General features: G+C 66.6%; 110 protein-coding genes, 5 tRNA genes and 2 pseudogenes (1 of these 117 only partly in view). 42 read left to right on the forward strand and 75 right to left on the reverse strand.

Annotated features, from left to right (window positions below; all coding sequences use genetic code 11):
• Positions 1 to 80 precede the first annotated feature (80 nt).
• Complete coding sequence (locus ACWAUG_RS05725; RefSeq protein ID WP_460801806.1) at positions 81 to 2981, reverse strand: SNF2-related protein; 2901 nt, start codon at positions 2979 to 2981, stop codon at positions 81 to 83.
• Positions 2982 to 3658: 677 nt separating this feature from the next.
• Here ACWAUG_RS05725 and ACWAUG_RS05730 point away from each other — a divergent pair.
• Positions 3659 to 4588, forward strand: a complete 930-nt coding sequence (locus ACWAUG_RS05730) for a hypothetical protein (RefSeq protein WP_460801807.1) — start codon at positions 3659 to 3661, stop codon at positions 4586 to 4588.
• Between the two features lie 11 nt (positions 4589 to 4599).
• On the forward strand, positions 4600 to 6414 hold the full coding sequence (locus tag ACWAUG_RS05735) for a hypothetical protein (RefSeq protein ID WP_460801808.1): 1815 nt from the start codon (positions 4600 to 4602) through the stop codon (positions 6412 to 6414).
• Positions 6415 to 6683: 269 nt separating this feature from the next.
• Here ACWAUG_RS05735 and ACWAUG_RS05740 read toward each other — a convergent pair.
• A tRNA-Val gene (locus tag ACWAUG_RS05740) sits at positions 6684 to 6756 on the reverse strand.
• A gap of 154 nt (positions 6757 to 6910) precedes the next feature.
• Between ACWAUG_RS05740 and aceE the strand changes: the two genes are divergently transcribed.
• The 6 genes from aceE to ACWAUG_RS05770 all read left to right on the forward strand — a co-directional run bounded on the left by aceE (position 6911) and on the right by ACWAUG_RS05770 (position 14536).
• Entirely contained in the window at positions 6911 to 9637 is a 2727-nt protein-coding gene (aceE, locus tag ACWAUG_RS05745) for a pyruvate dehydrogenase (acetyl-transferring), homodimeric type (protein WP_460801809.1), read from the forward strand.
• Positions 9638 to 9668: 31 nt separating this feature from the next.
• Positions 9669 to 10862, forward strand: coding sequence for a PucR family transcriptional regulator (locus ACWAUG_RS05750; protein ID WP_460801857.1), 1194 nt, complete (start codon positions 9669 to 9671; stop codon positions 10860 to 10862).
• A gap of 93 nt (positions 10863 to 10955) precedes the next feature.
• Positions 10956 to 11876, forward strand: coding sequence for an ACP S-malonyltransferase (locus ACWAUG_RS05755; RefSeq protein ID WP_460801810.1), 921 nt, complete (start codon positions 10956 to 10958; stop codon positions 11874 to 11876).
• Positions 11873 to 12880 (forward strand): beta-ketoacyl-ACP synthase III, encoded by a 1008-nt coding sequence (locus tag ACWAUG_RS05760; protein ID WP_298036509.1) that lies wholly within the window; start codon positions 11873 to 11875, stop codon positions 12878 to 12880. Before ACWAUG_RS05755 ends, ACWAUG_RS05760 begins: the two co-directional genes overlap by 4 nt.
• Positions 12881 to 12948: 68 nt before the next feature.
• Positions 12949 to 13197 carry an acyl carrier protein gene (locus ACWAUG_RS05765; RefSeq protein WP_298036510.1) on the forward strand — a complete coding sequence of 83 codons (249 nt, stop codon included), beginning with the start codon at positions 12949 to 12951 and terminating at the stop codon, positions 13195 to 13197.
• Positions 13198 to 13300: 103 nt separating this feature from the next.
• Entirely contained in the window at positions 13301 to 14536 is a 1236-nt protein-coding gene (locus tag ACWAUG_RS05770; RefSeq protein WP_460801811.1) for a beta-ketoacyl-[acyl-carrier-protein] synthase family protein, read from the forward strand.
• Between the two features lie 143 nt (positions 14537 to 14679).
• Here ACWAUG_RS05770 and ACWAUG_RS05775 read toward each other — a convergent pair whose 3' ends face one another.
• From ACWAUG_RS05775 to ACWAUG_RS05785, 3 genes are all read right to left on the reverse strand, one after another.
• On the reverse strand, positions 14680 to 15183 hold the full coding sequence (locus tag ACWAUG_RS05775) for a DUF3145 domain-containing protein (protein WP_298036514.1): 504 nt from the start codon (positions 15181 to 15183) through the stop codon (positions 14680 to 14682).
• 120 nt (positions 15184 to 15303) lie between these two features.
• A complete protein-coding gene (locus tag ACWAUG_RS05780; RefSeq protein WP_460801812.1) occupies positions 15304 to 15876 on the reverse strand; it encodes a hypothetical protein in 573 nt (190 codons plus the stop codon).
• Between the two features lie 104 nt (positions 15877 to 15980).
• Positions 15981 to 16754 carry a hypothetical protein gene (locus ACWAUG_RS05785; RefSeq protein WP_298036519.1) on the reverse strand — a complete coding sequence of 258 codons (774 nt, stop codon included), beginning with the start codon at positions 16752 to 16754 and terminating at the stop codon, positions 15981 to 15983.
• Positions 16755 to 16931: 177 nt separating this feature from the next.
• Here ACWAUG_RS05785 and ACWAUG_RS05790 point away from each other — a divergent pair, with 177 nt between their 5' ends.
• Positions 16932 to 18929 carry a DUF262 domain-containing protein gene (locus ACWAUG_RS05790; protein WP_460801813.1) on the forward strand — a complete coding sequence of 666 codons (1998 nt, stop codon included), beginning with the start codon at positions 16932 to 16934 and terminating at the stop codon, positions 18927 to 18929.
• Positions 18929 to 19228 (forward strand): hypothetical protein, encoded by a 300-nt coding sequence (locus ACWAUG_RS05795; protein WP_460801814.1) that lies wholly within the window; start codon positions 18929 to 18931, stop codon positions 19226 to 19228. Before ACWAUG_RS05790 ends, ACWAUG_RS05795 begins: the two co-directional genes overlap by 1 nt.
• Before the next feature lie 13 nt (positions 19229 to 19241).
• Here the strand turns inward: ACWAUG_RS05795 and ACWAUG_RS05800 are convergent.
• Positions 19242 to 19316 (reverse strand) — tRNA-Ile (locus ACWAUG_RS05800).
• Positions 19317 to 19329: 13 nt separating this feature from the next.
• A complete protein-coding gene (locus tag ACWAUG_RS05805; RefSeq protein ID WP_460801815.1) occupies positions 19330 to 19869 on the reverse strand; it encodes a gamma carbonic anhydrase family protein in 540 nt (179 codons plus the stop codon).
• 141 nt (positions 19870 to 20010) lie between these two features.
• Here ACWAUG_RS05805 and ACWAUG_RS05810 point away from each other — a divergent pair, with 141 nt between their 5' ends.
• A complete protein-coding gene (locus tag ACWAUG_RS05810) occupies positions 20011 to 20493 on the forward strand; it encodes a Dps family protein (RefSeq protein WP_298036528.1) in 483 nt (160 codons plus the stop codon).
• A 58-nt stretch (positions 20494 to 20551) separates the two neighbouring features.
• Here ACWAUG_RS05810 and ACWAUG_RS05815 read toward each other — a convergent pair whose 3' ends face one another.
• From ACWAUG_RS05815 to ACWAUG_RS05830, 4 genes are read right to left on the reverse strand one after another with little or no spacing between them, the layout of a single operon-like run.
• Positions 20552 to 22027 carry an amidohydrolase gene (locus ACWAUG_RS05815; RefSeq protein ID WP_460801858.1) on the reverse strand — a complete coding sequence of 492 codons (1476 nt, stop codon included), beginning with the start codon at positions 22025 to 22027 and terminating at the stop codon, positions 20552 to 20554.
• 2 nt (positions 22028 to 22029) lie between these two features.
• Positions 22030 to 23034 (reverse strand): Fpg/Nei family DNA glycosylase, encoded by a 1005-nt coding sequence (locus ACWAUG_RS05820; RefSeq protein ID WP_460801816.1) that lies wholly within the window; start codon positions 23032 to 23034, stop codon positions 22030 to 22032.
• Position 23035: 1 nt separating this feature from the next.
• A complete protein-coding gene (locus ACWAUG_RS05825; RefSeq protein ID WP_460801817.1) occupies positions 23036 to 23521 on the reverse strand; it encodes a ribose-5-phosphate isomerase in 486 nt (161 codons plus the stop codon).
• A gap of 33 nt (positions 23522 to 23554) precedes the next feature.
• A complete protein-coding gene (locus ACWAUG_RS05830; protein ID WP_460801818.1) occupies positions 23555 to 24736 on the reverse strand; it encodes a ferrochelatase in 1182 nt (393 codons plus the stop codon).
• A gap of 122 nt (positions 24737 to 24858) precedes the next feature.
• Here ACWAUG_RS05830 and pepN point away from each other — a divergent pair, with 122 nt between their 5' ends.
• The 4 genes from pepN to ACWAUG_RS05850 all read left to right on the forward strand — a co-directional run bounded on the left by pepN (position 24859) and on the right by ACWAUG_RS05850 (position 30684).
• Positions 24859 to 27420 (forward strand): aminopeptidase N, encoded by a 2562-nt coding sequence (gene pepN / locus ACWAUG_RS05835; RefSeq protein WP_298036537.1) that lies wholly within the window; start codon positions 24859 to 24861, stop codon positions 27418 to 27420.
• A gap of 77 nt (positions 27421 to 27497) precedes the next feature.
• Positions 27498 to 28580 carry a mechanosensitive ion channel family protein gene (locus ACWAUG_RS05840; protein WP_298036538.1) on the forward strand — a complete coding sequence of 361 codons (1083 nt, stop codon included), beginning with the start codon at positions 27498 to 27500 and terminating at the stop codon, positions 28578 to 28580.
• Positions 28577 to 29029 carry a globin gene (locus ACWAUG_RS05845; protein WP_298036540.1) on the forward strand — a complete coding sequence of 151 codons (453 nt, stop codon included), beginning with the start codon at positions 28577 to 28579 and terminating at the stop codon, positions 29027 to 29029. Before ACWAUG_RS05840 ends, ACWAUG_RS05845 begins: the two co-directional genes overlap by 4 nt.
• A complete protein-coding gene (locus ACWAUG_RS05850) occupies positions 29026 to 30684 on the forward strand; it encodes an FAD-binding dehydrogenase (protein WP_460801819.1) in 1659 nt (552 codons plus the stop codon). Before ACWAUG_RS05845 ends, ACWAUG_RS05850 begins: the two co-directional genes overlap by 4 nt.
• A 4-nt stretch (positions 30685 to 30688) precedes the next feature.
• Here the strand turns inward: ACWAUG_RS05850 and ACWAUG_RS05855 are convergent, their stop codons facing one another.
• Positions 30689 to 31354, reverse strand: coding sequence for a hypothetical protein (locus tag ACWAUG_RS05855; RefSeq protein ID WP_460801820.1), 666 nt, complete (start codon positions 31352 to 31354; stop codon positions 30689 to 30691).
• 49 nt (positions 31355 to 31403) lie between these two features.
• Between ACWAUG_RS05855 and ACWAUG_RS05860 the strand changes: the two genes are divergently transcribed.
• On the forward strand, positions 31404 to 32288 hold the full coding sequence (locus ACWAUG_RS05860) for an acyl-CoA thioesterase (protein WP_460801821.1): 885 nt from the start codon (positions 31404 to 31406) through the stop codon (positions 32286 to 32288).
• Between the two features lie 32 nt (positions 32289 to 32320).
• Here ACWAUG_RS05860 and ACWAUG_RS05865 read toward each other — a convergent pair whose 3' ends face one another.
• From ACWAUG_RS05865 to ACWAUG_RS05880, 4 genes are all read right to left on the reverse strand, one after another.
• Entirely contained in the window at positions 32321 to 32824 is a 504-nt protein-coding gene (locus ACWAUG_RS05865) for an acyl-CoA thioesterase (RefSeq protein ID WP_298036724.1), read from the reverse strand.
• Positions 32825 to 32831: 7 nt separating this feature from the next.
• Positions 32832 to 34511 (reverse strand): energy-dependent translational throttle protein EttA, encoded by a 1680-nt coding sequence (ettA, locus tag ACWAUG_RS05870; RefSeq protein WP_298036548.1) that lies wholly within the window; start codon positions 34509 to 34511, stop codon positions 32832 to 32834.
• Positions 34512 to 34569: 58 nt separating this feature from the next.
• Entirely contained in the window at positions 34570 to 35082 is a 513-nt protein-coding gene (locus ACWAUG_RS05875; protein WP_298036551.1) for a DUF6993 domain-containing protein, read from the reverse strand.
• Positions 35083 to 35170: 88 nt separating this feature from the next.
• The gene (locus tag ACWAUG_RS05880; protein ID WP_298036553.1) at positions 35171 to 35680 is read right to left on the reverse strand and encodes a single-stranded DNA-binding protein; all 510 of its coding nucleotides are present in this window, start codon (positions 35678 to 35680) and stop codon (positions 35171 to 35173) included.
• Between the two features lie 183 nt (positions 35681 to 35863).
• Between ACWAUG_RS05880 and ACWAUG_RS05885 the strand changes: the two genes are divergently transcribed.
• Complete coding sequence (locus tag ACWAUG_RS05885) at positions 35864 to 36121, forward strand: hypothetical protein (RefSeq protein ID WP_298036555.1); 258 nt, start codon at positions 35864 to 35866, stop codon at positions 36119 to 36121.
• 3 nt (positions 36122 to 36124) lie between these two features.
• On the opposite strand, the gene ACWAUG_RS05890 is transcribed toward ACWAUG_RS05885, so the two are convergent.
• Positions 36125 to 36196 (reverse strand) — tRNA-Arg (locus tag ACWAUG_RS05890).
• Positions 36197 to 36248: 52 nt separating this feature from the next.
• Between ACWAUG_RS05890 and orn the strand changes: the two genes are divergently transcribed.
• The 6 genes and pseudogenes from orn (at position 36249) to ACWAUG_RS05920 (ending at position 38979) form a co-directional block, all read left to right on the forward strand.
• Positions 36249 to 36875 carry an oligoribonuclease gene (gene orn / locus ACWAUG_RS05895; RefSeq protein ID WP_298036558.1) on the forward strand — a complete coding sequence of 209 codons (627 nt, stop codon included), beginning with the start codon at positions 36249 to 36251 and terminating at the stop codon, positions 36873 to 36875.
• Positions 36876 to 36911: 36 nt separating this feature from the next.
• Positions 36912 to 36987 (forward strand) — tRNA-His (locus tag ACWAUG_RS05900).
• Positions 36988 to 37174: 187 nt separating this feature from the next.
• Positions 37175 to 37802, forward strand: a pseudogene (locus tag ACWAUG_RS05905) (LysE family transporter).
• Positions 37803 to 37829: 27 nt separating this feature from the next.
• Positions 37830 to 38177 carry a metallopeptidase family protein gene (locus ACWAUG_RS05910; protein WP_460801822.1) on the forward strand — a complete coding sequence of 116 codons (348 nt, stop codon included), beginning with the start codon at positions 37830 to 37832 and terminating at the stop codon, positions 38175 to 38177.
• A 5-nt stretch (positions 38178 to 38182) separates the two neighbouring features.
• A complete protein-coding gene (clpS, locus tag ACWAUG_RS05915) occupies positions 38183 to 38473 on the forward strand; it encodes an ATP-dependent Clp protease adapter ClpS (RefSeq protein WP_460801823.1) in 291 nt (96 codons plus the stop codon).
• Entirely contained in the window at positions 38473 to 38979 is a 507-nt protein-coding gene (locus ACWAUG_RS05920) for a DUF2017 family protein (protein WP_460801859.1), read from the forward strand. Before clpS ends, ACWAUG_RS05920 begins: the two co-directional genes overlap by 1 nt.
• Here ACWAUG_RS05920 and ACWAUG_RS05925 read toward each other — a convergent pair.
• The 6 genes from ACWAUG_RS05925 to gatC all read right to left on the reverse strand — a co-directional run bounded on the left by ACWAUG_RS05925 (position 38976) and on the right by gatC (position 44626).
• A complete protein-coding gene (locus tag ACWAUG_RS05925; protein ID WP_460801824.1) occupies positions 38976 to 39500 on the reverse strand; it encodes a nucleoside/nucleotide kinase family protein in 525 nt (174 codons plus the stop codon). The two genes, ACWAUG_RS05920 and ACWAUG_RS05925, sit on opposite strands and share 4 nt — an antisense overlap.
• A gap of 40 nt (positions 39501 to 39540) precedes the next feature.
• Entirely contained in the window at positions 39541 to 39879 is a 339-nt protein-coding gene (locus tag ACWAUG_RS05930) for a hypothetical protein (protein WP_460801825.1), read from the reverse strand.
• A 39-nt stretch (positions 39880 to 39918) separates the two neighbouring features.
• Positions 39919 to 41175 carry a DNA polymerase IV gene (gene dinB, locus ACWAUG_RS05935; RefSeq protein ID WP_460801826.1) on the reverse strand — a complete coding sequence of 419 codons (1257 nt, stop codon included), beginning with the start codon at positions 41173 to 41175 and terminating at the stop codon, positions 39919 to 39921.
• A 105-nt stretch (positions 41176 to 41280) separates the two neighbouring features.
• Positions 41281 to 42813, reverse strand: coding sequence for an Asp-tRNA(Asn)/Glu-tRNA(Gln) amidotransferase subunit GatB (gene gatB, locus ACWAUG_RS05940; RefSeq protein WP_460801827.1), 1533 nt, complete (start codon positions 42811 to 42813; stop codon positions 41281 to 41283).
• On the reverse strand, positions 42813 to 44330 hold the full coding sequence (gene gatA / locus ACWAUG_RS05945) for an Asp-tRNA(Asn)/Glu-tRNA(Gln) amidotransferase subunit GatA (RefSeq protein WP_460801828.1): 1518 nt from the start codon (positions 44328 to 44330) through the stop codon (positions 42813 to 42815). Before gatA ends, gatB begins: the two co-directional genes overlap by 1 nt.
• A complete protein-coding gene (gatC, locus tag ACWAUG_RS05950) occupies positions 44327 to 44626 on the reverse strand; it encodes an Asp-tRNA(Asn)/Glu-tRNA(Gln) amidotransferase subunit GatC (protein ID WP_460801829.1) in 300 nt (99 codons plus the stop codon). Before gatC ends, gatA begins: the two co-directional genes overlap by 4 nt.
• Before the next feature lie 62 nt (positions 44627 to 44688).
• Here gatC and ACWAUG_RS05955 point away from each other — a divergent pair, with 62 nt between their 5' ends.
• Both ACWAUG_RS05955 and ACWAUG_RS05960 read left to right on the forward strand, forming a co-directional pair.
• Positions 44689 to 46389 (forward strand): long-chain-fatty-acid--CoA ligase, encoded by a 1701-nt coding sequence (locus tag ACWAUG_RS05955; protein WP_460801830.1) that lies wholly within the window; start codon positions 44689 to 44691, stop codon positions 46387 to 46389.
• A gap of 56 nt (positions 46390 to 46445) precedes the next feature.
• Positions 46446 to 48308: a DEAD/DEAH box helicase gene (locus ACWAUG_RS05960; protein WP_460801831.1), complete on the forward strand. Its 1863-nt coding sequence runs from the start codon at positions 46446 to 46448 to the stop codon at positions 48306 to 48308.
• Between the two features lie 51 nt (positions 48309 to 48359).
• Here ACWAUG_RS05960 and ligA read toward each other — a convergent pair whose 3' ends face one another.
• Positions 48360 to 50678 carry an NAD-dependent DNA ligase LigA gene (gene ligA, locus ACWAUG_RS05965; RefSeq protein WP_460801832.1) on the reverse strand — a complete coding sequence of 773 codons (2319 nt, stop codon included), beginning with the start codon at positions 50676 to 50678 and terminating at the stop codon, positions 48360 to 48362.
• 127 nt (positions 50679 to 50805) lie between these two features.
• Here ligA and ACWAUG_RS05970 point away from each other — a divergent pair, with 127 nt between their 5' ends.
• Positions 50806 to 51654 (forward strand): 3-hydroxyacyl-CoA dehydrogenase, encoded by an 849-nt coding sequence (locus ACWAUG_RS05970; protein WP_460801833.1) that lies wholly within the window; start codon positions 50806 to 50808, stop codon positions 51652 to 51654.
• Between the two features lie 27 nt (positions 51655 to 51681).
• Here the strand turns inward: ACWAUG_RS05970 and mnmA are convergent, their stop codons facing one another.
• A complete protein-coding gene (gene mnmA, locus ACWAUG_RS05975) occupies positions 51682 to 52779 on the reverse strand; it encodes a tRNA 2-thiouridine(34) synthase MnmA (protein WP_460801834.1) in 1098 nt (365 codons plus the stop codon).
• A gap of 34 nt (positions 52780 to 52813) precedes the next feature.
• Complete coding sequence (locus ACWAUG_RS05980; RefSeq protein ID WP_460801835.1) at positions 52814 to 53983, reverse strand: cysteine desulfurase family protein; 1170 nt, start codon at positions 53981 to 53983, stop codon at positions 52814 to 52816.
• 103 nt (positions 53984 to 54086) lie between these two features.
• Here ACWAUG_RS05980 and ACWAUG_RS05985 point away from each other — a divergent pair, with 103 nt between their 5' ends.
• Positions 54087 to 56171: an alpha amylase C-terminal domain-containing protein gene (locus ACWAUG_RS05985; RefSeq protein ID WP_298036597.1), complete on the forward strand. Its 2085-nt coding sequence runs from the start codon at positions 54087 to 54089 to the stop codon at positions 56169 to 56171.
• Positions 56172 to 56186: 15 nt separating this feature from the next.
• On the opposite strand, the gene ACWAUG_RS05990 is transcribed toward ACWAUG_RS05985, so the two are convergent.
• Complete coding sequence (locus ACWAUG_RS05990; protein WP_298036600.1) at positions 56187 to 57131, reverse strand: tetratricopeptide repeat protein; 945 nt, start codon at positions 57129 to 57131, stop codon at positions 56187 to 56189.
• On the reverse strand, positions 57128 to 58984 hold the full coding sequence (locus ACWAUG_RS05995) for a glycosyl transferase (RefSeq protein ID WP_460801836.1): 1857 nt from the start codon (positions 58982 to 58984) through the stop codon (positions 57128 to 57130). The genes ACWAUG_RS05990 and ACWAUG_RS05995 overlap by 4 nt, the downstream gene beginning before the upstream one ends.
• Before the next feature lie 176 nt (positions 58985 to 59160).
• On the opposite strand from ACWAUG_RS05995, the gene ACWAUG_RS06000 reads away from it, so the two are divergent.
• The gene (locus ACWAUG_RS06000) at positions 59161 to 60216 is read left to right on the forward strand and encodes an AI-2E family transporter (RefSeq protein ID WP_298036604.1); all 1056 of its coding nucleotides are present in this window, start codon (positions 59161 to 59163) and stop codon (positions 60214 to 60216) included.
• Between the two features lie 23 nt (positions 60217 to 60239).
• Here the strand turns inward: ACWAUG_RS06000 and ACWAUG_RS06005 are convergent, their stop codons facing one another.
• The 8 genes from ACWAUG_RS06005 to rpsB all read right to left on the reverse strand — a co-directional run bounded on the left by ACWAUG_RS06005 (position 60240) and on the right by rpsB (position 66107).
• Positions 60240 to 60527, reverse strand: a complete 288-nt coding sequence (locus ACWAUG_RS06005) for a hypothetical protein (protein ID WP_298036606.1) — start codon at positions 60525 to 60527, stop codon at positions 60240 to 60242.
• Positions 60528 to 60536: 9 nt separating this feature from the next.
• Positions 60537 to 61064, reverse strand: a complete 528-nt coding sequence (locus ACWAUG_RS06010; RefSeq protein ID WP_460801837.1) for an aggregation-promoting factor C-terminal-like domain-containing protein — start codon at positions 61062 to 61064, stop codon at positions 60537 to 60539.
• 203 nt (positions 61065 to 61267) lie between these two features.
• A complete protein-coding gene (locus ACWAUG_RS06015; RefSeq protein WP_298036609.1) occupies positions 61268 to 61858 on the reverse strand; it encodes a DivIVA domain-containing protein in 591 nt (196 codons plus the stop codon).
• Complete coding sequence (locus ACWAUG_RS06020) at positions 61855 to 62976, reverse strand: phosphatidate cytidylyltransferase (protein WP_460801838.1); 1122 nt, start codon at positions 62974 to 62976, stop codon at positions 61855 to 61857. Before ACWAUG_RS06020 ends, ACWAUG_RS06015 begins: the two co-directional genes overlap by 4 nt.
• A gap of 7 nt (positions 62977 to 62983) precedes the next feature.
• Complete coding sequence (gene frr / locus ACWAUG_RS06025; RefSeq protein ID WP_298036613.1) at positions 62984 to 63538, reverse strand: ribosome recycling factor; 555 nt, start codon at positions 63536 to 63538, stop codon at positions 62984 to 62986.
• Positions 63539 to 63612: 74 nt separating this feature from the next.
• Positions 63613 to 64329, reverse strand: coding sequence for a UMP kinase (gene pyrH, locus ACWAUG_RS06030; RefSeq protein WP_298036616.1), 717 nt, complete (start codon positions 64327 to 64329; stop codon positions 63613 to 63615).
• A gap of 94 nt (positions 64330 to 64423) precedes the next feature.
• Entirely contained in the window at positions 64424 to 65251 is an 828-nt protein-coding gene (gene tsf, locus ACWAUG_RS06035) for a translation elongation factor Ts (protein ID WP_460801839.1), read from the reverse strand.
• Positions 65252 to 65291: 40 nt separating this feature from the next.
• On the reverse strand, positions 65292 to 66107 hold the full coding sequence (gene rpsB / locus ACWAUG_RS06040) for a 30S ribosomal protein S2 (protein ID WP_460801840.1): 816 nt from the start codon (positions 66105 to 66107) through the stop codon (positions 65292 to 65294).
• Positions 66108 to 66408: 301 nt separating this feature from the next.
• Here rpsB and ACWAUG_RS06045 point away from each other — a divergent pair, with 301 nt between their 5' ends.
• Positions 66409 to 66954, forward strand: a complete 546-nt coding sequence (locus ACWAUG_RS06045; protein ID WP_298036624.1) for a murein hydrolase activator EnvC family protein — start codon at positions 66409 to 66411, stop codon at positions 66952 to 66954.
• Here ACWAUG_RS06045 and ACWAUG_RS06050 read toward each other — a convergent pair.
• The 9 genes from ACWAUG_RS06050 to ACWAUG_RS06090 all read right to left on the reverse strand — a co-directional run bounded on the left by ACWAUG_RS06050 (position 66917) and on the right by ACWAUG_RS06090 (position 73856).
• Complete coding sequence (locus tag ACWAUG_RS06050; protein ID WP_298036626.1) at positions 66917 to 67819, reverse strand: tyrosine recombinase XerC; 903 nt, start codon at positions 67817 to 67819, stop codon at positions 66917 to 66919. The two genes, ACWAUG_RS06045 and ACWAUG_RS06050, sit on opposite strands and share 38 nt — an antisense overlap.
• Before the next feature lie 19 nt (positions 67820 to 67838).
• Positions 67839 to 68999: a DNA-processing protein DprA gene (dprA, locus tag ACWAUG_RS06055; protein WP_460801841.1), complete on the reverse strand. Its 1161-nt coding sequence runs from the start codon at positions 68997 to 68999 to the stop codon at positions 67839 to 67841.
• The gene (locus ACWAUG_RS06060; RefSeq protein ID WP_298036631.1) at positions 68996 to 70525 is read right to left on the reverse strand and encodes a YifB family Mg chelatase-like AAA ATPase; all 1530 of its coding nucleotides are present in this window, start codon (positions 70523 to 70525) and stop codon (positions 68996 to 68998) included. The genes dprA and ACWAUG_RS06060 overlap by 4 nt, the downstream gene beginning before the upstream one ends.
• Entirely contained in the window at positions 70522 to 70884 is a 363-nt protein-coding gene (locus ACWAUG_RS06065) for a YraN family protein (RefSeq protein ID WP_298036633.1), read from the reverse strand. Before ACWAUG_RS06065 ends, ACWAUG_RS06060 begins: the two co-directional genes overlap by 4 nt.
• Positions 70885 to 70975: 91 nt before the next feature.
• Positions 70976 to 71302 (reverse strand): DUF2469 family protein, encoded by a 327-nt coding sequence (locus ACWAUG_RS06070; RefSeq protein ID WP_298036636.1) that lies wholly within the window; start codon positions 71300 to 71302, stop codon positions 70976 to 70978.
• A 37-nt stretch (positions 71303 to 71339) separates the two neighbouring features.
• On the reverse strand, positions 71340 to 72002 hold the full coding sequence (locus ACWAUG_RS06075; protein WP_298036639.1) for a ribonuclease HII: 663 nt from the start codon (positions 72000 to 72002) through the stop codon (positions 71340 to 71342).
• Positions 71999 to 72727 carry a signal peptidase I gene (gene lepB, locus ACWAUG_RS06080; RefSeq protein ID WP_298036643.1) on the reverse strand — a complete coding sequence of 243 codons (729 nt, stop codon included), beginning with the start codon at positions 72725 to 72727 and terminating at the stop codon, positions 71999 to 72001. Before lepB ends, ACWAUG_RS06075 begins: the two co-directional genes overlap by 4 nt.
• 122 nt (positions 72728 to 72849) lie before the next feature.
• The gene (rplS, locus tag ACWAUG_RS06085; protein ID WP_298036647.1) at positions 72850 to 73197 is read right to left on the reverse strand and encodes a 50S ribosomal protein L19; all 348 of its coding nucleotides are present in this window, start codon (positions 73195 to 73197) and stop codon (positions 72850 to 72852) included.
• Between the two features lie 164 nt (positions 73198 to 73361).
• Positions 73362 to 73856, reverse strand: coding sequence for an MFS transporter permease (locus ACWAUG_RS06090; RefSeq protein WP_298036651.1), 495 nt, complete (start codon positions 73854 to 73856; stop codon positions 73362 to 73364).
• A gap of 99 nt (positions 73857 to 73955) precedes the next feature.
• On the opposite strand from ACWAUG_RS06090, the gene map reads away from it, so the two are divergent.
• Positions 73956 to 74738: a type I methionyl aminopeptidase gene (map, locus tag ACWAUG_RS06095; RefSeq protein WP_460801842.1), complete on the forward strand. Its 783-nt coding sequence runs from the start codon at positions 73956 to 73958 to the stop codon at positions 74736 to 74738.
• Here map and ACWAUG_RS06100 read toward each other — a convergent pair.
• The 11 genes from ACWAUG_RS06100 to sufB form a co-directional block, all read right to left on the reverse strand.
• Entirely contained in the window at positions 74731 to 75471 is a 741-nt protein-coding gene (locus tag ACWAUG_RS06100) for a class I SAM-dependent methyltransferase (protein WP_460801843.1), read from the reverse strand. The two genes, map and ACWAUG_RS06100, sit on opposite strands and share 8 nt — an antisense overlap.
• A 33-nt stretch (positions 75472 to 75504) precedes the next feature.
• Complete coding sequence (locus tag ACWAUG_RS06105) at positions 75505 to 77103, reverse strand: ABC-F family ATP-binding cassette domain-containing protein (protein WP_460801844.1); 1599 nt, start codon at positions 77101 to 77103, stop codon at positions 75505 to 75507.
• Positions 77104 to 77192: 89 nt separating this feature from the next.
• On the reverse strand, positions 77193 to 77786 hold the full coding sequence (locus ACWAUG_RS06110; protein ID WP_298036668.1) for an energy-coupling factor transporter transmembrane component T family protein: 594 nt from the start codon (positions 77784 to 77786) through the stop codon (positions 77193 to 77195).
• Positions 77783 to 78385 (reverse strand): energy-coupling factor ABC transporter ATP-binding protein, encoded by a 603-nt coding sequence (locus ACWAUG_RS06115; RefSeq protein ID WP_460801845.1) that lies wholly within the window; start codon positions 78383 to 78385, stop codon positions 77783 to 77785. The genes ACWAUG_RS06110 and ACWAUG_RS06115 overlap by 4 nt, the downstream gene beginning before the upstream one ends.
• 68 nt (positions 78386 to 78453) lie before the next feature.
• Positions 78454 to 79038: a biotin transporter BioY gene (locus tag ACWAUG_RS06120; RefSeq protein ID WP_298036675.1), complete on the reverse strand. Its 585-nt coding sequence runs from the start codon at positions 79036 to 79038 to the stop codon at positions 78454 to 78456.
• Between the two features lie 59 nt (positions 79039 to 79097).
• On the reverse strand, positions 79098 to 80258 hold the full coding sequence (locus ACWAUG_RS06125) for a MalY/PatB family protein (RefSeq protein WP_460801846.1): 1161 nt from the start codon (positions 80256 to 80258) through the stop codon (positions 79098 to 79100).
• A gap of 1 nt (position 80259) precedes the next feature.
• Positions 80260 to 80589 carry a metal-sulfur cluster assembly factor gene (locus tag ACWAUG_RS06130; RefSeq protein WP_298036682.1) on the reverse strand — a complete coding sequence of 110 codons (330 nt, stop codon included), beginning with the start codon at positions 80587 to 80589 and terminating at the stop codon, positions 80260 to 80262.
• A 9-nt stretch (positions 80590 to 80598) separates the two neighbouring features.
• Positions 80599 to 81369, reverse strand: coding sequence for a Fe-S cluster assembly ATPase SufC (sufC, locus tag ACWAUG_RS06135; RefSeq protein WP_298036685.1), 771 nt, complete (start codon positions 81367 to 81369; stop codon positions 80599 to 80601).
• A gap of 1 nt (position 81370) precedes the next feature.
• Positions 81371 to 81697 (reverse strand): non-heme iron oxygenase ferredoxin subunit, encoded by a 327-nt coding sequence (locus ACWAUG_RS06140; protein ID WP_460801847.1) that lies wholly within the window; start codon positions 81695 to 81697, stop codon positions 81371 to 81373.
• Complete coding sequence (sufD, locus tag ACWAUG_RS06145) at positions 81694 to 82899, reverse strand: Fe-S cluster assembly protein SufD (RefSeq protein WP_298036689.1); 1206 nt, start codon at positions 82897 to 82899, stop codon at positions 81694 to 81696. Before sufD ends, ACWAUG_RS06140 begins: the two co-directional genes overlap by 4 nt.
• 1 nt (position 82900) lies before the next feature.
• Positions 82901 to 84319, reverse strand: coding sequence for a Fe-S cluster assembly protein SufB (sufB, locus tag ACWAUG_RS06150; RefSeq protein ID WP_460801848.1), 1419 nt, complete (start codon positions 84317 to 84319; stop codon positions 82901 to 82903).
• 231 nt (positions 84320 to 84550) lie between these two features.
• Here sufB and ACWAUG_RS06155 point away from each other — a divergent pair, with 231 nt between their 5' ends.
• The gene (locus ACWAUG_RS06155) at positions 84551 to 85672 is read left to right on the forward strand and encodes a COX15/CtaA family protein (RefSeq protein ID WP_298036695.1); all 1122 of its coding nucleotides are present in this window, start codon (positions 84551 to 84553) and stop codon (positions 85670 to 85672) included.
• A gap of 44 nt (positions 85673 to 85716) precedes the next feature.
• Entirely contained in the window at positions 85717 to 86109 is a 393-nt protein-coding gene (locus tag ACWAUG_RS06160) for a dinucleotide-utilizing enzyme (protein ID WP_460801849.1), read from the forward strand.
• A gap of 62 nt (positions 86110 to 86171) precedes the next feature.
• Here ACWAUG_RS06160 and ACWAUG_RS06165 read toward each other — a convergent pair whose 3' ends face one another.
• Positions 86172 to 87092, reverse strand: coding sequence for a heme o synthase (locus tag ACWAUG_RS06165; RefSeq protein ID WP_460801860.1), 921 nt, complete (start codon positions 87090 to 87092; stop codon positions 86172 to 86174).
• A 205-nt stretch (positions 87093 to 87297) separates the two neighbouring features.
• Between ACWAUG_RS06165 and tkt the strand changes: the two genes are divergently transcribed.
• The 6 genes from tkt to pgl are packed head-to-tail and all read left to right on the forward strand — an operon-like array spanning position 87298 to position 95397.
• Positions 87298 to 89394, forward strand: a complete 2097-nt coding sequence (tkt, locus tag ACWAUG_RS06170) for a transketolase (protein WP_298036699.1) — start codon at positions 87298 to 87300, stop codon at positions 89392 to 89394.
• A complete protein-coding gene (gene tal / locus ACWAUG_RS06175) occupies positions 89391 to 90503 on the forward strand; it encodes a transaldolase (protein WP_460801850.1) in 1113 nt (370 codons plus the stop codon). Before tkt ends, tal begins: the two co-directional genes overlap by 4 nt.
• Positions 90500 to 92107, forward strand: coding sequence for a glucose-6-phosphate isomerase (locus tag ACWAUG_RS06180; protein ID WP_298041068.1), 1608 nt, complete (start codon positions 90500 to 90502; stop codon positions 92105 to 92107). Before tal ends, ACWAUG_RS06180 begins: the two co-directional genes overlap by 4 nt.
• 22 nt (positions 92108 to 92129) lie before the next feature.
• Complete coding sequence (zwf, locus tag ACWAUG_RS06185) at positions 92130 to 93677, forward strand: glucose-6-phosphate dehydrogenase (RefSeq protein WP_298041070.1); 1548 nt, start codon at positions 92130 to 92132, stop codon at positions 93675 to 93677.
• Positions 93674 to 94609: a glucose-6-phosphate dehydrogenase assembly protein OpcA gene (locus tag ACWAUG_RS06190; protein WP_298041072.1), complete on the forward strand. Its 936-nt coding sequence runs from the start codon at positions 93674 to 93676 to the stop codon at positions 94607 to 94609. Before zwf ends, ACWAUG_RS06190 begins: the two co-directional genes overlap by 4 nt.
• A gap of 5 nt (positions 94610 to 94614) precedes the next feature.
• The gene (pgl, locus tag ACWAUG_RS06195; RefSeq protein ID WP_298041074.1) at positions 94615 to 95397 is read left to right on the forward strand and encodes a 6-phosphogluconolactonase; all 783 of its coding nucleotides are present in this window, start codon (positions 94615 to 94617) and stop codon (positions 95395 to 95397) included.
• Here the strand turns inward: pgl and ACWAUG_RS06200 are convergent.
• Entirely contained in the window at positions 95391 to 96419 is a 1029-nt protein-coding gene (locus ACWAUG_RS06200) for a DMT family transporter (RefSeq protein WP_298041088.1), read from the reverse strand. The genes pgl and ACWAUG_RS06200 overlap by 7 nt on opposite strands.
• Positions 96420 to 96480: 61 nt before the next feature.
• On the opposite strand from ACWAUG_RS06200, the gene def reads away from it, so the two are divergent.
• Positions 96481 to 97047, forward strand: a complete 567-nt coding sequence (gene def / locus ACWAUG_RS06205; RefSeq protein ID WP_298041077.1) for a peptide deformylase — start codon at positions 96481 to 96483, stop codon at positions 97045 to 97047.
• A gap of 57 nt (positions 97048 to 97104) precedes the next feature.
• The gene (locus ACWAUG_RS06210; protein ID WP_298041079.1) at positions 97105 to 97635 is read left to right on the forward strand and encodes a septum formation family protein; all 531 of its coding nucleotides are present in this window, start codon (positions 97105 to 97107) and stop codon (positions 97633 to 97635) included.
• Between the two features lie 113 nt (positions 97636 to 97748).
• On the opposite strand, the gene ACWAUG_RS06215 is transcribed toward ACWAUG_RS06210, so the two are convergent.
• From ACWAUG_RS06215 to dusB, 5 genes are all read right to left on the reverse strand, one after another.
• Positions 97749 to 97821, reverse strand: a tRNA-Asn gene (locus ACWAUG_RS06215).
• 97 nt (positions 97822 to 97918) lie between these two features.
• A complete protein-coding gene (locus ACWAUG_RS06220; RefSeq protein WP_298038356.1) occupies positions 97919 to 98695 on the reverse strand; it encodes an ATP-binding cassette domain-containing protein in 777 nt (258 codons plus the stop codon).
• Between the two features lie 37 nt (positions 98696 to 98732).
• The gene (dnaG, locus tag ACWAUG_RS06225) at positions 98733 to 100592 is read right to left on the reverse strand and encodes a DNA primase (protein ID WP_298038358.1); all 1860 of its coding nucleotides are present in this window, start codon (positions 100590 to 100592) and stop codon (positions 98733 to 98735) included.
• Complete coding sequence (locus ACWAUG_RS06230) at positions 100592 to 101974, reverse strand: deoxyguanosinetriphosphate triphosphohydrolase (RefSeq protein WP_298038359.1); 1383 nt, start codon at positions 101972 to 101974, stop codon at positions 100592 to 100594. The genes dnaG and ACWAUG_RS06230 overlap by 1 nt, the downstream gene beginning before the upstream one ends.
• Positions 101964 to 103118, reverse strand: coding sequence for a tRNA dihydrouridine synthase DusB (gene dusB, locus ACWAUG_RS06235; protein WP_460801851.1), 1155 nt, complete (start codon positions 103116 to 103118; stop codon positions 101964 to 101966). Before dusB ends, ACWAUG_RS06230 begins: the two co-directional genes overlap by 11 nt.
• A 60-nt stretch (positions 103119 to 103178) precedes the next feature.
• Between dusB and ACWAUG_RS06240 the strand changes: the two genes are divergently transcribed.
• On the forward strand, positions 103179 to 103673 hold the full coding sequence (locus ACWAUG_RS06240; RefSeq protein WP_298038363.1) for a glutathione peroxidase: 495 nt from the start codon (positions 103179 to 103181) through the stop codon (positions 103671 to 103673).
• Positions 103674 to 103685: 12 nt separating this feature from the next.
• Here the strand turns inward: ACWAUG_RS06240 and ACWAUG_RS06245 are convergent, their stop codons facing one another.
• The gene (locus ACWAUG_RS06245; protein WP_298038366.1) at positions 103686 to 104360 is read right to left on the reverse strand and encodes a DsbA family oxidoreductase; all 675 of its coding nucleotides are present in this window, start codon (positions 104358 to 104360) and stop codon (positions 103686 to 103688) included.
• Between the two features lie 53 nt (positions 104361 to 104413).
• Here ACWAUG_RS06245 and ACWAUG_RS06250 point away from each other — a divergent pair, with 53 nt between their 5' ends.
• Positions 104414 to 104965: a P-loop NTPase family protein gene (locus ACWAUG_RS06250; RefSeq protein WP_298038367.1), complete on the forward strand. Its 552-nt coding sequence runs from the start codon at positions 104414 to 104416 to the stop codon at positions 104963 to 104965.
• Positions 104966 to 104972: 7 nt separating this feature from the next.
• Here ACWAUG_RS06250 and ACWAUG_RS06255 read toward each other — a convergent pair whose 3' ends face one another.
• The 11 genes and pseudogenes from ACWAUG_RS06255 to ACWAUG_RS06305 form a co-directional block, all read right to left on the reverse strand.
• Positions 104973 to 105770, reverse strand: coding sequence for an isoprenyl transferase (locus ACWAUG_RS06255; protein ID WP_298038370.1), 798 nt, complete (start codon positions 105768 to 105770; stop codon positions 104973 to 104975).
• Positions 105767 to 106510, reverse strand: coding sequence for a DNA repair protein RecO (gene recO, locus ACWAUG_RS06260; RefSeq protein WP_460801852.1), 744 nt, complete (start codon positions 106508 to 106510; stop codon positions 105767 to 105769). Before recO ends, ACWAUG_RS06255 begins: the two co-directional genes overlap by 4 nt.
• A 99-nt stretch (positions 106511 to 106609) precedes the next feature.
• Positions 106610 to 108364, reverse strand: a complete 1755-nt coding sequence (gene leuA, locus ACWAUG_RS06265) for a 2-isopropylmalate synthase (RefSeq protein WP_298038375.1) — start codon at positions 108362 to 108364, stop codon at positions 106610 to 106612.
• 179 nt (positions 108365 to 108543) lie between these two features.
• Positions 108544 to 109005, reverse strand: a complete 462-nt coding sequence (locus ACWAUG_RS06270) for a zinc-binding dehydrogenase (RefSeq protein ID WP_298038377.1) — start codon at positions 109003 to 109005, stop codon at positions 108544 to 108546.
• 184 nt (positions 109006 to 109189) lie between these two features.
• Positions 109190 to 109513 (reverse strand): annotated as a pseudogene (locus tag ACWAUG_RS06275) (alcohol dehydrogenase catalytic domain-containing protein); the annotation flags it as partial.
• Entirely contained in the window at positions 109471 to 110367 is an 897-nt protein-coding gene (gene era, locus ACWAUG_RS06280) for a GTPase Era (protein WP_298038380.1), read from the reverse strand. The gene era and the pseudogene ACWAUG_RS06275, both read right to left, overlap by 43 nt.
• The gene (locus ACWAUG_RS06285; RefSeq protein WP_460801853.1) at positions 110357 to 111637 is read right to left on the reverse strand and encodes a hemolysin family protein; all 1281 of its coding nucleotides are present in this window, start codon (positions 111635 to 111637) and stop codon (positions 110357 to 110359) included. The genes era and ACWAUG_RS06285 overlap by 11 nt, the downstream gene beginning before the upstream one ends.
• Positions 111634 to 112095, reverse strand: a complete 462-nt coding sequence (gene ybeY / locus ACWAUG_RS06290) for an rRNA maturation RNase YbeY (protein ID WP_298038448.1) — start codon at positions 112093 to 112095, stop codon at positions 111634 to 111636. The genes ACWAUG_RS06285 and ybeY overlap by 4 nt, the downstream gene beginning before the upstream one ends.
• Positions 112089 to 113108 carry a PhoH family protein gene (locus ACWAUG_RS06295; RefSeq protein WP_298038450.1) on the reverse strand — a complete coding sequence of 340 codons (1020 nt, stop codon included), beginning with the start codon at positions 113106 to 113108 and terminating at the stop codon, positions 112089 to 112091. Before ACWAUG_RS06295 ends, ybeY begins: the two co-directional genes overlap by 7 nt.
• Before the next feature lie 46 nt (positions 113109 to 113154).
• Positions 113155 to 113502: an HIT domain-containing protein gene (locus tag ACWAUG_RS06300; protein WP_298038385.1), complete on the reverse strand. Its 348-nt coding sequence runs from the start codon at positions 113500 to 113502 to the stop codon at positions 113155 to 113157.
• Between the two features lie 28 nt (positions 113503 to 113530).
• Positions 113531 to 114057, reverse strand: partial view of a transglutaminase domain-containing protein gene (locus ACWAUG_RS06305; RefSeq protein ID WP_460801854.1) — the final stretch only. It continues 1573 nt past the right edge of the window; the window shows 527 of its 2100 coding nt (coding positions 1574-2100); its start codon lies beyond the right edge, outside the window — the gene reads right to left on this strand; its stop codon occupies positions 113531 to 113533.

Below are 114057 nucleotides of genomic sequence, written 5' to 3' on the forward strand. Positions count from 1 at the left end.
TGACGAACTATGTTGCCAGATCGCTACTCGAAGCCGGAGGATTCAGACCCCACCTACACCCTCGATTGCGATGAGCCGGTTTATGTGGCGATCCGCCAGCGGATCGTGAATAGGTGCTCGGTCTCCTGGGTTCCCTGGAGCGACTGCTCGATCAGCTCCAGGTATTTGTCGGCTTCAGCGCGGAGCTTCTTGCGCGCGTCCCGGAAGTCCTCGTCGGCCTCCTCGGCACGCTGCTCCCACTTCCGGGCCTCTTTCTTGAGACGTAGCTGCTCCATCGGATCGTCAGCCTGCCGGGCGAGCTTGCGAGCTTCCTTCTCCTTGGCGCGGTACTCACGGATCTTGCCTTCGTGTTCGGCCTTGCGATCCTGCTGGTTGCGGTAAAGCAGTTCCTCCTGCTGGTCGTAGTAGCGGGAGTTGCGGCCCTGGACTTCCTTCTCCAGCTCAGCCCGTCGAGTGTCCAGGTGCGGCGTGAAGCGTGCCGCGTCGATCGCCACCGGCGTCTCGCCGATCTCGATGCAGGTGAGGTCCAAGATGTCTGCGACGTATTCTTCGTCGAGCCAGTGGCCGTCATCGGTCAGGGCGCCGGCGAGCATATAGGACTCGGAGATGTCCTCATCGCGTGCTTTCATGCGGAAGGTCGCAACGCTCACGGTCAGCTCGCCACTCGCGCCTTCTAGCGCCCGGATCGCGCTGCTCACGCGCTTCGACTGGCTTAGCGAGAAGGTCAGCTCGCGTGCCGGGGTGTCGTGGATCTTGGCGGTCTCGACGACGTGCTGAGCCAGCGGGCTCGCGTATCGGTACTGGTGGGCGTTCTCCAGCGGCTGGGACTTGAAGAAGTAGCGCCCGGTCGACGCATCCCTCACGGGCGACTCGTTCAGCACGAAGGTGCGCCCGTCGCCCTCGAAGGTGGCGTGCTCGGCCAGTTCGTGTCGAGTTACCGCGAGCAGCAGGCGCTCGAATTTGTTGAGGACCTCGCCAGATTGATCGTCATAGGCTTTGAGGCGATCCTGGACGTGGGGGTCGAGGTTGTCGAAGACTTTCGCTTTGGCGCTGGCCATCTCTTTGGAGATCTCACTTGCGTATTGAGATTCCAGTTCTTTGAAGGCGTCGTCCAGCTCGTCGGCGGTCTTGCAGCGCGTGAGGATGTCGCTGATGGTCTTCTCGAAGTCGAGTCCGTCTTCGATCGCGCCGAGCACTTCGTCACTGGCACCGAACACGCTCGAGAACAGCTGAAATTTGTTGGTCAGGAGCTCGAGGATGCGCTGTTCGGCGATGTTGCCCTTGTTTGAGAAGTTCACGACGACGACGTTGTGCTTTTGCCCGAAGCGGTGCACGCGGCCGATGCGCTGTTCGACGCGCTGTGGGTTCCAGGGCAGGTCGTAGTTGACGAGCATTGAGCAGAACTGCAGGTTGATGCCCTCGGCCGCGGCCTCGGTGGCGATCATGATCGTGCCCTCGGTGCGGAAGTAGTCGACGAGCGCTTTACGCCGGTCCACGGCGGCAATTCCCGTGATGAGGTCACCGTCGCGGTTCTTCTTGAGCCATGCCTGGTAGATCGTGGTCTGTTCCGGGCTGTTGTTCGAGCCGTTGAACAGGACGAGACCCTCTCCGCGGCCTGTTTCGTTGAGCGAGCGTGCGATGTAGTCCTGCGTCTTGGTGGAGTCGGTGAAGATGATGGCTTTCTCGGGTGCGCCAAGCTCGCGCAGCCGTTCGAAGCCGAGGTCGAGCGCTTCACTGAGCTTGACGGCCTTTTGATTCTCTGTGATGGAGCGCGCTAATGCCGCGTACTCTCGCAACTCGGCGACTTCGGCGCGCATCGCCTCCAGCGTCGAAGCGTCGAAGGGCGTGGGTGACGAGCGTGAGGTGGCGCCTGCTCCCGTGATTTCTTCGGCCTCTTCGAGTTCTTCGTTCGTGATCTCGTCATCGACGCCGAAGTCCATGGTTACGAGGCCACCGCGTCGGTCGCGGCGCTGTCCAGTGGCAACCTCATCGGCCAGGCGGTTAGCGATGTTCTCCAGGGTGCTTGCCACGGCGTAGGTTGACGAGCCGAGGCGTTTGCGGATGATCAGAGCAGACAGGTGGCGTTGGCTGCCGGCGAATGCGAAGAGCTCATCGCGCTGCAGATAATCGTTCACGAGGTCGTAGAGCCGGACTTCGTCCGGGGACGGCGTGAACTCGACCGTCAGCGGCAGACGCTTGGTGAAGTGGATGTACTTGTCGGCGTCGCGGCGCAGGGTGCGCTTCGAGATCATCGCGACGCGTTCGACCAGGTCATTATCGCCGGTCAGGTCACGGCTCTTGATGTAGCGCTCGCGGAATGCGTCGAGCGAGTAGAAGTAGTCAGGGTCGAATATCGAGACGAGGCCGTACAGTTCCTCGAGCTTGTTCTGCAGCGGCGTTGCCGTGAGCAATACCGTCTTGTGCGCGCCCTGCACTATGTGAGCTACCGCTTCAGGAGCCTTTGTCTTCCCCGTCCAGTAGTTCCGTAGCCTGTGGGCTTCATCGGCGACCACAAGATCCCAGGACTTAAGCAGTGAGGTCTCGTGCCTGAGCGCGAACTCGTAAGAACAGATCAGCACCTGGGCCGAGCGCCTCCCCACCTCGGCAAGCAGCGCCTCCTTCGATTTCGGGTCGAGGATCGTGGAAGGGATCAGGAACTTCTCTTGCAGCTCCTGCTGCCACTGCTGGCGAAGGCTCGACGGAGCGATGATCAGAATGCTGCGGCGCCGTTCGGCCCAGTATTGCGAAATGACGATGCCCGCTTCGATCGTCTTTCCAAGTCCCACCTCGTCGGCGAGGATCACGCCCGGCAGGAATGGCGTCTGCAGGGCGAACAGCGCAGCATCGATCTGGTGGGGCTTGGGCTCCACCTGCGCGTCGAACAACAGGCCGGCCAGCTTGCCGACGTGGTCGTTCGCGTAGCTGCGCTGCAACTCGTGCGCGTAATACTTCGCCTGGTAGCTCGTGAGTGGGCGGCTCATCGATCTGACTCCCACTGGCTCTGGGGCATGACCAGAGTTCCGCGACGGCTATGAGGCCGTCGCGGAGAGAGAGATGGGCCGATCTGGGGGGTCATCGGGTCGTACTCCTTCGCGCCGAGAACATGTCTCGACTTGAACGCAAAATGTTGTAGCTCAACATAGTCGTGCGGTCGGACATCGAAGCAAAGACGCACCCATGAGGGTGCTTCGTGCGCCAAAGCCGCCCGCAAGGAAGGCTCGCGACACGCCCGGCACTATCCCGCTCAAATCACGCCCTGATCTGGCATATCGGGCCCCGTATCGCGGGTGTCCGTCACCGTATAGGTCGGTCCGGGCATAGGGGCCGGCATGACAGACACCACCTCCGCCCAGTCGCCAGCTGCCGCCATTGAGCCTTGTCTCCCCTTCACGCCGGCTGACCGGCTGTTGCTGCGAGGCGCCTCGGAACGGCGCTACGCAGTGCTCGAGCTGTCGGGGTTCACTAAGCCCGGACCCGCACCGCGCGGCACGACGTCCCCCGCACAGGGCGTGAACGGGGCCGCCGCTCCCGTACCGGCCACCACCTTCACCGTCTGGGTGCCTCGTTCGTGCGACCGCGCATAGCCGAAGTAGGCGCCCGAACGAGCGCCGATGGGAGGCGCGCGGGCGTGAGAAGTCTGGTTGGTAGACCGGTTGCAGTGACGGATGCGCAGTGGGCGCAGATCCGGGACTTCGTCGACCAGGTCTGCGATGACCTATGGGCGCATCCCGCGAACCGGGGCCGGCGTGACCCGGGCTACTACAACCTCGTCGCCCGATACGTCGCCTGGGCCCGCTTCGCCGAAGGCTACGAGCTCGACCGGGTGCTGCTGTTTGGACGGGACATGGTGTCGTTCTACATCGCGACCGCGATCCCGCACGTGACAGAGAAAACGCGGGCCTCGTACCGGTCGCAGTTGTTCGCGGCGAGTGCGGCGCTGTTGCCGGCGTCGATGACGCCGTCGCCGATCGAGCCGATCCAGCAGCGCAAGGCCACCACCCCGTACACGAACGACGAGGTCGAGGCCCTGTATCGGTGGGCGAACGGGCAGCCCACGCAGCACCTGCGGCGCAACGCGAACGTGATCCTCGCGCTCGGGCTCGGGGCGGGGTTCAAGATGCGCGAGATCAACGCACTCACCACCCGGCACATCCACGTCGACAACGAGGGCGTCGTGGTGACCTCGCCCGCTGATGGCCGGCAGGTGCCGGTGCGGGCCGAGTGGGAAGAAATCATCGAGACCGCCGCCGAACCGCTCGACGAGGGCGAGTTCCTGTTCCGCCCCGGCCGCATCGCCACGAAACGCTCGCTCACCAATGCCGGCAGCGACTTCCTCGCGACGACGCACCAGCGTGAGAACGCGCCGAACGCGTACCGGTTGCGGGCGACGTGGATTGTCGGTCACCTGGTCGCGCGGGTGCCGTTCGATGTGCTCGTGCGGGCCGCGGGGCTGCAGGAAGCGGCGTCGTTGTACTCGTACCTGCCGCTCGTGCCCGAGGCGGAGTTCGTGGCGGTGCGGCATATGCTGCGCGCGCAGACATTCCTCGACCGCCGCCTTCGCGCTGTCCCCGACGGGGGTGCGCAGTGACGGCGGTGCAGGTGGCAGAAGTCGAGTTCCCAGCGATTCTGAAGGGCCGCAAGCCCGACCTCGACGAGGGCGTGTTCTACGAGCTCGCCCGTCTTTACAAGCAGCTGGGTATTCGTGATCTTGTTGGCGAGTGGTTCGCGGAGGACGCTGCCGCTCGTGACGCCGCTCGCGTCGAGCGGGGGCTGAAGCCGGTGCAGGGTGGGCGCCGGGTCGTGCTCGACCCTGTCGACGTGCTGCTGGTCGCCCATACGTTGCTCGTGGGTGAAGAGAACGCCCTAATTACCACGATCTCGAAGGCGATCGCGAAGCGCCTGCCGGTAGCGGTGCGCCGATACATGAAACTTCCCGAGCAAGAGCCCGTCCGGGACACGTCGCGGTATATGCAGGTGCAGCGCAGCTTCCAGCGTCTGTCGAACCTCACCAGCCCGTTCCTCGGCCTATCGGGGCATCGTCGTCCCGCGCAGGAGTATTTCGACATCGTCGACGCCACCAACCCCGAAGAAGCCCAGCGACGAGTCGCCCGCGGGCTGCGCTTGTCGAACTTGCTCATCGAAGCGTCGCTGCGTGTGCTGCCCGAGCAGTACCGGGCTGCGTGGGACGGGACCGTATGCATCGACGCGACCGCGCTGCGGGTGTACGGCAAGCGCGGGAGCCCGCGTGGCCTGAATAAGCCCGGATTCGACCGGGATCTAACGCTTTCGCCAGAATCCTGGGCCTATTGGTACTACCGGGACGGCGACCACGGTGAACCCTCTGACGGCAAGCGCCCCATGGACCCGCAATCGAAGTTCGGTGGCGAAGCCCACTTCGCCGTTCAAGCAGGACCCGTGCTCGCGAACGGCCGCACCAGTGAAGATTTTCCGAAGCTCGTCGCCTCGATGACGCTCAACGCTCCCGGCTACTCGCCCGGTGAGGCCGCAGCGACGCTACTTGCGAGCCTGGCCGACCGCGGCCACCCCGCCGGAGAAGTCGTCTCCGACCGGCTCTACTTCCCGATGGCGAAACCCGACGTGCTCCAGCGCCCCGCGCGCGCCCTCGGTTACGAACCGGTACATTCCATCCCGCGCGCACAGCTTGGGCTGCGCGGCAATTACAAAGGCATGCTGTTCATCGACGGCAACTTGTATTCGCCGGGGATGCCGAAGCACCTCTATGACATCTCGATCCGTCACGCCAAACGCGAGATCAGCGACGCCGAGTACCAGGCGCTCATCGCAAAACGAACCCCGTACCTCGTCAAGCTCAAGCAGTCGGCCGACGAGCATGGTCGCATGCGGTTCTCGTGCCCAGCGCTGGGCAAGTATCCGTCCGTGCGCTGCCCCATTCGTGAACTCGCCAAGACCTCTGCGGCTCCGAACGTCCGTTGGAACCTGCCCATCACCCAGACCGGCGACCAGCCCGCAGGGGCGATCTGTGAACAGGCGTCAGTGACGATCGACTTTGCCGACGACGACATCGCTCGGTACTGGCAGAAGTACCAGTACATGAGTCCTGAATGGATCGCTCACTACAACGGTCCACGCAACTGCGTCGAAGGGGCGAACGGCCATGTCAAAGAGGACATCTACAACCGCCTCGACCAGCCGGGCCTGCGCCGCATGCGCGGCTACGGCAAGCAGCTCATCGCCATCGCGCTAATGGTCTCAGCCGCAAACATCCGCGCCGTGCGCAACTACCTCGAAAAGCGCGCAGCGCGAGCCGTTGAACAGGCGATCGACATCACCCAGCCGGCACGCCGCGCACGCCGACTGAACAGCAGCCTTCAGGACCACCTGCCGGACCTCGACAAGCCAGCTTGGACACCAGGCAGGCCGAAGGTCAGCTAGTGAGAATCGCGGACAACGCCCCGAGAGACGCCTCGGGGCCATTGGCGTACCCGAAAACGGTCACGCGCACGGTGAAATCTCGAGAACCGAGGCTGAACAGCCGCCGATCTGACGGCTGGAGTCCATCGATACGCTCAGGCTGCGGGCCAAAGATGATACCGACGCGCTGACAGCCGAAAACTACGCAACCAACGCCCGTTCAGCGCCCGATTCAGACGCTGCCGCGAGTTTCGCAAACCGAATCGCGGAGTTTCGCAAACGCCCCGATGTGGGCCCTGCCGGGATCGAACCGACGACATCCACGGTGTAAACGTGGCGCTCTACCAGCTGAGCTAAAGGCCCTGGTGCTTTCCATCATATCCATGTCACAGTTGCGCGCCGCACACCTCAATGGGGGTTAGGCTGAACCAAGCGCGCGTTGTGCTGTGCCGACAAGGCTTCCCGCGTCGCTTCCCGTTTCCTTGGCAAGACCTGCCAGCTTGACGAAAGGCTCCACGTGACCGTTCACGACCAGGATCCGTACTCCCAGGGCCCCCTCGACAGCGATCCGGAGGAGACCGGCGAATGGCAGCAGTCTCTTGACGAGCTCGTCGACGTCAAGGGCCCCGGTCGCGGCCGCGAGATCATGCTCAGCATGCTCAAGCGCTCGAAGGAGCTGCACCTCAACGTGCCGATGGTTCCGACCACCGACTACATCAACACCATCGCGTCCGAGAGCGAGCCGGAATTCCCCGGCGATGAAGAGCTCGAGCGCCGTTACCGCCACTGGATCCGCTGGAACGCCGCGGTCACGGTGCACCGTGCACAGCGCCCCGGCATCGGGGTCGGCGGTCACATCTCGACCTACGCCTCGGCAGCTTCGCTGTACGAAGTCGGCCACAACCACTTCTTCCGCGGTCAGGATCACCCCTCCGGTGGCGACCAGATCTTCTACCAGGGCCACGCCTCTCCCGGCATGTACGCTCGCGCGTTCCTCGAGGGCCGTCTGAGCGAGAACCAGCTCGACGCGTTCCGTCAGGAGAAGTCCGGCGCGCCGAACGGCATCCCGTCGTACCCGCACCCGCGCATGATGCGCGACTTCTGGCAGTTCCCCACCGTCTCGATGGGCCTCGGCCCGATCAACGCCATCTACCAGGCGATGACGAACAAGTACCTCGCTAACCGCGGCATCAAGGACGTCTCCGACTCCCACGTGTGGGCGTTCCTCGGCGACGGCGAGATGGATGAGGTCGAATCCCGCGGGCAGCTGCAGGTCGCAGCGAACGAGGGCCTCGACAACCTCACCTTCGTGATCAACTGCAACCTGCAGCGCCTCGACGGCCCGGTCCGCGGCAACGGCAAGATCATTCAGGAGCTGGAGTCGTACTTCCGCGGCGCCGGCTGGAACGTCATCAAGGTCGTCTGGGGCCGCGAGTGGGACGACCTGCTCTCCCGAGACACCGACGGTGCGCTGCTCAACCTGATGAACGCCACGCCCGACGGCGACTACCAGACCTACAAGGCCGAGAGCGGCGCCTTCGTCCGTGACCACTTCTTCGGTCGCGATGAGCGCACTGCGGCCCTGGTCAAGGACTACACCGACGACCAGATCTGGAAGCTGCGCCGCGGCGGCCACGACTACCGCAAGGTGTACGCAGCCTACAAGGCGGCCATGGAGCACAAGGGTCAGCCGACCGTCATCCTCGCCAAGACCGTCAAGGGCTACGGCCTCGGTCCGCACTTCGAGGGCCGCAACGCGACCCACCAGATGAAGAAGATGACGCTGGATGATCTGAAGCTCTTCCGCGACACCATGCAGATCCCGGTCACCGACGCTCAGCTCGAGGCCGACCCGTACCGCCCGCCGTACTACCACCCGGGCGCGCAGGACGAGACGATCCAGTACATGCTGGACCGCCGTCGCGACCTCGGCGGCTTCCTCCCCGAGCGCCGCTCGACCCACGTCGGGCTCACGCTCCCCGAGGACAAGGACTACGCCTTCCCCAAGAAGGGCTCGGGCAACCAGGAAGTCGCGACGACCATGGCGTTCGTCCGCATGCTCAAGGACCTCATGAAGGTCAAGGGCTTCGGAGAGCGCGTCGTGCCGATCATCCCGGACGAGGCGCGCACCTTCGGCATGGACGCCTACTTCCCGACCGCGAAGATCTACAACCCCAACGGCCAGAACTACACGGCCGTCGACCGCGAGCTGCTCCTTGCCTACAAGGAGAGCCCGCAGGGCCAGATCATGCACGTCGGCATCAACGAGGCGGGCGCCACCGCGGCGTTCACCACCACCGGCACGGCGTACTCGACGCACGGCGAGCCGCTGATCCCGATCTACATCTTCTACTCGATGTTCGGCTACCAGCGCACCGGTGACGCCTTCTGGGCGGCAGCCGACCAGATGGCGCGCGGTTTCGTCATCGGCGCGACCGCCGGCCGCACGACGCTGACCGGTGAGGGCACGCAGCACGCCGACGGCCACTCGCCGTTGCTGGCATCGACCAACCCGTCGACGTTGTCCTACGACCCGGCCTACGGCTACGAGGTCTCGCACATCGTCCAGGCCGGCATCGAGCGCATGTACGGCGGCAACCACCCCGACCCCGATGTCATGTACTACCTGACGGTCTACAACGAGCCGTTGAAGCAGCCGGCTGAGCCGGAAGACGTCGATGTCGAGGGAATCCTCAAGGGCATCCACCGCGTCTCTGTCGGCGAGGGCACCGGGCCCCGCGTGCAGCTGCTCGCCTCGGGCGTCGGCGTGCCGTGGGCCATCGAGGCCCAGGAACTGTTGGCCAAGGATTGGGGCGTGACCGCCGACGTCTGGTCCGTCACCAGCTGGAATGAGCTGCGCCGCGACGGCCTCGCCGCCGACGAGCACAACTTCCTCCACCCCGAGGCCGAGCCGAAGGTCGCGTACCTGACGCAGAAGCTGCAGGGCGCCGAGGGCCCGTTCATCGCGACGAGCGACTTCATGCACGCGGTCCAGGACCAGGTTCGCCAGTGGATCCCGGGCGATTACTACACGCTCGGCGCTGACGGCTTCGGCTTCGCCGACACGCGTGCCGCTGCACGCCGCTACTTCAAGATCGATGGTCCGTCCATGGTCGTCCGCGCCCTGCAGGGGCTCGCCGACAAGGGGCAGATCGAGCGTTCGAAGATCGCTGAGGCGATCGCGAAGTACGACCTGCACAACGTCAACGCCGGTACGAGCGGAAACGCCGGCGGCGAGAGCTGAGCGGCGCGTGACCGCGTCGTCTGCCTCCTCGATGGACAAGGACGCCACCCTCGCCTGGCTCCGCCGGATCTCCGGCGACCTGGCGACGGCGACGATCCAGCGTCTGGAAGAGACGCTGCCCTGGTACGCCGACATGCCACCAGCCCGCCGCTCTGCGGTCGGGCTGGTGGCCCAGGCGGGCATAACCTCGTTCATCCAGTGGTTCGATGATCCGACGTCGACCCCGTGGATCGCAGCGGATATCTTCGCCGCGGCTCCGCGAGAGCTGCTGCGCAGCGTCAGCCTGACGCAGACGTTGCAGCTGATCCGCGTCACGGTCGAGATCACCGAGGAGCGCATCGCCGACAAGGACGAGGTCCTGCGGGAAGCGATCCTCCTCTATTCGCGTGATGTGGCGTTCGCCGCTGCCGATGTCTACGCCCGCGCCGCGGAGGCGCGCGGCCTGTGGGATGCTCGGCTGGAAGCCCTCGTCGTCGACTCGATCCTCACCGGCGAGGCCGATGAGGAGCTGCCCAGTCGCATCGCGGCGCTCGGCTGGCATGGCCACGGCGAGGTCTGCGTGCTCGTGGGAACGACTCCCCCGCAGTTCGACGTCGATCATGTCCGCCGCACCGCGCGAAAACTCGCCGTCGATGTACTCATCGGCGTTCAGGGTTCGCGCCTCGTGCTCGTCCTCGGCCGGGCCCAGATGGCCGGTCGGGAGGAAGCCGAGGACGACCTCGCCTTCGAGGAGATCGCAGCACGCCTCGAGTCGTCTTTCGGCCCGGGATTCGTCGTCCTCGGCCCTCCGGTGGCCGCGCTCGTGGACGCCGGGCAGAGCGCGCGCGCGGCGCTGGCCGGTTTTGCGGTCGCCCGCGCATGGCGCACTGCTCCTCGTCCGGTCGAAGCTGATGATCTGCTTCCCGAGCGGGCCCTGGCCGGAGACCCTCTGGCGAAGCAGACGCTGATCGATCGCATCTACCGTCCGCTTCAGGCGCACTCGACGGATCTCGTCACCACCCTGTGGAGCTACCTCGACAACGGCCGCTCGCTCGAAGCAACTGCGCGGGAGCTATTCGTTCACCCGAACACGGTCCGCTATCGACTCAAACGTGTCAGCGAGGTCATCGGCTGGGACGCCACGGGTCCGCGCGAGGCGCTGATCCTGCAGACGGCGTTGATTCTGGGCTCCATCGGCACGAGCGAGAGCGTCCGCCGGCGCCCTTCGGGCCGTCGTTCGCGCTGACCCCCACGCCCCTGTGTGACACCCATAAAGGATTCACCGAATCTTGTGAGGGTTCATCCACCGTCTGGGTGCGATCCTTGGCAGACTGGACAGGTGATTGTCGTAGCCTGCCCTGGACAGGGCTCTCAGACCCCCGGCTTCCTCGCTCCCTGGCTCGAACTCGACGGAGTCGGCGAGGCTCTCGCCGCATACTCCGAGGCCGCTGAGGTCGACCTCATCCGGCACGGCACGGAATCCGATGCCGACACGATCCGCGACACGCGCATCGCCCAGCCTCTGATCGTCGCCGCCTCGCTGATCGCCGGAGACGCGCTTCGGGCACGTGCGGGACGAACCGCCGATGGCATCGCCGGCCATTCGGTCGGCGAGCTCGCGGCCGTCGTCGGCGCAGACGTGATCAGCGCGGCGGACGCAATGCGTCTCGTCGGCATCCGCGGGCGAGCCATGGCGGATGCCGCGGCACAGACGCCGACGGGCATGAGCGCGGTCCTCGGAGGAGACGAAGATGCACTTCTGGCACGTTTGGATGAGCTGAACCTCTCCCCCGCGAACTACAACGGCGGCGGCCAGATCGTCGTGGCCGGCGCCCTGGCGTCCCTCGCAGAACTCGCCGAAGCCCCGCTCAGTGGAACGCGCGTCATCCCGCTCCAGGTCGCGGGCGCCTTCCACACGGCCTACATGGCCTCGGCCGTAGACGCACTCCGCTCGGCGGTCGCCGATGTCGCTGCGAACGATCCGAGCATCACGCTCTGGACGAACCGCGATGGTTCCGTGGTGCAATCGGGAAGCGCTGCGCTCGACCTCATCGTCGATCAGATCTCCTCGCCTGTCCGCTGGGATCAGTGCATGTCGAGCTTCACCGACGCAGGTATCAGCGGCATGATCGAACTCGCCCCCGCCGGGGCGCTCACGGGTCTCGCCAAGCGCGGACTCCGCGGCACGCCGACCGTGGCCGTCAAGACCCCCGAAGATCTCGATGCAGCGGCTGAGCTGCTGAACGGAGCAGCCGCATGAGCATCACCCTGAAGCAGGCCACCGGCCCCCAGTACACGCGCATCCTCGCCTACGGTGCGGCGCGCGGTGAGAACGCCGTCCCGAATGATGACCTCATCGAACCGATCGACTCCAGCGATGAGTGGATCCGTCAGCGCACCGGCATCATCACCCGCACGCGGGCCAACGCCGAGACCAATGCCATCGACCTCGCCGCGGATGCGGGCGCTGAGGCGATCGCCACAGCCGGCATCCCGGCATCCGACGTCGATCTGGTGATCGTCGCGACGATCAGCAACCCGAAGCAGTCGCCCTCGGTCTCTGCGATCGTGGCCGACCGCGTCGGCGCGAACCCCGCCGCGGCATACGACGTCAACGCCGCCTGCGCCGGTTACGCCTATGCCATCGCCCAGGCGGATGCGCTGATCCGCGCCGGTGCGGCACGGTACGCCCTCGTCATCGGCACGGAGAAGCTCTCCGACATCGTCGACCCGACCGACCGCAGCATCTCCTTCCTTCTCGGTGACGGTGCAGGCGCTGCGCTCATCGGGCCCAGCGAAACCCCCGGCATCGCACCCGCGATTTGGGGCTCAGACGGTTCGAAGGCCGGAGCGGTCGGCATGAACCATACGCTCACCGAGTACCGCGACGGCGATGGCGAGATCCCCTGGCCGACGCTCCGACAGGAGGGCCAGACGGTTTTCCGCTGGGCCGTCTGGGAAATGGCGAAGGTCGCCCGCCGTGCGATCGAGGCCGCGGGCATCGAACCCGGCGACCTGGCCGCCTTCATCCCCCACCAGGCGAACATGCGCATCATCGACGAATTCGCCAAGCAGCTGAAGCTGCCTGAGACGACCGTCATCGCGCGAGACATCGAGACGACGGGCAACACGTCCGCGGCGTCCATCCCGCTCGCCAGCCACCGCCTGATGGCGGAGCACCCGGAGCTTTCCGGGGGTCTGGCGCTGCAGATCGGCTTCGGCGCGGGCCTCGTTTTCGCAGCGCAGGTCGTCGTCCTCCCCTGATCCGGCCCGCCGGTTCCCTAAACTGTTCATCGGTTCCGAATACAACCCGCAAGAAAGAGGAAAACCACATGGCTTTCACCCAGGATGAGGTCCTCGCCGGCCTCGCAGAGCTCATCACCGACGAGACCGGCATCGACGCCTCGGAGGTCGCCCTCGAGAAGTCCTTCACCGACGACCTCGACATCGACTCGATCTCCATGATGACGATCGTCGTCAACGCCGAGGAGAAGTTCGGCGTCACGATCCCCGACGACGAGGTCAAGAACCTCAAGACCGTCAACGACGCCGTCTCCTTCATCGTCTCCGGCCAGGAGTGACATCTGACGGATGCCACCCCCGCTCTTCGCGGGGTGTGGCATCCGCCGCTTTCCCTTCACTCGAGAACACCCCGCTTTTCGTTCGACAAGGAACCCACACCCCATGACCAAGCGCATCGTCGTCACCGGCATCGGTGCCACCTCCGCCATCGGCGGTACGGCCCCCGAGAACTGGACCAATCTGCTCGCCGGCGTTTCCGGCGGCAAGTCCCTCGCACATGAGTGGGTGGCCGAACTCGGACTCCCCGTGACCTTCGCCGCGGAAGCGTCCGTGCGTCCGGAGGAAGTCCTTGCCCGTCCGGTGGCCAAGCGCCTCGACCCGTCATCGCAGTTCGCGCTCATCGCCGCCATGGAAGCGTGGGAGGATGCGGGCTCGCCTGATGTCGACCCCGAACGCCTGGGCGTCGATTTCGCCACAGGCATCGGCGGCGTCTGGACGCTGCTCGACGCCTGGGACACCCTCCGCGAAAAGGGCCCGCGCCGTGTCATGCCGATGACGGTGCCCATGCTCATGCCGAACTCCGCCGCCGGCAATCTCTCCCTCCACTTCACCGCCCGCGCCTTCGCGCGCACCGTGGCCTCGGCCTGCGCGTCGAGCACCGAGTCGCTCGTGAACGCCTACGAGCACCTCCAGGCGGGCCTGGCCGACGTCGTCATCGCCGGTGGAACCGAATCGGCCATCCACCCCATCACGATCGCCTCCTTCGCTTCCATGCAGGCGCTGTCCCGCCGCAATGATGACCCCGCGACCGCATCGCGTCCGTACTCCGTCGACCGCGACGGCTTCGTCATGGGCGAGGGCGCGGCCGTGCTCATCCTCGAGACCGAGGAGCACGCCAAGGCGCGCGGCGCCAAGATCTACGCCGAGCTCGTCGGCGGTGGCGTGACGGCAGACGCCTACCACATCACCGCGAATGCCCCCGAGGGCGCAGAGCGCGCAGTCAAGCTCGCTCTCGAATCCGCCGGGCGCACCCCGGACGACATCACCCACATCAACGCGCACGCGACCTCGACCCCGGTCGGCGACCCGAACGAGTACACGGCGTTGAAGAACGTCATCGGCGACCGCGTGCACGAGATCCCCGTCTCGGCCACCAAGTCCGCCACCGGACACCTGCTGGGCGGCACAGGAGCGCTCGAAGCGATCTTCGCGGTGCTCGCGATCCGCGACCGCATCGCGCCGCCGACGATCAACATCACCACGCAGGACCCCGAGATCCCGCTGCGCGTATCACGCGACGCCCAGGCGCTCGGTGACGGCCCGCAGCTGGCGATCAGCAACTCGTTCGGCTTCGGCGGGCACAACGCCGTCGTCGCGTTCGCCGATTACGCCGGCTGAGTCGCTCGTCCAACGCTGAAGGTCCTGTCCCCGCTCGGGGACAGGACCTTCAGCGTTGGAGCGGGATTCACGTTCTCAGACGCCGGGACTCGTCACCTGCCTCCGATACTCGTGCCTCCCGCGCCGAGTCTTATCGGCCGCACTCACCCGACCTTGTGGAGCCAGACGACGCTGGCAGCATCACCGACGTTGCGGAAGGGCTCGAGCTCGTCATCCCAGGCAGATCCCAGAGCGACACCGAGTTCTCGCTGCAGTTCGAAAGCATCGCCCGCAGCGATCTCCATCGCATATCGGATGCGATCCTCCCCGATCACGACGTTGCCGGCCGCGTCGGTCTGCGCGTAGTGGATGCCGAGATCCGGAGTATGCATCCACCGGCCGCCGTCATTGCGCGCCGTGGCATCCTCGGTGATCTCGAAGCGCAGATGCTCCCAGCCGCGCATCGCCGTGGCCATCTGGGCTCCGGTGCCCGCGGGACCGTCCCAATAGAACTCGGTGCGTCGGGCGCCTTCGAGGACGGGCTGATCCGTCCAGTCGAAATTCACTGCACGACCGAGAGCGCGCCCGACAGCCCATTCGAGGTGTGGGCAGAGCGCGCGAGGCGCCGAGTGGACATACACCACTCCGCGTGCGTAAGCCGTCGCCATGATCTCTCCGTTTCGTCAGGTGCGTCTTCCCCTACGACCTGATCCACGAAGTGGCGGACGATATGCGGTTATGAGGACATTCTCACCCAACACGCCCGGAATCACAAGCAGGTGATTCACTCACCACCGGTAGTACTCCGGCACACGATCTTCGCCGAAAATACGCCAGCTATCGTCATCGACCTGTGCTCCCGGCAGCCCACGAACGTGCTCGGCAAGAGCATCGAGTTCTTCCTTGCCGAGAGGCATCTGCGTATTGATCGTCACATGGCGGCCGTACCAGATGAGCTCGATCTGCGACCTTCCCTGCGGGAACTCATTGCACAGCGCGACGAAAAAATCTGCAGTGTCTGGCAGGCGGGGGTCATCCGCGTTGCCGTCGACGGCGAGTCGGCACCCCTCTCCGATACGGATCTCGATATCCGCGAGTGTACTCGAGTCATCGTCGAGTGCTTCTCCCCAGGTCGTCACGACGTCGAGGACTTCAGTGGCGGTGACCGTGGGTTTCATCTGGAGATTGACGCTCGCGTGCGCGGACCTGCCGAAGGCCATCTCCAGGCTAGAGGGGAAGCCGTCGATAACACCCGGCATCTCCTTCACCGCATCGAACATCGTCGACGCCTCGCGTGAGGCCTGGTTCTGCTGGCACCCGGTCAAACTGATCGCCAGAACAGCACAGACGGCCGTGATCACGGCGCCACGGAGGAGAGAGCGATGCTGCACGGAAAGCATCCTCTCACACGCAGAAAGGGCCCGCGATTGCTCGCGGACCCCTCCTCGGCCATGAAGTTCGGCGCTTATGCCTCGCTCATCGCGAGCTTGGCCTGCTGGCCCTTGGCCGCGTAATAGGCAGCGCGAGCGGCGTCCTTGCGCGCCTGCTCGGCGTACCCCGCCTCGAGGACATCCTGCGCGACCTCGAATTGCTCGTGCTGGTCGGTGCCGTTGTACTTCTCGATGTAGGCGTCGAGCTCGGGGCCGGACTCCCACGACGTGATGAGGCAGTAGCGCGGCTCGGTGCCGTTGTGCGTCGCAGCGTGCCACAGGCGCTGCGTGTCGACGATGAGCTGCGCACCGGCGGGAAGCGCGATGCGGTACTCGATGCTCGGGTCGGTGCGGTTCTCGCGCAGGACGAAGTAGCTGTCCTTGTCGTCGGAGAGGTTGAAGAATCCGCGGACGACCCAGCCGGTGCCGTCGGGGTTCAGCCGGTTGTTGTCGTCCTGGTGAAGGTTGTAGAGGCACTCGCCGTAGGGCGTGGGCTGCAGCTCGATGATGCGGCAGCGACCGACGTTCGCCCCCGGCTCCTGCGCGCGTGCGGTGAGGGTCGGAGCGATCGCGGTCTGGGAATCGATCCAGACGCCGTCCTTGTCGGTGCGCGGCGGCTTGTGGTTCCAGAAGCCGTTGCACTCGATCTCGCCCTTGGCACTGGCCAGCGGCGCGAAGCGGGTGTCGCCAGAGGACTTCCAGTCGACATACTCGATGTCGAGCCATTCCTTCGGGTCCATCTCCGCGCCGTAGCTGTCGAGGATGACGAAGCCCTTGTCTTCAAGCGCTGCAGATTTGATGTATCCCATGAGTTAGGTCATGTCCTTTCATCGCGGGCGAGCACGTTTTAACAAGCCCTGATAAGGCGAGCCTAACAGGGGGTGCTGTACAGGCCGTGTGACACGACCGTGGAAATTCGACGGCGGCTAGACTCGTTCGGGGCGGTGCGCAGGTTTCCGCCGCTATGAGGAGCTGAAGCGAACACCATGGCCACCGCCACGAATGTCGAAGCGAACGCCGTCGGAACCATCCAGTGGCTGTCCGCACCCGAAACATCGATCGTCGTCCCCGTTTACCAGCGGCAGTACCGCTGGGACATCGGCGGGTGCGAGCGCCTCCTCTCCGACATTCGGGCCGTCGCCGGCGAGAACCAGGCCCACCGGCACTTCATCGGTTCGATCCTCTCGGCCCAGGACTCCTCCGAGACCGATCTGATCCTCATCGACGGCCAGCAGCGCATCACCACGCTCATGCTCCTGGTCGCCGCCCTCCACCACTCGGTGCAGGATGACGATCCGGCACTCGCCGCGGAGCTCGAGTGCGTGCTCGTGCGCGCAGATGATCCCTCGCGTACGAAGCTGCGCCCGCACGACGCCTGGGCGGATCTCTACGACTCCGTCGTGCTCGACCGCCGCTCCGACATCGACCGCGAGTCCCGCTTCGACGACAACTACGCCTTCTTCCGCAGCCAGATCCACGCCGAGGAGGTTCCGCAGATCTGGGCCGGTCTGCAGAAGCTCGAGCACGTCTCGATCACCCTCGGCGCGCAGGCCAACGCGCAGCAGATCTTCGAGAGCCTGAACTCGACCGGCGAGCCTCTGCGCGATCACGAGCTGATCCACAACTACATCCTGATGGGTCTGACGCACGCCGAGCAGATCGACGTCGAGAATCGGTTCTGGTTGCCCATCGAGCAGCACACGGGTGAGATGATCGGCGCCTTCTGGCGCCATTATCTCGTCATGACCACCGGGCGTGAGATCGCGGCGAATGGTGAGCATGGAGTGTACAGCGCCTTCCGCCGCTCCTTCCCGCGTGTCGATGCCGAGCACCTTCAGTCGGATGCCGCGACCTGGCGTCACTTCGCCGAGATCTACGGCGCGCTGCTCGAGCCCGCTCTCGAGGACGATGAGGAGATCCGCCGCCACCTCGAGGGTGTGAACACTTTCGGCCGCTCGGCCTACCCGCTCGTGCTGCGGAGTCTCAGCGAGTACCGCCGCGGGCTGACGATGCGCGCCGAGCTCATCGAGTCGCTCGAGTGGATTCAGGCGCTCTATCTTCGGCGCGCCCTGGTGGGCCTTCCGATGGAGCGCCTGATCGCACGCCTGTGCCGTGCCCGTGATGAGGGTCGTGAGGCGTTCATGCGGGCCGTCGCTCGCATCACGCCTTCGGATGAGCGCGTCGCCGCCGTGCTGAAGTATGTGGAGCTCCCCCATGCCGCCTACATCCTCAGCCGGGTCGAAAACGTCGACGATGCGACCGGCTTCGACGTCGAGCACATCGTTCCGCTGTCGCCGGGCGATTCCTGGTCGGGTGACGGCATCCGCACCTGGCGCGATTACACCGAGGATGAACAGAACAGTCACCGTGCTCTCGCCCCGACGCTGGGAAATCTGACGCTGCTCGAGCAGCCTCTGGCGGAGAGGACGTTCGGAGCACCCTTCTCGGAGAAGCGCGACACGGCATATGCGCGAAGCTCCGTGCCCGCCACGCGCGCCCTGATAGACCAGGAGGCCTGGGGAACCGCCGCAATCGCGCAACGGACCCGCGATCTCACTCGGCCCCTCCTGGAGATCTGGGCCCGCCCGGCGCTCCCTGAGATCGACGATGACGGCCTGACCCCGGTGCTCGACGCGGTCCGCCGTCGCGGCTGGCCGGCGGGATGGGATCGCGAGTTCGACTACGTCGAGTACCGGGGCGAGCACTGGGAGATCAAGGACGTCCGCGCCCTGTTCAACCGCATCTTCCGGCGGGCTTGGACGGATGACCGCGCGGCGGCCCTCGCATACTGCGCCGCCCACGGCGGTCCGATCTACGACCGCATGGCGTGGAAGGGGCAGTGGGACCGTCTCGACGACACAAATTTCCTCTACATGGGCTGGGACTCCAACTACATGATGAACGCTCTCCAGGGCGTCCTCGAGGAGTCGGGCATCGGCGCCGAGGTGTTCGTGAAGTACTCCTACATCGGGAACGTGATGTGATGGCCAAGAACAGTCCCATGCACCTGCCGGTACTGCCCGAACTCACGGCGGATCCGTTCGACCAGGCGTTCGCCGACATGTCGCTCGGCTGGGAAGACGACGCACCCCAGATCTGCGAGTGCGACCATGGCGATGACGAGGGGTACGCCCCCTGCGGACGCCGTGCGAAGTGGCGCGTCACGATCGATTGCACGTGCGGTGAGGACCATCCGCGCACCGTCGAGCTGCTGTGCACGAAGTGTCTGAAGACGGCGCGCAAGGACCTCGGCGCCGAGGCCATCACGGCTCGACCGCTCTGAAGCGGCTAAACGGTGGGGCCGGTGGGACTTGAACCCACGGATCGTCGAGTTATGAGCTCGCTGCCTTGACCAGCTTGGCTACGGCCCCGCGACTACTCACTTTACTGGAGCGGTGACGCCTTCTGATGCGTGCCGCTGTGCACGTGATAGATCTCGGCGTTGCCGATGATCCCTGCCCGCTCCTCGTCGCTCAGCTCGCGCCGGACCTTTGCCGGGACGCCGGCGACCAACGAACCGTCGGGGATGACTGTGCCGCCCAGGATCACGGCTCCCCCGGCGATGAGGCATCCCCGGCCGATGACGGCGCCACTGAGCACGACGGCCCCCATCCCGATGAGTGATCCGTCGCCGATCGTGCAGCCGTGCACGACCGCGTTGTGGCCGATCGAGACGTTCTCCCCGATCGTCACGCCGTGACCGCTGTCGACGTGGACCGAGACGTTGTCCTGCACGTTACTGCCGCGACCGACAGTGATCGGCGCGGAGTCGCCCCGCAGGACCGCGTTGTACCAGACGCTGGATCCGGCCTCGAGGGTGACGGCGCCGACGATGCGTGCACCGTCGGCCACGAACGCGTCTTCCGCGATGCTCGGAGCCGACTGGGCAAGGGCGAGAACGGATGCTGACGGCGAGATGCTCATGAGGTGAGACTACCCTCACTTCCGCGTGATTACGCGGATATTCGGGGCATTAAGCCGAGCCTCAGCTTGCTTGCGGAATCTTTCATGCCGAGTACCGTTGTATTCATCAGGCACGACTTGAGAACTTTCGGAGGAGAAAAAATGAGCAAGGCAACCACCATCTCGACCACCGCCAGCGACCCCACCGTCGCCGCTGCAGCGGCCCAGTTCCTCTCGCCCCTCGTCCTCGGACTTCAGGCTCTGACGGTCAACGGCAAGCAGGCCCACTGGCACGTTCGCGGTGCGAACTTCGTCGGCATCCACGAGCTCTTCGACACGATCGTCGAGCACGCCGGCGCATTCGCCGATGAGGCCGCCGAGCGCATCGTCGCCCTAGGTCTTCCGATCGACGCCCGTGTGAGCGCGGTCGCCGCGAAGAACTCGACCGAGGTCCCGGCAGGATTCGCCCAGTCGACCGATCTCATCCGCAACATCATCGCCGACATCGACGCGATCCTCGTCGACACGAAGGCTGCGATCGAGGGACTCGACGAGATCGACCTCACCAGCCAGGACGTCGCCATCGAGATCATGCGCGGCCTCGAGAAGGACCGCTGGTTCCTCGTCGCCCACATCGCCGAGTAATCCGCGAACACCTCCGGGAAGGGCATCGGGATTCGTCCCGATGCCCTTTCGCGTTTCCTCAGGCGCTGTGCGTCACGCGGCCGGCGACCAGAGTCGCGGCGACGGGCATGCTGCGCAGCGTTGCGGCGTCTGCGGTGCGCGGATCAGCGCCGCAGAGCACGAGGTCCGCGCGATCGCCCGGCCGAACCGCACCCCGCACGCTCGCGACGATCGCCTCATCGACCGTGAGTCGCTCCTCCGAATGCCACGGATCACGCTCGTCATCCGTGCGCAGCACGGCCGCGGCGATGGCCTGCCAGGGATCCAACGGTGCCACCGGAGCATCCGATCCCAGACGCAGACCTGCCCCGACGCGCAACAGGGAGGCCATTGGGTAGCCGACCGAAGTCTGCGCCGCCCAGTAGCCGTCCACCAGGTCGCGGTCGTCGAGGGCGTGCTGCGGTTGGATGCTGGCGGTCAGACCCAGCCGGGCGATGCGCGCGAGATCCGCGTGGCGCACGAGCTGAGCATGTTCCAGGGTTCCGGTCGCGCCCGTGATGGTCACAGCATCCAACGCCGATGACACGGCCCGGTCTCCGATCGCATGGACCGAGGCGGAGAGCCCCGCGCCGGTCGCACGGGTCAGCAGATCGACGAGTTCATCCCGGGCAATGGTGAGCACTCCGCGCCCGCCATGGTCAGGGTACGGATGCGCACATGCCGCCGTGCGAGTACCGAGCGACCCGTCGGTGATGATCTTGAGCGATCCGACGGTGATGAGTCCGCCCGAGTCCGCCATGATGTCGCCCGTTCTCAGCCCCGCGCCGATCGCACGGTCGAGGTGCTCGGGGTAGACGGCGAACTCGACGCGCTGCGTCAGCGGCCCCGCGGCGCTTCGACGTTCCCATGCCTCGACGTTCCAGGCCATGTCGAAATCGACGATGCCCGTCACGCCGCGCGAGGCCGCAATGGCCATGGCCCGCGCCACGGCCTCATCGGCGTGGGCCGGATCCGCGGCGTTCACGCGTCGGGATATCTCGAAAGCATCCTGTTCGCGCAGCATCCCATCCGGCGAGGTGAACCCCTCGCGGGCGAAGGCCGCCGAATTGAGCCAGACGCTGTGCACGTCGGCGTTGATCAGATAAGTCGGGACCGCGCCCGTCGCCTGATCAAGCACTCCGAGGGACGGCGCATCCGGCCAAAGGGCATCTCGGAAACCCGTTCCGATTCTCCGCCCATCGGCGAGCGGAGCCACCGTGGCCATCCGGCGGGCCGCCTCCGCGGCGGAGGTGACCTCGCCCAGCGGTTCTCGCTCGGCAGCCAGCGCCCACTGCACGGTGTGCACGTGGTTGTCCCACAATCCCGGCATCAGCCAGGCGCCCTCGGCATCGAGGACATCACCTCGAGATCCGAGCGCGCCGACAGGCGCGATATCGACGATGCGCCCAGATTCCAGCAGCACGTCCACCGGCTCGTCATCCATGAGGAACTCTCGCCCGGGGCCGACGACCCGTGCGGCTCTGATCACCGCCGGGGCGTCACCGGTCGCCGCCATGCTCATGCCTGACAGCGCGGGCACCAATAGAGCTTGCGCGCGCCGAGCTCCTCGAGCACGATCTCCGTCCCGCACAACCGGCACGGAAGGCCGGCCCGGTGGTACACCCAGTGCCGGTCATCGCGTCGCGCCATCGCCGCGCGGTAGTCGGCGTCCGTGAGGCCGTCCATGGTCATCATCTGCCCGGTCTCGACGCCGATGGGCAGCAGATAGGCCCAGTCGGCCCACAGCTGGCGCACGATGTCCTCGGGGATGTCCTTGCCCTTGGTATGCGGGTTCAGCCGCGCCCGGAAGAGCATCTCGGCACGGTACACGTTGCCGATGCCGCTGACGACGGCCTGATCCATCAGCAGAAGGGCGATCGCCGTGCCGCGCTTGCGCACCGCGCGCACGAAGCGCTCCTCGTTCTCGGCGGGATCGCCCACGAGCGGGTCGGGGCCCAGCTTCGCGACGGACGCGAGCATCTCATCCGGCGTCTGCAGCACGCAGGCCGTCGGGCCGCGCAGATCGGCGGCGGTGATGTCGGTCATGAGGCGCAGTCGCACCTGCCCGATCGCCGGGGGCGGCCACTCGAGGTTCTCCTCGGCGAGGCCACGAGTGTCCTCGGACATGCGCACATGCACGCGGGAGCGGCGCGGCGCTCCGATCGAGGACAGCGAGTTCTCGCCGTCGTCGTCCATGATCGTCTCGTCTTCGCCCAGCGTGGTGCCGCGCTGGTTCGTCTGACCCATGCGTCCATTGGCAGAGGCGATCGTCGGATCCAGCAGGATCTCCCCCGCGAAGTCCCAGGCGCCGTAGAGGCCGAGGTGAACACGAAGCCACAGGTCGCCCTCGGTCTCGAGGAACATCTGTTTGCCGACCGCCTGCACGCTGATGGCCTCACGGCCGTCGAGAAGCGCCGCCCCTTCGGCGAAGCGCCCCTGCGGGCTGGAAGCGCTCAGCGCCTTGCCGATGAAGTTTCGATCGAACTGACGGGCGATGCGGTGGACGGAATGACCCTCGGGCATATCAGGCGCGGGGGTCCGGCAGCAGAGTGCCGTCCTTCTCGAACTCGGCGATCTGGCCGATGCGGCGCACGTGGCGCTCATCGCCGGAGAACGGCGTCGCGATGAAGCGCTCGATGAAGGAGACGACCTCATCGAAGCTGTGCTGGCGCGCACCGATCGAGATGACGTTGGCGTCGTTGTGCTCGCGGGCGAGCTCGGCCGTGGACAGGTTCCACACCAGTGCGGCTCGGATGCCGGAGACCTTGTTGGCCGCAATCTGCTCACCGTTGCCGGATCCACCGAAGACGACGCCGAGCGCCTCGACGCCGGACGCCTGATCTGCGACGACGGCCTGCGCTGCACGGATGCAGAAGGACGGGTAGTCGTCGACCGCGTCGTATTTGATCGGTCCATGATCGACCACGTCATGACCGGCTCCGCGCAGGTGCTCCTGCAGCTGAGTGGAGAACTCGAGTCCGGCGTGGTCGGTGGCGATATGGATGCGCATACCCTCCATCCTAGAAGGCCCGCGCATCGTGCATCAGGGAGCGAGTCCGGCCGCGGCGGGCTTGAACCCGAGGCGCACGTTCTCGCAGTCGCCAGGACGCGCGATGTCGGGCCATGGCCCCAGTGCGGTCATGTGCGGCCGCTCGGCGGCCGGCGTTCCCTCGAGGCGTTCGACGACCAGGTCCACGAGTCCGGCGACGAACGCCGGGTGCGTGCCCGGCGTCGCCGTGCGCACGGCGGGGAGCCCGACGGCCTTGGCGCTGTCGAGCGCCTCGGTGTCGAGGTCCCACAGCACCTCCATGTGGTCGCTGATGAAGCCGAGCGGAACGATGACGACGGCCTTGGCACCGGCTTCGGGCAGGGTCGCGATCACATCGTTGATGTCGGGTTCCAGCCACGGCTGGCTCGGCGGGCCCGAGCGCGATTGGAAGACGAGCTGCCACGGAACGGTCGCTCCGCCGGTGACGACGCCGAGGTTCTCGATGATGTGCTCGGCGACGGCGCGGTGCTGCGCGGCATAGGCGCCGCCCTCGCCCCAGTCGACGTCGCGCGGGCCGGAGCGCTCTGCGTCGGCCGTCGGGATGGAGTGCGTGGTGAAGAGGACGTGGATGTCGGATGCTGCGATCCCCTGCTCGACGAAGCGGCTCACCGCTTCGTCGACGCCTTCCTGGAAGGGCTGCACGAATCCGGGGTGGTCGAAGAAGAGACGCACCTTGTCGGCGGTGGCGACCGAACCGAGGTCGTTCTCGGTCATGACACGCGCGATGTCCTCGCGATACTGACGATCGCTGGAGTAGGAGCTGTAAGCGCTGGTGGCCAGCACGAGAAGCGTCGAGTGCCCATCGGCGACCGCGGCGGTGAAGGCGTCGTCGAGGTAGGGGGTCCAGTTGCGGTTTCCCCAGTAGACCGGCAGGTCGATGCCGCGATGCGCGAGTTCCGCTTCGAGCGCCGACTTCAGCTCGCGGTTCTGTTGATTGATCGGGCTCACACCGCCGAAATGACGGTAGTGGACGGCTACTTCCTCGAGTCGTTCATCCGGGATGCCGCGTCCTCCGGTGACATTGCGGAGGAACGGGATGACGTCTTCCTGCCCCTCCGGTCCGCCGAAGCTCGCGAGGACGAGGGCGTCGTACGGGACCGGGGTCTCCACGAATGCGGCGCCACCGGCGGCCGCTTCAGACGCGAACGGAACGACATCAGGAACGATTGCACTCACCCCTCCATCCTCCCACTTCCCGATGCCGCCGATGGCCGCTCCTGGCGTAGGCTGTCAGGGTTGCCGTCGGCGCCAGCCGCGTCGAAACTCGGCCGCACCCCGAACCCTTGGGAGAAAAAGCTGTGCCTGGAGAGAACCTGACCCGTATCGAGGCGCAGGAGCGCCGAGCGATCGTCGACACCCAGTCGTACGAGATCTCACTCGATCTGACGAAGGGCGCCGAGGTCTTCGGATCCCGCAGCGTCGTCCGCTTCACCGCCACGCCGGGGAGCTCCACGTTCATCGATCTGATCGCGCGCGATGTGCGCGAGATCTCGCTCAACGGCGAGCTGATCGCACCGGACGAGGTCTTCGCCGACTCGCGCATCGCACTGTCCGGCCTGCAGGCCGAGAACGTGCTCGTCATCGATGCCGACTGCGAGTACACCAATACCGGTGAGGGCCTGCACCGTTTCGTCGACCCCGTCGACGGTGAGGTGTACCTCTACTCGCAGTTCGAGGTTCCGGATTCCCGTCGGGTCTTCGCGGTGTTCGAGCAGCCCGATCTGAAGGCGACGTTCCAGTTCACGGTCACCGCACCCTCGGCGTGGAAGGTCGTCTCGAACTCCCCCACCCCCGAGCCGATCGTCCATGACGACGTCGCGACGTGGGGCTTCGCGCCGACCCCGCGCATCTCGTCGTACATCACGGCGCTGGTCGCCGGCCCCTACGAGGCGACCTTCTCCGAGCTCACCAGCTCCGACGGCCGCGTGATCCCGCTCGGCGTCTACGGCCGCAAGAGCCTGTGGGAGCACCTCGACGCCGACTACATCTTCGACAAGACCCGCGAGGGCTTCGCCTACTTCGAGTCGAAGTTCGGCGTCGCGTACCCGTTCGAGAAGTACGACCAGCTCTTCGTCCCCGAGTTCAACGCCGGTGCCATGGAGAACGCGGGCGCCGTCACGTTCACCGAGACGTACGTCTTCCGCAGCAAGGTGACGGATGCTGTCAAGGAGCGCCGCGTCGTCACGATCCTGCACGAACTCGCCCACATGTGGTTCGGCGACCTCGTCACGATGAAGTGGTGGAACGACCTCTGGCTGAACGAGTCCTTCGCCGAGTGGGCGTCCACGATCGCCACTGCCGAGGCCACGGAGTGGACCGAGGCGTGGACGACGTTCAACGCGATGGAGAAGACCTGGGCCTACCGCCAGGACCAGCTCCCCTCCACGCACCCGATCGTCGCGGAGATCAATGACCTCGAAGACGTCTACGTCAACTTCGACGGCATCACCTATGCCAAGGGCGGATCGGTCCTCAAGCAGCTCGCCGCCTGGGTCGGGATCGACGCGTTCTTCGCGGGCGTCGGCCAATACTTCCAGAAGCATGCCTGGGGCAACACCGAGCTGAGCGATCTGCTCGGCGAGCTCGAGGCCACCAGCGGCCGCGATCTCACCACCTGGTCGCAGAAGTGGCTCGAGACGGCGGGCGTCAACACGCTGGCCCCGGTCATCGCCGAAGACGCGGATGGTCTGATCTCGCGTTTCGCGATCACGCAGACGGCGCCCGCCGACTACCCCACGATCCGCCCGCACCGCCTCGGCATCGGTCTCTACGATGTCATCGACGGCGCGCTCACCCGCACGCACTACGAGGAAGTCGACGTCGACGGCGATCGCACCGAGATCCCGGAGCTCCAGGGCCACAAGCGCCCCGACCTCGTTCTCCTCAACGACAAGGATCTCGCCTACGCGAAGATCCGCCTCGATGAGCGTTCGCTGGCCACCGCGATCGCGCACCTGGGCGAGATCGCCGACCCGCTGGCCCGCTCGCTCGTCTGGGGCGCAGCCTGGGATCAGACCCGCGACGCCGAGATGCCGGCATCCGCATACATCGATCTCGTGCTCGGAAACATCGGACGCGAGACCGAGTCGACGACCGTCCGCACCACGCTCGCGCAGCTGCGCACGGCGGCCAACCAGTACGTCGCGCCGGCGCAGCGCGACGCGGCCCGCGCGAAGATCGCCAACGGGCTGTGGGAGCTCGCCGAAGGCGCAGCCGCCGGCAGCGACAGCCAGCTGCAGTTCGTCACCGCCTTCGCCGCTTCGCTGACCGACGCCGAGCAGGCGGGCATCATCGGCCGTCTGCGCTCCGGCGAGGATTCCCTCCCCGGGCTCGAGATCGACACCGACCTGTCGTGGCAGCTCCTCGTGGGACTCGCCTCGATCGGTGCGACGGATGCCGCGGCGATCGAGGCCGCACTGGCCGCGGACAACACCTCCAAGGGGGCCGAGTTCGCCGCGCAATCACGTGCGGCGCTGCCGACGTCCGCCGCGAAGCAGTCCGCATGGGCCTCGTTGATCGACAGCGCCGATCTGCCGAACACGATCGTCCGTTCCTCGGCCGCTGGGTTCGTCCACCCGAACAGCACCGAGGTGCTCGGCGAGTTCGTTCCGCGCTACTTCGAGATGCTGCTTCCGGTCTGGGAATCGCGTACCTACCAGATCGCCAGCTACCTGATCGTCGGACTGTACCCGACCCCGCTGGCCAACGCTGAGCTGCGGGATGCGACCCGCGCGTGGCTCGCCGAGAACACCGACGTCGCCCCGGCGCTGCGTCGTCTCGTGAGCGAGGGACTGGCCGACGTCGAGCGCGCCCTGGCCGCCCAGGTTCGCGATGCGGAAGAGGACGAAACCCAGGACTGACCTCTTCGGCACGGAATCGAGCGGGCCTCGGACGCGGCGCACAGCCGCATCCGAGGCCCGCTCGCTAGGATCGGAGCGTGAGCACCGTCCCGTTCGAGATCGCGCCCGAGCCCCGCTCGTTCCCGCTGTGGCTGGAAGAGACCCTCGGCTCGTTCTTCCGCTGGCTGGCCGAGGCCGGTGCCAACATGGCGCACGTGCTCGCAATCCTGGTCGTGAGCGTCGTCATCGCGTTCCTCCTGCGGCTCGCGATCCGCAGGATCGTGCGGCGCATCGTCAACAGTGCCAAGGTCAAGGCGAACGTCGACGACACGCAGGCGCTCGAGCGCTCGCCCCTGGCCGATATGCGGCTCGTCCAGCGCACGCGAACACTCGGTACGATCCTGCAAAACATCGTCAATGTCGTGATCGCGATCGTCGCTCTGGTGATGATCACGACGCGGCTCGCACCCGACCTGGTCGGTTCGCTCACGCTGCTGACCGCAGCGGTCGGCGCCGGCCTCGGCTTCGGCGCGCAGAACATCGTGAAAGACGTTCTCAACGGTCTGTTCATCGTCGCGGAAGACCAGATCGGCATCGGCGACATGGTCGACATGGGTCTCGCCACGGGCGTCGTCGAGTACGTCGCCGTGCGCATCACGCACGTGCGCGATGTCAACGGCACGCTCTGGTATGTCCGCAACGGCGAGGTCACCCGCATCGGGAACATGTCCCAGGGGTGGGCGCGGGCGATCGTCGACATCGGAGTCCCGGCGAACGCGGATGTCCCCGAGGTCGAGACTGCGCTCCTCGCTGCCGCCGACAAGCTCGCCAAGGATCCGAAGTGGCGAACCCGAATCATCGAACGTCCCGAGGTCTGGGGCATGGAGTCCGTCGAGGGCGAAGCGCTGATCATCCGCGTGGTCATGAAGACGCGCGCGAACGCCATGGATGATGCCGCCAGAGAGCTGCGGATGCGGCTGAAGGGAGCGGTCGAAGGACTCGATCTCGCAGTCCCCTCTCTCGAGTCGGTGACGCCGACGGGCATCGCCGGCGCACGCCGCGTGCGCGGAGCGAACCCACCGCACACCCGTCCGAATTCGGTCACCGGCGTTCCCCCCGCACGAGGCATCTGGCGCAAGAAAGACCCGAAGCCCCCGAGCGCACCGAAGGACAATGCATGACGTTCTACGACGAGGTCGGCGGATACGCCACGTTCGAGAGGATCGTTGACGGCTTCTACCGGGAAGTGGCGCTCGATCCCGTGCTCAAGCCCATGTACCCCGAGGAGGATCTCGGTCCGGCCGCGGAGCGCTTCACGCTCTTCCTCGTCCAGTACTGGGGCGGGCCCACGACGTACGGTGAACGACGGGGTCATCCGCGGCTGCGGATGCGCCATATGCCGTTTCGCGTCGACTCGGATGCCCGCGACCGGTGGCTGCGCTGCATGCGCACCTCTCTCGACGAGATCCAGCTCTCCCCTCTGCACGATGCAACGCTCTGGGACTACCTGGATCGAGCTGCGCATGCCATGGTGAACACCATGGAGCATCCGGGCATCCGCCCGACGCCCGCGGGGCGCACCGAGCTCCCGACTCGTGAAGTCAGTCAGGATTCGACGGAGAACACATGACGCACAGGCCCCTGTCCACCGACGTTCTCGTCATCGGCTGGGGGCTGTCCGGCCTGGTCGCGGCTACGGAAGCCGTCGCCGCCGGCAGACGCGTCGTGATCGTCGATCAGGAGCCGAGGAGCAATCTCGGCGGGCAGGCGTGGTGGTCCTTCGGCGGCCTGTTCCTCATCGACTCGCCCGAGCAGCGACGCATGGGGGTCCATGATTCCCTCGAGCTCGCACAGGACGACTGGTTCGGCAACGCCGCATTCGATCGCGATGAGGACCATTGGCCCCGCGAATGGGCCGGCGCCTATCTGGATTTCGCCGCCGGTGAGAAGCGCGCCTGGCTGCGCTCCCTCGGCATCGGCTTCTTCCCTGTCGTCGGTTGGGCGGAGCGCGGCGGTTACGGCGCCATCGGCCCCGGGAACTCCGTTCCGCGATTCCACATCACCTGGGGAACCGGACCGGGCATCGTGGCGCCCTTCTCGGATGCTGTGCACCGGGGCGAGGACGATGGTGTCATCACCGTCCTGCCTCGACACCGGGTGACCGAGCTCCTGAGCGATGATGGTGCTGTGGTGGGTGCCCGTGGTGTCCGGCTCGTCGACTCCCCCGCTCCCCGCGGCGTCGAGAGCGCGCGGGAGCGCGTCGGCGACTTCGAGATCCGCGCGGGTGCGACCATCATCGCGTCGGGCGGGATCGGCGGGAACCACGACCTCGTTCGCGCAGCCTGGCCAGCACGTCTGGGAACGCCGCCCGCGCGCATGCTCTCCGGCGTTCCGTCCTATGTCGACGGATCCATGCAGGCGGTCTCCACTGCGGCGGGAGCGCACCTGGTCAACGGCGATCGCATGTGGCACTACGTGGAAGGCATCTCGAACTGGGATCCCGTCTGGCCGAGCCATGGCATCCGAATCCTGCCGGGGCCGTCCTCCCTCTGGCTCGATGCGACAGGCAAACGGCTTCCCGTTCCTCTCTACCCGGGATTCGACACGCTGGGCACGCTCGAGCATCTGCGCATCACCGGGCACGATCATTCCTGGTTCATCACGACGAGGCGGATCGTCGAGAAGGAGTTCGCCCTCTCCGGCAGCGAGCAGAACCCCGACCTGACGGGCAAGGACGTCGGCCTCCTCCTGAAGTCTCGGCTGGCGAAGGGACCGACAGGACCAGTCCAGTCGTTCCTCGACGAGGGTGAGGACTTCATCGTCGAGGACGACTTCGAAACGCTACTCCGTCAAATGGCCCGTCATGCCGGCGGTGATGTGCTCGATGTCGATCAAGTGCGCCGCGAAGTCCGCGCCCGCGATGCACAGATCACCAACGGTTTCGGTAAAGACGCGCAGATCTCAATGCTGCGCGCGACGCGGTCCTACCGGGGAGACCGCCTGATCCGCACCGCCGCTCCCCACCGACTCACAGATCCGGGCGCCGGGCCGATGATCGCGGTGAAGTTGCACATCCTCACGCGCAAGTCGCTCGGCGGGATCAAGACCGACCTCGACGGACGCGCCCGCGATGAGCATGACGCCGTGATCCCCGGCTTGTTCGCTGCGGGGGAAGCCAGTGGTTTCGGAGGCGGTGGTGTGCATGGCTACCGCGCATTGGAAGGCACATTCCTCGGCGGTTGCCTGTTCTCGGGCCGCCAGGCGGGGCGCGCAGCAGCGCGCTGATGTCTCAGGATTCGCCTCCGGTCAGGCGCACCGCCGTGAGGCCGGTGGCCATCGGCCCCCTGGCCAGCACATGTCCTCGCGAGAAGGCGAGCCGGTGCCAGCGCCCCGCGGTTGTGACCCTCACCTGTTCCTCACCGGAGATGAAGCCGAACGCATGAGCGGCGAAGGCCACACCGCGCGGGAGACCGAGAAAATCTTCATCCGGCTCGCCCCAGATCGACGCTCGAAGGGAACGGACCGCTTCTTCCCCGGAACCGGCCCCCGCACCGCGTGCAACGGCGCTGATCCCCCATTGCGCGCGCTGCGCGACGGTGGAGGCCTCGAGATCGCCTGCGGGCTCCCAGCCCCCGCGCGGAGGCGAGATCCCCGCCCAGGAGGGCGACAAGCCGCTCTCCGGCAGCACCAGCATCCTCTCGTCCTCGTCCGCCATGAGTTCATCGATGACGAGATCGCAGACCAGCTCAGGATCCGCGCGGACGATCCGCATCGCGAGGATCGTCGGGGTCTGATCGAACAGCCCCTGCGGGGCCAGTGCCGGCGCCGTCAGAGCGAGCACGCCCCCGGACGCCTGCAGCCGAATGCCCTCATCCGAGGCCTTCCGTGCTCGGCCCACGAAGGTCAGGACATCACGGGCCGTATCGGGATCGGCGAGGAGGAGGCGTGCAGACACAGGATCTAGACTACCGATGAGGCGATCATCGGTCGCAGAAAGGGCCGGCATGACCGCAGAAGCCGAGGCACGGCAATCCGTCCAGAACCTGCTCGATGTCCTCGACCTCGATGAGACCCGCGCCCGCACCACCGAAGACATCTTCACCGGCCAGTCGCAGAGCATGCCGAGCGGACGGATCTACGGCGGTCAGGTGCTCGCGCAGTCGTTGATCGCCGCCGAGCGCACCATGCCGATCGAACGCGCGGCCCATTCGATGCACGGCTATTTCCTGCGTCCCGGGGACTCGGCCCAGGGCCTCACGATCGCGGTCGACCGCGTCCACGACGGACGCTCCTTCTCGACCCGGCGTTCGCAGGCGTACCAGAACGGTGTGCCGATCTTCTCCATGATCGCCTCGTTCCAGGACGAGGCCCCCGGCGTCGAGCATGCGGCAGCCATGCCAGACGGGGTCCCCGAGCCGGAGCATATCCCCTCCGACGAGGATCTGCTGCACGACGCCCACCCGATCACTCAGCGGCTCTTCAGCGAGCGCCCGGCAGACATTCGGCACGTGGAGTCACCGCTGTACGTGACCGCTGACGGCGCGAAGCAGGCCGGCCAGATGGTCTGGATGCGCATGCGCGCCCCGATGCCGGACGACCCGCGTCTGCATCGCGCCGCTCTCGCGTTCCTCAGCGACATGACCATCCAGGAGTCGATCCTGCGCGCCCACGGCATCCCGTGGTCGACGAGGGGGCTCAAGGTCGCCAGCCTCGACCACGCGATGTGGTGGCACCGTCCGGCGCGGGTCGACGAGTGGCTGCTGTACGTTCAGGAGTCGCCGAATGCGCGCGGCGGAAGAGGCCTGTCCACCGGTCGCATCTACACGCGCGAGGGTGTTCTCGTCGCCAGCGTCGCGCAGGAGATCATGGTCCGCGTCCCCACGGACTGACAGTTCTCGCCCCCGTCGTCGACGGTCCGACGTCAGCGGTGCGCGTAGGCGATCGGCCGTCCGACATACGGGCCCCATACGCGCCGCATGTCTTCCGAGACTCGCACCGGCCGACCTGTGGCCGCATCCACGAGCACGATGACGGCCGTCGAGCGCGCGTAGAGGACGCGCGCGTCGTAGGAGGGATCGTTGAAGACCTCATAGCAGACCTCGACGCTGGATCCGCCGATCTTCCCGAACCACATCTGCACTTCGAGCGGACGACGTTGGTACGGCACCGGAGCGAGGTATTCGATCTCCTGGCGGGCGATGAGCGTCAGAACGCCCTGCTCGATGCCGGACTCGATCACGGCTGTCGGCGGGGCGTCCTCTGTGTCGTCCGCTTTCCAGAAGGCCCGCACACGTGCCTCTTCGAGCAGCTTGAGCATCGACGTGTTGTTCACGTGGTTGAACGCGTCGAGGTCGCCCCAGCGCAGATGTATCGGCAGGTGGAGACGGGCATCGGCCCCGGCGGATTCCGCCGGGGCCGATGCCATGTTCTCGTCAGTCACGCGTGAGCTTGCGGTGCGTGGAACGGTGCGGGTTCGCCGCATCGGGACCGAGGCGCTCGATCTTGTTCTTCTCGTACGACTCGAAGTTGCCCTCGAACCAGTGCCACTGGGCAGGGTTCTCATCCGTGCCCTCATAGGCGAGGATGTGCGTCGCGATGCGGTCCAGGAACCAGCGGTCGTGGGTGATGACCACGGCGCAACCCGGGAACTCGAGGAGTGCGTTCTCGAGCGAGCTCAGCGTCTCGATGTCGAGGTCGTTCGTCGGCTCGTCGAGCAGCAGCAGGTTGCCGCCCTCCTTCAGCGTCAGAGCGAGGTTGAGTCGGTTGCGCTCACCACCGGAGAGGACACCGGCCTTCTTCTGCTGATCCGGGCCCTTGAATCCGAACTTCGAGACGTAGGCGCGCGAGGGGATCTCGGTCTTGCCGACCGTGATGAAGTCGAGCCCGTCGGAGACGACCTCCCAGAGGTTCTTCTCGGGGTCGATGCTCGCTCGCGACTGGTCGACGTAGCTGATCTTGACCGTCTCGCCGATCTTGAGATCGCCGCTGTCGAGCGGCTCGAGGCCGACGATGGTCTTGAAGAGCGTCGTCTTGCCGACACCGTTGGCGCCGATGATGCCGACGATGCCGTTCGGCGGCAGGCTGAAGCTCAGGCCGTCGATCAGGACGCGGTCGCCGAAGCCCTTCTTGAGGTTCTTCGCATCGATGACCACGGAGCCCAGGCGCGGGCCCGCGGGGATCTGGATCTCTTCGAAGTCCAACTTCCGAGTGCGCTCGGCCTCAGCAGCCATCTCCTCGTAACGCGCCAGACGCGCCTTGGACTTGGTCTGGCGACCCTTGGCGCTGGAGCGGACCCACTCGAGCTCGTCCTTCAGACGCTTGGAGAGCTTGGCGTCCTTCTTGCCCTGGATCTCGAGGCGCTCGGCCTTCTTCTCGAGGTAGGTCGAGTAGTTGCCCTCGTACGGGTAGAGGCGTCCGCGGTCGACCTCGGCGATCCACTCCGCGACGTTGTCGAGGAAGTACCGGTCGTGGGTGATCGCGATGACGGCACCCTTGTAGGACTTCAGATGCTGCTCGAGCCAGAGAACACTCTCGGCGTCGAGGTGGTTGGTGGGCTCGTCGAGCAGCAGCAGGTCGGGCTTCTGTAGCAGCAGCTTGGCCAGAGCGACGCGGCGCTTCTCACCACCGGAGAGGGGCGCGATCGATGCATCCGCCGGCGGGGTGCGCAGAGCATCCATCGCCTGGGCCAGCTGGGAGTCGAGGTCCCAACCGTCGGCCGCGTCGATCTCCTCCTGCAGAACGCCCATCTCAGCCAGGAGCGAATCGAAGTCCGCATCCGGGTCTGCCATGAGGGCGGAGATCTCGTTGAAGCGGTCGAGCTTGGCCTTGATCGCGACGCCGTCCTGGATGTTCTCCAGAACCGTCTTGGACTCGTCGAGCTCCGGCTCCTGCATGAGAATGCCGACCGTGAAGCCGGGCGTCAGCTTCGCCTCGCCGTTGGACGGCTGATCGAGGCCGGCCATGATCTTGAGGATCGTCGACTTTCCAGCACCGTTCGGACCGACCATGCCGATCTTCGCTCCCGGCAGGAACGACATCGTCACGTCGTCGAGGATGAGTTTCTCACCCACAGCCTTACGCGCACGAACCATCGAGTAGATGTACTCTGCCACCGAAAACCGCTCCTTAAGTAGGCGTCGAGGATCGACACTCCAGCCTACCGGCTCTGGGTCACCAGTCGATCAGTCGGGTTTTTCCGATCAGGCAGCGCCCTTCGGCGAGCTGGTCGACGACAATGGTGACCGGATCACCGGTCGAAGGGCCCACCTGACCCACGAGGCACTCCGCATTCCCCCAGCGGACGGAGAACTGCAGGCTCTCGGCGGCGTTTCCGACCGTCGATGCGTCTTCCGTGACCTGCATGGCCGCCTTGTCGAAGCCTGCCGCCACCAGAGCATCGATATAGGCGCGCCCGGAGGCGCGCTGGTCTGAGGCCCAGACCTCGGCCGTCACGGATTGGAAGAGCGGCAGGTTGTCCTGCGCGGTTCCATCGGGAACCAGCGCAGGACCCGACGGGACCGCGGTGCCCTCCGGCACGGGTGCACTGATCGTCGCCGTCGGCTCCGGATCGCCCGTGAAGCCCAGGTCCGGGAGGAGGGAGCATCCGGTCAACACGAGCGCACCGGCCAGCAGCACTCCCGCTGCTGCGGAGATGGAACGTACAGGGCGAAGTCGACGAGGCACGCTCCGATCCTACGGCGCACCCCGCCGACCGTCGCTCATGATGCGTGCGCACTCGCACTGGATTCGCCGGCTCCGTCCCGCACCGATCTCACGCCGGCAAACGCCAGTCCTCGTCGGATTCGGAATTCTCAGCGGTATCGCGGCCGTCGAGCGCGACCTCCCCACCGTGTAGCTGCGAGCTCCCAGCCATGTGTCCCGCTGGATTCGAGGCCACTTCCGCCGAAGCCCCGGCGACGACGCGCGGGGATGCCGCCACGTAGGCGCTCGCTCCCCAACGCAAGTCGTGTCCGATCGAATCGGCATCGATGTCGGCACTGATCCCGCGGCGCTCGCCGCTCTCCCACTCGCGGAGCTTGAGCTTTCCCGTGACGATCACCGGGTGCCCCTGCCGCAGGGAAGACTTCGCATGCTCGGCGAGCTGGCGGAAGGCCGACACGTTGTACCAGTTCGTCCCGGCATCGACCCATTGGCCCGACTTGTTGTCGAAACGGCGCTGCGTGCTGGCCACGCGGAAGTTCACCACGGGCACCCCGGCGCTGGTGGTGTTCCGATTCGGATCGGCTGCAACACGCCCGAGAATCGTGACGCTGTCATTCATTTCGCTCTCCTTCGATCGCCCGGGACCCTGCCCGGATGCCTCCCAGAATGCGTTCCCGCCGGGTGACGCCATCGCCCAGGACCCGGGACATGTGCGCAAAGGCCCCGGCGCAGGGAATCGTGCAGAACGGGTGTCGGCGCAATGTCGGAAGCCCGTCCTACGGTCGTTGCGAACGGAGGAACCATGACCAGCGCATTGAGAACACCATCACTCCAGCCGAACATCGACTCCCCGCGAGAGCATCTGGTCCGAGCATCCGATCGGCTCTGGCGGGTCGTCGAGAATGGCACCGAACGCATCATCGGGCACCTGCGCGTGATGTCCGCCGATGAGGGTCTTCGATATCGCGCGGAACGGCTGCACCGTCCGACCTCGACGTTCCGTCCCGTCGGCGACTTCTGGCGCGCAGACGACGCTGTGCAGTCGCTGCGCAATGGATGACTGTGCCCCCGGCAGGATTCGAACCTGCGACCGACGGATTAGAAGGCCGTTGCTCTTCCGCTGAGCTACGGAGGCGGACCTCTCTACGCTACCAGGGCGATGTCCCTGCCCTCGATAGAATGACCCCATGGTATCTGCGTCCGAGAACGACCGCCTTGTCTGGATCGATTGCGAGATGACGGGACTCGACCTCGCCGTCGATGAACTCGTCGAGATCGCCGTCGTCATCACCGATTTCGAACTCCGACCGGTCGACACGGGGTTCCAGGTCGTCATCAAGCCCAGCGACTCCGCTCTGGCGAATATGAACGACTTCGTGACGAACATGCACGAGACCTCCGGGCTCATCGAAGAGATCCCGAACGGCGTCTCGCTTGCCGAGGCCGAGACGCAGACGCTCGCGTACATCCGGCGGTTCGTGCCGCAGGAGCGCAAGGCTCCGCTCGCCGGCAACACGATCGGCACCGACCGCATGTTCCTCGCGAAATACATGCCGCAGATCGACCAGTACCTGCACTACCGCAACGTCGACGTCTCCAGTGTGAAGGAGCTCTCCCGCCGCTGGTACCCGCGGGTCTTCTTCCAAGCCCCCGCGAAGAACGGCGGACACCGCGCACTGGCTGACATCCTTGAATCGATCCGTGAGCTCCGCTACTACCGAGAAGCGGTGTTCGTGGCCGATCCCGGACCCACCAGCGACGAGGCTCGGGCCATTTCGGAGCGCGCTGTGTCAAAGTTCACCTCAGACATGTAATACACTTATGGAGTTGCCTGCTTCGGCGGGAACATGGTGGCTATAGCTCAGTTGGTAGAGCACCGCGTTGTGGTCGCGGGGGTCGCGGGTTCAAGTCCCGTTAGCCACCCCAGAGAGATCCCCCGCCTGTATGCAGGTGGGGGATCTTTGCATGTGAGCCACTGTTCGGCAGAGAGCCCGGCACGCCCGGCCGTCGAGGCATGATCCATCCGCCGTCGACCGTGATCGGTCCGTGTCTCGGCAGCGGTGGCTCCTGCCGAGCGACGACATACAGCATGGGCAATCCATAGAATCGCTCTGTGACCCTGACCGCTTGGCTCTCCGTGCTGGGGGCATCCGTCGTGATCAGCTTCACGCCCGGCGCCGGTGCGATCAACACCATGTCGAATGCGCTTGCTCAGGGGTGGCGCCGTTCCGTCTGGGGGATCATCGGGCAGCAGATCGCTCTGATCGTGCACGTCATCATCGTCGCCGCAGGTGTGGGGCTGATCGTCTCCCGCTCCCCCCGTGCTGTTCAACGGCATCCGCTGCGCGGGCGCGGCCTATCTCGTCTTCCTCGGCATCCGAATGATCCTCAGTCGCGTTCCCGAGCCGGCTGCCGACGATGGCCCGCTGCCGACACGCGAAGGGCGCCTATCGATGATCCGGCGCGGATTCTGGGTGAACGTGCTGAATCCGAAGGCCATCGTCTTATTCCTGGCCTTCGTGCCGCAGTTCATCCGCCTCGATCAGCCGGCTCTCCCCCAGTATCTGATCCTCATCGGGACGGTCATCGTCGTCGATGTGATCGTGATGTGGGGCTTCTTCGCGACGGCGGCCCGCCCGTTCCGCCGTCTGACCCGCACCCGCACGGGGGTGCGCACGCTCAACGCGCTCTTCGGAGCGCTCTTTCTCGGCCTCGCCATACTCCTGCTCGTCGTCCACTGACGGCTCCGGCACCATAGGCTGGGGTCGATGGAGATGGATGCCACGGCCTTCGAGGAACTCGTGATCGACGAGCTCGATCAGCTGCCGGATGAGATGGTCGACGGACTCGACAACGTCGTGTTCGTCGTCGAGGACCGCCCGGAGGACGGCAGTCTCGACCTGCTGGGCCTGTACGACGGCCTCGCGCTGACAGAACGCGGGCAGTACGGGATGGGCGATCTGCCCGACCGGATCATCGTCTACCGTGATCCGCATCTCGCGCAGTGCGACGACGAAGATGAACTCCGTGATGAGGTCCACACGACTCTGGTCCATGAGATCGCCCACTTCTACGGCATCGATGATGACCGCCTGCATGAGATGGGATGGGCATGATAAGCATGTCGAGTCCGGTTCCCGACCTCGATGAGGACGTCGACCTTCAGGCGGCGCCGCTGGTTCCCTGGCAGGTCGTCGTCTGGAACGATCCCGTGAACCTCATGAGCTATGTGGTGCGCGTCTTCCGCACGTACTTCGGTTATTCGAAGGAGCACGCGACGCAGCTGATGCTCGCCGTCCACCACGACGGGCATGCGATCGTCGCGACCGGACCACGGGAGACGATGGAGGTGCACGCCCAGGCGATGCACGACTACGGCCTGTGGGCGACGGTGCGGAAGGCGGATGCGTGATGGAGCGCATGATCCGCCTCGAGATGGCGCACATCGAAGCAGTGAATCTGCGTCGACTCGTCGAAGACCTCACCGGACTCCTCGCCGTCGACGACCCGACGGACCCGGCACTCGCCCGGCTGACGCCGAGCGCCTACCCGGGCGACGAGCTCGCCTCCGCGGAGTTCGCTGCGCTCACCCGCACAGATCTCCTGGGGCGTCGGGCCGCGGACGCCCGGGCAATGCTCGACGGGCTCACCCCCGTGGCGGATCTCGACGACGAAACCGACGCGATGGCTCACGTCACGGTCGACATCATCGCGCCCGACGTCGACTCCTGGTTGCGCACGCTTGCAGCGCTGCGGGTGATCGTCGCGGATCGCCTCGGCGTGATCGACGACGACGACCACGATGACGACGACGACCGATTCGGGATCTACGACTGGTTGGGCTTCCGCCTGGATTCCCTGGTCGCGCTCGCCGACGCGCTCGATGAGTACGCGGAGGATCCGCCCACCGACGACTAGGGCAGAACGACCATCACGTCGGCGAGGCTGTGTGGATTATCGCGCGCGATGTGCTTGTCCTCCTGCATCGCCCAGCGATCCCAATGGGGACGGAATCCCTCGCCATCCCGCTCGAGGGCACGGCGCTTGCGCGACGTTTCCGGAGATTCGACCCACACCCGCACATCGGCGATCCGCGCAGATGCCGGCGTGAGGACGCCGCACCCCTCGACGATGAGCCCGAGCGCAGGACTCACCGCGTGCGCCTCCGCTTCGCTCTGATCGTTCCAGTCCCAGCGGCGCCACGTGCTCAGCAGGCCCCGGGCATGTGGACGCAGCACATCGTGCAGAGCTTTCTCGGCTCCGGCGTCCATGCCGTCCCAACCGGGATAGATCGAATCCAGCGCCACGAGCTGCGGCCGCGCTGAAAGCGGCCAGTTCGCGGTGAGCATCCGCGAAAGCGTCGTCTTCCCCGCCCCCGATCTGCCGTCGATCAGCACGACAGGATTGGATGCTTCGACGGCGATCACAGCGTCCAGCACCGCGGCAGCGCCGCGCTGAAGCGCCAGGACGAACGGATCGTTACTTCTTGAGCGCACGGATGACGCGAGCCAGCGCGCGACCAGCGACGCAGACGAACGGGATCCCCACGGCGAGGAGTGTCACGATGTTGGGCTCGAAGCGAAGCCCCTCTTCGCGACGCACGTAGACGCCCAGCGGGACGGACACTCCCCCGCCGGTTCCGCCCTCTCCGCTGCCGCCGTCAGCGCTCTCCGCGCCTCCCGCACCGCCGGCGAAGCCGGACATGGTCAGCGCGACGGGAGTGATGCTCACACCGTCCACGTCCTGCGGCTCACCGTACGCGCTCTTCACTCCGAAGGAGGCTGCTTGCTTTCCGAGTTCCACTGCGATGTTCGGCATGAGTCCACGTTATCCCAGGAACTCCCGCGCTGTGCGGGTTCACTGAAGACCATGGGATTTCGGATGCTTCGGCGCTCCGCGCCCCTCACCACGGCCGAGGTGCCTGGCGCGCGTGATCGTCGCAGACCCGAAGCGCGCCCTGGCGTCGTCGAGCGCGCCCTCCACTTTGCGCCAGTGCTCATCGTCGTCCCAGAGTGCGAATGCGCCCCCTCCCGCGGGCCTCAGCTTCTCGGCCCGGACGCCGATGAGCCGTACCGGATCGCGACGGTCGATGGTGTCGAACAGCATCTGCGCGGCCTCGCCCATGCGCTGTCCGACCGAAGTCGGCTCGGACAGCGTCTGGGAGCGGCTCAGCGTCGTGAAGTCGTCGAAACGCACCTTGATCGCGACGGATGCGCATTCCCAACCGGCTTTGCGCAGGCGCGCAGCCACGCGATCGGCGAGTCGCAGCAGCTCGGCGTGAAGCGTCTCGCGGTCGGTGATGTCGACGTCGAACGTCTCCTCGTGACCGATGCTCTTCTCCACCCGGTCTGTATCGACGGCTCGATGATCGACTCCGCGCGACAGCGCGGCGATCCGGAACCCGAGCGCCGGTCCGACCGCGCGATCGAGCATGTCCTGAGGTGCTTCCCGGATGTCCCCGATCGTTCGGATGCCCCGTGCTTCCAGGGCATCCGCCGCCTTCGGGCCCACGCCCCACATCGCACGCACCGATCGCGGCGAAAGGAATTCGATGGTCTGGGACTCGGGGATGATCAACATCCCGTCGGGTTTGCAGAGCGTCGACGCCATCTTGGCCACGTGCTTGGTCGCTGCGACACCGACGCTGCAGGTGATGCCCACCTCGGACTCCACCCGTGCCCGCACGAGGCGTGCGATCTCCCCCGGACTCCCCCACAGCCGTCGCACACCCTGCACGTCGAGGAATGCCTCGTCGACCGACAGCGGCTCCACGAGTGGAGTGATCGATTCGAAGACCGCCATGACCTGCCGCGACACCGTCTGGTAGCGCTCGAAGTGCGGCGGAACGATCCGTGCGGACGGGCACAATCTGATCGCCTGGGCCACAGGCATCGCCGCGCGCACTCCGTATCGTCGGGCCTCGTAGGACGCGCTCGAGACCACGGAGCGTCCATCCGGCGCGCCGATGATCAATGGCAGGCCGGCCAGCGACGCATCGTGCATGACCTCGACGGCTGCGTAGAAGGCATCCATATCGACGTGCAGGATGCGGGTGCCCGAATCGTCGGCCCCCTCCGGGGATACAACCCTGCCTCGTCCGTCGCCGCGCCCCATGATTCCATTCTCCCCGACTCCTCCGACATCGACGCCGGTGCGCCGAACGCACGGATGCCGGACCGATCACGAAGATCGGCCCGGCATCCGGATGCGGAGACGCCGTTACTGCGCCGCGCGCTCCAGGATCAGCTCCCGTACGCGGGCGGCGTTGGCCTGCCCCTTCATCGCCTTCATGACGGCGCCGATGACGGCGCCAGCGGCCTGCGCCTTGCCATCCTTGATCTTCGCCATGACATCGGGCTGCGCAGCGAGTGCCTCATCGATCGCCGCGATGAGCGCACCGTCGTCGGAGACGACCGCGAGACCGCGGGCGTCGACGACCTCCTGCGGGGTGCCCTCACCGGCGATGACGCCCTCGAGAACCTGGCGGGCGAGCTTGTCGTTCAGCGTTCCGGCGTCGACGAGTTTCTGCAGATCGGCGACGGATGCCGGCGAGATGAGCTCGACGGCCGTCTTGCCCTGCGCGTTCGCCTGGCGGGTGATCTCGCCCGTCCACCACTTGCGCGCGGCGGCCGGGGTCGTACCGGCGGCGATCGTCGCCTCGACGACCTCGACCAGGTCGCTGTTGCGCACGTCCTGGTACTCGAGGTCGGTGAAGCCCCATTCGGCCTTCAGACGGCGGCGGCGCGCGACGGGCTGCTCGGGCAGAGCTGCACGCAGCTCCTCGATCAGCTCGGCGTCCGGCTGCACGGGGAGCAGGTCGGGCTCCGGGAAGTAGCGGTAGTCGTCGGCGTCCGACTTCGGACGGCCCGGCGAGGTGGTGCCGGTGTCCTCGTGCCAGTGACGGGTCTCCTGGATGATCGTGCCGCCGTCGGCGAGGATCTGCGCCTGACGCTGGATCTCGTGACGCACGGCGCGCTCGACGGAGCGCATCGAGTTGACGTTCTTCGTCTCGGTTCGGGTGCCCAGCGGCGCCGGCTCCTCGCCCTCGGCGACGCGCGGGCGCAACGACACGTTCGCGTCGCAGCGCAGGTTGCCGCGCTCGAGGCGGGCCTCGGAGATACCGAGGCTGCGGACGATGTCGCGGATCGTCGAGACGTAGGCCTTGGCGACCTCGGGTGCGCGGTGATCCGTGCCGAAGATCGTCTTCGTGACGATCTCGACGAGCGGGACTCCGGCCCGGTTGTAGTCGACCAACGAGTACTCGGCGCCCTGGATGCGACCGGTCGCGCCCCCCATGTGGGTGAGCTTTCCGGCATCCTCCTCCATGTGCGCGCGCTCGATCGGAACGGTGACGAGCATGCCGTCCTCGAGTTCGACGACGACCTCACCCTCGTAGGCGATCGGCTCGTCGTACTGCGAGATCTGGTAGTTCTTGCCCAGGTCGGGGTAGAAGTAGTTCTTGCGCGCGAAGCGGCTCGACTCGGCGATCGAGCAGCCGAGGGCGAGGCCCAGGCTGATCGACGAGCGGATCGCCGTGGCGTTGACCGTGGGCATGGCTCCCGGCAGACCCATGTCGACCGGGGCGATGAGCGTGTTCGGCTCCGCCGCGTGGTACTTCTCGTTCGCCGGGTTCGGGGCGCCCGAGAACATCTTGGTCTCGGTGTTCAGCTCGACGTGCACCTCGAAGCCGAGCACGGGCTCGAACATCTCGAGGGCTTTGTCGAAGTCCATGAGCTTGGCTGCGGCGGCCATCAGTTCTTTCCTCCTGCGAGCTGCGGGGCGCGGGTGAGCAGCGGGGCTCCCCACGAGTCGACGAGTGCGGTCTCCAGCGCGGCGCCCACGCGGTACAGGCGGGCGTCCTCACGTGCGGGGGCGAGGAACTGGATGCCGACGGGAAGGCCGTCGTCATCGGCGAGGCCGGACGGGATCGAGATGCCGGGGACGCCGGCGAGGTTCGCCGGGATCGTCGTCAGGTCGTTCAGGTACATCTGCAGCGGGTCGCCGATGCGCTCGCCGAGCTTGAACGCGGTGGTGGGCGCCGTCGGGGTCGCGATGACGTCGACCTGTGCGAACGCCTGGTCGAAGTCCTGCTGGATGAGGGTGCGGACCTTCTGGGCGCTGCCGTAGTAGGCGTCGTAGTAGCCGGCCGACAGGGCGTAGGTGCCGAGGATGATGCGGCGCTTGACCTCGTCGCCGAAGCCCGCCTCGCGGGTCGCCGACATGACGTCCTCGACCGTGGCGCCCCCTTCGGGGGTGACCCGCATGCCGAAGCGCACGGAGTCGAACTTCGCAAGGTTGCTGGATGCCTCGGCGGGGAGGATCAGGTAGTAGGCGGCGACGCCGTACTCGAAGTGCGGGGTCGAGATCTCGACGATCTCGGCGCCCTGCTGCTCCATGAGGGCGAGCGATGCGCGGAAGGATGCTGCGACGCCCGGCTGGAAGCCCGAGTCGGGCAGCTCCTTGATGACGCCGACCTTCAGACCCTTGAGCACGTCTCCGCGCGCGCCCTCACGGGCGGCCTCGGCGAACGACGGCCAGGCGTCGGTGAGCGAGGTCGAGTCGTTCGCGTCGTGACCGCCGATGACGTCGTGCAGCAGACCCGAGTCGAGCACCGTGCGGGTGACGGGGCCGACCTGGTCGAGGCTGGACGCCAGCGCGATCGAACCGTAACGGCTCACCGAGCCGTAGGTGGGCTTGACGCCGACGGTGCCGGTGACGTGCGCGGGCTGACGGATCGATCCGCCGGTGTCCGAGCCGAGGGCCAGCGGCGCCTCGAAGGCAGCCACCGCGGCGGCCGAGCCACCGCCGGATCCGCCGGGGATGCGCTCGAGGTCCCACGGGTTGCGGGTCGGGCCGTACGCGGAGTGCTCGGTGGAGGAGCCCATCGCGAACTCGTCCATGTTGGTCTTGCCGAGGGCGATGAGGCCGGCCTCGCGGGCGCGCGCCACGACGGTCGCGTCGTAGGGCGACATGTAGCCCTCGAGGATCTTCGAGCCGCTGGTGGTCGGCTGGTCCTTCGTGACCAGCACGTCCTTGATGGCCAGCGGGACGCCGGCGAGCGGGTGCAGCTGCTCCCCCGCGGCACGGGCGGCGTCGATCGCTTCGGCCGCGGCGATCGCACCCTCGTTGACGTGCAGGAAGGCGTGGACATCACCGTCGACGGCGGCGATGCGGTCGAGGTGGGCCTGCGTGGCCTCGCGGCTGGAGACCTCTCCGGCGTTCAGCTTGTCGGCGAGCTCGGCCGCGGTGAGGCGGATGATGTCGGTCACTGCTCTTCTCCCAGGATCGCGGTCACGCGGAAACGACCGTCCGCGGCATCCGGTGCATTCTGCAGCACCTGCTCATGCGTGAGCGTCTCGCCGACCACATCGGGCCGGAAGACGTTCGCAAGCGGGATCGGGTGGCTCGTGGCGACGACATCGGCCGTCGCGACCTCCGCGACCTTCGCGATGTTGTCGACGATGGCGTCGAGCTGGCCCGTGAGCCGCGTCACCTCGTCGTCGTTCAGCTGGATACGCGCGAGCACGCCGAGATGGCGCACAAGATCAGGGGTGATTTCAGACACCACAACAGTCTAGAGCGCGCAGTGCGCGGACTCAGTTCTCTCGTCCCAATAAGCTGGGATTCATGACGACGTTCGACCCGCCGCGCCCGTGGACCGCTTCGTACGCTCCGGGAGTCCCCGAAGACCTCGGCCAGATCACCGGATCTCTCATCGACATCGTCGAGGCATCCGCCCGGGACTACCCCGAAGCACCGGCGCTCGAATTCTTCGGACGCGAGACGTCCTACCGCGAGCTGCAGACCGCCATCGAGCGCGCCGCAGCGGGCCTCGCCGCCCGCGGCGTCCGCGCCGGTGATCCCGTCGCGATCATCCTGCCCAACTGCCCGCAGCACATCGTCGCCTTCTACGCGGTGCTGCGTCTCGGCGCCATCGTCATCGAGCACAATCCGCTCTACACGCCGCGCGAACTGCGCAAGCAGTTCTCCGACCACGGCGCCCAGCACGTCATCGCATGGAGCAACGTCGCCCACCTCGTGCAGGAGTTCCCCGCCGACCTCGCCGTCGACACACTCATCTCGGTCGACATCACCCGGGGAATGCCCACCGTCATGCAGCTCGCGCTGAAGCTCCCGGTGCCGTCACTGCGGGCCAAGCGCGCCCAGCTGACGCGCCCGGTCCGCGACGCCATCAGCTGGGAAGACATCGTCTCCGCCGAGCCCCTCGCCCCCTCGCATCCGCGACCGCAGACCGACGACCTCGCGATCATCCAATACACCAGCGGCACCACCGGAGACCCGAAGGGCGCCTCCCTCACCCACCGCAATCTTCTCGCCAACGCGATGCAGGCCGTCTCGTGCATCCCGATGGTCGAGCGCGGTGCAGGCACGGTGTTCTACGCGGTGCTGCCCATGTTCCACGCCTACGGGCTCACCCTCTGCCTCACCTTCGCGATGTCGGTCGGGGCCCGTCTCGTGCTCTTCCCGAAGTTCGACCCTGACATGGTGCTCGACGTCGTCAAGAAGCGCCCCGCGACCGTGCTGCCGCTCGTGCCCCCGATCGCCGAACGGCTGCTGGCCCGTGCGCGCGAGCGCGGGATCTCACTGGCGGGGACCGGAATCGCCGTCTCCGGGGCGATGGCACTCGACAAGGAGCTCGTCGTGCCCTGGGAGGCCGAGACCGGCGGAATGCTCATCGAGGGCTACGGGCTCTCGGAGTGCTCCCCCGTGCTGATGGTCAACCCCGTCGACGACAAGCGCACCGCGGGAAGCATCGGCCTGCCGATGCCGGGAACCGAAGTCCGCATCGCTGATCAGGACGACCCGTCGAAGGAAGCCGCCCCCGGCCAGCCCGGCGAGCTCCTCGTCCGCGGACCTCAGGTGTTCTCCGGCTACTACGGACGCCCGGAAGCCACTGCCGCCGTGTTCCACGAGGACTGGTTCCGCACGGGCGACGTCGTGACCATGGACGACGCCGGCTTCTTCCGCATCGTCGACCGCATCAAGGAGCTCATCATCACCGGCGGCTTCAACGTCGCCCCCACCGAGGTCGAGATCGCCCTGCGGCAACATCCCGCCGTCGCCGATGCGGCCGTCGTCGGTCTGCCGAGCACCCGCAGCGGCGAAGAGGTGGTCGCCGCCGTCGTCCTGGATGCCGGCGCCGAACTCGACGAGCAGGGTATCCGCGACTTCGTCCGCGGGATTCTGACCCCGTACAAGGTGCCGCGCCGGCTCTTCGTCGTCGACGAGCTCCCGAAGTCGATGATCGGCAAAGTGCTGCGTCGTCAGGTCAAGGACAGCCTGCTGACCCTCAGCTCGGGAAACTGACGCGCCCGAGGCCGGTCGCCAGGCGGCTTCCCAGGTGAAAGCGCTACGCTCGGGAAGTGACTGCTGACCAAGACCAGACGCCCGACGCCCCCTCCGTACCCGGATTCGAGGAGCTCGGCATCACCGGCCCCGTTCTGAAGGCCATCCGCGACCTCGGCTACGAGACGCCTTCGGCGATCCAGGCCGCTACGATCCCCACCCTCCTCGGCGGCCGCGACGTCGTCGGCATGGCGCAGACCGGAACCGGCAAGACGGCCGCCTTCGCTCTGCCCGTCCTCGAGCGTCTCGACGTCTCGCAGAAGACCCCGCAGGCCCTCGTGCTCGCCCCGACCCGCGAGCTCGCCCTGCAGGTGTGCGAGGCCTTCGAGTCTTACTCGACGAAGATGAAGGGCGTGCACGTGCTGCCCGTCTACGGCGGACAGGGCTACGGCGTTCAGCTGTCGGCGCTGCGCCGCGGCGTCCACGTCGTCGTCGGCACGCCCGGCCGCATCATGGACCACCTCGCCAAGGGCACGCTCGACCTCTCCGAGCTGAAGTACCTCGTGCTTGACGAGGCCGACGAAATGCTGAAGATGGGCTTCGCGGAGGACGTCGAGGAGATCCTCTCGCAGACTCCCGAGGAGAAGCAGGTCGCCCTGTTCTCGGCGACCATGCCTCCCAGCATCCGTCGCCTCGCCCAGCAGTACCTGCGCGACGCCGAGGAGATCACGGTCAAGTCCAAGACCGCGACGAACACGAACATCACCCAGCGCTACCTGGTCGTCTCCTATCAGCAGAAGGTCGACGCCCTCACCCGCATCCTCGAGGTCGAGAACTTCGACGGCATGATCATCTTCGTCCGCACGAAGAACGAGACCGAGACGCTCGCCGAGAAGCTGCGGGCGCGCGGCTACTCCGCGGCCGCCATCAACGGTGACATCGCCCAGGTCCAGCGCGAGCGCAGCGTCAACCAGCTCAAGGACGGCAAGCTCGACATCCTCGTCGCCACCGATGTCGCCGCCCGTGGTCTCGACGTCGAGCGCATCAGCCACGTCGTCAACTTCGACATCCCGACCGACACCGAGTCCTACGTGCACCGCATCGGCCGCACCGGCCGGGCCGGGCGCACCGGTGACGCCATCAGCTTCATCACCCCGCGCGAGCGCTACCTCCTCAAGAGCATCGAGCGGGCGACCCGCCAGCAGCCGACCCAGATGCAGCTTCCGAGCATCGAGGACGTCAACACGACGCGCCTGGCACGTTTCGACGATGCGATCACTTCGGCGCTGGCCGAGACCGGTCGCATCGAGAAGTTCCGCGACATCATCGCCCACTACGTCCGCAACCACGATGTGCCCGAGACGGATGTCGCGGCGGCTCTCGCCGTCGTCGCCCAGGGCGAGTCCCCGCTGCTGCTGGACGCCGAGAACGACCGTCTCTCGGCTGCCGTCGAGCGCGACAACCGACCGCCGCGCGAGCGCAATGACCGTGACCGCGGCGACCGTCCCGCACGCGAGCCGCGCGAGCGTCGCGGACGCGGCGACTACACCCCCTACCGCATCGAGGTCGGCCGGCGTCACCGCGTCGAGCCCCGCCAGATCGTGGGTGCGCTCGCGAACGAGGGTGGTCTCGGCCGCGACGACTTCGGCGCGATCAACATCAAGCCGGACTTCTCGATCGTCGAGCTTCCCGTGACGATGGACCCCGCGGTCCTCGACAAGCTCAGCGACACGCGGATCTCGGGTCGCCTGATCGAGATCAAGCCCGACAACGGCCCTCGCGGCGGCGGCGCACGCCGTGAAGGCGGTTACGAGCGGCGCGGAGGATATGACCGTCGTGACGGCGGCGACCGCCGTGGCGGATACGACCGGGACCGCGGCGGATACGACCGCGGCGGTCGCGATGGCGGTTACGACCGCAAGCCCCGCCACAAGAACTGAGCGGTTCGCACTGAAGCAGGACTTCCCGATCGGGAAGTCCTGCTTCGTCTTTCAGGCGTCGAGCGTGGCCGGCCCCTCGGTCACCAGGATGCGGAACTGAGCTGCGTCGAGGACCCGGATGCCGAGGTCCTCCGCCTTCTTCAGCTTCGATCCCGCACCGGGCCCGGCCGCGACGAAGTCCGTCTTCTTCGAGACGCTCGAAGCCGCCTTGCCGCCGGCGGAGATGATCGCCTCCTGGGCTCCCTCGCGGGTGAATCCGTCGAGGGAGCCGGTCGCGACGATGGTAAGGCCCTCGAGCACTCCCCCCTCGGCGACGGCGGCGCCCGGACCGGGGTGGCCCGGCGTGGCCCACTGCACACCGGCAGCCTTCCATTGGTCGACGATGGCGATGTGCCAGTCCACCTCGAACCAGGCCAGCAGCGATTCTGCGATGATGCCGCCGACTCCATCGACGGCCGACAGTTCATCGAGCGAGGCCGAGCGGATGGCGTCGAGGGAGCCGAACCACTGCGCGAGGGCGCGAGCGGCGACCGGCCCGACGTGACGGATGTTCAGCGAGACGAGTAGACGCCACAGCTCCTTCGTCTTCGCCTTCTCGAGCTCGGCGAGCAACTTCAGCGCCTGAGACGAAGGCTGGCTCGCGACGCGTCCCTCTTTCTTCTCCGCTGCGGTGGCGTTGCGTCGGAACGGCGAACGGATCTTCACGACGCCGTCCTCGCCTTCCTTGGGCAGTCCAGTCTCTGCGTCGCGCACGATGACCTCGATCGGCACGAGCTGCTCGAGCGTGAGGTCGAACAGGCCTGCTTCGGTCACCAGCGGGGGAATCGACGGGTGGCTCGGCTGCGTCAGGGCCGCGGCGGTCACTTCACCGAGCGCCTCGACGTCGAGTGCGCCGCGTGAACCGATGTGCTCGACGCGTCCGCGCACCTGGGCGGGGCAGGAGCGGGAGTTCGGACACCGCAGATCGATGTCTCCCTCCTTCATCGGCCGCAGGGTCGTTCCGCATTCCGGACATCCGACGGGCATGATGAACTCGCGCTCCGTGCCGTCGCGCTTGTCGACCACGGGGCCGAGAACCTCGGGGATCACGTCACCGGCCTTGCGGAGCACGACGGTGTCGCCGATGAGCACGCCCTTGGCCTTGACGACGTCCTTGTTGTGAAGGGTCGCCTGGCGCACGACGGAGCCCGCGACGTGCGCGGGGGCCATGACGGCGAACGGCGTCGCCCGCCCCGTGCGGCCGACGGAGACGACGATGTCGAGGAGCGTCGTCTGCACCTCCTCGGGCGGATATTTGAAGGCGATCGCCCAGCGCGGTGCGCGCGAGGTGATGCCGAGCTCCTCATGCAGCGCCAGCTCATCGACCTTCACGACGATCCCGTCGAGCTCGTGCTCGATGTCGTGCCGGTGCTCACCGAAGTGCGCGACGAAATCGACGACGTCGTCGACCGTCGGGCAGACCTTCGTATGAGGACTCGTCGGCAGCCCCCACACGGCGAGCAGATCGTAGATCTCGCTCTGCGCCGCCACAGGCGGAGTCGTCCACGCCCCGATGCCGTGCACGTACAGGTCGAGCGACTCCAGACGCAACAGCCCTGCTTCGAGCTCGAGGCCATCCTTCTTGTCGATCTGCTGTCGCAGCCCCCCGCTCGCGGCGTTGCGCGGATTCGCGAAGGCCGGGAAACGACGGGCGGCCGCGGTGCGCGCCTTCTCCTCGTCGAACGGTTTCTTCGGACCCGTGCGCGCCTCCCACTTGCCGAGCGATTCGGCGTAGGCCCGCTCGCGGAAAGATGCCTGCGCGGCGTTGAGCCGCTCGAAGGCTGCGACGGGGATGAACACCTCGCCACGCACCTCGACGATCTCCGGGTGTCCTGTGCCCCGCAGCCGCTCGGGGATCATGCCCAGCCGAAGCGCGTTCTCTGTCACGATCTCGCCGACGCGCCCATCTCCGCGCGTCGCGGCCGAGGTCAGAACCCCATTCTCATAGCGCAGGTTGATCGCGAGGCCATCGATCTTCAGCTCGGTGAGCCACGCGACCTCGCGACCGGTCGCAGCATGGGTCTTCGCCGCCCATTCGCGCAGCTCGTCGATGGAGAAGACGTTGTCGAGGCTGAGCATCCGCTCGGCGTGCTCGATGGTATCGAGGCCCGTGGCCTCAGCGGCGCCGACCATCTGCGTCGGCGAGTCCTGCCCCTGCACCTCGGGGTGCAGCCGCTCCAGCTCTTCGAGTCGCCGCATCCACCCGTCATAGGTCGCGTCGTCGACGAGCGAGGTGTCGCGCCCGTAGTACGCGTCCTTCGCCTCGAGGATGCGTTCGGTCAGCGAATCCGCCTCGATACGGGCGTCGTCCAACGAAATCTTCTCCGGCACGATTCCAGTCTACGAGCGGGCGCAGACATTATCGGAGCCACCGCTGCGCCTCCTTGCCTCGGCCCCCGGCCACCCCCTAAGGTTCCGAGCAACGGCATCCGCCGAAATCCATCTCAGAGGGGGAAATATGCAGAATCTCACGGTGCTGGGCACAGGCGTGCTCGGGTCGCAGATCATCTTCCAGTCCGCGTACTCCGGCAAGGACGTCGTCGCCTACGACATCAGCGATGAGATCCTGCAGAAGCTGCCGGCACGCTGGGAGCAGCTGAAGCCGTCATACCTGCGAGACCTCCCGGATGCGACGCCGGAGAAGCTCGAGGCAGCCGTGGCGCGCATCCGAGTGAGCAGCGACCTCGCGGATGCCGTCAAGGATGCCGACCTCATCATCGAGGCGGTGCCCGAGCGTCTCGATATCAAGCAGGACACCTGGAAGAAGGTCAGCGCCGTCGCACCGGCAAAGACGATCTTCGCCACGAACTCCTCCACGCTCCTGCCCAGCCAGATCGCGCCGTTCACCGATCGGCCGGAGAAGTTCCTCGCGATGCACTTCGCCAATGAGGTCTGGAAGTTCAACACGTGCGAGGTGATGGAGCACTCGGGAACAGATGCGGCCGTCTTCGAGGCAGCGGCGGAGTTCGCCGAGCAGATCGGGATGGTCCCGATCCGAATCCACAAGGAGCAGCCCGGCTATGTGCTCAACTCGTTGCTCGTGCCCTTCCTCGCCGCGGCGGCGAAGCTGCACGTGAACGGCATCGCCGACATCGAGGACATCGACAAGGTCTGGCGCGTCTCCACCGGGGCTCCGTTGGGCCCCTTCCAGATCTACGACGTTGTCGGCATGATGACGCCGTACATGCTCAACAAGGACAGCGCCGACCCCGATATGAAGACATTCGCTGAAGAGCTGAAGACCGACTACATCGACAAGGGCTACCTGGGCACGTCGACGGGCCGCGGCTTCTATACCTACGGCTGACCGGTCGGATGCCGGTGCGCGCGACCGTCAGGCCGTAACGGGAACCACCGAGACCGTCGTATCGATCGTGAACTGGCCCAGGACACGGGTGCCGAGATAGAGCACCGCGGTCTGGCCGGGCGCGACACCATCGAGCGGGATCGACGGGACGACCCGCACACCGGCATCCGAGACCGAGGCCTGTGCGAGCACGGGCTCGGAATGTGCGCGGATCTGCACATGGCACTCGAAATCCGGTGCGAGGGGCGCGGCACCCGCCCACGAGTACCGCTCTCCGGAGATCTCCGCGATTGCGAGAGCCTCCTTCGGGCCGACGACCACCGTGTTCGACACGGGCCGGACCTCGAGCACGAAGCGCGGTTTGCCGTCCGCGGCCGGGACCCCGAGCTTGAGACCGCGGCGCTGACCGACGGTGAACGCGTGCGCTCCCTCGTGACTGCCCACCACCGCGCCGGACTGATCGAGGATCTCGCCGTCCGCCGCACCGACCTTGTCAGCCAGCCAACCGCGGGTATCGCCATCGGGGATGAAGCAGATGTCGTGGCTGTCCGGCTTCTGAGCCACGCTCAGACCTCGCTCGGCGGCCTCTGCACGAACGAGAGCCTTCGACGGGGTTGACCCGAGCGGGAAGTACGTGTGGGCGAGCTGCTCGGCCGTCAGTACGCCGAGGACGTAGGACTGATCCTTCGCATCATCGGCCGCCCGGTGCAGTTCGAGTCCGGTCTCCGTCGAGACGAGGTTGGCGTAATGGCCGGTGCAGACCGCATCGAAGCCGAGTTCGAGCGCACGTTCGAGGAGAGCTGCGAACTTGATCTTCTCGTTGCAGCGCATGCACGGGTTGGGCGTACGGCCGGCCTGGTACTCACTGATGAAGTCGTCGATGACGTCGTCGCGGAACCGTTCGGAGAAGTCCCACACGTAGAACGGGATGCCGAGCATGTCGGAGGCCCGCCGGGCGTCCATGGCATCCTCGATCGTGCAGCATCCGCGGCTTCCGCTGCGCAGGGTTCCACCGGCGCGGGAGAGCGCGAGGTGAACACCGGTGACGTCGTGGCCCGCCTCGACGGCGCGGGCCGCGGCGACCGCCGAGTCCACTCCACCGCTCATAGCTGCCAGAATTCGCATGCCTCTATTCTACGAGCGCACCGGCGGCACCGGCTCAACGCCCGTTCAGAGTTCCCGAGGCCCGCGCGTAGGCATCCACGATGACTGCGAGCACCGCATCCACGTCGGCATCACTGGAGGTGCGACCGAATGTGAACCGCAGGACGCTTCGCGCATCGTGCTCGCTGCGCCCCATCGCCATGACGACGTGCGACGGCTCGGCGACGCCGGCCTGGCAGGCCGACCCCGTGGATGCTGCGACACCGGCGACATCGAGGAGGAAGAGAAGGCTCTCCCCCACAGCGCCGGGAAAGAGGATATGCGCGTTGTTCGGCAGACGATCGATGGGATCGCCGAGCAGCTCCGCCGCGGGAACCGATGCGAGGATCCCGGCGATCAACCGATCCCGCAGTGCGCCCAACCGCTGATTCTCCGTCACTCGCTCGGTTTCGGCGCACTCGAGCGCCGCGGCGAACGCCGCTGCCCCGGCGATGTCCTGGGTGCCGGCACGCAGACCCCTCTGCTGGGATCCGCCGTGCAGCAAGGGCGCCATCCGCGCCGTCCGCGCGACGATTAATGCCCCGATTCCGACGGGTGCGCCGACCTTGTGCCCGGCCAGACTCATGGCCACGAGACCGCCTGCTGCGGGCGCATCCCCGCGCAGGTCTCGGAAGGACAGCGGCACATGCCCCAGTCCCGCAACGGCATCGAGGTGCATGGGCACCGCGGTCCGGCCCGCCGCCCGGGCGAGCGCGGCTGCGTCGTTCACCGTGCCGACCTCGTTGTTGGCGACCAGCGCCGTCGCCAGAGCGGCCCCCGGAAGCGCTGCGGCGAAAGCATCCGCGTCGATGCGTCCGACGCTGTCGAGCCGCACCGGCACGCACTGCGCACCGTCGGCGACGAGCGCTCCGACGGTGTCCATGGTCGCGTGGTGCTCACCATCCGGGAGAAGGATCGACCGGGACTTCTCCGCGCGAACGCGCCAGAGTCCTCGCAGCGCCGTGTTGATGGACTCCGTACCGCCGGATGTCAGCACGACCTCGATCGGCTCGCAGTCGAGCACTGCCGCGATGCGCTCGCGGGATTCCTCGAGCAGGCGACGCGCACGCTGACCTGCTCCATGAGTGGAGGCGGCGTTCCCCGGTTCCGTCGAGGCAGCGAGCCAGGCTTGACGCGCCTCCGGACGCAGCGGTGTCGTCGCTGCGTGATCGAGATAGAAGACCATGTCTCAACTCTCCCCCATCACGCACTCGTCGCGCACGTCGTTGCCGGTCGGGAGCGTTGAGGATCTCCTGCCATCTCCCCTTTCCGAGAGCTAAAATCGAAGGGTGTCGATACGTGGGGACGATCTCTCGACGCGGATGATCTCGATCGGCGGGCATCCGCAGCCGCACTCCGTGCTCGGACCGCACCCGGCGGCGTCCGGAACCGGTTCCCGGCGCACGGAGATCCGCGTTCTCCGCCCTCATGCCGATGCGGTCTCGCTCGTCTTCAGCGACGGCACGACGCTCCCGCTATCCCCTGCCGAAGACGGCCTGTGGATCGGTCAGCACGACGGCGATCCCTCCTTCTACCGTGTGCGAACGCTCCGCGACGGAAGAGCTTCGACCATCGGCGATCCCTACCGGCACGCGCCTACCCTGAGCGAAGAGGATCGGCGCCGCATCCGGAACGGGGACCGCGATCGGCTCTGGGAGGCGCTCGGCGCCAACGCGCGCCCGATCGGCACCGAGATCGGTGTCGCCTTCGCCATCTGGGCGCCCCGTGCGGAAGCCGTTCGCATCGTCGGCCCGCTCGCCGAAACCGCCGGTGCCCCGCTCGGGATGCGCCGCCTCGACCCGCAGGGAATCTGGGAGCTGTTCGTCCCTGACGCTTCCCCGGGAACTGCCTACGCCTACGAGATCCTCACGGATGCCGGCACCTGGGTCCGTGCATCCGACCCCTTCGGCCGCCGCGCAGACGCCGCCGCCCTCACCGGATCCGTCGTCGACTTCTCGACGCACATCTGGCGCGATGGTGCCTGGATGACGAGACGCGCGGCGACTCGAGCCGTCGCCCAGCCGATGTCGGTGTACCAGCTCCACCTCGGTTCCTGGCGCGACGGCCTCGGATACGCCACGATCGCGGAACCACTGATCGAGCATGTGCTCGGCAGCGGTTTCACCCATGTCGAATTCCTTCCGTTCACCGTGCCCGCAGCGGCCGGACGTATCCGCGCGACATCGGCATACGCCCCCGATCCGCGATACGGCACGTCCGATGAGCTCCGATCCCTCATCGACCGCCTGCACCGCGCGGGAATCGGCGTCCTCTTGGAATGGGAGCCCACCGGCATCCACCCTCTGTCGTACGAGACCGCCATCGATTTCGACGATGCCGCGGTGCGGGCCGCCGTGACAGCGAATGCGCTCTACTGGTTCGATTCCTTCCACATCGATGGACTGCGCCTGCGCTCGATCACCGGTCTCCTCTATCTCGATCACGCCCGCGGGCCGGGCGAGTGGACGCCCAACATCCATGGCGGCCGTGAGAACCTCGCCGGCATCCGATTCCTCCAAGACCTCAATCGCGCGGTCCACCGGAGCCATCCCGGCGCCGTGACCATCGCTGTGGAGAGCGGCCGCTTCCCCGGTGTCACCGCTGCACCCGAGCACGCCGGACTGGGTTTCACGCTCAAATGGAACGACGGCTGGGCCGAAGAGTCCCTCCGTTACATGAGGCGCACGCCCGTGGAGCGCGCCCATCACGAGGGCGAAATGACCTTCTCCTTCGTCTATGCCTTCGGAGAGAACTATCTGCTGCCGCTCGGGCACGACGAAACATCCCATCGCACGGCGAACCTGCTGACCGGACTCTCTGGGCCGGATGCTGCGAGATTCGCGGATCTGCGCGCGTTCCTCGGGCACATGTGGGGCCACCCGGGCAAGAAGCTGCTCTTCATGGGCCAGGAGTTCGGCCAGCTCGCGGAATGGACCACCGGCACCGGCTTGGAATGGGACCTGCTCGAACAGCCCCCTCACGCCGCGCTGCTGCGGTTGATCGGTCGGATGAACGAAACCTACCGGAGCACGGCTCCGCTGTGGGAGTACGACCGCGATCGCGCACGGTTCGATCGACGCGGTGCGCCCACCTGGGATCCCGATGTCATCGCCTTCGAACGCCGTGATGCGCACGGCGGTCGTGTCCTCGTCATCAGCAACTTCGACGAGACCGAGAAGAGCCGGCTCGCACTGGACCTGCCGGTCGAAGGGATATGGGACGAGATCCTGAACACCGATGACGTCGAATACGGCGGCACCGGCAGCGGGAACGACGGATGGATCGTCAGCCGACGATCAGCTCCTGGCGACGCGCCGCAAGCACGCATCACCCTCCCCGCACGCAGCACGCTGTGGCTGCGCTACAGGAAGTGATGCACCGGACGCTGATCAGAACAACAGCGACGACAGGCGATTGCGCGCTGCCACCACCCGCGGATCGTTCGGGCCGATCAGCCCGAAAAGCTCCACGAGGCGCTCACGCACCGGCGTCCGCTCATCGGCGGGAAGAAGGCCAAAGAGGTCGAGAAGCCGCCCGAACGCGTCATCGACGTGTCCGCCGGAGATGTCGAGATCGGCGACCAAGAACTGCGCCTGGACATCGGACGGCGCCGCAGCCGCAGCGCCTCGTGCCTGCTGCAGATCGACTCCCTGCACACGGTCCAGCAGGCGCACCTGTCCGAGACCGGCGCGGGCCTCGTCGTCACGAGGGTTCTCCGCGAGGGCCTTCTCATAGGCCTGGATCGCCGTTGCGAAGTCACCGGTCTCGATCGCTGCGAACGCCTCGGCATGCAACGGAGGAAGCGGGGCCGGCTCCGACGCTCCGTCCTCGCCGGCGGTCTCGGTCGGTTCCTTCGCCCCCACCGTTCCGGTCACGCCATTCTGCGCCGCGACCTGCAAGAGCTGTTCGACGACCTGACGGACCTGCTCCTCCGGCACAGCCCCCGTGAACATCGGCACCGGCTGACCCGCGACGAGCGCCACGACCATGGGGATCGACTGAGCGCGGAAGCTCTGCGCGAGCTGGGGGTTGGCATCGACGTCGACCTTGGCGAGCACCAGGCGTCCTGCGTGCTCGTTGACGACCTTCTCCAGCACGGGACCGAGCTGCTTGCACGGGCCGCACCATTCCGCCCAGAGGTCCACGACGATCGGGACCGTGCGCGACAGCTCGAGGATCTGACCGAACGTCGCATCGGTGACATCGACGATGTACCCGCCGGGCTGGGCCGTCCCGGCATCCTGACCATCGGGGGCGGCTCCCGCCGCCGGACGGTTGCGCAGACTCGACAGGTCGACGGCGCCGCGAAGCGCGGCGGCAGAGATTTCAGTCACTTGATCACTTCCACGTTGAGGAGGTCCTGGTGCACGGCGAGAAGCTTGATCTGCTCGGTCGATCCCTGGGCCGGGACCGCGAAGAACATCTGCAGGCCGTACGTGGTCGTCACGCCCTTCGCAGACTCCTCCACGCCCGTGAGGGCCTTGGCCTCGGGGTTCTCCCCGAACTTGATCACTGCGTCGCCCGAGGTGGGCGTGATCTTCTCGCTGTCGACGAAGGAGACTGCGACGATCGCGCCGCTCTCCAGCGTCGCCAAGGCGACCGGGTCCTGCGCACTCGGCGCGATGTCGAAAGCGAGCGAAGTGGTGTCCGCGGCGTCCTTATCGGCCAAAGCCTGCTTGACGGCCGCACGGCTCTGAATGAGCGAGTCGACAAGCGCGATGCTCACCGGGTCGAAAAGATCGTAGTACTCGCTCTTCTCCCCCGCATCGACGACGTCGGAGAAGGCCGCAGCGAGATCCGCCGGTGCCAGCTGCAGGAATGCTGCCGCGTTCTCGGTGATCAGACTGGTGCCGAGCCAGGCCGGCGCGACCTGCGGAACCTCGGCCGAGGCCTGCATCTCGGCGATGTTGGTGACCTTGTAGTTGGCCCACGGATCGGCCTGCGTCATGGTCAGGATGACGGGAGGCACCGTGTCGTCGCTCTTGCTCTTGCTCAGCACGAGAACGGTGCGCGGCCAGGACTCGGTCGCCTGGGGCAGAAGCACCTCGATGACATCCGTGGGGATGACCGCCGGCAGGGCACGATCGGACAGGGAACCCCGCAGGGTGTAGTCGGTGGTTCGAGCTGCAAGAGCCGCGCCCGCGAGACGAGTCTTCGCGAGTTCGAGGTCGCGCGCCGCATCCGCCTCTTCCAGCGTGGTCGAGACGTTTTGAAGGATCCTCGAGGCCTGGGCGTCGGTGACCGCCGGGGGCTGCTGGTTCTCCGGGGCGATGACGGTCTGCGTCGGCGAGGGGCTCGGGGATGACGAGGTGAAATCGGGCCACGAGTCGCTGGAGCAGCCGGCGATCATCACCGCGGCGAGACCCAGCACGGGGACGGAGAGCACGCGCCTGCGGCGCTGAGCCGTCCATTGCCCGCGTCCGGGCTGCCCGTCCGCCGGGCGCTCGAGGGCGTCGCGGCCGGGCAGAGGTTCGATCGTGAGGTCGATGGGCTCCGTCGCGGGCAGCGGTCCCGGGCCCTTTCGGCGAGGCCCGCGGCCGCGACGCTGATGGCGGATCCCGAGGACGTACATCACGAGACCGGCGAGCATCACAGCGCATCCCACGGCAACCAGCGGGCCCGCCCACGGAGTCGTCGTGTCAAGGGGCCAGGAGACGACGACGTCCTCCGGTGCCGGAGCGGTCCCGTCACGGGCGATGAGCAGACTCATCCCCTCGGGGAGTTGCATGTCGGTGATGAGCTGGTCTGTTTCGTTGAAGGAATGCAGCCACAGATCGGAGCCGACAGGGCTACGACCGACGACGGCTTCTTCGGCCGGCTCAGCGGCGTCCGCCTCTTCGCCATCCTCAGCCGTATCGTCGAGCTCCGGTTCGATCCCGTTGACGACGACGAGACCATCCTCATCGATCGTCGCCGAGTTGTATGCGGCATCCGAGAGCCAGGCTTCGAGATCGGCCGTGCGCCCATAGGCGACGAAGAGCTCTCCCTCGCCACGGACGAACAGCGTCTGCTGGCCCGGCTGCTCACGAAGAACAGCGCCATCCACCAGCAGATAGGGCTGCGGCTCCTCGACGACCAGCGACAGCTCCTGCGTCTCGGGCCCCATGAAGATGGTGCGCTGAGCGATGCCCGCTCCGATGAGAAGCGTGGCCAGGATGAAGGCCACGACGGCCCATACGAAACGCACGAAATGACTCCTTACGTGACCGTGACGCCGAGTCCGGTCTCCGCTCGACGTTTCAGCCTAGCGAACCTCTCTGTGTGTTGACTACGAGAGCTCACGCGTCGCTTCATCGGCAGGTCGGGGCGAACGCTGTCCTCAACCGCATTACTCTGAGGTGCACCCGCAATGAGGAGTCAGTGATGAAGGTTCACAATCCATTCCGCACCGCCCTGGTGGCGACCCTCGGCGTCGGCTTGGGCATCCTCCTCATCGGCAGTTTGGAAACGCTCTCGACCGTTCTCCTCTACGTGGGCACAGCACTGTTCATCAGCCTGGGCCTCGACCCCGTCATCACCTTCCTCGAGCGACGCAGACTCCCCCGTTGGGCGGCCGTGCTCGCCACGATCCTCGGAGTGCTCGCCCTCTTCGCCGGAATCGTGCTCACCGTACTCCCGATCCTCATCGATCAGATCGGCCAGCTCGTCCGCCAGATCACCTTCTTCCTCCAGAGCACCCGCCTCGACGATGTCAAGGACTGGCTCATCGCGACCTTCCCCGGCGTTCGCCGCAGCTTCGTGGACGACCTTTTCCTCAACGCCACCGACTGGCTCACCGAGAACTGGACGACCATCACGGAGAGCGTGGTCACCGTGGGCACCACCATCGTCACGGGCCTGTTCGGCGCATTCATCGTCCTGATCCTGACGATCTATCTGACGGCGTCGACGCCGTCGCTGAAGCGGGCGGTCTATCAGCTCGTCCCCGCATCCAAGCGCGCCCGCTTCGTCGACCTCGCCGAGCAGATCACCGACTCCGTCGGTTACTACGTCATGGGTCAGATCACGCTCGGCGTGATCAACGGGATTCTCAGCGCCATCTATCTCACGATCATCGATGCGCCGTTCCCCGCGGTGCTGGCCGTCATCGCGTTCTTCTTCTCGCTGATCCCGCTCGTCGGAACGCTGACCGGATCGACCATCATCGTGCTCGTCTGCCTGATCCCGGGGCTGGGCTCCCCCGCAACCGCGCTGGCAGCCGGAATCTACTATCTGATCTACATGCAGATCGAGGCCTATGCGATCACCCCTCGCATCATGAGCCGTGCTGTGTCCGTGCCCGGTGCCGTCGTGGTCGTCGCAGCCCTCGCCGGCGGCGCGTTGCTCGGCCTGTTGGGTGCGCTCATCGCGATCCCCGTCGCCGCCAGCATCCTGATCATCTACCGCCAGGTGCTCATCCCCCGGATGAACGAGCGCTGAGACAGCTCAGCCGAGCAGAAGGATCACGCGACGTTCCAGCAGTGGGTGTGCCAGTGACGGCGCGCTTCCAGATCAGCGGCGTCGCCCAGTACGCCATCGGCCCGCCAGACCACCAGATGGGCGGATCCGGAACGCACCGTTCCGCGGCATCCCGGGCAGGTGTAGTCCTTCACCGCACGCTGCGCGGAGACCGGTTGCACAGTCCACTCGTGGCCGCGTCGGGCTTCTGTCCTCTTCCACCCCGCGAGGAGCCGATCGAAAGACTCGTCAGAGCTCGAGCGCTCCGGGCGCCTTCTGTTCGCGCGTCCCATCGTAGCGGGTTACCACCAGTGGTTGTTGGTCCAGAAGGCGTAGGCCGCGGCCCAGCTGCCGTAACGACCGGTCGCATAACCGTTCGCCCAGCGCAGATTGTCGATCGGGTTGTAACCGTTGCCCGGGACCTTGCTGCAGGGCAGCGCCTGAACGAGCCCGCAGGCGCCCGACGAGGAGTTCGTCGCGTTGGGGTTCCAGCCGCTCTCACGAGAGACGATGTAGTCGACGTAGCCCCAGTCGCCCGAAGAGATTCCGGCCGCAGCCATCCACTCCGCCGGCGCTCCGCCTCCGCTGTAATAGAGCGGCCCACCGCCGGTCGTCCCGCCGCTGTCCGACGTATTGGAAGCGGGCTCCGGCTCGGGCTCCGGCGTCGGAGTCGGAGTCACGTAGACCTCGAACGCGCCGCGCTCGACCGGAGCGAATGTCGCCCCCTCGACAGTCACCGAGAGCTGCTGGGTGTCCTTGACAGCCAGCGAGAACGAGGTCTCGACATCATCCGCACTGGAGCCTGCCAGGGCCATGCCCGTCGGGGCCACGACAGCCGCCGCGAGTCCCAGGACCGACAGCGCCGCGAGTATGCCGGAGACCCGACGAGAACGCCGCTTCGCGCCCGGAGAAGGTGATTTTCGGGATGCGAGAGCATTGGGAGCGATAACGTCCCCCGATGATTCGATGTCAGTACCGGAAGTCACAATATCCTCAGTGTAGCCAGCTGCGCCTGAGTCCACCATGAGAACACTCAGCGAACCGCCAGAATCACGTCAATCGCCGCATCGAGCAGTGCGTCGACCTGCTCCTCACGATAACCCCGACGCTGCATACGGAAAGCGGCCGAGCGGAGCTGCTCTGCCGATAGGGCATCCCCATCGCGCAGGTAGCGGACGATGCGTGCCGCGACATGATCGACCTCGTCGACGCGGTACCCGAAGGTCAGAAGGCTGGTGCGCGCGAAGATCTTCCTGTTCGGCCGCGCCAGGTGATCGAGGATGCTCTGGGCCTCACCACGAGCTCTGCTCACCCACGCCTCGGCCCCGAGATCGCGCACCGATCGTTCGCGCTCACGTGCCGCGAAGGCGTCTTCAACTCGTCCCAGCGCCGCATCGACATCGCCGATCACATAACCGTTCTTGACGAGCGGGAATGAGGCGATGCGGATTTCCGCCGCGGTGAGCTCATCGAGATCGTGCTCGAAGCTCTCCCGAGCGGCCGCGAGGAAGGTGTCGACTGCCGCACGGTGATATCCGCGCACACGACCACTCGTCACGCGAAAGGCCGTGGGCGCGTCATCCGGCTCAAAGTCCTTCACATCGGTCTCCGTCTTCGAACTCATCCCGCTACCGCCCAGGGCGACAGCAGGAAGTACAGACTCAGTGCGGGAATCGTCGAGGGCAGGATGCTGTCGAGCCGATCGAGCAGACCGCCGTGGCCCGGGAGCCAGGAGCTCATGTCCTTGATCCCGATGTCGCGCTTGATCATCGACTCCGCCAGGTCGCCCATCGTCGCTGTGAGCAGAATCGCGATGCCGAAGATCGCACCGGCCCACCACGGGAGCTCCAGAAGGGTGAGTGCAAGGACGACACCCACGGCCACGGCCGCGACAACCGCTCCACCGAAGCCCTCCCAGGTCTTCTTCGGGCTGATTCGGGGAGCCATCGGATGCTTGCCGATCGCAACGCCCGCGGCGTAGGCTCCGGTGTCCGAGGCAACCGCGACGGCGATGAAGCCGAGCACCCACCACTGACCGCCCTCCTGAGCGAGCAGCATCATCGCGATACCGGCCAGGAACGGCACATAGATCTGAACCAGACCGCTCACGAGCGCATCGGAGAGGACATCGGCATATGTTCGCTCGTGCCGCGAGAACATCTGGGCGACGAGACGCCACACGATGACGAAGGCCACCGCGAAGATGAGGGCGACCCAGTAGAGCCATGCCGGGGCGAAATAACCGGCCAGCACGAGCGCGGCTGCCGCGATCATCTGCGGGGTCAGGTCGAGGTGGCGTCCCGAAGTGCGCAGCGCACGCGTCAGCTCGAACACACCGAGCAGAGCGATCGCCAGGGCGATGGGGACGAAGAGCTCCTTGATGAACAGCAACGACCCCAGCAGCAGGGCGCCCAGCGCGACTCCGACGAGGATCGCGAGGATCAGATCACGCCCGGTACGGGCCTTGATCCGCTCGTTCGCCTGATCCAGCTGCTCGCGGGCCTGGTTGACATGCGTCTCGAATTCGCCTCGTGCGTGGCGCAGTTGCTCGCGGACGGCGGATCCCGCCGCGGACACCGGCTCCACGGGTTCCGGAAGCGGTGGGCGAGGCGGGATCAGGGCCTCATCGAACGTCGGGGGCTCGACGGAGTCGGGACCGATCGAATCCGGGGTCAGCTCTTCACGCGCCTCTCGCCGCGTGCGCGGGCGGTCGGCGTCGGTGTCACCACGCGAATCGCTCATATCGTGATCAGACCTCGAGAAGCTCGACCTCTTTGCGCTTGAGCGCGTCATCGATCAGATCGACGTGCTGGCGCGTGACAGCATCCAGTTCCTTCTCACCGCGGGCGATCTCGTCCTCGCCGACCTCGCTCTTCAGCGCGTCGAGCTCGTCCTTGGCCTTGCGACGGATGCCGCGGACGTGGACCTTCGCGTCCTCGCCCTTGGTGCGGACGAGCTTCACGTACTCCTTGCGCCGTTCCTCGGTCAGCTCGGGCATCGTGACCCGGACGATGTTGCCATCGTTCGTCGGGTTCGCTCCGAGGTTCGGCATGTCGCGGATCGCCTGCTCGATCGCCTTCAGCGCCGACTTGTCGTACGGCGTGATGATCAGCGAACGGGCCTCGGGGTTCGCGAGGGACGCGAGCTGGGCAAGAGGAGTCGGCGAGCCGTAGTAGTCGACCATCACCTTCTGGAACAGCTGGGGGTTCGCGCGACCCGTGCGAACGGTGGCGAAGTCCTCCTTGGCAGCTTCGACCGCACGCGTCATGCGAGAGGTGGTTTCAGCGAGGACATCCGCGATCACGGTGACTCCTATCGTCAGTGTGTTCTTGCAATTCTACCGGGCTGCACGGCTGTGCCCCGGTCACCGGCACGCCCTCAGGCGGTGACCAGTGTGCCGATCGGTTCGCCCAGAAGGGCACGCGTGACGTTGCCAGCGGGCTCCATTCCGAACACGCGCATGTCCATGTTGTTGTCCATGCAGAGACTGAAAGCTGTCGAATCGACGACCTTGAGCCCGCGCTGCAGCGCATCGCGGTAGGTCACCTTGTCGATGCGCGTCGCCGAGGAATCCTTGTGCGGGTCGGCGGTGTATACGGCGTCGACGCCGTTCTTCGCGACGAGGACCTCCTGTGCGCCGATCTCCAGTGCGCGCTGCGCAGCGACCGTGTCGGTCGAGAAGTAGGGCAGACCGGCTCCGGCTCCGAAGATGACGACGCGCCCCTTCTCCATGTGCCGCTCGGCGCGAAGAGGAATGTAGGACTCGGCGACCTGCGTCATGGAAATGGCGGACTGCACGCGCGTGGGCGCGCCCGCCTGCTCGAGGAAGTCCTGCAGCGCGAGTGCGTTCATGACCGTCCCGAGCATGCCCATGTAATCGGCGCGTCCCCGGTCCATGCCTCGCTGGCTGAGCTCGGCACCCCGGAAGAAGTTTCCGCCGCCGACGACGATCGCGATCTCGACCTCATCGACCGCCGCGGCGATCTCGCGGGCGATCTGGCTCACCACATCGGGGTTGACGCCCAGCTGGCCGGCTCCGAAAGCCTCACCGGAGAGCTTGAGAAGGACGCGGCGGCGTCCGGTGCGTTCAGTCATGGGTGTGATGTCCTCTCGTCCCGATTCAAGATAGTGCCTTCTGGGCATGAAGAAGGGGTTCGGACCCGTATGGATCCGAACCCCTTCAGAATAACTACGCGCCGACCTTGAAGCGCGCGAAGTCCGTCACGGTGATACCGGCGTCCTTCGCCACCTGGGCGACAGAGAGCTTGCTGTCCTTGGCGTAGTCCTGCTCGAGCAGGGCGACCTGCTTGATGAATGCAGAGACACGGCCCTCGACGATCTTGGGCAGAGCCGCTTCCGGCTTGCCCTCGTTGCGGGAGATCTCCGTGACGATCTCGCGCTCCTTCTCGACGGCGTCCGCGGGGACGTCCTCACGGGACAGGTAGGACGGGTTCGCGAACGAGATGTGCTGCGCGATGCTGCGAGCCGTTGCCGCGTCGTCACCCGAGTAGGCGACGACGACGCCGATCTGCGGGGGCAGATCCTTGCTCGTGCGGTGCATGTAGACCTCGACGGCGTCACCGGTCACGGTGCGCACCTGGCGCAGCTCGACCTTCTCGCCGATGATGGCTGCCTCGTCGGAGATCAGGTCCCCGACGGTCTGGGCGTCGACCGATGCGGCCAGGGCCGCCTCGACCGAGTCAGCGCTGACGGCTGCAACAGCATCCGCGACCTTGTCGGCGAGCGCGATGAAACGCTCGTTCTTCGCGACGAAGTCGGTCTCGCAGGCGAGCTCGATGAGCGTGACGCTGTTGCCCTGCTCACGCGAGACGACGAGGCCCTCGCTGGTCGAACGGTCGGCGCGCTTGGCGTTGCCCTTCGCACCCTTCAGTCGGAGAAGCTCGACGGCCTTTTCGCGGTCGCCGTCGGCCTCTTCGAGTGCCTTCTTCGTGTCAACCATTCCGGTGCCGAGCTGCTCACGCAGCGCCTTGATGTCGGCGATGGTGAAGTTGGCCATGGTGGTGGCTCCTTGCTTCGTTAGGTGTGTGTACGCGGAATTACTTGGCGTCGGCTGCGTCAGCGGCCGGAGCCTCTGCCGGAGCCTCAGCAGCGCCCTCGGCCGGAGCCTCGAGGAGCTCCTGCTCCCATGCGGCCAGCGGCTCGGCGTCGCCCGACTCGGGGTTGTGCTTCTTCTGCAGGCCCTCGGCTGCAGCATCGGCGATGACGCGGGTCAGCAGCGAGACGGAGCGGATCGCGTCGTCGTTGCCGGGGATCGGGTACTGGAAGTCGTCCGGGTCGGCGTTCGTGTCGAGGATGCCGATCACGGGGATGCCGAGCTTCTTGGCCTCGTCGATCGCAAGGTGCTCGCGCTTGGCGTCGACGACCCACAGGGCCGACGGCGTCTTGGTGAGGTTGCGGATACCGCCCAGCGACTTGTGCAGCTTGTCGAGCTCGCGCTTCTTGAGCAGCAGCTCCTTCTTCGTGAAGCCCGAAGCAGACGGGTTCTCGTAGTCGAGCTCCTCGAGCTCCTTCATGCGAGCGAGGCGCTTGGCGATCGTCTGGAAGTTGGTGAGGAGGCCACCGAGCCAGCGCTGGTTCACGTAAGGTTGGCCGACGCGCGTCGCCTGCTCTGCGAGAATCTCCTGCGCCTGCTTCTTCGTGCCGACGAAGAGGATGGTGCCGCCATGGGCAACCGTCTCCTTGACGAAGTCGTAGGCCTGGTTGATGTAGTTGACCGACTGCTGCAGGTCAATGATGTGGATGCCGCTGCGCTCGGTGAGGATGAAGCGCTTGCCCTTCGGGTTCCAGCGACGGGTCTGGTGTCCGAAGTGAACGCCAGCATCGAGCAGCTGACGGACGGTGACCACTGCCATGGTCGTCTCCTTTGTGTTGTGGCGCTCGCGCGCCGTTGAGGTTGTTTCGCGATCAGGTGATCGACTGTCCTGGTGCCCGGCGCACACCCGCCCTCTCGCGGAGAGGGACCTGTGGGAGTGAATGCCGCGACATAAGTCGCTCTGGGCACGCGTAGTCACCTCGATACTCGAGGTGCGACTTCCAGTGTACAGGATCGCGATCAATCAACTTCTCCTCCACGGCGGCAGCGTCGGCGCCGGTTCTCCACCAGCGGGGATTGGACGCGGATGCATTCCTGTTCGAGGGCCGATGATCGTGCTCATGCTGTCTTCACACGGCCTTCGCCGCCCTTTCCTCGTGCTGTCGCTGTGCCTTGTTGCGCTCTTCCTCACCTCTGCCGGCGCTGCGCCGGCCCCTGCGTCCTGGCGATGGCCTCTGGACGGCCCGCGCGACGTGATCACAGTATTCCGCGCACCCTCCCATGATTTCGGCCCCGGACATCGCGGGGTCGATCTGGCCTCCTCCGTCGGCGCTGCGGTTCGCGCTCCGGCCCACGGCGTCGTCGCGTTCCGCGGCACGGTCGTCGATCGGCCCCTGCTGACGATCGATCATGGCGGCGGGTTCGTCTCAACCTTCGAGCCGATGGATTCCGATCTCGCCCTCGGGGATGCAATCGTCGCCGGCGCAGAGATCGGTCACGTCGCCACGGGCGGCCACACACCGGCGGGTCAGCTGCATGTCGGGGTCCGATGGAACGGCGTGTACATCAATCCGATGGCACTCTTCGGAGACGCTCCCCGCGCCGTACTGCTCCCCTGCTGCCAGGCAATCACGCCCGCGGATGGGCGAGCCGGTACGTCGCCCTGAGCCTCTCGGACGATACGTGCGTATAGATCTGGGTGGTGCCGAGACTCGCATGCCCGAGGAGCTCCTGCACGGCACGGAGATCGGCACCGCCGTCGAGCAGATGGGTGGCGGCCGAATGCCGCAGCGCATGCGGTCCCACTGCGTCGCTTCCGACGATGGGACCCAGCGCCTCGGCGACGAGCGTGTACACGGTGCGAGGACCGAGCCTGGCACCGCGGGCTCCGAGGAATACCGCCGGTGAGGCCTGTTCGCTCCTCATCTGGAGGGCGCCTCGCCCGCGGGTGAGGTAAGCGTCGAGCGAGTCGCGCGCCGGCAGCCCGAACGGCACCACGCGCTCCTTGCCGCCCTTCCCGAGTACCCGCAGCGTCGCCCGCTCCCGATCGACGTCGTCGATATCAAGGCCGCAGAGTTCGGCAACACGGACACCGGCCCCGTACAGGATTTCGAGGATTGCGTGATCGCGCAGCAGCACCGGGTCGCCGCTCGCCGCTGCCGCGCGACGCGAATCAAGCAGCTCGCGCATGCCGTCCTGGGACGCGACCGCGGGCAGAGTGCGTCCACGCTTGGGCGATACGAGCCGGAGGCTGGGATCGAGGCTGATCAGCTCCTCTTCCTTCGCCCAGGCGCAGAAGGCACGTGCCGTCGACGCCCGCCGAGCCAACGTCGATCGGGCATCGCCGCGCTGCGTTGCGTGCCAGAGCCAGTCCCGCAGCGCTTCCAGATCGACGTCGCCCAATGAAAGCTCCCCGAGATGCGCTCCGAGATCGCGTAGATCAGCATCGTAGGCGCGCACCGTCGCCGGCGACAGCCGTCTCACCTGTTCGATATGGGTGAGGAAGCGCGTCACCGCCGCCCGGAATTCCATGCTTCCAGCATGCCACCCCTCACGCCCGCCGCCATCCTTCGGCACTCTGCGCCGCACGCCCGTCGAGGCCCAGCAGACCGAGTATCCCGCGGACTCTGTCTACCGCGAGTCCCGACCGTGCCGCGATCTCAGCGGGCGGATGCGCCACCCTCCTGCTGAGCGCATCCAGCACCCGAACGGTATCGGGTTCTTCACGATCCTCTGCGAATGACGGCCCGCCCTGGCAGGCTGCGCCGGCACCCATGAGCTCGCGGACCTCTTCGGCGCTGGTCACGCAGTGCGCATCGTATTCGCGCAGCAGCCGATGGCAACCTGCAGAAGCAGCACTGGTGATCGGACCCGGCACCGCCCCCAGCGGCCTCCCCAGCGACGAGGCGTGCCCGGCTGTGTTCAGCGAACCGCTGCGCCACCCCGCCTCGACGACGACTGTCGCCTGGCCGAGCGCGGCGATAATCCTGTTTCGACTCAAAAACCGCCACTTGGTCGGTGCCGCACCGCAGGGAAGCTCGCTGAGGACGACACCGGAAGATCGGATCTGGTCGAAAAGTTGTTGGTGCCCGGCGGGATACGCGCGATCGACTCCCCCGGCGAGCACAGCGACGGTGGCGCCGCCGACTCCCAGCGCAGCGCGATGAGCCGATCCGTCGATTCCGTAGGCGCCGCCGGAGATGACCGCGGCACCGCCCATCGCGAGATCCCCGGCGAGTTCCGCCGCGACACGATCGCCGTATGCGGTTGCTGCCCGCGCACCGACGATGCTCGCGCGTTGCCGCATGTTCAGAATTGCCGGGTCGCCCCGCATCCACAGTGCTGTCGGCGCATGCTCTGCAAGGTCGTCTACAGCCGTCGGCCATGCGGCATCCCCCGGCAGCAGCAGACCGGAACCCGCTTCCAGAGCGCCCCGCAGGGCGTCGTGCACGGCAGCCGGACGCGCACGTGGCATCCATCTCTTCCGCGCTTCGTGAAGCGTCTTCTCGGTCAAGCCGCGCTCGTCGCACGCAACGCGCAAGGCTTCCGCAGCGCCGAGGCGCTCGATCAGCACTCCGGCGACCCCGTCTCCGGGCTCCGTCATGGTGTTCCAGGCGATCCGGGCGATCGTCTCGACGGGATCCTCCCGGTCAGGGCGCAACTGACGCGCAGCGTGCAGGAGCAGGGCGTCCGACATCAGTGCGGCGATCATGCGATGAGTCCTCTCTTGAGAAACAGGGCGTGTCCGAGGTGGTCGGCTCCGGGCCGGTCTGCGCCGGCGATATCGGCGAGCGTCCAGGCGAGACGCAGAACCCGGTCGTATCCGCGCAGGGTCAGCTGTCCGCGCTCGAGGGCGCGGTCCAGGGGCGCCCTGGTGACTGCGGGCACGCGCCACTCCCCCTGACGAAGCCACGCTCCCGACACCTCCGCGTTCACCCGCCAGGGAGTTGCGGACCAACGTCCTGCGGCGGCGATTCGAGCGCGCTCCACCCGTTCTCGCGCCTGGGCCGTCGTGAGGCCCGAGCCAGCAGCGCCCGTCGCGACCGAGGCCGCCACGCGCGTCACCTGCAGGTCGATGTCGATCCGATCTCGGAGCGGCCCTGAGAGCCGAGCGCCGTATCGTCGGATCGCCACGGGCGGACAGATGCATTCGGCATTGCGGACCCCGTAGTTTCCGCAGGGGCAGGGATTCGTCGCGAGGGCTAGTTGGAACTTCGCCGGGAAACGCGCGCGGAAGCCCGCGCGGTCGATCTCGATGCGTCCGGACTCGAGCGGCTGGCGCAGCGCATCGAGCGCGACGCGCGAGAACTCGGCGGCTTCGTCGAGGAACAGAACTCCGCGATGGGCGCGCACGATCGCCCCGGGGCGCACCGCTCGCGATCCGCCACCCACGAGCGCGGCGACCGAAGCACTGTGATGGGGCGCTTCGATGGGCGGCAACCGGTCGAGCGCATCCACGTCTCCTCCGTGGAGCGAGCGGATCGCCGCGACCTCGAGTGCCGCGTCGTCGTCCAGCGGAGGCAGGATTCCCGGGAGCCGCCGTGCGAGCATCGTCTTTCCCGCGCCGGGCGGGCCGCTCATCAACAGGTGGTGCCCGCCTGCGGCCGCGACCACGAGCGCCTCGACCGCCTCGTCCTGACCGACCACGTCGACCAGGTCCAGTGCCTCGTCCTCCCGCGGGGCAGATTCTTCCCGCGCCACAGGCTCCACGTCCGGCACGATGATGTCGGCACCGTGCCACTGCGCCGCTTCGGCAAGACTGCGTGCCGCATGCACATGGACGCCGGGCACCAGACGGGCTTCCTCGGCATTCGCGTAGGGCACGATCACGCGTTCGAAACCGGCTCGCGCAGCGGCGAACACGGCCGGCAGCACCCCGGGAACCGGGCGCAGGCGTCCGTCGAGACCGAGTTCGCCGATATGCACCGTTCGAGAGATCGACCCGGCGTCCAGAACGCCTTCCGTCGCAACAGCCGAGATCGCGACGCCCAGGTCGAACCCGCTGCCGTTCTTCGGCAGACTCGCCGGCGAGAGGTTCACCGTGAGGCGCCGTCTCGTCATGGGCAGTCCCGAGTTCGATACGGCGTTGTGCACGCGCTGCACGGCTTCGCCGAGCGCTTTGTCCGGCAGACCGACGATCCGGAACCCCGGTGTCTGATTCGACACATCCGCTTCGATCTCGACGAGGTGCCCGTCGACGCCGGTGAGCGCGACGGCCCAGGTCCGTGCTGTCCTCATCGCAGATCGACCAGGTGCTCGATCATCGCGGTGGCCGGATCGGCTCCGGTGATCCCGATGATCTCCAGTCTCGGCATCCGTCGGCGTGCGACATCAGGATGATCCGCCGCCCAGGCGAATGCGAGACGCCAGAGCCGATCGCGCTTTCGCCCATCGATCGCGTCGAAAGGATGCCCGAAACCGATGCTCGTCCGGGTCTTCACCTCGACGATGCACAACACGCCATCGCTCTCGGCGACGATATCGATCTCGCCCTGACGACAGCGCCAGTTGCGGTCGAGAATGCGATAGCCGCGGGCCGTCAGGTGGTCGACGGCGCGGTCTTCACCGGCACGTCCGAGGTCGTCTTTCTCTGCCATCCCTCAAGCATGAGACGGGCGGCAAAGCGGTCTGTTGCCCTATGCACGATCTGCGCAGAACAAGCGAGAAGCGCTCAGATGTGGAAAGAAGTCACTTGCCGTCGAGCGAGAGGTCGTCCGGGAGCTCGAACTCGCGGCGCTGCAGCTCTTCCACGTTGACGTCCTTGAAGGTGAGGACGCGCACGGCCTTGACGAACCTGTCGGCGCGGTAGATGTCCCACACCCACACATCCGTCATCGACAGTTCGAAGTAGAAGTCGTTCTCGGTGTCGCGGCGGACGACGCTGACCTCATTAGCCAGATAGAACCGTCGCTCGGTCTCGACCACATACTGGAACTGCCCCACGACATCCCGGTACTCCCGGAAGAGAGCGAGCTCGAGCTCGCGGTCGTAGTCGTCGAACGCCTCGTCATCCATGATGACTCCATCCTATGAGAACAAATGGCGTTCCCGATCAGAACAGCGCCGGTGGCGCGTCGGTGATCGCCCAGGACGCGCGGTGGTGCGGCGTGAGGCCGAAGTCGCGGATGGCCGCGCGGTGATCAGGACTCGCGTAACCCTTGTTGCGGTCCCACCGGTAGGCGGTGTGCGAATCATGCAGATCGGCCATCAGCGCGTCTCGCTCGACCTTCGCGATGACGGATGCCGCCGACACCGAGGCGCAGTCACGATCCCCCTTGATAACGGAGCGGACCTGCAGCGGGACCGGGTGCACCCGGGAGACGTAATCATGGTTTCCGTCGAGGATGACGAGCGCTCCCGCGATGGAGGCTCCCTGCGCCACGACGGCGTCGATCGCGCGGGATGCCGCCAGCCCCAGGGACCGCATGATGCCGACCTCGTCCACTTCGGATGCTGTTGCCCACCCGATTGCGGAGGCCTGGACCCAGGCTGCTGCCCGTTCCGCCATCTCCGGTCGGCGTTTCTCGGTGATCAGCTTCGAGTCGCGCAGGCCTTCGGGGATGCGACGTCGGGCCCCGGCAGCATCCATCACTGCCGCGCCCACCGAGACGGGCCCCGCGAGCGCTCCGCGCCCGACCTCATCGAGGGCGATGATGAGGTCGTATTCCGCGAGGATCTCGCGCTCGAGCGTCAGCGTCGGTTCGATCACCGTCATTGTGCGTCGGGGATGCCGTTGAAGATGTCATGGTGCCCATCGACCGCACTGATCCTTCCGAGCGGCCACGTGATCAGAAAGGCCTTGCCGACGACGTTCTCCAGCGGCACGAATCCTCCGCTGGGGAGATCCTGGTGCGCACGGGCGTCCTGGGAACGGTCACGGTTATCGCCGAGCAGCCAGAGCGCACCCTCCGGCACGGTGACGTCGAAGGGATCGTTGGAGGCCTGCGTGTCGCCTTCGGGAAGGTCCAGATAGCTGAGCTCATCGATCGGCGCGCCATTGATCTCGATCTGGCCGAGCGCGTTGCAGCAGACGACGTGGTCGCCGCCGACGCCGATGATCCTCTTGACGAGGTGGTCCTCACTGTCGGAGGTGGAGAGCCCGATCACCGTCAGCAGCTTGTCGATCCCTTCCAGCAGCGGAGGGCCGGCGGGCTTCTGCACGGCCGGGGGCAGCCATCCGCCCGGATCTTCGAAGACGACGACGTCGCCGCGCTGATATCCGGTCCACCGCGGCGTGAGCTCGTCGACCAGGATCCGGTCGTCGACCATGAGCGTGCGCTCCATGGATGCCGAGGGGATGTAGAAAGAACGCACGATGAACGTCTTGACGAGGAAGGAGACGAGCGCGGCGATGACGATGATCACCAGGACATCCCGCAGGAAGATCCAGAATCCACGCCGCCGCTTGCCGGGGCCGTCCGTGACGGATTCAGAGCTCATCGAATTCCTTTTTGAGAGATCGGTTGCGCACTGGGCGCCATGATCTAGGTTCGCACACTCCCGAAGCGACGAAGCACCCCGGGACGAGTTCGTCCCGGGGTGCTTCGGAGAATCAGCGGAGATCAGTTCTCGCGCTTCTCCTTGATCTTCGCCTTCTTGCCGCGCAGCTCGCGCAGGTAGTACAGCTTGGCGCGACGGACATCGCCGCGGCTGACGATCTCGATGCGCTCGATCACCGGCGAGTGAACCGGGAAGGTGCGCTCGACGCCCACCTGGAAGCTGATCTTGCGGACCGTGAAGGTCTCGCGAACGCTGTCGCCCTGGCGGCCGAGAACGACGCCCTGGAAGATCTGGACACGAGAGCGGCTGCCCTCGGTGATGTTGACGTGAACCTTGACCGTGTCGCCGGGGCGGAAGTCAGGGATGTCGGAACGGAGCGAAGCCGCGTCGACGGCGTCCAGAAGATGCATGATCGTCTCTCTCTGCACCCGCCACAGGTCGAATGCATGGAATATAAGGAATACGTGGGTGTGTGCCGAACGGTGCGGAAGCATCCGTGGACTCCCCTGAGGCAGAGCCTGTTCACGGCACAATCGTCCATTGTGCCATGAATCCGCCCCGCAACCAAAAGGAATCAGTCCCGCCGCGCGGTGTTCTCCTGGATGATGTAGACGTCGTCGACGCTGACCGAGGGTTTCGGCGCGCCGGCCTCCTGCGACGGTGCGGAGCCGCCGACGATCCGGATGCCTCCTCCGCGCAACCGTGCGTCGTTCCACAGCTGCCAGATCATCAGCCAGAACACGCCGACGGCTGCGGCGATCGCTGCGGTCAGCAGCAGACCGAACCATTTCTGCGGGTAGAAGCCGACGGCGATCGTCAGACCATGCCAGACGGTGAAGCCGAGCACGTCCCACCAGGAGGCCATCCGAGCCTCGCGCGCCGAGGTTCTGGCCCGCATCATCAGCGCGAGGACGATCTCTCCGATCAGCACGGAGGGTATCGCGATGAAGAGCACCCAGAGGATCGCCCAGCCACTCGCGTTGAAGACGCCCCAGCCGATCAGCAGCCACAGCGGCAGGATGATCGCCGCGGGGAACGTCCAGCGGTAGATGAATCGGCGCAGCCACATGCACAGCATGCTACGACCTCCACCCATGAACCGGGACGGTGTTCGCTGTGAGCAGGCTCAGCGGACATCGGGGAGAATGGAACAGACGAGAGGAACACGATGATCGAACTGCGCACCCCTGCCGAGATCGACGAGATGCGAGCGGCCGGACGATTCGTCGCCGAGACCCTGGCGACACTGCGCGAGGAGACGAAGGTGGGCACGAACCTCCTGAGCATCGACAAGCGTGCGCACGAGATGATCCGCAAGGCGGGCGCCGAGAGCTGCTACATCGACTATGCGCCCTCGTTCGGCAACGGCCCGTTCGGCAAGGTCATCTGCACCTCGATCAACGATGCCGTGCTGCACGGGCTCCCCCACGACTATGTGCTGCGCGATAGCGACCTCGTGTCGCTCGACTTCGCCGTCTCGGTCGACGGCTGGGTCGCCGACTCCGCGGTCTCGTTCGTCGTGGGCTCCGCCCGCGAGGAGGACCTGCGTTTGATCGATACGACGGAGCGCGCGCTGGATGCTGCGATCGCCGCCGCCACGGTCGGAAACCGTATCGGCGACATCTCGGCATCCGTCGCGGAGATCGCCTACGGCGAGGGCTACTCGATCAACACCGACTTCGGCGGGCACGGCGTCGGCCGCACCATGCACGGTGACCCGCACGTCGCCAACGATGGTCGCGCCGGCCGTGGCTTCCCGCTGCGCGATGGCCTGGTGCTCGCGCTCGAGCCCTGGTTCCTGCAGACCACCGATGAGCTCATGACGGATGCCGACGGCTGGACGCTGCGCAGCGCCGATGGTTCGCGCGGCGCCCACTCCGAACACACTGTGGCGATCACCGCCGACGGCCCGATCGTGCTGACCGACCGGAGCTTCCTCGGCGTCAAATGAGCGCGCGGTAGACGAACACCGCGGTGCGCATGGGCAGTTCGAAGGAGTCCTTGCCTCGCGTGGCCGGGGCGGCGTCGAGGATGCTCCCGATCTCGACGATCTTCCGCTGACGCGTCGCCTCGTCCGCGGTGAGAAAGCTACTCACCGTCAACCAGCGTGCGAGATACGCCTCACGCGTGATCGCCTCGACCCAGGCGATGTCGTGCTGGTATTCGAAGACGAATCCGGGCAGTTCATCAGCCGCGGCATCCGTCGTCGTGTCGCTCTCACCGACGGCGGGGTGGGCGATGCGATGGCAGGCGTAGTCCCACGCGCACGACGGATCGGAGTGATTCCACAGCAGGCCGAGAACGCCACCGGGCTTCAGCACCCGACGGATCTCGGCGCAGGCCGGGTCTCGATCGAACCAGTGGAACGCCTGCGCGACGGTAACGGCGTCGACGCTCGCCCGGTCCAGCGGGATGTCCTCGGCGCCCGCGACACGGGTCTCGATGGCGGGGAGCTTCGCCCGCAGTACGTCGAGCATGGCGACGGACGGCTCGATCGCGATCACGCGGTCAGCGCGCTCGACGAGCAATTCGGTGAATTTTCCGGTGCCGGCGCCGAGATCGAGCACGGCGTTCACTCGCTCCGGAAGGATCGCATCCGCCGCGGCATCCGGAAATCCCGGCCGATACCGGTCGTACTCCTCGCCGATCGACTCGAACGACTTCGCCAGTTGCTGATCCACCATGCCTCGATGCTACTGTCTCGAGGGTCGGACGACTTACGCGAGCTCGATGAGCTCCTGGTAGTCCTGGTTCCAGATGTCTTCGACGCCGTCGGGCAGGATGAGCACGCGCTCGGGGTTGAGCGAGGCGACGGCCCCGGGGTCGTGGGAGACCAGGACGACCGCGCCCTCGTAATGCGCGAGCGCATCGAGGATCTCCAGGCGGGAGGCCGGGTCGAGGTTGTTGGTGGGCTCGTCCAACAGGAGCAGGTTCGCGGACGAGACGACGAGGGTCGCGAGCGACAGACGCGTCTTCTCCCCGCCGGAGAGCACACCGGCCGGCTTGAGGACATCGTCGCCCGTGAACAGGAATGATCCGAGCACGCGACGCGCCTCGGTCTCGGTGATGTGCGGAGCCGCCGAGACCATGTTCTCGAGCACGGAGCGGTCGACGTCGAGGTTCTCGTGCTCCTGGGCGTAGTAGCCGACCTTGAGGCCGTGCCCCGGCTCGAGCTGCCCCGTGTCGGGCTCGTCGACGCCGGCGAGCATGCGCAGCAGCGTCGTCTTTCCCGCACCGTTGAGGCCGAGCACGACGACCTTCGAACCGCGATCGATCGCGAGGTCGACGTCGGTGAAAATCTCCAGCGACCCGTAGGACTTCGACAGGCCGGATGCCATGAGCGGAGTCTTGCCACAGGCTGCGGGCTTCGGGAACCGCAGCTTCGCGACGCGGTCGACCTCGCGCACGTCATCGAGGCCGGCGAGCAGCTTCTCGGCGCGCGCGACCATCTGGTGCGCGGCGGCGGCCTTCGACGCCTTCGCGCCGAAGCGGGCGGCCTGCAGCTGAAGGGTCGTCGCCTTCTTCTCGGCGTTCGCGCGCTCCTTCTTGCGGCGCTCCTCATCGGCGGCGCGCTGGCGCAGGTAGTTCTTCCAGTTCATGTTGTACGCATCGATGCACTGGCGGTTGGCATCGAGGTAGAACACCCGGTTGACAGTCTCGCCGACGAGCTCGATGTCGTGGCTGATGACGATGAGCCCGCCCTTGTAGTTCTTCAGGAACTCGCGCAGCCACACGACGCTGTCCGCGTCGAGGTGGTTGGTCGGCTCGTCGAGGATCATCGTCTCGGCATCCGAGAACAGGATGCGGGCGAGCTCGATACGGCGGCGCTGACCGCCCGAGAGGGTCTTCAGCGGCTGGTCGAGGATGCGATCCGGCAGCGAGAGGTTGTTCGCGATCGAGGCGGCCTCCGCCTCGGCCGCGTAGCCACCGAGTCCTTCGAAGCGCTCCATGAGGTTCGCGAACTTCTTCATGGCCTTCTCGGAGACCTTCGGGTCGTCGGATGCCATGTCCTCGGAGGCCTTCGTCATCCCGAGCTGGATCGTGCCGAGTCCGCGGGCATCGAGGATGCGGGTGCGGGCGAGCATCTCCGGGTCGCCGGTGCGCGGATCCTGAGGGAGGTATCCGAGCTCGCCCGACTTCGTCACCTTGCCGCCCGAGGGCAGCAGGTCACCGGCGAGCACCTTCGTCAGCGTGGTCTTGCCGGCACCGTTTCGACCGACGAGGCCGATCTTGTCGCCGGCGGAGACGCGGAAAGAGACGTCCTCCATGAGCAGGCGGGCGCCCACGCGGATCTCGAGATCGTGCACGGCGAGCACAGCAGACGTCCGTTCTTCAGAGGGATGGGGAGGCCGAGGGGCCAGCGTCCGATTCTACCGCCCTCCTCCTGGGTGGATGCCCCGACTCCTCAAGCGAGACCGCGGGCCGTCAGAGCCTCGGCAACCTGGTCGCCGTGCCGCAGCGCCCGCACGAGCAGAGGGAGCACCATCCGCCAACCGAGACGGACTCCTCGAGCGCGCTCCGCATCTCGCATCTGGGCCCGGAACCCCGCGATGACGGGAACCATCGCGATCACCAGCAGAAGCGTCAGCGAAACCGCATCCGCGTTCACCCCGAACCGGCGAAGCGGTGCGAGCGCGACCCGAAGCACGTCGAGCATCTCCCCCATGGGGGTGGATGCTGTCACTGCAGCGGCTGCCAACAGGATCGACGCCATCCGCGCCACCGCGACGACCGCAGCCTCCGCCCCGGAGAAGACCCAGAGGAATGTCCCCAGCACGAGGATCAGCCAGCGCAACTGCCAGATGCTGCGCAGAACCTCTCGGAGCCCGAGTCCGGCGATCAGGTGGACGGCGATGACCGCGAGGAGGGCGCCGACGGCGGCCACGACCGTTCCCGCCCAGATCGAGATCACGAGACTCACGACGACCAGTGCGCACAGCTTCGCGGCGGCGGGCAGCCGATGAAGCATCCCGTTACCCGGTCGGTAGAGCGGGATCATCCGACGAGTTCTCGATACATCGTGACGATGTCGGCCGCAGGACCTGCGGCGTGCAGACGGCCGTTATCGAAGAGGAACGCCTGCTCGCAGCGCGCCGCAAGTTCGAGGTCGTGGGTGACGATGACCGTCGGGATGCTGAGTTCCTCGATCAGCAGGTCCGCGATCCGCCGCGCGTTGCGTCGATCGAGGAGAGTGGTCGGCTCATCCGCGATGAGCAGAGGGGGCTCTGAGACGAGGACGGATGCGAATGCCAGCAGTTGCTTCTGCCCGCCGGAGAGACTGTGCACGGAGGACTCCGCGTGCGCCCCCAAACCGTAAGCATCGAGGACTTCCCCAACCCGCGTCTCGACGTCCTGCTTCGACAGGCCCCGGCCGCGCAACGACAGCGCGACGTCCTCGGCGACGGTCGGCATGAGCAGTTGCGCATCGGGCGCGGAGAACACGAAACCGGCTCCCTGAGAGGACGGCGCGCTTCCGAGCACGCGGACCTCCCCCGCACTGGGGCGCACGAGCCCGTTCAGCAGACGCGCGAAGGTCGACTTGCCCGATCCGTTCGCACCGATCACCGCGATACGCTGCGCGGTGACCGAAACCGTCACGTCCGAAAGGATGCGCTTCCCGTCGATGTCGACATCGACATCGGCGAGCCCCAGGGTTTCGCCGGCGTTCAGGACACCACCGCCTGCTGCGCGGGAGCGGGCACCGCTGCGAACGCGGCCGGGTACGCCCGGCGCAGCGCCAGAGCCAGCAGGGTCGCCAGCACGGCTTTGAGAAGATCGCCCGGGAGGAAGACCAGGCTCGACAGGGCCGTCGTCGCCAGATCGACGCCCGTGACGAAGGCCTGCACCGGGATGCCGAGGAGATAGATCGCCGGGATACCGCCGATGAGCACCGCCAGCGCCACGCGCCACCAGCGCCACGCGCCGGCACGGATGAGCAGCCCGATCACGATGACTCCGGCGATCCACCCCAGCAGATAGCCGGCAGTCGGACCGACGAGAACACCGAGACCGCCGCGCCCGCCGGCGAGGACGGGAAGCCCGACCGCCGCGAGAACGATCACGATGAGAACGGCGAATGATCCGCGACGAGCACCGAGGACGGCTCCGGCGAGCATGACGCCGAGAGTCTGCGCTGTGACGGGCACACCGCCGACAAGCGGAACGGCGACCGTCCCGAGCACGATGATGAGCGCTGCGAAGACAGCGATGCGGGCAAGATCGTTTGCGTCGAGCCGTGTACGTGCAGCCATGGAGCCACCTCCTGAACAGTGTTCACCTGAACGGCGTTCAGTATAGCTGCCCGTGCGGGTCAGTTCGAGACCGGGCCCATGCGCGCGATGCGCTCCACGGCTTCTCGGAGAATCTCCGGACTCGTCCCGAAATTCAGTCGCACGTGACCAGCGCCCTCCGCTCCGAAAGCGGGCCCGAAATGCAGAGCGACGCGCGCCTCACGCAGAATGCGCTTGGAGGGGTTCTCGCCCCATCCGAGGGCAGAAAGGTCGATCCATGCCAGATATCCGGCATCCGGCATCCGATAGCACGCACCCGGAAGGTGCTCGGAAAGCAGCTCCCCGAGGAGCCGTCGATTCTCATCCAGTGTGAGGAGCAAACCATCCAGCCACTGGTCGCTCTCAGCGGCGAACGCCGCGACAGCGGCGAGCATCCCGAATTGACCGGTGCGCCACTCCACCTCGATCGGCAGGCTCCGTAGCACTGCCGTCGGCTCATCATCCGCGGTGACCATCAGCGCGCACTTGAGCCCCGCGAGATTGAACGCCTTGCTGGCGCTGACGATCGCATAACCGATCGAGCGCGCGGCATCCGAAACCGCGAGAAAAGGGGTGAAACCGGGCCCCGGTTGCGCGAGCGGCGCGTGGATCTCATCCGAGACCACAACCGCGCCGTGCCGCGCTGCAGCCTCCGCCAGGATCGCAAGGGATGCTGCAGAGTGCACCGTTCCCGTCGGGTTGTGCGGGTTGCACAGCAGAACGGCACGCGCCCCCGATGCGAGTGATGCCTCGATGGCCTCGTGATCGAGTTCCCAGCCATCGCCCGTATCGCGCAGGGAGATGCGCTCGACGACTGCGCCGGCCTCCTCCACGAGGTCGAAGAACGGCGGGTAGACGGGCGTCGTGACGACCACCCGATCACCGGGTCGCGTCACCCGTCGCAGGATCTCGACGATCCCCATGCTGACATCCGCCGTCGAACGCATCCGGGCAGGATCCGGCGACCACGCGTAACGCCGCTCGGCGAAGTCCGCGAATGCGGCCGCGAGCGGCGTACGGGAGGCGACATAACCGGTATCGCCTGTGCGGACCGCCCGCTCGAGCGCCCGGGTGATGGCCGGAGCGAGCGGGAAGTCCGTCTCTGCGACGAACAGGGGCAGGACGTCGTCCGGGTATTCGCGCCACTTCTCGCTGGTGCGCTGGCGCAATTGATCCAGCGGAAGCGCGCGAACCCGTTCCATGTCAGATCGCGAAGCCGAGGGCGCGCATCTGGTCGCGACCGTCGTCCGTGATCCGTTCTGGACCCCACGGCGGCATCCACACCCAGTTGATGCGGAATCGGTCGACGACCTTGTCCAGAGACTGCGCCGTCTGCTCCTCGAGCACATCGGTGAGTGGGCAGCCCGCGCTGGTCAAGGTCATGTGGATGACGAGAGCGTCGTTCTCGTCATCCCACGCCAGGTCGTAGATGAGGCCGAGGTCGACGACATTGATCCCCAGTTCGGGGTCCATGACGTCCTTCAAGGCCTCGGTGACCTCGTCGTACTTCTCCGGAGAAAGAGTCGCGGTCATGCGCTCAGCCTACGCCTCGATCGGCGACGAGGGGTCGAGGAAGCGGTCGTAGCCCTCTTCCTCGAGACGGTCGGCCAGCTCGGGGCCGCCCTCTTCGACGATCTTGCCCTTGACGACCACGTGCACGAAGTCCGGCCGGATGTAGCGGAGGATGCGCGTGTAGTGCGTGATGAGCAGCACACCGAGGCCGGTGGCCTCCTTGGCGCGGTTGACGCCCTCGGAGACGATCTTCAGCGCGTCGACATCGAGACCGGAGTCGGTCTCGTCGAGGACCGCGAACTTCGGCTTGAGAACCTCGAGCTGCAGGATCTCGTGGCGCTTCTTCTCGCCGCCGGAGAAGCCCTCGTTGACGTTGCGCTGCGCGAACTTCGGGTCCATGCGCAGGTTCGTCATGGCTTCTTTGACGTCCTTGGTCCAGCCACGGATCGCCGGCGCTTCACCGTCGAGCGCGGTCTTCGCCGTACGCAGGAAGTTGGTCACGGTCACACCGGGGATCTCGACCGGGTACTGCATCGCGAGGAACAGACCGGCGCGGGCGCGCTCGTCGACGCTCATCTCGAGGACGTCCTCGCCGTCGAAGGTGATCGAGCCGCTCGTGACGGTGTACTTCGGGTGGCCGGCGATCGTGTAGGCGAGAGTGGACTTGCCCGAGCCGTTGGGGCCCATGATCGCGTGGGTCTCACCGGTCTTCATGGTGAGGTTGATGCCGTTGAGGATGGGGGTGGCCCCAGCCTCGGTCTCGACCGTCACGTGCAGGTCGCGGATCTCAAGAACAGACATTTCAGACTTCCTTCGTCACAGTCGGATCGATGAGCACGTCGTCGCCGTCGATCGTGACGACGTAGACCGGGACGGGCTCATAAGCGGGGAGATTATGGGGAACGCCGGTGCGCAACGAGAACGCGGAGCCGTGGGCCCAACATTCCAGCGTGTCGCCTTCGACGAATCCTTCGGAGAGGGAGATGGATCCGTGGGTGCAGGTGTCGCCGATGGCGTGAACCTCACCGTCGCCATCGAGGACGACGGCCATGGGGACGCCGTCGATCTCGACGCGCAGCGCCGTGTCCTGCTCGAGCTCGCTGAGGCCGCAGGCGCGCTGAGCACTCACGCGCCCACCGCCGCGAGCTCGGACTCGATGACGGCGAGCAGCTCCTCCTCGAGGGCCGGGATGCCGAGACGGTTCACGATGTCGGTGAGGAAGCCCAGCACGACGAGACGACGGGCCTCGATCTCAGGGATGCCTCGGGCCTGCAGGTAGAACAGCTGCTCGTCATCGAAGCGTCCGGTGGCACTGGCATGGCCTGCGCCCTGGATGTCGCCGGTCTCGATCTCGAGGTTCGGGATCGAGTCGGCGTGCGCTCCCTCGGTGAGGATCAGGTTGCGGTTCGCCTCGTAGGAGTCGGTGCCCGTGGCATCCGGTCCGATGAGGACGTCGCCGATCCAGACGCTGCGCGCACCCTGACCCTGGAGCGCCCCCTTGTACAGGACGTCGCCCGTGGTGTGCGCACCCTTGTGGTGCATGTACACCTGGCTCTCGAGGTGCTGACCCGCATCGGAGTAGGACAGGCCGTAGAGCTTGCCCTCGGAGCCGGTTCCCGACAGCTCGACGTTCGGATTCACGCGGACGATGCCGCCGCCGAAGCTCAACACGAAGTGGTTGAGCGTCGCGTCCTTGTCGACGCGCGCCTGATGCGCCGACGCGTGGATCGCGTCGTCGTTCCAGCGCTGCACCGTGATCACGGTGAGGCGAGAGCCCGGACGCGCGATGATCTCGACGTTCTGCGCGTACTGCGCGCTGCCGCTGTGGCGCAGGAGCACCGTCGCGGAGCTGTTCTCGAGCGCCTCGATGACGATGTGATCGTCGGAGCGCTTCCCGGCGCCCTGACCCGTGAAACCGACCATGATCGGCTCGGCGACCTCTTCATCACGTGGGATGCGCACATGCATGCCCTCGTCGGAGCCCTGCCAGGCCACCGCCGAGACGATGTCTTCGGGGATGAAGAACTCGCCGCGCGGGGCGGAGACCGCCGCGAGCGGGCTGGACACGTACTCGGCACCGGCGAGGACCTCGCGGACGATGCCGGCATCGCCGGACGCCTCGGAGAACAGTGCCGTGAGCTGCGCGACCGGGGTGTGCTTCCAGTTGACCTCGCGACCGGTGGGAGCACCGAAGTCTTCGGGGTCGAAGGAGCGCGGACGCTCGGAGCGGGTCTGCACCGGAACGAAACCGGCGTCGGAGACCTGCGCTGCGGGGTCGATGTGCGCGTTCGTCTGCTGCGCCGTGCTCGGCGCGGGGGTGAAGGCCGTCATATCAGCCGACCGATCCTTCCATGCCCATCTCGATGAGCTTGTTCAACTCCATCGCGTACTCCATCGGCAGCTCGCGGGCGATCGGCTCGATGAAGCCACGCACGATCATCGCCATGGCCTCGGTCTCTTCGAGGCCGCGCGACATCAGGTAGAAGAGCTGCTCCTCGCTGACCTTCGAAACCGTGGCCTCATGGCCGAGCTGCACGTCATCGACACGGATGTCGATCGCCGGGTAGGTGTCGGAACGCGACTCGGTGTCGATGAGCAGAGCGTCGCAGACCACGGAGTTCGCGGAGTGGTGGGCTGCGGGATCGACCCGAACCTCACCGCGGTACGCCGAGCGCCCGCCACCGCGTGCGATCGACTTCGAGACGATCGACGACTGCGTGTACGGCGCCATGTGAATCATCTTCGCGCCGGCGTCCTGGTGCTGACCGGGGCCCGCGAAGGCGACCGAGAGCGTTTCGCCCTTGGCGTGCTCGCCCATCAGGTAGATCGCCGGGTACTTCATCGTGACCTTCGAGCCGATGTTCCCATCGACCCATTCCATGGTCGCGCCCTCGTGGGCGACGGCACGCTTGGTGACGAGGTTGTAGACGTTGTTCGACCAGTTCTGGATCGTGGTGTAGCGAACGCGCGCGTTCTTCTTCACGATGATCTCGACGACGGCCGAGTGCAGCGAGTCCGACTTGTAGATCGGAGCCGTGCAGCCCTCGATGTAGTGGACGTAGCTGTCCTCATCGGCGATGATCAGGGTCCGCTCGAACTGGCCCATGTTCTCGGTGTTGATGCGGAAGTATGCCTGAAGCGGGATCTCGACGTGAACGCCCTTGGGGACGTACACGAACGATCCGCCCGACCAGACCGCCGTGTTGAGGGCTGCGAACTTGTTGTCGCCGGGAGGGATCACCGTGCCGAAGTACTCTTCGAAGAACTCGGGGTGCTCGCGCAGAGCCGTGTCGGTGTCCATGAAGATGACGCCCTGGGCCTCGAGGTCCTCACGGATCTGGTGGTAGACGACCTCGGACTCGTACTGCGCTGCGACACCGGCGACGAGACGCTGGCGCTCGGCCTCGGGGATGCCCAGACGCTCGTAGGTCTCGCGGATGTCCTCGGGGAGGTCTTCCCACGACTGCGCCTGCTTCTCGGTCGAGCGGACGAAGTATTTGATGTTGTCGAAGTCGATGCCGCTGAGGTCTGCGCCCCACGTCGGCATCGGCTTGCGCCCGAACAGCTGGTATCCCTTGAGTCGGGTCTTCAGCATCCACTCGGGTTCGCTCTTCAGCGCCGAGATATCACGCACGACAGCCTCGGACAGTCCACGACGCGCGCTGGCTCCTGCCGCGTCAGCATCGTGCCAACCGAACTCGTACACCCCCAGACCTTCGAGCTCTGGGCGGTCGATCAACACATCCGACATCACACTCTCCTTGTTGGGCCTCAACGGTGTCATCCGCCCCGGCACGCCGGAGCCCCAAAGGTTGCGAGGGTCGGGTGCCGCTGGTGGGCCTCATCACGGACGCATTCTTCGCGCCTAAACTGTCAGTGATGCCTCTTGCGCTTTCGCGCCCCGCATCACAACAATTCGATTCTACAGGTTCCCCCTGGTGAACGGGCCGTGCCCGCGCGCCGGGCGTGGGCCGGAGGAAACATGTCCGAGACCAGTTCCGCCACCGCGATCCCGACAGGAAGCAGCGCGCCGATCCTCCCCCGCCTTCTGCGGGTGCTCGCGTGGCTGTCGTTCATCGCCGAGGTCATCATCATCGGCACAGGTGGCGCGGTCCGCCTCACGGCATCGGGCCTGGGCTGCACGGAATGGCCGCTGTGCACACCGGATTCGCTCGTGCCGACGGCGGAGCAGGGCATCCACGGCATCATCGAGTTCGGAAACCGCACGATGACCGGCGTCGTCGGCATCCTCGCGATCGCCGTGCTTCTGCTGACCCTCTTCTCGATCGCCGGCAAGCGAGCCGTCGTGCACGCGCTCTGGTCCGCCCTCTGGTCCGTCATTGCCGGGGTCCTCTGCCTCGGGCTGGCGCTGCTGGGCGGCTGGATCTACACGATGATCACCGGCGAGCCCGGGATCGCCGCGTTCCCCTTCTTCTCCCTCGGGCTGCTGGTCATGGTGATCGTCGGAGCCGTGCGGTCCTGGCGCTCGTTCGGCGAGCGGCGCGACCTCAGCGTGCTCGCCTGGCTGGTGCTCATCGGCGTCATCGCCCAGGCCTTCGTCGGCGGCATCACGGTGCTGACCGGCTTGAACCCCTTCATCGTCGGCTTCCACTACGTGGTCTCGTTGCTGCTGGTGTGCATCACGGCGGTCTACCTCGTGCGGATGCGCACGCATGACGGCCCGCGTGTCCGCGCCGTCCCGAAATGGTTCGCCGTCCTGACACACATCACCGGCCTCGCACTCGCCGCGACGATCTTCTTCGGTGTGCTGACAACGGCATCCGGGCCGCACTCGGGCGACGAGAATGTGATCCGCGACGGCTTCGATGCGACGGTCCTCGCCCACGTGCACGCCTGGCCCGGCTACATCCTCGCCGTCCTGGTCCTCATCCTCACCATCGCCGCGTGGATTCTGCGTCTGGATCCCCGCACCTGGCTCGTGATTCTGGTGGCGGCGATCCTCGTCCAGATCGGCGTGGGCGTCTGGCAGGCGCGCGAGGGGCTCCCCGAGATCCTCGTCGGCATCCACATGGTCCTCGCCTCTCTCTCGGCCGCGGCATACACGGTCGTGGTGCTTCGCCTGAAGCGCTCAGCCGACGCATAACCGGCGCATACCTCGCGCATGGAGACCGCGCGCAGGCTGAACGGATGAGAAACACCTCCCTCCTGCGCAGTCTCCCCTTCCTCCTCCTCGTCGTGCTGTCCCTGGCATCCGTCATCGTCGGCGGTTGGCTGTCGACCGACCAGATCTCGACCATGACCACCGCCCTGCTGGAGGGCACGGCGACCGGCGTGGAGGTCTACGCCGGGCAGAGCTGGGTCGTCATCGGAGGCGCCCTCGTCGCCGCCGGATTGATCGGCCTGTTCCTCGCGTTCGCGCTGGGCGCGGCAAAGGCGCTGCTCCCCCGTCGCGCGATCGACACTCTCGACCCGATCGAGAGGGACGACGCCGATAACAATGCGGATGACGTCATCTCGCCGGCAGCCGCTGCTGAACGTGCGGCCGCGATCGAGAACACTCCCGCATCTCCTGCACGCTGATCGTGCAGAGATGAGAACGGGCCGCTCCTCTCATGAGGAGCGGCCCGTTCTTCTTCAGAGGATCAGAACGGCAACAGCGGGTCGGCTGCGACCGCGAGGAAGATCAGCGTCAGGTAGACGATCGAGGCGTGGAACACGCGCATCGGGCGCGGGTTCTCGCCGCGCACGGCCTGACTGTAAAGACGGTGCGACTCGTAGACGAACCAACCGCCGAACACGACGGCCGAGACCGAGTAGACGAGGCCCATATCGGCGACCGGGATGAGCAGCAACGAGCAGGCGAGCGTCGCCCACGCGTAGAGGATGACCTGCAGGCCCACCTGCGGCGCGTTGCGCGTGACACCGAGCATCGGCACATCAGCGCCCGAGTAGTCGTCGCGGTACTTCATCGACAGCGGCCAGTAGTGCGCCGGTGTCCACAGGAAGATGAGCACGAAGAGGATGATCGCCGGCCAGGCGATCGCGTTGGTGACGGCGGACCAGCCGATGAGGACCGGGAAGCAGCCTGCGATTCCGCCCCAGATGATGTTCTGCTCGGTGCGGCGCTTGAGGATCATCGTGTAGATGACGACGTAGAAGAAGATCGCCGAGACCGACAGCGCGGCGGTCAGCAGGTTGGTCGTCGCCAGCAGCCAGACGGTCGAGAAGACCGCGAGAACCCAGGAGAAGATGAGGGCGGCACGCGGGGACACCTCGCCCGTAACAATCGGCCTGTTCACGGTGCGCTTCATATGAGCGTCCATGTCGCGATCGAGATACATGTTGAAGGATGCGGCCGACCCCGCGCTCGTCGCCCCGCCGATGACGGTCGCGATGATGAGGAACGGATGCGGGATGCCGCCGTGAGCGAGGAACATCACCGGCACGGTCGAGACCAGGAGCAGCTCGAGCACTCGCGGCTTCGTCAGCGCAACGTAGGCCTTGATCACAGACCCGATCGGACGCCTTGCCGTCGTCGCCTCAGACATGGTCGAGATATCGATCGCCTCCTCAGCGCACAGTACAGACAACCCTTCCATTCTACTCCACGCGAAACGCCCGACTCACGGCGTAAGAGTCGTTTCCCGCTCCCCCGTCCAGCGCTATGCTGAAACCCACTCGCGCGCCCGGCGCTGTGCACCTGTCCGTGACGATGCGGAGGCGCCAGATATTCGGGCGCCCTCGAAAGTTGTTGGAAAGGGCACGACCGTGACGGAACTGCAGTGGGATGAGATCGACCGACGTGCGGTGGATACCGCCCGAATCCTCGCGGCCGATGCCGTTGAGAAGGTGGGGAACGGTCACCCCGGTACGGCCATGAGCCTGGCTCCGGCCGCGTATCTCCTCTATCAGCACGTCATGCGCCACGACCCTGCCGACACCGACTGGCTCGGCCGCGACCGCTTCATCCTCTCGGTTGGCCACTCCTCGCTCACCCAGTACGTGCAGCTCTACCTGGGCGGCTTCGGGCTCGAGCTCGAAGACCTCGAGTCGCTGCGCACCTGGGGCTCGCTGACTCCCGGCCACCCGGAGTACGGCCACACCAAGGGCGTCGAGATCACCACCGGTCCGCTCGGCCAGGGTCTCGCCTCCGCCGTCGGCTTCGCGTATGCGGCACGCTACGAGCGCGGACTCTTCGATCCCGAGGCGGACGCGGGCACGAGCCCGTTCGACCACTTCGTCTACGTCATCGCCGGTGACGGCGACCTGCAGGAGGGTGTGACCAGCGAGGCGTCCTCGCTCGCCGGTCACCAGCAGCTCGGCAACCTCATCGCGATCTACGACTCGAACCAGATCTCCATCGAGGACGACACGAACGTCGCCTTCACGGAGGACGTCGCAGCGCGCTACGAGTCCTACGGCTGGCAGGTCATCACGGTCGATTGGAAGAAGTGCGGCGAGTACGTCGAGGATGTCGTCGAGCTGAACGCAGCCATCGAGGCTGCGAAGGCCGAGAGCGGCAAGCCCTCGCTCATCATCCTCAAGACCATCATCGGCTGGCCCTCGCCCGGCAAGCAGAACACCGGCAAGATCCACGGCTCCGCGCTCGGGGCCGATGAACTCGCCGCGACGAAGAGTGTTCTCGGCTTCGACCCGGAGAAGAGCTTCGTCGTCGCCGACGACGTCATCGCGCACACGCGCGGTCTCGCTGACCGGGCCGCTGTGACCCGTGCCGCCTGGCAGACATCGTTCGACGCATGGGCCGCTCAGAATCCCGAGCGCAAGGCGCTGCTCGACCGCCTCGAGTCGGGCGAGCTGCCCGAGGGCGTCGAAGGCGCACTCCCCGTCTTCGAAGCCGGCAAGGAAGTCTCGACCCGTGCCGCATCAGGCCAGGTCATCAACGCCCTCGCCGCTGAGCTGCCCGAGCTGTGGGGCGGATCGTCCGACCTCGCCGAATCGAACCTCACCACCATCAAGAGCGCGAAGTCGTTCATCCCGGCCGAGTGGTCGACGAACGAGTGGTCGGGATCTCCCTACGGCCGCGTGCTGCACTTCGGCATCCGTGAGCACGCCATGGGTGCGATCGTCAACGGAATCGTCCTGCACGGCAAGACGCGTGCCTTCGGCGGAACCTTCCTGATCTTCAGCGACTACATGCGTCCGGCCGTGCGCCTCGCGGCGCTCATGAACGTGCCCAGCATCTTCGTGTGGACCCACGACTCCGTGGCCCTCGGAGAAGACGGCCCGACTCACCAGCCGATCGAGCAGCTCGCGACGCTCCGCGCCATTCCGAACTTCGCCGTCGTGCGTCCCGCGGATGCCAACGAGACGTCGGTCACGTGGCTGGAGATGCTCCGCCGCCAGGAGGGCCCCTCGGGCATCGCGCTGACCCGTCAGAACATCCCCGTGTTCGAGCGTGGCGAGGGCGAGGCATCCGGCGATGTCTTCGCCGCGGCATCCGGCGCCGCCAAGGGCGCATATGTCCTCGCCGAGGCCCCCAACGGCACCCCCGACGTGATCCTCATCGCCACCGGCTCCGAGGTTCAGCTCGCCGTCTCCGCCCGTGAGACGCTGGCGGCAGAGGGCATCAACGCCCGCGTCGTCTCCGCTCCCTCGCTGGAGTGGTTCGACGAGCAGAGCGAGGAGTACCGCGAGTCCGTGCTCCCGACATCCGTCACCGCCCGCGTCTCGGTCGAAGCGGGCTCCGCCCTCACCTGGCGCGGCATCGTGGGAGACAAGGGCCGCTCCGTCGCGATCGACCACTTCGGCGCATCCGCCGATTACAAGACCCTGTTCCAGAAGTTCGGCATCACTGCCGAGGCCGTCGTCGAGGCGGCCCGCGCAACCGTCAAGGAGAACGCATGAGCACCCCCACCGCAGACCTCGCCGCCGCCGGCGTCAGCATCTGGCTCGACGACCTCTCGCGCACCCGCATCAACTCGGGCAACATCGCCGAGCTGATCCAGTCGCGCAACATCTCGGGTGTCACGACCAACCCGACGATCTTCGCCAACGCGATCACCGATAAGAACGACACGTCTTACGACGCGCAGGTCACCGAGCTCGCAGCATCCGGAGCATCGGCGGAAGACGCCGTCTTCGCCGCCACGACTCAGGACGTCGCCGCAGCCCTCGACGTGTTCCGGCCCGTCTGGGAGGCGTCGAACCACGTCGACGGCCGCGTCTCGATCGAGGTCTCCCCCGACCTCGCCCACGACACGGAGGGCACGGTCGCACAGGCCAAGCAGCTCTGGGAGAAGATCGACCGTCCGAACCTGCTGGTCAAGATCCCCGCGACGAAGGCCGGCCTGCCCGCCATCGCCCAGGCGATCGGCGCCGGCATCAGCGTCAATGTGACCCTGATCTTCAGCCTCGAGCGCTATGCCGAGGTCATCGCGGCGTTCCTCGCGGGCCTCGAGACCGCGAAGGCCGCCGGCATCGACCTGTCGACGATCCACTCCGTCGCCTCGTTCTTCGTCTCGCGCGTCGACACAGAGACCGACAACCGCCTCACGGCGATCGGTTCGGAGAAGGCCCTCGCTCTGAAGAGCAAGGCCGGCCTGGCGAACGCCCGCCTCGCTTACGAGTTGTTCGAGCAGAGCTTCGCCACCGATCGCGCCAAGGCGCTGCTCGAAGCCGGTGCCAACGCGCAGCGTCCGCTCTGGGCTTCGACCGGTGTCAAAGACCCGGCGCTGCCCGACACCCTCTACGTCACCGAGCTCGTCGCCCCCGGCGTGGTGAACACGATGCCAGAGAAGACGCTCGAGGCGACCTTCGACCACGGCGTCGTCACGGGCGACACGATCACCGGCGGCTACGAGGAGGCCCGCGAGGTCTTCGCCGGTCTCGGCGAGGTCGGCATCGACTTCGCCGACGTCACCCAGGTGCTCGAGGACGAGGGCGTGAAGAAGTTCATCGATTCCTGGCACGACCTGCTCGCCCAGGTCACCGAGGGTCTCGAGGCCCAGCGATGACGTTCTCTCTGCACGCCTCCGGCGCGGCACGCGTCGCGATCGACGAGGTCGTCCCGCGCCTCGTCGCCGATATGGTCGCCTCCCGCATCACCGCGTTCGACGCCACCCTGTGGGGAGAGGCCGCTGAGGAAGAGGCGTCCAAGCGCCTCGGCTGGGTCGAGGCGGTCTCCGTCTCGCGCCCGCTCGTCCCCGAGATCATTGCGCTGCGCGATGAACTGCGTGCGAAGGGCGTTCGTCGCGTGGTGCTGGCCGGCATGGGCGGCTCGTCCCTGGCTCCCGAGGTCATCAGCCAGACCGCGGGCGTTCCCCTGACGATCCTCGACTCGACGGCTCCCGGGCAGGTCCTGGCGGCTCTCGATGAGGGCCTCGCCGAGACCGTGCTGGTCGTCTCCTCGAAGTCCGGTTCCACGGTCGAAACAGACTCCCAGAAGCGCACCTTCGCTGCAGCCTTCCAGGACATCGGCATCGATCCGACCGAGCGCATCGTGATCGTGACGGACCCGGGCTCTCCCATGGATGCCGCGGCTCGCGCCGATGGGTACCGGGTTTTCAACGCCGACCCGAACGTCGGCGGACGCTATTCGGCCCTCACCGCCTTCGGTCTCGTTCCCAGTGGCCTCGCCGGCGTCGACATCGCGGAGCTTCTGGATGAGGCGGAGGCGACGCTCCTGCAGGTCGCCGTCGACGCAGCCGATAACCCGGCCTTGCGCCTGGGTGCAGCCATCGCCGCCACGAGTCCGCGCCGCGACAAGCTCGGACTGGTCACCGATGGCACCCACATTCAGGGGCTGCCGGATTGGATCGAGCAGCTCATCGCCGAATCCACCGGCAAGGACGGCACCGGCATCCTCCCGGTCGTCATGCTCCCCGTCTCGCCCGAGCTCGACACGCTGCCCGCCGATCTGCAGATCGTCCGTCTCGTCGACAACGCCCACCAGTTCCACATGACAGAGCGCCACCAGGGCGAGATCCTCGTCAGCGGATCCCTGGGCGCGAACTTCATCGTCTGGGAATACGCGACCGTCATCGCCGGCCACCTGCTGGGCATCAACCCGTTCGACCAGCCCGACGTCGAGTCCGCGAAGATCGCCGCACGCGGTCTTCTCGATGCCCGTCCCGAGCCGACCGAACCCGCCTTCGTTCAGAACGGCATCGAGGTGCGCGTCTCGAACCCGGCTCTCGCGAGTTCCGGCGACGTCGAAGCGGTTCTGGACGCCCTGTGGGCAGAACTGCCCGAAGACGGCTACGTGTCGATCCAGGCTTATGTGAACCGTCTCGATCTGGAGCAGCTGCAGGGCCTCCGGGAACTCGTCGCCGCAGACTCGGGCCGCCCCACCACATTCGGCTGGGGCCCTCGGTTCCTTCACTCCACCGGCCAGTACCACAAGGGCGGACCGGCGCAGGGCGTGTTCCTGCAGATCCTGGAGCGCACCGACGTCGACCTCGAGATCCCCGACCGTCCCTTCTCCTTCGGCCAGCTCATCCAGGCACAGGCCGCCGGCGATGCCGGTGTGCTGGCCGATCACGGTCGTCCCGTCGTCACCCTGACGATCACGGATGACTCGGCCGATGTGCTCGCGCTCTTCGAAGCAGCCCAGAAGTAGTCAGTAGGAGAACAGCACCCTGATGACCGTTCCCGTTTCCCGCGGCCACAACCCGCTGCGCGATCCCGATGATCGTCGCCTGAACCGGATCGCGGGGCCCAGCGCCCTCGTGATCTTCGGCGTCACCGGCGATCTCTCGCGCAAGAAGCTCATGCCCGCGGTGTACGACCTCGCCAATCGCGGCCTGCTCCCTCCCGGCTTCGCCCTCGTCGGATTCGCCCGACGCGACTGGGAGGACCAGGACTTCGCCCAGGTGGTTTATGAGGCCGTCAAGGAGCACGCGCGCACCGAATTCCGCGAGGAGACCTGGCAGCAGCTGCTCCAGGGCATCCGTTTCGTATCCGGCGAGTTCGACAACCCGGAGTCCTTCGCGAAGCTGCGCGAGACCGTCGAGAAGCTCGACATCGAACGCGGAACGATGGGCAACCACGCGTACTACCTGTCGATCCCGCCGAAGGCGTTCCCGCTCGTGGCCAAGCAGCTCAAGGACTCCGGTCTCGTGGGCGATGAGCGCAGCGACGACGAGTGGCGCCGCGTTGTGATCGAGAAGCCGTTCGGCCACGACCTCGAGTCTGCACGGGCGCTCAACGAAGCTCTCGAGGTGGCGTTCCCGGCGGACTCGATCTTCCGCATCGACCACTACCTCGGCAAGGAGACGGTCCAGAACATTCTGGCGCTGCGCTTCGCGAACGAGCTCTACGAGCCGATCTGGAACCGCAACTACGTCGACCACGTGCAGATCACCATGGCCGAGGACATCGGCGTGGGCGGTCGTGCAGGTTACTACGATGGCATCGGCGCGGCGCGCGACGTCATCCAGAACCACCTGCTGCAACTGCTGGCGCTCACCGCGATGGAGGAGCCGATCAGCCTCGAGGCGGATCAGCTGCGTGCCGAGAAGGAGAAGGTGCTCGCCGCCGTCCGCCTTCCCGACGACCTCTCCCTCGCGACCGCACGCGGTCAGTACGCGGGCGGTTGGCAGGGCGGCCAGCAGGTCGATGGTTTCCTCGGCGAAGACGGCATGAACCCCGAATCGGTCACCGAGACGTATGCGGCGATCAAGCTCGAGATCGCGAACCGCCGATGGGCGGGTGTGCCGTTCTACCTGCGCAGCGGAAAGCGTCTGGGGCGTCGCGTGACGGAGATCGCTGTGGTCTTCAAACGCGCGCCCGAGCACCTCTTCGGTCGAACGAACGCTGCCGAGCTCGGACAGAACGCCCTGGTCATCCGCGTGCAGCCCGATGAGGGCGTCACGATCCGGTTCGGCTCGAAGGTTCCCGGTGCGGGAACGAACGTGCGCGACGTCACGATGGACTTCGGTTACGGCCACGCCTTCACCGAGGCGAGCCCCGAGGCCTATGAGCGCCTCATCCTCGATGTCCTCCTCGGCGACCCGCCGCTGTTCCCCCGCCATGAGGAGGTCGAGCTCAGCTGGAAGATCCTCGACCCTGTCGAGCAGTACTGGGCCGCCGAGGGCGGACCGCTCGAGCAGTATGCACCGGGATCCTGGGGGCCGGCATCCGCCGACGACCTCCTGGCCCGCGACGGACGAGTCTGGAGACGCCCGTGATCATCGACCTTCCCGATACGACTGTCAGCCAGGTCGCCAAGCAGCTCGTCAAGGTGCGCGAGGAGGGCGGCGCCGTCGCCCTCGGTCGTGTGCTGACACTGGTCATCTCAGCGCGCAACGGTGTCGCCGAGGCGGCCATCGACGCGGCCAACGATGCGTCGCGCGAGCACCCGATGCGCGTCATCGTCGTCACCACCGGCGAGGGCGAAGCTCACCTCGACGCACAGATCCGTGTCGGCGGCGACGCCGGTGCGAGCGAGGTCGTGGTGTTGCACGCCTATGGCGATGCGGCCAGCAATGAGGAGAGCCTCGTGACGGGGCTGTTGCTTCCGGATGCTCCGGTCGTCGCCTGGTGGCCGGAAGAGGCACCGTCGAACCCGGCTTCGTCGCCTCTCGGGCGCATCGCTCAGCGACGGATCACGGATGCCGCGACCGCGACCGATGTCCGGGATCGTCTGGCCCTCCTGGGCGCGGAGCACGCGCCGGGAGACACGGATCTCGCTTGGACACGTCTGACTCACTGGCGTGAGCAGCTCGCCGCGGTTCTCGATCAGCCGCCGTACGAACCGGTAACGGCGGTCGAGGTGCTCGGTGCCGCCGCTTCTCCTTCGACGGCTCTTCTCGCCGCCTGGCTGCGACTGGCTTTCGACGTGCCGGTGGTCTGGCACTACGAGGACCCGGAGCACTGGGAGGCGGGCATCAAGTCCGTTCGTCTGACCCGCGCCAGCGGAGACATCCTGCTGGAGCGCCCGGAGACGAGCGTCGCAGTCCTGACCCAGCCCGGTCAGCCCGACCACGAGCTGCATCTCCCCCGCCGAACGCTGCGCGAGTGCCTGGCCGAAGAGCTGCGCCGTCTCGACGCCGATCTGCTGTACGGGCGAGTGATCACCGACGGCTTGGAGAAGCTCGGCCTTCCGGAAAAGACGGCCTGAGCGCTATGAGCACGAACTCTTCCTCCGAGAAGGTCGTCGTCGTCGAACAGACGCCGGCGGATGTCGCATCCCGCGTCGCGGATCGTTTCCTCACCCGAGTCCGGGCCCGTACGCGCAACGGGCGTATCGCCCATATCGCCCTGACGGGCGGGTCGATGGGCTCGGCGGTGCTGCGCGCTGTCGCTGAGCACCCGAAGTCCGAGAAGATCGACTGGTCGCTCGTGCACTTCTGGTGGGGGGATGAGCGCTTCGTCCCGGCGGCTGACGCCGATCGCAACGCCGGCCAGTCTCGCGCCGCGCTGCTGGACCATATCCCGGTACCCGCAGAGAACGTGCATGAGATCCCGGCGTCGGACAGCGGTCTGACGCTCGATGAGGCGTCCGCAGCCTATGCGGCCGAACTCGAGCGATTCGGCTCGGAGGAGCACCCGTGGCCGTCGTTCGCCGTGTGCTTCCTCGGCGTCGGCCCGGATGGTCACATCGCTTCGCTGTTCCCGGACCGCACCGAGGTGACAGAAACGGATGCTGCGACGCTTCCGGTTCGCAATTCGCCCAAGCCTCCGGCGGAGCGTGTGACGCTCACCCGCCCGGTGATCAATTCGTCCAAGCGCGTCTGGTTGGTGCTCACGGGCGCCGACAAGGCCTCGGCGCTGGGCCTCGCCCTGGCCGGCGCAAGCTACACGAATGTGCCGGCTGCCGGGGCGAAGGGGCGTAAGCGCACGGTCTTCTTCGTGGATCAGGCAGCCGCTTCCGAGGTCTCGGAAGACCTCATCGATCCCGCTTACTGATCGTCTTCGTCGATGGGGTCCGCAACCGGCGAGATGGTTTCGGATCCCATCGGCGTTTCCGCGGCGGTCGTGCTTCCGCGGACGATTCCGAGTTCCTGGCTCTCGTTGATCACCTGCGGGTGGTAGCGCGCGAGGCTGATGACTCCCCAGATCGCGACGGCCCCCGTCACGCCGAAGACGACGAGCGCCCAGGGCGGCGCGGCGGACGTCTCGCCGAGGATGACTGCTCCGATGAGAACCGCGACGAGCGGGTCGACGACCGTGAGACCGGCGATGACGAGGTCTGGCGGACCTGAGCTGTAGGCCGTCTGCACGAAGTAGGCGCCGACCGCGCTGGCGGCGATCAGGGCGATGACGCACACGATCATGATCCAGTCGAACTCGCCCGCCTGGAACCTTTTGATGATGGCCTTGGCGAGCGTGGCGACGAATCCGTAGAGGATGCCGGCACCGATCACGTAGAAGAGTGCGCGCATGCGGTGTCGAAGCACCAGCCAGCCCCCTCCGAGCACGATGATCACGACGAGGAGGATCGCGAGGATCGTGAGAAGCTCTGTGTCGGCGATCGGTCTCTCGACGGCGTAGAGCGCCGCCACGGCGACGAAGACGAATATGCCGCCCACGCAGGCGATGAGGGCGGTGAGCGAGCGTTTCGTCGGTGCGTGACCGGAGACGTGCGCGTTGAGCAACGTCGTCACGACGAGAGCGATCGCTCCGAGAGGCTGAACCACGGTGAGCGGCGCCATCGAGATCGCGGCGAGCTGGCAGACGATCGCCAGTCCGAGCATCAGGGTGCCGATGATCCAGGAGGGCCGGGTCAGCAGACGCTTCAGCTGAGCCCCGCTTAACCCGCTCGTTCCGTCTGCGCCGCTGAGTCGTTCGACCTTGGTGACGCCCCGGTGCTGATACTGCGCGCCGAAGGACATGAAGACGGCACCGGCGAGTGCCAGCGGGATGCCGAGCAGCAGCGCCGGGTTCTGGAACACGCCGATCAGCTGATCGCCGACCTCTTCGACGGACATCACGACGGCTGCGCTCACAGTACGACCTTACCCGGCGTCTGCGGCGCATTAGAGTTGTGGCGTGGCTGTTCTTCCGATTCGCATCATGGGCGATCCTGTCCTGCACTCCCCCGCATCTGCCGTCGCCGAGATCGACGATGAGATCCGTCAGCTCGTCGCCGACATGTACGAGACGATGGATGCCGCGCCCGGTGTGGGTCTCGCGGCCCCTCAGGTGGGTGTCGGCCTGCGCATCTTCACGTACTCCTATGTCGACGATGATGACCGTCCGTGGCGGGGCGTGCTCATCAACCCGACGCTGTGGATGATCCCGACGGAGCCCGGCTCCCCCGATCCGGATGACGAGTCCGAGGGGTGCCTGTCCTTCCCGGGCGAGCGCTTCGCACTCCGACGCTCAGATCGTGTACGTGTGATCGGCACCGACCTCGACGGTGAGCCGGTGGAGATCGAGGTCGATGGCTGGCGTGCGCGCATTCTCCAGCACGAGTTCGATCACCTCGACGGCATCCTCTACATCGATCGGCTGTCGGACAGCGATTGGAAGACGACGCAGAAGATCGCGCGCAAGCGCGGCTGGGGGCGTCCTGGCGCCAGCTGGCTGCCGGGAGTCGACGACCTCGAGGGATAGGGTTGACAGCGGCGCTCTTCGTTCGCCGCTCACAGTTACCCGAGGAAAATCCCCACTATGAACAACTCCCGTATTCGGCGTGCCCTGGCGACGGCCGGCACCGCTTCCCTTCTCGTCGCCTCGCTCACGGGCTGCGGAATGCTCGATTCGATCGCGGGTGCCGATACGCAGCGCGATGACGCCGGAAACGTAACCGAGAGCTCCGAGATCGACATCTTCGCGCTGCAGGTCGGCGACTGCCTCTCCGAGTCCGGCATGACGGGCGATGAAACCGCCAGTGCGCCGGTGGTCCCCTGCTCGGAGCCGCACCCCTACGAGGTCTACCACGAGTTCGAGCTTGCGGATGGCGAGTTCCCCGGCACCGAGGCCATCGAGCCGCTGGGCGTCGACGGATGCCAGACCGCTTTCGACGGCTTCGTGGGGCTCGCCTGGGAGGAATCGACGCTCGACTACACCTGGTTCGAGCCGACGGAGCAGAGCTGGAACGGCTCGGATGACCGCCTGATCCAGTGCATCATCGTCGAGGTCGACGCGACCGGCAGTTCGCTGGTCGATGTCGTCGGATCGCTCGCCGGCGTCGCACGCTGACGCGCACCGCGTTCTGAAGGAAGGCTCCGTCCCACGGGCGGGGCCTTCCTTCTTGTCCGGTGGTCGGGAAATGAAGAAGGCCCCGTCTTTCGACGGGGCCTTCTTCTCATCTGCTCCCCGAGTTGGACTCGAACCAACAACCTGCCGGTTAACAGCCGGCTGCTCTGCCAATTGAGCTATCGGGGATTATTTCCTCGCAGTAGAGGCAACTCCTCTAGCTTAGCAAACCTCCAGGCCTCCTCGTCACATCGAGGGGCCTCCTCGGGCGTGTCGCCGCTGGCGGTCAGCGGCTGCGCGAATCAGCCTCGGCGTTCGGCACCCAGAGAAGGTCTTTTCCAACGCCCCGCGCGACGACGTGGCCACCGCGCAGCATGAGCGTCTCGGCATTGAGCTCGCGGATGAACGCCGCGTCATTCGTGACGAGGAGGGCCCCCATCCCCTGCTCCTTGCGGCGCCGGGTAATCGCGTCGAAGACGACCGGGCGCACCTCGAGGTCGAGGTTCGCGAGCGGCTCATCCGCGATCAGCACCGACGGTTCGAGCACGAACGCCCGAGCGATGCCGACGCGCTGGCGCATACCCGCGCTGAGCTCGTACGGGAACCTATCGGCGGTGCCCAGCGGCAAATGCATCTCATCGAGCAGCGTCGCCACCCGGATCGACAGGGCCTTGGTGTTCACGCGCTTCTCACGGATGAGAATGGGCTCGGCGATGACCTCGCCGACCGTCAGCGTCGGCGGAAGACCCGCCCCGGCCCCCTGCGGGATGAATCCGGTCTGATAGGTGAGCTCACGGTGCCGGCGACCCGGCTTGCGCACGTTGACGCCACAGACCTCTGCCCGTCCGCCGACGATCTTCACCGACGGATCGGTCGAGCCGGCGAGGGCCGCGACGAGCGTGGACTTTCCGGATCCCGTGGGGCCGGCGACGCAGATGAGCTCCCCCGGAGGCAGCTGGAACGAGACGCCATCGACAGCGCGGGTCGGCAGTCCATGCCCGATGCGATCCACCACCAGATCAGAGCAATCGATGGCGAAGGAGGAGGAAGAGCGGCGAGACATGTCCTCCATCCTCCCCCGAAGGCGGTATACCGACCGGTTACGACTCGGTGAACCGCTGACGCTCGATATCGAGATCGCGCAGACGCACGCGCAGTGCGCGTCCGCCGTCGGAATCGGCGGGCACACGCTGCACGGCGGCCAGAAGCTCGTTCTTCTCCCGATCGAGCGTGCGCAGGATCATCCGGCGGGCGAGATCGGCGGTGGATGCCACGGCTCCGGCTTCGTCCTTGGCCGGGAACGGGCTCATCAGCAGTTCACCGGCGAGCGAGCGGTACGGCTCGCGCACCGCGTTCACAGCATCCATCGCCCACCCGACACGCGTTCGATCCGGAACCGCCACGATCACCTCGCGCACGGCTTCGAGTGCCGGATGCCGGAAAGGCTCCGCAAGAGCCCGCGAGAGCGTGGCCTGATCGATCTGATGCCCGTACTGTAGCGCGCCCATGAGCGCTCCCCGCTCCATCGCGACATCCGCGGTGCGCGGCAGGCTCGCCATCGTGACGGCGACGGCCGCCGGCGCCCCGACGGGATCGTCCGCCGGGCGCTGTTCCGCTTCGCGGCGCGAGGCGCTCGCGCCCCCGCGTGCCGCGCGCTCGACCTCGCGGCGCACGTCCGTGGGATCCATTCCCAGCCGTCGTGCCAGCACCCTTTCGTATCCCGGTCGCAGCAGACGGTCACGGATCTCCGCGACGATGGGCGCGGCAGCCCGCAGCGCACCGACCTGCCCCTCGACCGTCGCCAGGTCGAACCCCGCGAGCTTTCGATCGATGGCGAACTCGAACATGGGAACCTTGGCGTCCATGAGGCTGCGCACCGCCGCATCGCCGCGCTGCAGGCGCAGATCACAGGGATCGAGGCCGTTGGGCGCCACAGCGACGAACGTCTGGGCGTTGAAGCGGTCGTCCTCCGTGAAGGCGCGCAGGGCCGCCTTCTGCCCGGCCTCGTCTCCGTCGAAGGTGAACACGACCTCACCGGAGGCCGAATCATCGCCCATGACGCGGCGCAGCACCTTGATGTGATCGGCCCCGAACGCGGTGCCGCAGGTCGCCACAGCGGTCGTGAGTCCCGCGAGGTGGCAGGCCATCACATCGGTGTATCCCTCGACGACGACCACCCGACGCGGGTCCCCGCGCGAGATGTCGCGCTTGGCGAGATCGAGCCCGTAGAGAACCTGTGCCTTCTTGTAGATCGGCGTTTCGGGGGTGTTCAGGTACTTCGGCCCCTTGTCGTCGTCGAACAGCTTGCGCGCGCCGAAGCCGATCGTCTGCCCCGTGACATCTCGGATCGGCCACACCAGGCGGCCGCGGAAGCGATCGTAGACGCCCCGCTGCCCCTGCGAGACGAGTCCCGCGGCGAGAAGCTCGTCGCGGGTGAAGCCCTGCGCCGTGAGGGCCTTGAGCATGCCGTCCCAGCCGCGCGGCGCGAAGCCCACGCCGAAGTGCGCGGCGGCGCCGGCGTCGAAGCCCCGTTCGCCGAGGAAGCGGCGTCCGGTCTCCGCGTCGGCCGTGAGCAGCTGCCCGCGGAAGTACTCCGACGCCGCCGAGTTCGCAGCGAACAGACGTGTCCGCCCGCTCGTCTCCGGCGCGGCTCCGCCGTCTTCGTAGTGCAGTGTGTAGCCGATGCGGCCGGCAAGACGCTCGACCGCCTCCGTGAAGCTGACGTGGTCCATCTCGCGCAGGAACGAATAGACGTCGCCGGACTCTCCGCAGCCGAAGCAGTGGTAGTACCCCACCTGGGGGCGCACGTGGAAGCTCGGGCTCTTCTCGTCATGGAACGGGCAGAGGCCCTTGAGCGATCCGACACCGGCGGATTTCAGGGCTACGCGCTCGCCCACGATATCGGCGATATTGGTGCGGGATTTGACCTCGTCGACATCCGCCTGCCGAATCAGGGGCATCAGCGCACCGGTTCCGGGGCGCGCGCCGGAGCGTGCGGGCGCGCGGATGCGGTGCGCGGGGTCCAGATGCCGACCTCAGCCGGGTCGATGTCGCCGACGAGCCGGCTGTGCCAGTCGAGCGCCGTCTGATCGGTGAGGCTGGCGATCTGGTCGACGACGACGCGCGCGCGCTGAGCGTCGGACTCGGATGCCAGGAAGTCGGCCGCGAACGCCGGTTCGAGCACATCAGCACCAGCAGTCCAAAGCGTGTCCGTCGACCAGAGCGCGTCGGCCAGTCGTGTGAGAACGCGGCGCTGCTCCCGGTAGACGCCCTTGCGCGCATCGATCGTGACGATGGCCTGTCCCATGATCCCCTTGAGCACGGCGATCTCGGTCTCGACGACCCGGGGCACGATGACATGGGCGTTGTACCGGGCCAGCGACGGACCGCTGTAGGCCTCGCGGGTGGCGGTCACCGCGGCCCGCGCGAAACGGCCGATCAGGTCGCTGGTGAGGTTCTTCAAGCGTGCGAGGTCCTGACGGGAGCGGTCGAAGGACTTCAGCCACATCGGCTGACGCGTGAGCCGGTACAGCGCATCCGCGAGCTCTTCCCGCGTGAAGTCGTAGCCCACCCACTGCTGGATGCGGCCCACGAGCGCATGGTGCTCGGCGGGGTCAGAGAGTTCCGCGACATCGAGATAGCCGTTGACGATCGCGTCCTCGAAGTCGTGCACCGAGTAGCCGATGTCGTCCGAGAGGTCCATGATCTCCGCTTCGATGCACCGCAGGCGCCCAGGAGCACCCTCGCGCATCCAACGGAACACCTCTTCGTCCTCGGGGTAGACGCCGAATTTGAGGCGTCCGCCCGGGTCGGGCATCGGGCTGTCCACCGTCCACGGGTACTTGCACGTCGCATCCAACGTCGCGCGCGTGAGATTGAGCCCGACGGAGTGCTGCTCATCATCGAGCACCTTGGCCTCGAGCCGTGTCAGGATGCGCAGCGACTGCGCGTTTCCTTCGAAGCCGCCGATGTCCTCGGCCCAGTCGTTGAGCGCTCGCTCGCCGTTGTGACCGAACGGCGGGTGTCCGAGATCGTGGCTGAGACAGGCCGTGTCGACGACATCCGCGGAGACGCCCAGCGCGACGCCGAGCTCTCGGCCGACCTGCGCCACCTCGAGTGAATGCGTCAGGCGGTTGCGAGCGAAGTCGGCCGTGCTCGCCGGGCTCAGCACCTGCGTCTTCGCCGCCAGGCGCCGCAGCGCTGCGGAATGCAACACCCGAGCCCGATCCCGTGCGAAGCCATCGCGCTCGGACCGGTGCTTCTCGCTGAAGAAGCGTTCCGTGTCGCGCGCTTCATAACCGGCCAGCACGTTCTCGGCACCGGTCGAATTCTCAGCCGCCACTGTTCTCGATCTCCGCTCCACGCATCATCTCACTGGCTCCCGCCGCGAGTTCCTGGGAATCCAACCAGCCCTCGGGAAGGTGCGGCCGCTTCGGCCGGCCCGCGCGACCGCGCTGCCCCTCGGCATCCGCGCCCGGATAGGGTGCGTCGTGATCGAGCTGGCCGAGAAGATCATCGATGTGGGCGAGGCTCTGCGCGGTCGCGAGTCCCGTGCGCACATCGCTGCCGACCGGGTAGCCCTTGAAGTACCAGGCGACGTGCTTGCGGATGTCGCGACAGCCGTGGTCCTCGCTGTCGAAGAACTCCACGAGCAGCTCCGCGTGACGGCGGAAGGCATCGGCGACGAAGCCGAGCGTCGCATCGACTTCGCGCCCCTGACCGCCGAACGCGTTCGCCAGCTCGCCGAACAGCCACGGGCGGCCGAGGCATCCGCGCCCCACGACGACGCCGTCGCAGTCGGTCTCGGCCATCATCCGCACCGCGTCCTCGCCCGACCAGATGTCGCCGTTCCCGAGCACCGGGATGCTCGTCACCGCCTGCTTGAGCTCGCCGATCGCATTCCAATCGGCGTGGCCCGAGTAGAACTCATTGGCCGTGCGCGCATGCAGTGCCACGGCCGCGGCCCCGGCATCCTCCGCGGCGCGACCCGCGTCGAGGAAGGTCAGATGATCCGGGTCGATGCCCTTGCGCATCTTCACCGTCAGCGGGATGTCTCCCGCAGCCTTCACCGCGCGGTCGACGATGTCGGCGAACAGCTTCGTCTTCCACGGCAGTGCCGCTCCCCCGCCCTTGCGGGTGACCTTGGGCACGGGACATCCGAAGTTCAGGTCGATGTGGTCGGCGTGATCCTCATCGACGATGACCTTCACAGCATCCGCGATGGTCTTCGGGTCGACGCCGTACAGCTGGATCGACCGGGGCGTCTCGCTCTCATGATGCTGGATCAGGCGCATGGTCGTCTCGTTGCGCTCGACGAGCGCGCGCGAGGTGATCATCTCGCTGACGTACAGGCCCGCACCGTACTCACGGCACAGACGCCGGAAGGCCGTGTTCGTGATTCCTGCCATGGGGGCCAGGACCACGGGCACGTCGAGGGAGATCGGGCCGATGCGCAGCGCGCGCGCGGGAGCAGAAGCAACAGTCATATCCCTCCCATTCTCCCATCCTCCGGCCGCGCGCGCCGCATGTCGGCATAGCATGTGCATATGACCGATTCCGCCGTGCGCCAGATCCCGTTCACCGATGCTCAGGGAGCCGAGAAGACCCTGGATGACGTCGGCGCCGATGTGATCCTCGTGGTCAACGTCGCCTCCAAATGCGGGCTCACCCCGCAGTACGAGCAGCTCGAGCAGCTGCAGCGCGCTTACGGCGATCGCGGGTTCAGCGTGATCGGCTTCCCGTCGAACCAGTTCATGGGACAGGAACCGGGGTCCATGGATCAGATCCTCGAGTTCTGCTCCACGACCTACGGCGTCTCCTTCCCGGTGAATGAGAAGGTGAAGGTCAACGGCCGAAACGCCGTCGAGCTCTACAAGGCGCTCAAGCAAACGCCGGATGCTGCGGGCAAGGCCGGCCGCGTCGAGTGGAACTTCGAGAAGTTCCTCGTTCTTCCCGACGGATCGGTGAAGCGCTTCCGTCCGAAGCAGAAGCCGGACGCCCCCGAGATCGTCGAAGCGATCGAGAGCGCCCTGCTCCGCTGATCCGCCTCCGGGTCAGGCAGAGGCGTTCTCGCCGCGCTTGGCCCACAGGTCGCGCAGGACGGTCTCGAACGTCGATGCGGGCTGAGCGCCCGAGATCCCGTACTGGCCGTCGATGACGAAGAACGGAACGCCCTGGATGCCGTAGGCACGTGCCTGCGCCTGATCCTGGTGGACGGCCGGCAGGTACGTGTTCTCCGCAAGGGCGGCACGCGTCTCATCGGCGTCGAGACCGACCTCGACACCGAGCTCGACGAGATCGTCGATGCGTCCGACGTGCTTTCCTTCCATGAAGTACGCCGTCATGAGGCGCTCCTTCATCTCGTGCTGCAGCCCCTTCGCCTTTGCATGGTGCAGCAGCTCGTGGGCCTTGACGGTGTTGGTATACTGCAGCAGATCGAAACGGTACTCGAGCCCGGCGTTCCTCGCGACGCCGGTGACCTGCTCGAGCATCTGCTCGATCTGCTCACGGCTCATGCCCTTGCGCTCGATGAGGAAATCGACCTGCGTTCCCGGATAATCGACCGGGGTATCGGGAGAGAGCTCGAACGAGTGGAAGGTGATGGTCACCTGCGGGGCATCCTCATCGGCGGCGATCGCTTCGAGACCCTTCTCGAGATTGCGCTTGCCGATGAAGCACCACGGGCAGGCGATGTCGGACCAGATATCGATGGAGATGGGTTCAGTCACATCATGATTCAAGCGCATCATGACGCGGAATATTCCGTTGGTAGCATCTTCGGATGCTCACTTCCGGAAACGTGCTCCCCTCGGCCCCGCAGCGTGTGCTGATCGCCGGTGTCACCGGCGCGGGGAAGACCACGCTGGCACGGCGCATCGCCGATCGCTTCGGCCTCGTGCACCACGAGATCGACGCCCTGCACCACGGGCCCGACTGGACCGTCCGACCGGAGTTCCTCCACGACGTGCGCGCATTCGCGGCGACGGATCGTTGGGTGACCGAGTGGCAGTACACGTCGAAGGGCGCCGATTCGATCCTCGCACCGCGCGCGGACCTCGTCGTGTGGCTGGACTACCCGTGGCACATCGTGCGCCGGCGTCTCATCGCGCGCACGTTGAAGAGGCGGATGCTGCGCACGAGACTGTGGAACGGCAACGTCGAACCACCGCTGTGGAGCCGAGAAGCCTGGAACGGTGACAACGACATCCTGGGCTGGCAAACAGGCACCCGTCACAAATGGGACGAGCGGATGCCCGGCGTCCAGGAGTTCTATCCGCACCTGACAGTCGTCCGCTTCCGCCATCCGCGCGAAGCCTCCCGCTGGCTGCGCTGAGGGCGGGTCAGACGGCGGGCTTATCGATCGCGCCACCGAAGCGGCGGTCGCGCGAGACGTAGACCTCGATCGCGCGCCACAGCTCCTCGCGGGAGAAGTCGGGCCAGAGCGTGTCCAGGAAGACCATCTCGGCGTAGGCCGACTGCCAGAGCAGGAAGTTCGACGTGCGCTGCTCGCCCGATGACCGCAGGAACAGGTCGACGTCGGGCATGTCGGGCACGTAGAGATTACGGCGGATCATCTTCTCGCTGATGGCGTTCGGCTTGACCTTGCCGGCGGCGACGTCCGCGGCGATCGAGCGCATGGCGTCGACGAGCTCGATGCGTCCGCCGTAGTTGACGCACATGGTGAGCGTCAACGTATCGTTGCCCTTCGTGAGCTCCTCCGCATACTGCAGCTCTTTGATGACCGAGCCCCACAGGCGCGGCTTGCGGCCCGCCCAGCGCACCCGCACGCCCCACTCGTTGAGCTGGTCGCGACGGCGGTGCAGCACGTCACGGTTGTACCCCATGAGGAACCGCACCTCTTCGGGAGAGCGCGCCCAGTTCTCGGTGGAGAACGCGTAGACGCTGAGGTGCTTGACGCCCGCTTGGATTGCTCCGGCGACGACGTCGAGCAGCACCTCTTCCCCGGCCTTGTGGCCCTCGATGCGGTTGAAGCCGCGCTTATTCGCCCAGCGGCCGTTGCCGTCCATGACGATCGCGACGTGCTCGGGCACCTTCGCGAAGACCGGCGGGTGGATCCCCGTCCAATCCAGCGGGCGGTAGGCAACGGCATCCTTGTGCGTGTAGGGCTGGGGGCTCAACGGATCGCCTCTCGGGACGGGTCGGAGACATGGGCGAGCGAGCGGATGCCGCGCTCCAGGTGGTACTGCGCATACGCGGAGACGAGGCCGGATGCTGCGGCGGTGTCCGACGGCGAGGCGGCATCGATCGCACCCCACTCACCGCGGATCAGAGATCGCAGCAGGCGAATCGTGCCGTCGGCGATCTTCGGGCTGCCGGCCGGGGCGCACGACGTGCAGACGAGACCGCCCAGCTGGCCGACGAAGTGGGTGTGCGGGCCTGGCGCCCCGCACCGGGCGCAGTCGCCGAGCGACGGCGCCCATCCTGACAGCGCCATGACGCGCAGCAGGTAGGAGTCGAGGATGCTGCGCGCCGCGTGATCGCCACGGGAGAGCGCGCGCAGGCCGCCGACGAGCAGCAGGTACTGCTCGGGCGTCGCCTCCGCGTCGTTGAGCCGGTCGGCGGTCTCGACCATGGCGCTCGCTGCGGTGAAGCGCTCGTAGTGCACGGCGATCTCGCTGCCGTAGGAGCCGAGGGTCTCGGCCTGCTGGACGATGTCGAGAGATCGGCCCTGGTACAACTGCACATCGGCGACCATGAACGGCTCGAGCCGTGAGCCGAACTTCGACGAGGTGCGTCGCACGCCCTTCGCGACCGCACGGATCTTGCCATTGCGCCGCGAGAGCATGGTGACGATGCGATCCGCCTCACCGAGTTTATGGGTGCGCAGGATCACCGCTTCGTCTCGATAGGTGGGCACGGTTCGATTATCCTCCGCCGGAATGGGAAAACGCGCACAGGCTCGGGCGAGGCAGAAGCGGCCTCCGCACATCGCGGAGGCCGCTTCGAACGCGACGGATCAGACGGCCGCCAGCTGCGTCTGCCGCGTGCGGATCGCCCGGTTCACTCCCGAGACGATCGCCTTGAGGCTCGCGGTGGAGATGTCGCCGTCGATGCCGACGCCCCACAGGCGCTGGTCGTCGACCTGCAGCTCGACGTAGGCCGCGGCCTGCGCGTCGCCGCCGGAGCTGAGCGCGTGCTCGACGTAGTCGTAGACCGTGATGTCGAAGCCCTGACCGCGCAGCACCTCCACGAAGGCGGCGACGGGACCGTTGCCCTGCGCGGTCACCGAGCGCTCCTCGTCACCGTCGCGCACAACAGCATCCAGGACGACCTCGCCCGACATGTCGCTGCGGGTCTGCGTGCCCAGCAGCTCGAACCGCCCCCACTTCGCCTCGGCGTCGTCGGCGGGCAGATACTCATCCGTGAAGATGGTCCAGATCTGCTCGCTGGTGACCTCTCCGCCCTCGGAGTCGGTCGTGGACTGCACGACGCCCGAGAATTCGATCTGGAGTTTGCGGGGCAGATCCAAGTTGTGGTCGGTCTTCAGCAGATAGGCGACGCCACCCTTGCCGGACTGAGAGTTCACGCGGATGACCGCCTCGTAGGAGCGGCCCAGGTCCTTCGGGTCGACTGGCAGGTACGGCACGGCCCATTCGATCTCATCGATGGTCTTGCCCTCGGTGACCGCGCGGGCCTCCATCGCCTCGAAGCCCTTCTTGATGGCATCCTGGTGCGATCCGCTGAACGCCGTGAACACGAGATCGCCGGCCCACGGGCTGCGCTCGGGGACGGGCAGCTGGTTGCAGTACTCGACGGTGCGCTTGACCTGGTCGATGTCGCTGAAGTCGATCTGCGGGTCGATGCCCTGCGTGAACATGTTGATGCCCAGCGCGACGAGGTCGACGTTGCCGGTGCGCTCGCCGTTGCCGAACAGGCATCCCTCGATGCGATCCGCACCCGCCATGTAGCCGAGCTCGGCCGCGGCGACGCCGGTGCCGCGGTCGTTGTGCGGGTGCAGCGACAGGATGACGTTCTCGCGGTGGGCCAGGCGGCGGCTCATCCACTCGATCGAGTCGGCGTAGACGTTGGGAGTGGCCATCTCGACCGTCGCCGGCAGGTTGATGATGACCTTGCGCTCGGGCGTCGGGCCGAAGGCCTCGATCACCTGGTTGCAGACGTCGAGGGCGAACTCCAGCTCGGTGCCGGTGTAGCTCTCGGGCGAGTACTCGTAGAAGACCCGCGTCTCGGGGATCGTCGCCTCATACTGCTTGCACAGGCGCACACCCTCGAGGGCGATGTCGATGATGCCCTGCTTGTCGGTGCGGAAGACGACCTCGCGCTGCAGCACGCTCGTGGAGTTGTACAGGTGAACGATCGCCTGCTTCGCACCGGCGATGGCCTCGTAGGTGCGGGCGATGAGGTGCTCACGGGCCTGGGTCAGAACCTGGATCGTCACGTCATCCGGGATGGCGCCGTCGTCGATCAGGTGACGGACGAAGTCGAAGTCCGTCTGGGAAGCGGAGGGGAATCCGACCTCGATCTCCTTGTATCCCATGCCCACGAGCAGGTCGAACATGACGCGCTTGCGCTCGGGCGACATCGGGTCGATGAGGGCCTGGTTGCCGTCGCGGAGGTCGACCGCGCACCAGCGGGGTGCCTCGGTGATCCGCTTCGCGGGCCATGTGCGGTCGGGGATGTCGACCACGATCTGCTCGTGGTACGGACGGTACTTGTGCACCGGCATCGTCGAGGGGCGCTGGGTGTTCTGCATGATGGGCTTCTTCTCTTCGTCAGGATGATCGGGCCAACACAAGCGCCGCGACGAGGAAGGCCCTTGCTCTCAGGACTCGTCGCGGCAGCTAAGAAGAAGCAGACCGCCGAATGGCATGCGTTCAGAGTACACCCGTCAGCGCGCGGGTCGCCAAATCAACGGGGTGCCGGGTCGGCGGGCTACGGGATGAGTGCGAACTTGCCGCCGGCGTGCCCGGTCGCGAGCATGCGGGTAGCGGCGATCGCCTCAGCGAGCGGGAATATGCCCGCGATCGGCACCTCGAGCTCCCCCGCACCGGCGAGGGCGATGAGATCCGCGCGGATGCTGTCGCGGAAGGCCGCGCTCTCGGGCTGCGATCCGGCGATCGCCCGGAAGCCGTCGGCAGCGGCGCGCGCGGGTGCGGCGACCGTCACGATCCTCCGCAGGTCCTCGACGAGCTCGAGCGATGCGTCGACGGCATCCGACGTGCCGACCGTGTCGAGGGCCACGACGATGGGGGCATCCGTCACCGCGCGCACGCGATCTTCCAGCGCCGCGCCGTACGAGACCGGGATGCCGCCGAACCGGCGCACCTCGTCGAAGCGCGCCGCGCTCGCGGTGCCGATGACGCGGATGCCGCGCCGTCGTGCCTGCTGCAACACGCTGATACCGACGGCGCCGGATGCGCCGTGCAGGAGGATCGTCTCCCCCGCGGCCGCCCCGCTGATCGGCGGCCGTCGTGCCCGCCAGCAGCAGGTTCGCCGCGGCGGCGTGCGGCAGAGATGCGGGCTTCGCGAACGCCTTCGACGCGGGGATCGTCACCTCGTCGGCGTAACCGCCCTGCACTCGGAAGGCGATGACCTCATCGCCGATCGCCGCGGGCCCCGAGCCGATCGTCGTGTCCGGGCCGATCGCGACGATCTCGCCCGAGATCTCATAGCCGATCGCGACGGGCAGGACGGCGCCCGGTCGGGCGGCGGCGACGTGCTTGTGGTCTGCGGGGTTGATCCCGGCGGCGCGCACGCGCACCGTGACCTCCCCCGCCGCCGGAGCCGGCACCGGATGCTCGACGAGACGCCAGTCCTCGTACGATCCCCAGTGCTCGGCGACCCAGCGCTGCGCCACGCTCAGAACCCGAGGCGTCCGAGCTGCTTCGGGTCGCGCTGCCACTCCTTGGCGACCTTCACGTGCAGTTTCAGGAACACCCGCGTGCCGAGCAGCTCCTCGATACCGGTTCGGGCCTCCGCGCCGACATGCTTCAGGCGCGATCCCTTGCGCCCGATGATGATGGCCTTCTGGCTGTCCCGCTCGACGACGATCGAGGCGTGAACATCCGTGAGGTCGCTGTCCTCGCGCTCGGCGATGTCATCCACGACGACGGCGATCGAGTGCGGCAGCTCGTCGCGAACGCCCTCGAGCGCTGCTTCGCGGATCATCTCGGCGATGCGGTCCTCGGTGGACTCGTCCGTCGTGATGTCGTCCGGGTAGAGCGCCGGCCCTGCGGGCATGAGCGCCAGCATCTCGTCGGTGAGCACATCCAGCTGCACGCGGGTGAGGGCGGACAGCGGGATGACCGCGGCCCAGTCCTCGCGCAGGGAGTCGACCTCCATGAGGCGCTCCGTGATCTGGTCGCGGTCCGCGGCATCGGTCTTCGTCACGATCGCGATCTTCTTCGCACGGCCGTAGCCGTCGAGCGATGCGGCGATACGGCGATCGCCGGGGCCGACCTTCTCCGTCGCCGGTACGCAGAAACCGATCACATCGACGTCGCCGAGCACCTGCTCGACGAGGTCGTTGAGTCGCTCGCCGAGAAGCGTTCGCGGCTTGTGGATGCCGGGTGTATCGACGAGCACGAGCTGACCGCTTGGCCGGTTGACGATCCCACGGATCGCACGACGGGTGGTCTGCGGCTTCTCGCTCGTGATCGCGATCTTCTCGCCGACCAGGGCATTCGTCAACGTGGACTTGCCGACGTTCGGCCGCCCCACGAAGGTCGCGAATCCGCTGCGGTTCTCATCGGTCATCGTCTGTCTCCTCTGCTGCGCCCGCGGCGCGCTCCACGAATACCGTGGCGATTCCCCGTCCGCGGCCGCGCGAAGCACCGCCGGTCAGGACCAGTCCGTCGATCGTCGCCGTGACCCCGGGCTGCGGGATCTGGTCGACAGCTTTTCCGAGCAGCCCGCCGATCGAGTCCACGTCCTCATCGTCGAGGTCGATGCCGAACAGGTCTCCCACGTCGTCCAGCGACAGGCGGGCGCTGACCCGGTAGCGGCCGTCGCCGAGATCGACGACCTCGGCAGCGGCACGGTCGTACTCATCGGAGATCTCGCCGACGAGCTCCTCGATCAGATCCTCCAGAGTGACGAGACCCGCGATGCCGCCGTGCTCGTTGACCACCAGGCACACGTGAACGGCGTCGCGCTTCATCTGCTGCAGAAGGGTCTCCGCGCGCATGGACTCCGGCACGAATGTCGCCGGTCGCGAGATCGAGCGGATGGATGCTCCGCGCCAGGCGGTCTCATCCCGATATGCGAACTGCACGAGGTCCTTCAGATACAGCACGCCGACCACGTCGTCGGCCTCATCGTCGACCACCGGCACCCGGGAGACGCCGCGATTGAGGAACAGGGACATGGCCTCATCCATCGTCGCCTCGGCATCGACGGTGACCATGTCGGTGCGCGGGACCATCACGGCGCGCACGAACTGGTCCGTGAAGTCGAAGACGGAGTGGATGAGGTCGCGGTCGTCCTCTTCGATCAGGTCGTTGGACGCCGCTTCGTCGACCATGCTGAGCAGCTGGTCCTCGCTGGCGAACGAACTGCGGCCCGTGCCGGGCGTGACACGGTTGCCGATCACGACCAGGCCCTGGGCGAGGGGGCCCAGGATGAGTCGGAGCCCCCGCACGATCGAGGCCGTGCCCCGGATCATCCCCTCGGCACGACGACGGCCGAAGGAGCGCGGGCTGGCACCGACGAGAACGAAGGTGATGCCGGTCATGAGGATCGCGGCGGCGAGCATCGCCCACCAGATGCTCTCGAACATGATCGTGAACGCGGCGGTGACGAGCACGGCTGCGGTGACCTCGACGAGCACGCGGATGAATGACACCGCATTGACGTGGGCATCGAGGTCTTCGCAGATGCGCTTGAGCGCCTTCGCATTGCGCCCCTCGCCGGCCATCTCTTCCAGGTCGGCTCGCGAGGTCACGCCGTAGGCTGCGTCGATGGCGGCGCTGAGCCCGCCGAATGCCACCAGGAGGATGGCGGCGACGATGAGGAGGATCTCGGTCATCGGGTGCGTTCGGCCTGTGCGAAGCCGAGGATCAGCTCCTTCTGCAGGCCGAACATCTCACGCTCCTCATCGGGTTCCGCGTGGTCGTACCCGAGCAGGTGGAGCAGTCCGTGCGTGGTGAGCAGGATCAATTCGTCCATCAGGGTGTGTCCGGCGGCCTGCGCCTGGGTCTCGGCGACCTGGGGGCATAGCACGATATCGCCGAGCAGTCCCGGAGGGGTCGGGCGGTCTTCGGTTCCCGGACGCAGCTCGTCCATGGGGAAGCTGAGCACATCAGTGGGGCCGGGCTCGTCCATCCACTGCACGTGCAGGGCCTCCATGGCACCCTCGTCGACGAGGACGATCGCCACTTCGGCATCCGGGCTGACGTGCAACTGGGCGAGGTTGAAGTCGGTGAGGCGCTGCAGCACCGTCTCGTCGACGTCGATGGCGGATTCGTTGTTGATCTCGATCATGATGAGTGTCCTCGTCTCGGCTGCCGATCGCGCGGCATACCGGCTCGTCGGTCGGCACGGTTGGCGAATTCTCGGGCCTGCTCGCGCTCGTGGCGGGCAACCGTGCGCTGCTCGTCATACTCGCTGTAGGCGTCGACGATGCGCCCGACCAGGGAATGGCGGACGACGTCATCGCTGGTGAGCCGGGCGAAGTGGATGTCTTCGATGTCTTTCAGCACCCGGGTCACCAGGCGCAGACCGGATGCACCCTGGGGCAGGTCGACCTGGGTGATATCGCCGGTGACCACCATCTTCGTACCGAAGCCGAGGCGGGTGAGGAACATCTTCATCTGCTCGGGCGTCGTGTTCTGCGCCTCGTCGAGCACGACGAAGGAGTCGTTCAGTGTGCGCCCGCGCATGTACGCGAGCGGGGCGACCTCGATCGTGCCGCTGGCCATGAGCCGCGGCACGATGTCGGGGTCCATCATCTCGTTGAGCGCGTCGTACAGCGGTCGCAGATAGGGGTCGATCTTGTCGGTGAGGGTGCCGGGAAGGAACCCGAGCCGCTCGCCCGCCTCGACCGCCGGGCGCGTGAGGATGATGCGGGTGACCTCTTTGCGCTGCAGCGCCTGCACGGCCTTCGCCATCGCGAGGTAGGTCTTGCCCGTGCCGGCGGGACCGATGCCGAACACGACCGTGTTCTCCTCGATCGCGTCGACGTAATCCTTCTGGCCGAGCGTCTTCGGGCGGATGACCCGGCCGCGGGTCGACAGGATCGCTTCGCCGAGCACCTCGCTCGGACGCGGACCCTCGTCCCGGCGCAGCATCCGAGCCGAGTTCTCGACGTCTCCGGGGGCGAGATCGACGCCGTCGCGGGTCATGGTCATGAGTTCCTCGACGAGTCTCTTCGCGGAGCGCACGGGTTCCGGCTCACCCGTGAGGGTGATCTCATTGCCGCGGACGAGGACCTGCACCGCGGGATGCTCCTTCTCGAGCATGCGGAGAAGGCGGTCCTGCGGTCCGAGCAGCTGCACCATGGCGACACCGTCGGCGAGGAGCCGCTCGGTGACGAGGTCGTTTTCGTCAGAAGCCAATGAGCCGGTCCTCCGGAAGATTGCCGAGCACGTGCGCATGCACGTGGAAGACGGACTGGGCGGCGCTGGCGCCGTTGTTGAAGATGAGCCGGTATTCGCCGTTCGCATGCTCCTCGGCGATGCGCTTCGCCGCGGCGACCATGTCGGCCATGAGCGGTGCGTCTCCGGCGGCGAGCTCGGTCACGTCGCGGTACTGCTCGGTCTTGGGGATGACGAGCACGTGCAGCGGCGCCTGAGGGTTGATGTCGCGGATCGCGAACACCGTCTCGGTCTCGAGCAGGATCTCACCGGGGATGTCACCGCGCAGGATGCGGGTGAAGATCGAAGGTTCCGTCATGGTCCCAGTCTAGGCGACCGCCGTCCGATCACTCGGTGGCGTAGTCCTCCTGGAACATCTCGGGAAGCCATGCGTCGTTGATCGTGCGCTGCGCCATCCCGGTGAAGTCCGATTCGTCGATGAGCAGATAGCGGGTCGAGTCCGCGCCGTCGTTCCACGTCGTGTCGATGGCTTTCCATCGCCAGTCGATCAGGACGTGGTTCCACGCATGGGCGCCGCCGACCGTATTACCGGACACGTACACCGATTCCAGGCCCGCCTCGCGGGCGAGGAGGTTGAAGGCGTCGGCGTATCCTCCGCAGACCACCAGTCCGTCGATCAGCGCGCCGTGCGAGTCCCATGCCCTCCATTGGTCACCGACCGGTTCCGCCAGGATGCTGTTCGACGAGACTTCTGTGTAGGTCTCGTAGTCGTATTCGATGTTGTCGACCATCCAGGCGTTGATGGCGCCGGCTTTGTCGGCATCGCTCATCCCGGCGTCGACGATTTCGGCGATGATGCCCTCCGCCAGGGCGCTCAGCCGGGACTGGATCTTCTTCACCGCATCGGCATCTT

This window comes from Microbacterium sp. GXF6406 (genome assembly GCF_054798215.1).

Coding starts and splice junctions, on each gene's coding strand:
- ACWAUG_RS06100 (WP_460801843.1), bottom strand. CDS start 75,471: ATGGTGGATCAGCAACTGGCGAAGTCGTTCGAGTCGATCGGCGAGGAG.
- ACWAUG_RS05765 (WP_298036510.1), top strand. CDS start 12,949: ATGGCTTTCACCCAGGATGAGGTCCTCGCCGGCCTCGCAGAGCTCATC.
- mnmA (WP_460801834.1), bottom strand. CDS start 52,779: ATGCGAATTCTGGCAGCTATGAGCGGTGGAGTGGACTCGGCGGTCGCC.
- tsf (WP_460801839.1), bottom strand. CDS start 65,251: ATGGCCAACTTCACCATCGCCGACATCAAGGCGCTGCGTGAGCAGCTC.
- ACWAUG_RS05785 (WP_298036519.1), bottom strand. CDS start 16,754: ATGGGATACATCAAATCTGCAGCGCTTGAAGACAAGGGCTTCGTCATC.
- ACWAUG_RS05810 (WP_298036528.1), top strand. CDS start 20,011: ATGAGCAAGGCAACCACCATCTCGACCACCGCCAGCGACCCCACCGTC.
- lepB (WP_298036643.1), bottom strand. CDS start 72,727: ATGAGCTCTGAATCCGTCACGGACGGCCCCGGCAAGCGGCGGCGTGGA.
- ACWAUG_RS06180 (WP_298041068.1), top strand. CDS start 90,500: ATGACGTTCTCTCTGCACGCCTCCGGCGCGGCACGCGTCGCGATCGAC.
- pgl (WP_298041074.1), top strand. CDS start 94,615: ATGAGCACGAACTCTTCCTCCGAGAAGGTCGTCGTCGTCGAACAGACG.
- pyrH (WP_298036616.1), bottom strand. CDS start 64,329: ATGACTGAACGCACCGGACGCCGCCGCGTCCTTCTCAAGCTCTCCGGT.
- ACWAUG_RS05790 (WP_460801813.1), top strand. CDS start 16,932: ATGGCCACCGCCACGAATGTCGAAGCGAACGCCGTCGGAACCATCCAG.
- ACWAUG_RS05825 (WP_460801817.1), bottom strand. CDS start 23,521: ATGCGCATCCATATCGCCACCGACCACGCCGGACTCGAGTTCTCCACT.
- ACWAUG_RS06155 (WP_298036695.1), top strand. CDS start 84,551: ATGTCCGAGACCAGTTCCGCCACCGCGATCCCGACAGGAAGCAGCGCG.
- dinB (WP_460801826.1), bottom strand. CDS start 41,175: ATGGGGCGCGGCGACGGACGAGGCAGGGTTGTATCCCCGGAGGGGGCC.
- zwf (WP_298041070.1), top strand. CDS start 92,130: ATGACCGTTCCCGTTTCCCGCGGCCACAACCCGCTGCGCGATCCCGAT.
- ACWAUG_RS05820 (WP_460801816.1), bottom strand. CDS start 23,034: ATGCCCGAGGGTCATTCCGTCCACCGCATCGCCCGTCAGTTCGATCGA.
- ACWAUG_RS06300 (WP_298038385.1), bottom strand. CDS start 113,502: ATGACGGAACCTTCGATCTTCACCCGCATCCTGCGCGGTGACATCCCC.
- ACWAUG_RS05750 (WP_460801857.1), top strand. CDS start 9,669: ATGGACAAGGACGCCACCCTCGCCTGGCTCCGCCGGATCTCCGGCGAC.
- ACWAUG_RS06130 (WP_298036682.1), bottom strand. CDS start 80,589: ATGACCGCGACTCTTTCTCCGGAGAAGTACGACGAGGTCACCGAGGCC.
- ACWAUG_RS05845 (WP_298036540.1), top strand. CDS start 28,577: ATGACGTTCTACGACGAGGTCGGCGGATACGCCACGTTCGAGAGGATC.
- ACWAUG_RS05920 (WP_460801859.1), top strand. CDS start 38,473: ATGGAGCGCATGATCCGCCTCGAGATGGCGCACATCGAAGCAGTGAAT.
- ACWAUG_RS05970 (WP_460801833.1), top strand. CDS start 50,806: ATGCAGAATCTCACGGTGCTGGGCACAGGCGTGCTCGGGTCGCAGATC.
- ACWAUG_RS06220 (WP_298038356.1), bottom strand. CDS start 98,695: ATGTCTCGCCGCTCTTCCTCCTCCTTCGCCATCGATTGCTCTGATCTG.
- ACWAUG_RS05770 (WP_460801811.1), top strand. CDS start 13,301: ATGACCAAGCGCATCGTCGTCACCGGCATCGGTGCCACCTCCGCCATC.
- sufB (WP_460801848.1), bottom strand. CDS start 84,319: ATGTCGGATGTGTTGATCGACCGCCCAGAGCTCGAAGGTCTGGGGGTG.
- tal (WP_460801850.1), top strand. CDS start 89,391: ATGAGCACCCCCACCGCAGACCTCGCCGCCGCCGGCGTCAGCATCTGG.
- map (WP_460801842.1), top strand. CDS start 73,956: ATGATCGAACTGCGCACCCCTGCCGAGATCGACGAGATGCGAGCGGCC.
- ACWAUG_RS06210 (WP_298041079.1), top strand. CDS start 97,105: ATGAACAACTCCCGTATTCGGCGTGCCCTGGCGACGGCCGGCACCGCT.
- ACWAUG_RS05775 (WP_298036514.1), bottom strand. CDS start 15,183: ATGGCGACGGCTTACGCACGCGGAGTGGTGTATGTCCACTCGGCGCCT.
- ACWAUG_RS05795 (WP_460801814.1), top strand. CDS start 18,929: ATGGCCAAGAACAGTCCCATGCACCTGCCGGTACTGCCCGAACTCACG.
- ACWAUG_RS06250 (WP_298038367.1), top strand. CDS start 104,414: ATGCTCACTTCCGGAAACGTGCTCCCCTCGGCCCCGCAGCGTGTGCTG.
- ACWAUG_RS05955 (WP_460801830.1), top strand. CDS start 44,689: ATGACGACGTTCGACCCGCCGCGCCCGTGGACCGCTTCGTACGCTCCG.
- dusB (WP_460801851.1), bottom strand. CDS start 103,118: ATGACTGTTGCTTCTGCTCCCGCGCGCGCGCTGCGCATCGGCCCGATC.
- ACWAUG_RS05930 (WP_460801825.1), bottom strand. CDS start 39,879: ATGCCGAACATCGCAGTGGAACTCGGAAAGCAAGCAGCCTCCTTCGGA.
- ACWAUG_RS06050 (WP_298036626.1), bottom strand. CDS start 67,819: ATGGAATTCCGGGCGGCGGTGACGCGCTTCCTCACCCATATCGAACAG.
- ACWAUG_RS06285 (WP_460801853.1), bottom strand. CDS start 111,637: ATGACCGAGATCCTCCTCATCGTCGCCGCCATCCTCCTGGTGGCATTC.
- ACWAUG_RS05725 (WP_460801806.1), bottom strand. CDS start 2,981: ATGAGCCGCCCACTCACGAGCTACCAGGCGAAGTATTACGCGCACGAG.
- ACWAUG_RS06110 (WP_298036668.1), bottom strand. CDS start 77,786: ATGATCCCGCTCTACCGACCGGGTAACGGGATGCTTCATCGGCTGCCC.
- dnaG (WP_298038358.1), bottom strand. CDS start 100,592: ATGCCCCTGATTCGGCAGGCGGATGTCGACGAGGTCAAATCCCGCACC.
- dprA (WP_460801841.1), bottom strand. CDS start 68,999: ATGATCGCCGCACTGATGTCGGACGCCCTGCTCCTGCACGCTGCGCGT.
- ACWAUG_RS06075 (WP_298036639.1), bottom strand. CDS start 72,002: ATGACGGTGATCGAACCGACGCTGACGCTCGAGCGCGAGATCCTCGCG.
- ACWAUG_RS05885 (WP_298036555.1), top strand. CDS start 35,864: ATGACCAGCGCATTGAGAACACCATCACTCCAGCCGAACATCGACTCC.
- gatB (WP_460801827.1), bottom strand. CDS start 42,813: ATGGCCGCCGCAGCCAAGCTCATGGACTTCGACAAAGCCCTCGAGATG.
- ACWAUG_RS05760 (WP_298036509.1), top strand. CDS start 11,873: ATGAGCATCACCCTGAAGCAGGCCACCGGCCCCCAGTACACGCGCATC.
- ACWAUG_RS06015 (WP_298036609.1), bottom strand. CDS start 61,858: ATGAGTTCGAAGACGGAGACCGATGTGAAGGACTTTGAGCCGGATGAC.
- rpsB (WP_460801840.1), bottom strand. CDS start 66,107: ATGGCAGTGGTCACCGTCCGTCAGCTGCTCGATGCTGGCGTTCACTTC.
- sufC (WP_298036685.1), bottom strand. CDS start 81,369: ATGTCTGTTCTTGAGATCCGCGACCTGCACGTGACGGTCGAGACCGAG.
- ACWAUG_RS06000 (WP_298036604.1), top strand. CDS start 59,161: ATGAAGGTTCACAATCCATTCCGCACCGCCCTGGTGGCGACCCTCGGC.
- ACWAUG_RS05815 (WP_460801858.1), bottom strand. CDS start 22,027: ATGGCGGCGACCGGTGACGCCCCGGCGGTGATCAGAGCCGCACGGGTC.
- ACWAUG_RS06020 (WP_460801838.1), bottom strand. CDS start 62,976: ATGAGCGATTCGCGTGGTGACACCGACGCCGACCGCCCGCGCACGCGG.
- era (WP_298038380.1), bottom strand. CDS start 110,367: ATGACCGATGAGAACCGCAGCGGATTCGCGACCTTCGTGGGGCGGCCG.
- ACWAUG_RS05880 (WP_298036553.1), bottom strand. CDS start 35,680: ATGAATGACAGCGTCACGATTCTCGGGCGTGTTGCAGCCGATCCGAAT.
- rplS (WP_298036647.1), bottom strand. CDS start 73,197: ATGCATCTTCTGGACGCCGTCGACGCGGCTTCGCTCCGTTCCGACATC.
- sufD (WP_298036689.1), bottom strand. CDS start 82,899: ATGACGGCCTTCACCCCCGCGCCGAGCACGGCGCAGCAGACGAACGCG.
- ACWAUG_RS06125 (WP_460801846.1), bottom strand. CDS start 80,258: ATGGAACGGGTTCGCGCGCTTCCGCTGGATCAATTGCGCCAGCGCACC.
- ACWAUG_RS06295 (WP_298038450.1), bottom strand. CDS start 113,108: ATGGTGCAGCTGCTCGGACCGCAGGACCGCCTTCTCCGCATGCTCGAG.
- ACWAUG_RS05805 (WP_460801815.1), bottom strand. CDS start 19,869: ATGAGCATCTCGCCGTCAGCATCCGTTCTCGCCCTTGCCCAGTCGGCT.
- ACWAUG_RS05980 (WP_460801835.1), bottom strand. CDS start 53,983: ATGGTCTTCTATCTCGATCACGCAGCGACGACACCGCTGCGTCCGGAG.
- clpS (WP_460801823.1), top strand. CDS start 38,183: ATGTCGAGTCCGGTTCCCGACCTCGATGAGGACGTCGACCTTCAGGCG.
- ACWAUG_RS06070 (WP_298036636.1), bottom strand. CDS start 71,302: ATGGATGACGAGGCGTTCGACGACTACGACCGCGAGCTCGAGCTCGCT.
- ACWAUG_RS06120 (WP_298036675.1), bottom strand. CDS start 79,038: ATGGCTGCACGTACACGGCTCGACGCAAACGATCTTGCCCGCATCGCT.
- ACWAUG_RS05865 (WP_298036724.1), bottom strand. CDS start 32,824: ATGGCATCGGCCCCGGCGGAATCCGCCGGGGCCGATGCCCGTCTCCAC.
- ACWAUG_RS05860 (WP_460801821.1), top strand. CDS start 31,404: ATGACCGCAGAAGCCGAGGCACGGCAATCCGTCCAGAACCTGCTCGAT.
- ACWAUG_RS05910 (WP_460801822.1), top strand. CDS start 37,830: ATGGAGATGGATGCCACGGCCTTCGAGGAACTCGTGATCGACGAGCTC.
- ACWAUG_RS06240 (WP_298038363.1), top strand. CDS start 103,179: ATGACCGATTCCGCCGTGCGCCAGATCCCGTTCACCGATGCTCAGGGA.
- ACWAUG_RS06200 (WP_298041088.1), bottom strand. CDS start 96,419: ATGTCCGTCGAAGAGGTCGGCGATCAGCTGATCGGCGTGTTCCAGAAC.
- ACWAUG_RS06160 (WP_460801849.1), top strand. CDS start 85,717: ATGAGAAACACCTCCCTCCTGCGCAGTCTCCCCTTCCTCCTCCTCGTC.
- ACWAUG_RS06060 (WP_298036631.1), bottom strand. CDS start 70,525: ATGAGGACAGCACGGACCTGGGCCGTCGCGCTCACCGGCGTCGACGGG.
- ACWAUG_RS06090 (WP_298036651.1), bottom strand. CDS start 73,856: ATGTGGCTGCGCCGATTCATCTACCGCTGGACGTTCCCCGCGGCGATC.
- orn (WP_298036558.1), top strand. CDS start 36,249: ATGGTATCTGCGTCCGAGAACGACCGCCTTGTCTGGATCGATTGCGAG.
- ACWAUG_RS06005 (WP_298036606.1), bottom strand. CDS start 60,527: ATGGGACGCGCGAACAGAAGGCGCCCGGAGCGCTCGAGCTCTGACGAG.
- ACWAUG_RS06045 (WP_298036624.1), top strand. CDS start 66,409: ATGCTGTCTTCACACGGCCTTCGCCGCCCTTTCCTCGTGCTGTCGCTG.
- ACWAUG_RS06065 (WP_298036633.1), bottom strand. CDS start 70,884: ATGGCAGAGAAAGACGACCTCGGACGTGCCGGTGAAGACCGCGCCGTC.
- leuA (WP_298038375.1), bottom strand. CDS start 108,364: ATGCAGAACACCCAGCGCCCCTCGACGATGCCGGTGCACAAGTACCGT.
- ACWAUG_RS05850 (WP_460801819.1), top strand. CDS start 29,026: ATGACGCACAGGCCCCTGTCCACCGACGTTCTCGTCATCGGCTGGGGG.